General features: G+C 65.0%; 102 protein-coding genes (1 of these 102 running past the window's edge). 46 read left to right on the forward strand and 56 right to left on the reverse strand.

The features are described 5' to 3' along the window. Positions 1–376: 376 nt before the first annotated feature. On the reverse strand, positions 377–1,285 hold the full coding sequence (locus E8F06_RS28745; RefSeq protein WP_280372645.1) for a LysR family transcriptional regulator: 909 nt from the start codon (positions 1,283–1,285) through the stop codon (positions 377–379). Positions 1,286–1,381: 96 nt separating this feature from the next. On the opposite strand from E8F06_RS28745, the gene E8F06_RS28750 reads away from it, so the two are divergent. The 5 genes from E8F06_RS28750 (at position 1,382) to E8F06_RS28770 (ending at position 6,672) form a co-directional block, all read left to right on the forward strand. Next, positions 1,382–2,248, forward strand: a complete 867-nt coding sequence (locus E8F06_RS28750; RefSeq protein WP_280372545.1) for a pirin family protein — start codon at positions 1,382–1,384, stop codon at positions 2,246–2,248. A gap of 120 nt (positions 2,249–2,368) precedes the next feature. Continuing rightward, positions 2,369–3,055, forward strand: coding sequence for a hydrolase (locus E8F06_RS28755; protein ID WP_280372546.1), 687 nt, complete (start codon positions 2,369–2,371; stop codon positions 3,053–3,055). A 55-nt stretch (positions 3,056–3,110) separates the two neighbouring features. Further along, positions 3,111–3,731 (forward strand): isochorismate family cysteine hydrolase YcaC, encoded by a 621-nt coding sequence (ycaC, locus tag E8F06_RS28760; protein ID WP_280372547.1) that lies wholly within the window; start codon positions 3,111–3,113, stop codon positions 3,729–3,731. Positions 3,732–3,831: 100 nt separating this feature from the next. Beyond that, positions 3,832–5,637 carry a monovalent cation:proton antiporter-2 (CPA2) family protein gene (locus E8F06_RS28765; RefSeq protein WP_280372548.1) on the forward strand — a complete coding sequence of 602 codons (1,806 nt, stop codon included), beginning with the start codon at positions 3,832–3,834 and terminating at the stop codon, positions 5,635–5,637. A gap of 105 nt (positions 5,638–5,742) precedes the next feature. After that, positions 5,743–6,672 (forward strand): LysR family transcriptional regulator, encoded by a 930-nt coding sequence (locus E8F06_RS28770; RefSeq protein ID WP_280372549.1) that lies wholly within the window; start codon positions 5,743–5,745, stop codon positions 6,670–6,672. On the opposite strand, the gene E8F06_RS28775 is transcribed toward E8F06_RS28770, so the two are convergent. Together E8F06_RS28775 and E8F06_RS28780 are read right to left on the reverse strand one after the other, a co-directional pair. Then, a complete protein-coding gene (locus E8F06_RS28775; RefSeq protein WP_280372550.1) occupies positions 6,657–7,175 on the reverse strand; it encodes a DinB family protein in 519 nt (172 codons plus the stop codon). The genes E8F06_RS28770 and E8F06_RS28775 overlap by 16 nt on opposite strands. 90 nt (positions 7,176–7,265) lie before the next feature. After that, a complete protein-coding gene (locus E8F06_RS28780) occupies positions 7,266–8,660 on the reverse strand; it encodes an EAL domain-containing protein (protein WP_280372551.1) in 1,395 nt (464 codons plus the stop codon). A 235-nt stretch (positions 8,661–8,895) separates the two neighbouring features. Between E8F06_RS28780 and E8F06_RS28785 the strand changes: the two genes are divergently transcribed. Then, positions 8,896–9,360 carry a MarR family transcriptional regulator gene (locus E8F06_RS28785; protein WP_280372552.1) on the forward strand — a complete coding sequence of 155 codons (465 nt, stop codon included), beginning with the start codon at positions 8,896–8,898 and terminating at the stop codon, positions 9,358–9,360. Positions 9,361–9,380: 20 nt separating this feature from the next. Here the strand turns inward: E8F06_RS28785 and E8F06_RS28790 are convergent, their stop codons facing one another. Continuing rightward, entirely contained in the window at positions 9,381–10,241 is an 861-nt protein-coding gene (locus tag E8F06_RS28790) for a CAP domain-containing protein (protein ID WP_280372553.1), read from the reverse strand. Positions 10,242–10,567: 326 nt separating this feature from the next. Between E8F06_RS28790 and E8F06_RS28795 the strand changes: the two genes are divergently transcribed. The 9 genes from E8F06_RS28795 to E8F06_RS28835 all read left to right on the forward strand — a co-directional run bounded on the left by E8F06_RS28795 (position 10,568) and on the right by E8F06_RS28835 (position 19,481). Then, the gene (locus E8F06_RS28795) at positions 10,568–10,720 is read left to right on the forward strand and encodes a PSPA7_2676 family Cys-rich small protein (RefSeq protein WP_280372554.1); all 153 of its coding nucleotides are present in this window, start codon (positions 10,568–10,570) and stop codon (positions 10,718–10,720) included. A 164-nt stretch (positions 10,721–10,884) separates the two neighbouring features. Continuing rightward, a complete protein-coding gene (locus E8F06_RS28800; RefSeq protein WP_280372555.1) occupies positions 10,885–12,039 on the forward strand; it encodes a methyl-accepting chemotaxis protein in 1,155 nt (384 codons plus the stop codon). A gap of 178 nt (positions 12,040–12,217) precedes the next feature. Continuing rightward, entirely contained in the window at positions 12,218–12,583 is a 366-nt protein-coding gene (locus tag E8F06_RS28805; RefSeq protein ID WP_280372556.1) for a response regulator, read from the forward strand. Positions 12,584–12,604: 21 nt separating this feature from the next. Next, positions 12,605–14,431, forward strand: a complete 1,827-nt coding sequence (locus tag E8F06_RS28810; RefSeq protein ID WP_280372557.1) for a chemotaxis protein CheW — start codon at positions 12,605–12,607, stop codon at positions 14,429–14,431. Further along, the gene (locus tag E8F06_RS28815) at positions 14,418–14,903 is read left to right on the forward strand and encodes a chemotaxis protein CheW (protein WP_190827640.1); all 486 of its coding nucleotides are present in this window, start codon (positions 14,418–14,420) and stop codon (positions 14,901–14,903) included. Before E8F06_RS28810 ends, E8F06_RS28815 begins: the two co-directional genes overlap by 14 nt. Before the next feature lie 18 nt (positions 14,904–14,921). Continuing rightward, on the forward strand, positions 14,922–16,928 hold the full coding sequence (locus E8F06_RS28820; protein WP_280372558.1) for a methyl-accepting chemotaxis protein: 2,007 nt from the start codon (positions 14,922–14,924) through the stop codon (positions 16,926–16,928). Positions 16,929–16,976: 48 nt separating this feature from the next. Beyond that, on the forward strand, positions 16,977–17,822 hold the full coding sequence (locus E8F06_RS28825; RefSeq protein WP_280372559.1) for a CheR family methyltransferase: 846 nt from the start codon (positions 16,977–16,979) through the stop codon (positions 17,820–17,822). Beyond that, on the forward strand, positions 17,819–18,430 hold the full coding sequence (locus E8F06_RS28830; protein ID WP_190827635.1) for a chemotaxis protein CheD: 612 nt from the start codon (positions 17,819–17,821) through the stop codon (positions 18,428–18,430). The genes E8F06_RS28825 and E8F06_RS28830 overlap by 4 nt, the downstream gene beginning before the upstream one ends. Positions 18,431–18,434: 4 nt before the next feature. After that, entirely contained in the window at positions 18,435–19,481 is a 1,047-nt protein-coding gene (locus tag E8F06_RS28835; RefSeq protein ID WP_280372560.1) for a chemotaxis response regulator protein-glutamate methylesterase, read from the forward strand. Positions 19,482–19,740: 259 nt separating this feature from the next. Here the strand turns inward: E8F06_RS28835 and dmpG are convergent, their stop codons facing one another. The 4 genes from dmpG to E8F06_RS28855 are packed head-to-tail and all read right to left on the reverse strand — an operon-like array spanning position 19,741 to position 23,328. Next, positions 19,741–20,775: a 4-hydroxy-2-oxovalerate aldolase gene (dmpG, locus tag E8F06_RS28840; protein WP_280372561.1), complete on the reverse strand. Its 1,035-nt coding sequence runs from the start codon at positions 20,773–20,775 to the stop codon at positions 19,741–19,743. Between the two features lie 13 nt (positions 20,776–20,788). Then, on the reverse strand, positions 20,789–21,697 hold the full coding sequence (locus E8F06_RS28845; protein WP_190827629.1) for an acetaldehyde dehydrogenase (acetylating): 909 nt from the start codon (positions 21,695–21,697) through the stop codon (positions 20,789–20,791). Between the two features lie 15 nt (positions 21,698–21,712). Further along, the gene (locus E8F06_RS28850; RefSeq protein WP_280372562.1) at positions 21,713–22,504 is read right to left on the reverse strand and encodes a fumarylacetoacetate hydrolase family protein; all 792 of its coding nucleotides are present in this window, start codon (positions 22,502–22,504) and stop codon (positions 21,713–21,715) included. Next, entirely contained in the window at positions 22,501–23,328 is an 828-nt protein-coding gene (locus E8F06_RS28855) for an alpha/beta fold hydrolase (protein WP_280372563.1), read from the reverse strand. Before E8F06_RS28855 ends, E8F06_RS28850 begins: the two co-directional genes overlap by 4 nt. A 312-nt stretch (positions 23,329–23,640) precedes the next feature. Between E8F06_RS28855 and E8F06_RS28860 the strand changes: the two genes are divergently transcribed. Beyond that, positions 23,641–24,414 carry an SDR family oxidoreductase gene (locus E8F06_RS28860; RefSeq protein ID WP_280372564.1) on the forward strand — a complete coding sequence of 258 codons (774 nt, stop codon included), beginning with the start codon at positions 23,641–23,643 and terminating at the stop codon, positions 24,412–24,414. An 88-nt stretch (positions 24,415–24,502) separates the two neighbouring features. Here E8F06_RS28860 and E8F06_RS28865 read toward each other — a convergent pair whose 3' ends face one another. The 7 genes from E8F06_RS28865 to E8F06_RS28895 form a co-directional block, all read right to left on the reverse strand. Continuing rightward, on the reverse strand, positions 24,503–24,946 hold the full coding sequence (locus tag E8F06_RS28865; RefSeq protein WP_280372565.1) for a nuclear transport factor 2 family protein: 444 nt from the start codon (positions 24,944–24,946) through the stop codon (positions 24,503–24,505). After that, complete coding sequence (locus tag E8F06_RS28870; RefSeq protein ID WP_190827623.1) at positions 24,943–25,329, reverse strand: nuclear transport factor 2 family protein; 387 nt, start codon at positions 25,327–25,329, stop codon at positions 24,943–24,945. Before E8F06_RS28870 ends, E8F06_RS28865 begins: the two co-directional genes overlap by 4 nt. Positions 25,330–25,340: 11 nt before the next feature. After that, on the reverse strand, positions 25,341–26,543 hold the full coding sequence (locus E8F06_RS28875; protein WP_280372566.1) for an acetyl-CoA C-acyltransferase: 1,203 nt from the start codon (positions 26,541–26,543) through the stop codon (positions 25,341–25,343). Between the two features lie 153 nt (positions 26,544–26,696). Further along, on the reverse strand, positions 26,697–27,155 hold the full coding sequence (locus E8F06_RS28880) for a MaoC family dehydratase (RefSeq protein ID WP_280372567.1): 459 nt from the start codon (positions 27,153–27,155) through the stop codon (positions 26,697–26,699). 2 nt (positions 27,156–27,157) lie between these two features. Further along, complete coding sequence (locus E8F06_RS28885) at positions 27,158–27,940, reverse strand: SDR family oxidoreductase (protein WP_280372568.1); 783 nt, start codon at positions 27,938–27,940, stop codon at positions 27,158–27,160. Positions 27,941–27,954: 14 nt separating this feature from the next. Next, a complete protein-coding gene (locus E8F06_RS28890) occupies positions 27,955–29,142 on the reverse strand; it encodes an acyl-CoA dehydrogenase family protein (RefSeq protein WP_280372569.1) in 1,188 nt (395 codons plus the stop codon). Next, positions 29,139–30,296 carry an acyl-CoA dehydrogenase family protein gene (locus E8F06_RS28895; protein WP_280372570.1) on the reverse strand — a complete coding sequence of 386 codons (1,158 nt, stop codon included), beginning with the start codon at positions 30,294–30,296 and terminating at the stop codon, positions 29,139–29,141. Before E8F06_RS28895 ends, E8F06_RS28890 begins: the two co-directional genes overlap by 4 nt. A gap of 748 nt (positions 30,297–31,044) precedes the next feature. Here E8F06_RS28895 and E8F06_RS28900 point away from each other — a divergent pair. Together E8F06_RS28900 and E8F06_RS28905 are read left to right on the forward strand one after the other, a co-directional pair. Next, complete coding sequence (locus E8F06_RS28900) at positions 31,045–32,229, forward strand: serine hydrolase domain-containing protein (RefSeq protein ID WP_280372571.1); 1,185 nt, start codon at positions 31,045–31,047, stop codon at positions 32,227–32,229. A gap of 107 nt (positions 32,230–32,336) precedes the next feature. Continuing rightward, on the forward strand, positions 32,337–33,260 hold the full coding sequence (locus E8F06_RS28905) for a transporter (RefSeq protein WP_280372572.1): 924 nt from the start codon (positions 32,337–32,339) through the stop codon (positions 33,258–33,260). 80 nt (positions 33,261–33,340) lie between these two features. On the opposite strand, the gene E8F06_RS28910 is transcribed toward E8F06_RS28905, so the two are convergent. Continuing rightward, on the reverse strand, positions 33,341–34,369 hold the full coding sequence (locus E8F06_RS28910; RefSeq protein WP_348532275.1) for an AraC family transcriptional regulator: 1,029 nt from the start codon (positions 34,367–34,369) through the stop codon (positions 33,341–33,343). Positions 34,370–34,980: 611 nt separating this feature from the next. Here E8F06_RS28910 and E8F06_RS28915 point away from each other — a divergent pair. The 4 genes from E8F06_RS28915 (at position 34,981) to E8F06_RS28930 (ending at position 37,606) form a co-directional block, all read left to right on the forward strand. Continuing rightward, the gene (locus tag E8F06_RS28915) at positions 34,981–35,448 is read left to right on the forward strand and encodes a phage antirepressor (RefSeq protein WP_280372573.1); all 468 of its coding nucleotides are present in this window, start codon (positions 34,981–34,983) and stop codon (positions 35,446–35,448) included. Then, positions 35,445–35,696: a hypothetical protein gene (locus tag E8F06_RS28920; protein WP_280372574.1), complete on the forward strand. Its 252-nt coding sequence runs from the start codon at positions 35,445–35,447 to the stop codon at positions 35,694–35,696. Before E8F06_RS28915 ends, E8F06_RS28920 begins: the two co-directional genes overlap by 4 nt. A 415-nt stretch (positions 35,697–36,111) precedes the next feature. Continuing rightward, entirely contained in the window at positions 36,112–37,176 is a 1,065-nt protein-coding gene (locus E8F06_RS28925; RefSeq protein WP_280372575.1) for an alpha/beta hydrolase, read from the forward strand. Positions 37,177–37,375: 199 nt separating this feature from the next. Continuing rightward, complete coding sequence (locus tag E8F06_RS28930) at positions 37,376–37,606, forward strand: hypothetical protein (RefSeq protein WP_280372576.1); 231 nt, start codon at positions 37,376–37,378, stop codon at positions 37,604–37,606. Positions 37,607–37,938: 332 nt separating this feature from the next. Here the strand turns inward: E8F06_RS28930 and E8F06_RS28935 are convergent, their stop codons facing one another. From E8F06_RS28935 to E8F06_RS28965, 7 genes are all read right to left on the reverse strand, one after another. Continuing rightward, positions 37,939–39,411 (reverse strand): FAD-dependent oxidoreductase, encoded by a 1,473-nt coding sequence (locus tag E8F06_RS28935; protein WP_280372577.1) that lies wholly within the window; start codon positions 39,409–39,411, stop codon positions 37,939–37,941. 302 nt (positions 39,412–39,713) lie between these two features. Next, positions 39,714–42,083, reverse strand: a complete 2,370-nt coding sequence (locus E8F06_RS28940) for an MMPL family transporter (RefSeq protein ID WP_280372578.1) — start codon at positions 42,081–42,083, stop codon at positions 39,714–39,716. After that, positions 42,083–43,099 carry a YCF48-related protein gene (locus E8F06_RS28945; RefSeq protein ID WP_280372579.1) on the reverse strand — a complete coding sequence of 339 codons (1,017 nt, stop codon included), beginning with the start codon at positions 43,097–43,099 and terminating at the stop codon, positions 42,083–42,085. The genes E8F06_RS28940 and E8F06_RS28945 overlap by 1 nt, the downstream gene beginning before the upstream one ends. 58 nt (positions 43,100–43,157) lie before the next feature. After that, on the reverse strand, positions 43,158–44,780 hold the full coding sequence (locus tag E8F06_RS28950) for a DUF1302 domain-containing protein (protein ID WP_077523874.1): 1,623 nt from the start codon (positions 44,778–44,780) through the stop codon (positions 43,158–43,160). Positions 44,781–44,934: 154 nt separating this feature from the next. Next, positions 44,935–46,305, reverse strand: coding sequence for a DUF1329 domain-containing protein (locus E8F06_RS28955; RefSeq protein WP_280372580.1), 1,371 nt, complete (start codon positions 46,303–46,305; stop codon positions 44,935–44,937). A gap of 104 nt (positions 46,306–46,409) precedes the next feature. Continuing rightward, a complete protein-coding gene (locus tag E8F06_RS28960; RefSeq protein WP_280372581.1) occupies positions 46,410–47,600 on the reverse strand; it encodes a saccharopine dehydrogenase NADP-binding domain-containing protein in 1,191 nt (396 codons plus the stop codon). 128 nt (positions 47,601–47,728) lie between these two features. Then, positions 47,729–49,096, reverse strand: a complete 1,368-nt coding sequence (locus tag E8F06_RS28965; protein WP_280372582.1) for an FAD-dependent oxidoreductase — start codon at positions 49,094–49,096, stop codon at positions 47,729–47,731. Between the two features lie 198 nt (positions 49,097–49,294). Here E8F06_RS28965 and E8F06_RS28970 point away from each other — a divergent pair, with 198 nt between their 5' ends. Continuing rightward, a complete protein-coding gene (locus E8F06_RS28970) occupies positions 49,295–50,572 on the forward strand; it encodes an MFS transporter (RefSeq protein WP_280372583.1) in 1,278 nt (425 codons plus the stop codon). Between the two features lie 32 nt (positions 50,573–50,604). Here E8F06_RS28970 and E8F06_RS28975 read toward each other — a convergent pair whose 3' ends face one another. The 11 genes from E8F06_RS28975 to E8F06_RS29025 all read right to left on the reverse strand — a co-directional run bounded on the left by E8F06_RS28975 (position 50,605) and on the right by E8F06_RS29025 (position 61,618). After that, positions 50,605–51,738, reverse strand: a complete 1,134-nt coding sequence (locus E8F06_RS28975) for a helix-turn-helix transcriptional regulator (RefSeq protein WP_280372584.1) — start codon at positions 51,736–51,738, stop codon at positions 50,605–50,607. Between the two features lie 58 nt (positions 51,739–51,796). Continuing rightward, positions 51,797–52,672, reverse strand: a complete 876-nt coding sequence (locus tag E8F06_RS28980; RefSeq protein WP_280372585.1) for an SDR family oxidoreductase — start codon at positions 52,670–52,672, stop codon at positions 51,797–51,799. Between the two features lie 89 nt (positions 52,673–52,761). Next, a complete protein-coding gene (locus E8F06_RS28985) occupies positions 52,762–53,910 on the reverse strand; it encodes an acetyl-CoA C-acetyltransferase (RefSeq protein ID WP_280372586.1) in 1,149 nt (382 codons plus the stop codon). Positions 53,911–54,051: 141 nt separating this feature from the next. Continuing rightward, positions 54,052–55,104 (reverse strand): acyl-CoA dehydrogenase family protein, encoded by a 1,053-nt coding sequence (locus E8F06_RS28990; protein WP_280372587.1) that lies wholly within the window; start codon positions 55,102–55,104, stop codon positions 54,052–54,054. Positions 55,105–55,114: 10 nt separating this feature from the next. Continuing rightward, positions 55,115–56,281 (reverse strand): acyl-CoA dehydrogenase family protein, encoded by a 1,167-nt coding sequence (locus E8F06_RS28995; protein WP_280372588.1) that lies wholly within the window; start codon positions 56,279–56,281, stop codon positions 55,115–55,117. Positions 56,282–56,285: 4 nt separating this feature from the next. Next, complete coding sequence (locus tag E8F06_RS29000; protein ID WP_280372589.1) at positions 56,286–57,044, reverse strand: enoyl-CoA hydratase family protein; 759 nt, start codon at positions 57,042–57,044, stop codon at positions 56,286–56,288. A gap of 13 nt (positions 57,045–57,057) precedes the next feature. Continuing rightward, entirely contained in the window at positions 57,058–58,125 is a 1,068-nt protein-coding gene (locus E8F06_RS29005; RefSeq protein ID WP_280372590.1) for a nitronate monooxygenase, read from the reverse strand. Continuing rightward, positions 58,125–58,994, reverse strand: coding sequence for an enoyl-CoA hydratase (locus E8F06_RS29010; RefSeq protein WP_280372591.1), 870 nt, complete (start codon positions 58,992–58,994; stop codon positions 58,125–58,127). The genes E8F06_RS29005 and E8F06_RS29010 overlap by 1 nt, the downstream gene beginning before the upstream one ends. A gap of 15 nt (positions 58,995–59,009) precedes the next feature. Then, complete coding sequence (locus E8F06_RS29015; RefSeq protein ID WP_280372592.1) at positions 59,010–59,822, reverse strand: ketoacid CoA transferase; 813 nt, start codon at positions 59,820–59,822, stop codon at positions 59,010–59,012. Between the two features lie 10 nt (positions 59,823–59,832). Then, on the reverse strand, positions 59,833–60,714 hold the full coding sequence (locus E8F06_RS29020; RefSeq protein ID WP_280372593.1) for a CoA-transferase: 882 nt from the start codon (positions 60,712–60,714) through the stop codon (positions 59,833–59,835). 10 nt (positions 60,715–60,724) lie between these two features. Beyond that, entirely contained in the window at positions 60,725–61,618 is an 894-nt protein-coding gene (locus tag E8F06_RS29025; protein WP_280372594.1) for a VOC family protein, read from the reverse strand. A gap of 401 nt (positions 61,619–62,019) precedes the next feature. On the opposite strand from E8F06_RS29025, the gene E8F06_RS29030 reads away from it, so the two are divergent. Both E8F06_RS29030 and E8F06_RS29035 read left to right on the forward strand, forming a co-directional pair. Then, complete coding sequence (locus E8F06_RS29030) at positions 62,020–63,057, forward strand: metal-dependent hydrolase (RefSeq protein ID WP_280372595.1); 1,038 nt, start codon at positions 62,020–62,022, stop codon at positions 63,055–63,057. A gap of 118 nt (positions 63,058–63,175) precedes the next feature. Further along, positions 63,176–64,783: a methyl-accepting chemotaxis protein gene (locus tag E8F06_RS29035; RefSeq protein WP_280372596.1), complete on the forward strand. Its 1,608-nt coding sequence runs from the start codon at positions 63,176–63,178 to the stop codon at positions 64,781–64,783. A gap of 174 nt (positions 64,784–64,957) precedes the next feature. Here E8F06_RS29035 and E8F06_RS29040 read toward each other — a convergent pair whose 3' ends face one another. Both E8F06_RS29040 and maiA read right to left on the reverse strand, forming a co-directional pair. Further along, the gene (locus E8F06_RS29040) at positions 64,958–66,373 is read right to left on the reverse strand and encodes an amino acid permease (protein ID WP_280372597.1); all 1,416 of its coding nucleotides are present in this window, start codon (positions 66,371–66,373) and stop codon (positions 64,958–64,960) included. 96 nt (positions 66,374–66,469) lie between these two features. After that, positions 66,470–67,135: a maleylacetoacetate isomerase gene (maiA, locus tag E8F06_RS29045; protein WP_280372598.1), complete on the reverse strand. Its 666-nt coding sequence runs from the start codon at positions 67,133–67,135 to the stop codon at positions 66,470–66,472. A 296-nt stretch (positions 67,136–67,431) separates the two neighbouring features. Between maiA and E8F06_RS29050 the strand changes: the two genes are divergently transcribed. Beyond that, positions 67,432–68,529 carry a helix-turn-helix transcriptional regulator gene (locus E8F06_RS29050; protein ID WP_280372599.1) on the forward strand — a complete coding sequence of 366 codons (1,098 nt, stop codon included), beginning with the start codon at positions 67,432–67,434 and terminating at the stop codon, positions 68,527–68,529. A 153-nt stretch (positions 68,530–68,682) separates the two neighbouring features. After that, entirely contained in the window at positions 68,683–69,579 is an 897-nt protein-coding gene (locus tag E8F06_RS29055) for a class I SAM-dependent methyltransferase (protein WP_280372600.1), read from the forward strand. Between the two features lie 454 nt (positions 69,580–70,033). Here E8F06_RS29055 and E8F06_RS29060 read toward each other — a convergent pair whose 3' ends face one another. The 5 genes from E8F06_RS29060 to E8F06_RS29080 all read right to left on the reverse strand — a co-directional run bounded on the left by E8F06_RS29060 (position 70,034) and on the right by E8F06_RS29080 (position 74,349). Beyond that, positions 70,034–71,815 carry an ABC transporter ATP-binding protein gene (locus E8F06_RS29060; RefSeq protein ID WP_280372601.1) on the reverse strand — a complete coding sequence of 594 codons (1,782 nt, stop codon included), beginning with the start codon at positions 71,813–71,815 and terminating at the stop codon, positions 70,034–70,036. Next, positions 71,808–72,410, reverse strand: coding sequence for a DsbA family protein (locus E8F06_RS29065; RefSeq protein WP_280372647.1), 603 nt, complete (start codon positions 72,408–72,410; stop codon positions 71,808–71,810). The genes E8F06_RS29060 and E8F06_RS29065 overlap by 8 nt, the downstream gene beginning before the upstream one ends. A 38-nt stretch (positions 72,411–72,448) precedes the next feature. Continuing rightward, on the reverse strand, positions 72,449–73,384 hold the full coding sequence (locus tag E8F06_RS29070) for a rhodanese-related sulfurtransferase (protein WP_280372602.1): 936 nt from the start codon (positions 73,382–73,384) through the stop codon (positions 72,449–72,451). 136 nt (positions 73,385–73,520) lie between these two features. Beyond that, entirely contained in the window at positions 73,521–73,826 is a 306-nt protein-coding gene (locus tag E8F06_RS29075; RefSeq protein ID WP_280372603.1) for a BolA family protein, read from the reverse strand. Between the two features lie 13 nt (positions 73,827–73,839). After that, positions 73,840–74,349, reverse strand: a complete 510-nt coding sequence (locus E8F06_RS29080) for a DUF2059 domain-containing protein (protein WP_280372604.1) — start codon at positions 74,347–74,349, stop codon at positions 73,840–73,842. Positions 74,350–74,688: 339 nt separating this feature from the next. On the opposite strand from E8F06_RS29080, the gene E8F06_RS29085 reads away from it, so the two are divergent. From E8F06_RS29085 to E8F06_RS29095, 3 genes are all read left to right on the forward strand, one after another. Next, entirely contained in the window at positions 74,689–75,699 is a 1,011-nt protein-coding gene (locus E8F06_RS29085) for a DUF2804 domain-containing protein (protein WP_280372605.1), read from the forward strand. Positions 75,700–75,771: 72 nt separating this feature from the next. Further along, entirely contained in the window at positions 75,772–77,166 is a 1,395-nt protein-coding gene (locus E8F06_RS29090) for a class II fumarate hydratase (protein WP_280372606.1), read from the forward strand. Then, on the forward strand, positions 77,159–77,782 hold the full coding sequence (locus E8F06_RS29095) for an NAD(P)H-dependent oxidoreductase (RefSeq protein WP_280372607.1): 624 nt from the start codon (positions 77,159–77,161) through the stop codon (positions 77,780–77,782). The genes E8F06_RS29090 and E8F06_RS29095 overlap by 8 nt, the downstream gene beginning before the upstream one ends. Before the next feature lie 410 nt (positions 77,783–78,192). Here E8F06_RS29095 and E8F06_RS29100 read toward each other — a convergent pair whose 3' ends face one another. After that, a complete protein-coding gene (locus E8F06_RS29100) occupies positions 78,193–79,158 on the reverse strand; it encodes a DMT family transporter (RefSeq protein ID WP_280372608.1) in 966 nt (321 codons plus the stop codon). Positions 79,159–79,371: 213 nt separating this feature from the next. On the opposite strand from E8F06_RS29100, the gene E8F06_RS29105 reads away from it, so the two are divergent. Then, entirely contained in the window at positions 79,372–79,581 is a 210-nt protein-coding gene (locus E8F06_RS29105) for a DUF6316 family protein (protein ID WP_190827568.1), read from the forward strand. A gap of 194 nt (positions 79,582–79,775) precedes the next feature. On the opposite strand, the gene E8F06_RS29110 is transcribed toward E8F06_RS29105, so the two are convergent. Then, positions 79,776–80,960, reverse strand: coding sequence for a thiolase family protein (locus tag E8F06_RS29110; RefSeq protein ID WP_280372609.1), 1,185 nt, complete (start codon positions 80,958–80,960; stop codon positions 79,776–79,778). 104 nt (positions 80,961–81,064) lie between these two features. Beyond that, positions 81,065–82,552 carry a polyphosphate:AMP phosphotransferase gene (gene pap / locus E8F06_RS29115; RefSeq protein ID WP_280372610.1) on the reverse strand — a complete coding sequence of 496 codons (1,488 nt, stop codon included), beginning with the start codon at positions 82,550–82,552 and terminating at the stop codon, positions 81,065–81,067. 127 nt (positions 82,553–82,679) lie between these two features. On the opposite strand from pap, the gene mnmC reads away from it, so the two are divergent. From mnmC to E8F06_RS29150, 7 genes are all read left to right on the forward strand, one after another. After that, positions 82,680–84,647 carry a bifunctional tRNA (5-methylaminomethyl-2-thiouridine)(34)-methyltransferase MnmD/FAD-dependent 5-carboxymethylaminomethyl-2-thiouridine(34) oxidoreductase MnmC gene (gene mnmC, locus E8F06_RS29120; RefSeq protein ID WP_280372611.1) on the forward strand — a complete coding sequence of 656 codons (1,968 nt, stop codon included), beginning with the start codon at positions 82,680–82,682 and terminating at the stop codon, positions 84,645–84,647. 2 nt (positions 84,648–84,649) lie between these two features. Further along, positions 84,650–85,399 (forward strand): sulfite exporter TauE/SafE family protein, encoded by a 750-nt coding sequence (locus E8F06_RS29125; RefSeq protein ID WP_280372612.1) that lies wholly within the window; start codon positions 84,650–84,652, stop codon positions 85,397–85,399. A 255-nt stretch (positions 85,400–85,654) separates the two neighbouring features. Beyond that, a complete protein-coding gene (locus E8F06_RS29130; protein ID WP_280372613.1) occupies positions 85,655–87,424 on the forward strand; it encodes an N-acetylglutaminylglutamine amidotransferase in 1,770 nt (589 codons plus the stop codon). A gap of 4 nt (positions 87,425–87,428) precedes the next feature. Next, on the forward strand, positions 87,429–89,168 hold the full coding sequence (gene ngg / locus E8F06_RS29135; protein ID WP_280372614.1) for an N-acetylglutaminylglutamine synthetase: 1,740 nt from the start codon (positions 87,429–87,431) through the stop codon (positions 89,166–89,168). Between the two features lie 95 nt (positions 89,169–89,263). Then, a complete protein-coding gene (locus E8F06_RS29140) occupies positions 89,264–90,457 on the forward strand; it encodes an osmoprotectant NAGGN system M42 family peptidase (protein WP_280372615.1) in 1,194 nt (397 codons plus the stop codon). 63 nt (positions 90,458–90,520) lie between these two features. Next, positions 90,521–93,298, forward strand: coding sequence for a hybrid sensor histidine kinase/response regulator (locus E8F06_RS29145; RefSeq protein WP_280372616.1), 2,778 nt, complete (start codon positions 90,521–90,523; stop codon positions 93,296–93,298). Between the two features lie 48 nt (positions 93,299–93,346). After that, on the forward strand, positions 93,347–93,577 hold the full coding sequence (locus E8F06_RS29150) for a YheU family protein (protein WP_151132205.1): 231 nt from the start codon (positions 93,347–93,349) through the stop codon (positions 93,575–93,577). A 197-nt stretch (positions 93,578–93,774) separates the two neighbouring features. Here the strand turns inward: E8F06_RS29150 and E8F06_RS29155 are convergent, their stop codons facing one another. Beyond that, on the reverse strand, positions 93,775–95,244 hold the full coding sequence (locus tag E8F06_RS29155) for a multiheme c-type cytochrome (protein ID WP_280372617.1): 1,470 nt from the start codon (positions 95,242–95,244) through the stop codon (positions 93,775–93,777). An 831-nt stretch (positions 95,245–96,075) separates the two neighbouring features. Here E8F06_RS29155 and E8F06_RS29160 point away from each other — a divergent pair. Then, positions 96,076–96,468: a hypothetical protein gene (locus E8F06_RS29160; RefSeq protein WP_280372618.1), complete on the forward strand. Its 393-nt coding sequence runs from the start codon at positions 96,076–96,078 to the stop codon at positions 96,466–96,468. Here E8F06_RS29160 and cls read toward each other — a convergent pair. From cls to E8F06_RS29190, 6 genes are all read right to left on the reverse strand, one after another. Next, complete coding sequence (gene cls, locus E8F06_RS29165; protein WP_280372619.1) at positions 96,465–97,859, reverse strand: cardiolipin synthase; 1,395 nt, start codon at positions 97,857–97,859, stop codon at positions 96,465–96,467. The two genes, E8F06_RS29160 and cls, sit on opposite strands and share 4 nt — an antisense overlap. Before the next feature lie 138 nt (positions 97,860–97,997). Further along, positions 97,998–98,330, reverse strand: a complete 333-nt coding sequence (locus tag E8F06_RS29170; protein ID WP_280372620.1) for a YnfA family protein — start codon at positions 98,328–98,330, stop codon at positions 97,998–98,000. 41 nt (positions 98,331–98,371) lie between these two features. Next, positions 98,372–98,800 carry a hypothetical protein gene (locus tag E8F06_RS29175; RefSeq protein WP_190827545.1) on the reverse strand — a complete coding sequence of 143 codons (429 nt, stop codon included), beginning with the start codon at positions 98,798–98,800 and terminating at the stop codon, positions 98,372–98,374. Positions 98,801–98,875: 75 nt separating this feature from the next. Further along, on the reverse strand, positions 98,876–100,030 hold the full coding sequence (locus tag E8F06_RS29180; RefSeq protein ID WP_280372621.1) for an MFS transporter: 1,155 nt from the start codon (positions 100,028–100,030) through the stop codon (positions 98,876–98,878). 112 nt (positions 100,031–100,142) lie between these two features. After that, on the reverse strand, positions 100,143–100,949 hold the full coding sequence (locus tag E8F06_RS29185) for an SDR family oxidoreductase (RefSeq protein WP_280372622.1): 807 nt from the start codon (positions 100,947–100,949) through the stop codon (positions 100,143–100,145). Positions 100,950–101,053: 104 nt separating this feature from the next. Then, positions 101,054–101,422 carry a DUF2784 domain-containing protein gene (locus tag E8F06_RS29190; RefSeq protein ID WP_280372623.1) on the reverse strand — a complete coding sequence of 123 codons (369 nt, stop codon included), beginning with the start codon at positions 101,420–101,422 and terminating at the stop codon, positions 101,054–101,056. Positions 101,423–101,560: 138 nt separating this feature from the next. Here E8F06_RS29190 and E8F06_RS29195 point away from each other — a divergent pair, with 138 nt between their 5' ends. Beyond that, positions 101,561–101,713: a DUF3309 family protein gene (locus E8F06_RS29195; RefSeq protein ID WP_280372648.1), complete on the forward strand. Its 153-nt coding sequence runs from the start codon at positions 101,561–101,563 to the stop codon at positions 101,711–101,713. 567 nt (positions 101,714–102,280) lie between these two features. Here E8F06_RS29195 and E8F06_RS29200 read toward each other — a convergent pair. Together E8F06_RS29200 and E8F06_RS29205 are read right to left on the reverse strand one after the other, a co-directional pair. Then, complete coding sequence (locus E8F06_RS29200; RefSeq protein ID WP_280372624.1) at positions 102,281–103,939, reverse strand: cation acetate symporter; 1,659 nt, start codon at positions 103,937–103,939, stop codon at positions 102,281–102,283. Beyond that, positions 103,939–104,247 carry a DUF485 domain-containing protein gene (locus E8F06_RS29205; protein ID WP_190827537.1) on the reverse strand — a complete coding sequence of 103 codons (309 nt, stop codon included), beginning with the start codon at positions 104,245–104,247 and terminating at the stop codon, positions 103,939–103,941. The genes E8F06_RS29200 and E8F06_RS29205 overlap by 1 nt, the downstream gene beginning before the upstream one ends. A gap of 224 nt (positions 104,248–104,471) precedes the next feature. Here E8F06_RS29205 and E8F06_RS29210 point away from each other — a divergent pair, with 224 nt between their 5' ends. After that, entirely contained in the window at positions 104,472–104,696 is a 225-nt protein-coding gene (locus E8F06_RS29210) for a DUF2061 domain-containing protein (RefSeq protein WP_190827536.1), read from the forward strand. Between the two features lie 297 nt (positions 104,697–104,993). Then, positions 104,994–106,544: a glycosyl hydrolase family 17 protein gene (locus tag E8F06_RS29215; RefSeq protein ID WP_280372625.1), complete on the forward strand. Its 1,551-nt coding sequence runs from the start codon at positions 104,994–104,996 to the stop codon at positions 106,542–106,544. Positions 106,545–106,678: 134 nt separating this feature from the next. Here E8F06_RS29215 and E8F06_RS29220 read toward each other — a convergent pair whose 3' ends face one another. Then, entirely contained in the window at positions 106,679–107,062 is a 384-nt protein-coding gene (locus E8F06_RS29220) for a hypothetical protein (RefSeq protein ID WP_280372626.1), read from the reverse strand. A 266-nt stretch (positions 107,063–107,328) separates the two neighbouring features. Between E8F06_RS29220 and E8F06_RS29225 the strand changes: the two genes are divergently transcribed. The 3 genes from E8F06_RS29225 (at position 107,329) to E8F06_RS29235 (ending at position 110,452) form a co-directional block, all read left to right on the forward strand. Next, a complete protein-coding gene (locus E8F06_RS29225; protein WP_280372627.1) occupies positions 107,329–108,624 on the forward strand; it encodes an alpha/beta fold hydrolase in 1,296 nt (431 codons plus the stop codon). Further along, a complete protein-coding gene (locus tag E8F06_RS29230; protein ID WP_280372628.1) occupies positions 108,617–109,381 on the forward strand; it encodes a VacJ family lipoprotein in 765 nt (254 codons plus the stop codon). Before E8F06_RS29225 ends, E8F06_RS29230 begins: the two co-directional genes overlap by 8 nt. A gap of 225 nt (positions 109,382–109,606) precedes the next feature. Beyond that, positions 109,607–110,452 carry a pirin family protein gene (locus E8F06_RS29235; RefSeq protein WP_280372629.1) on the forward strand — a complete coding sequence of 282 codons (846 nt, stop codon included), beginning with the start codon at positions 109,607–109,609 and terminating at the stop codon, positions 110,450–110,452. A gap of 111 nt (positions 110,453–110,563) precedes the next feature. Here E8F06_RS29235 and E8F06_RS29240 read toward each other — a convergent pair whose 3' ends face one another. Together E8F06_RS29240 and E8F06_RS29245 are read right to left on the reverse strand one after the other, a co-directional pair. Continuing rightward, positions 110,564–111,772 (reverse strand): patatin-like phospholipase family protein, encoded by a 1,209-nt coding sequence (locus E8F06_RS29240; RefSeq protein ID WP_190827529.1) that lies wholly within the window; start codon positions 111,770–111,772, stop codon positions 110,564–110,566. Between the two features lie 37 nt (positions 111,773–111,809). Further along, a complete protein-coding gene (locus E8F06_RS29245; RefSeq protein WP_280372630.1) occupies positions 111,810–112,730 on the reverse strand; it encodes a lipid A biosynthesis lauroyl acyltransferase in 921 nt (306 codons plus the stop codon). A gap of 121 nt (positions 112,731–112,851) precedes the next feature. On the opposite strand from E8F06_RS29245, the gene minC reads away from it, so the two are divergent. Next, positions 112,852–113,111 carry the beginning of a septum site-determining protein MinC gene (minC, locus tag E8F06_RS29250; protein WP_280372631.1) on the forward strand. Its footprint extends 487 nt past the window's final position, so 260 of the gene's 747 nt are visible here — the first part of the coding sequence; it begins with the start codon at positions 112,852–112,854; its stop codon lies off the right edge, out of view.

Here is a 113,111-nt window from a genome sequence, read left to right on the forward strand (position 1 = left end):
GCGAATTCATTCGCTAAAGGGCAACACCGTTGCCCCCTGCAATCCCATTGGGCAGCCCTTCGGCCTGCTTAGCGATTGAAATCGCCCCCACAGGAAGAGCGCACCGCACCCCACACATATTCCACGGCGGGCACCCATACCTTGTAGGGGCGAATTCATTCGCTAAAGGGCAACACCGTTGCCCCGTGCAATCCCATTGGGCAGCCCTTCGGGCTGCTTGGCGATTGAAATCGCCCCCACAGGAAAAGCGAACCGCACCCCACACATATCCCGCAGCGGGCACCCATACCTTGTAGGGGCGAATTCATTCGCCAAGGGCAACGCAGTTGCCCCGGCCATTCAGCAGGGCAGACCTCGGTCTGTAGCTGGAGGCAGCTCACATCATCCCGCTTTCCTTGAACTCCTCCGCCAGGAAGTCGATCAGGGTCCGTACCGAGGGCAGCAGCCCTCGCCGGGAGGGAAAAACGGCATGCACGATGCCGGTTCTCGGCGCCCAGTCGGGCGTTACCTGTACCAATCGGCCGCTGGCCAGTTCTTCCCGTGCCACCACCCACGGAAGGTGCACCACCCCTACCCCCGCTTCGGCTGCCTGGCGCAGCACCAGCAAATCGTCGGTGACCAGTCGGGGATGATGGCGCACGGCAGCGCTGGCGCCGTCAGGGCCATCCAGTTGCCAGATGTATTCGCGTAACGGCGCACCCCAGTGCAGGCTTGGCAGGCTCGCCAGGTCCGCGGGCACCAGGGGATGCGGAATGGTCTCCAGCAGTCTCGGGCTGGCCACCAGGCACTGGGTGCTGTTGGCCAGCACCTTCATCACCAGATCGGTGCTTTCCAGCGGCGGAAAGCGCACCCGCAGGGCGATGTCGATGCCTTCCTGGATGAGGTCCACCTGGCGGTTGGTGCTGTCGATGTGCAGCTGCACCAACGGGAACTTCACCATGAACCGGCTCAGTATCGGCCCCACCCAGAAGTCCAGCAGCGCCGTCGGGCAACTGATGCGCACCACACCCTGTGGCTCCGAGCGGTTGCGCTCGATCACCTCGGCGGCGCCCTCGGCCTCCACCATCATCGCCACGCATTGGCGGTAGTACTCCTGGCCGATCTCGGTGACCGAGAAGTGCCGCGTCGAACGCTGGATCAGGCGCACGCCGAGGCGTTCTTCCAGGTTGGCAATGCGCCGGCTCAGCTTGGACTTGGGCATGTCCAGCGCCCGGCCGGCCGGGGCGAAGCCGCCGTGCTCCACCACCTGGGCGAAGTAGTAGAGGTCGTTGAGGTCTTCCACCAGCGTTCTCCAAATAGGACTCTGAGGTCAATTTAGCCCGTCTACCGGAGCCAGTGTTGCAGTTTCAAGATGTGCCCCATGCACTACAGGAGGCACACCATGAAAAAGATCCGTGGCATCTACACCAGCCCCAGGCCCCATTGGGTGGGCGACGGCTTCCCGGTTCGCACGCTGTTTTCCTACGACAGCCTGGGCAAGCACATCAGCCCCTTCCTGCTGCTGGATTACGCCGGCCCCGCCGAGTTCGCCCCGGCCGAGCGCCCGCGTGGCGTTGGCCAGCACCCGCACCGGGGATTCGAGACGGTGACCATCGTCTACCAGGGCGAACTGGAACACCGGGACTCCACCGGCGCCGGTGGCCTGATCGGTCCGGGTGACGTGCAATGGATGACCGCGGCCTCGGGCATCCTCCACGAGGAGTTCCACTCCCCGGCCTTCACCCGTAGCGGCGGCACCCTGGAGATGGTCCAGCTCTGGGTCAACCTGCCATCCCGCGACAAGCTGGCCGCGCCGGGATACCAGACCATCCTGGATGCCGACATCCCCAACCTGCCCCTGCCTGAGCAGGCCGGCAGCCTGCGCCTGATCGCCGGCGAGTTCGACGGCCAGCGCGGCCCAGCACGCACCTTCACCGGCATGGACGTGTGGGATATCCGCCTGAACCCCGGCAAGCCGGTGACCCTGGACCTGCGCCCCGGCCGCAACACCGCGTTGGTGGTACTGCGCGGCACCCTGCTGGTGAACGGTGAGGAACTGGTGCGCGAAGGCCAACTGGCGCTGTTCGAACAAGCAGGCGATGAGCTGTTGCTGGAGGCCAATGGCCAAGCCCTGGTGCTGCTGCTTTCCGGCGAGCCCATCGAGGAACCGATCGTCGGCTACGGCCCCTTCGTGATGAACAGCGAAACCGAGATACGCCAGGCGATCCAGGACTTCCAGGCCGGACGCTTCGGCCAGATGAACGACTGACGGTCACATGCCAGGCCGGGTCCATGCCTGGTCTGGTCAATCCCCCACGACGGATAGGTGGGCCGGCGGGAAACCGCAGAGGCCAGGACGGCCTTCACCCCGAGAAAAGAGGTATACGCCATGAGCAACTTCGCCCAAGTCGCCAACTTCAACGGCCAGATTCCGCGAATCGATCCGGATGACGCCGCGATGCTGCTGATCGATCACCAGAGCGGGCTGTTCCAGACGGTCAAGGACATGCCCATGACCGAGCTGCGCTCCAACGCCATCACCCTGGCCAAGGTCGCCGCCCTCGCGAAGATGCCGGTGATCACCACGGCCTCCGTGCCCCAGGGGCCCAACGGACCGCTGATTCCGGAAATCCACGAAGCCGCGCCCCACGCCCGATACGTGGCACGCAAGGGCGAGATCAACGCCTGGGACAACCCCGAGTTCGTGGCGGCGGTGGAAGCCACTGGCCGCAAGACCCTGATCATCGCCGGCACCATCACCAGCGTGTGCATGGCCTTCCCCAGCATCAGCGCGGTCAATGCCGGCTATCGGGTATTCGCTGTCATCGACGCGTCAGGCACCTACTCCAAGATGGCCCAGGAAATCACCCTGGCGCGCGTCGTCCAGGCCGGTGTGGTGCCCATGGATACCGCCGCCGTCTGCTCCGAGGTGCAGCGCACCTGGAACCGTCCCGACGCCGCCGAGTGGGCCGCCGCCTATAGTCATGTATTCCCGCACTACCAACTGCTGATCGAGAGCTACGGAAAAGCCCAGCAGGTGGTCAGGGACAACGAAGTGCTGGATTCGCAACGCTGAGAAATTCCTGCGCCTGCCCACAAGGGCGGACGCTCAACCAAGCGAGGAAAATGCCATGTCTTTCCAATACAAGCGTCTGGACAAGAACAACGCCGCCGTCCTGCTGGTCGACCACCAGTCCGGCCTGCTCTCCCTGGTGCGGGACATCGACCCGGACAAGTTCAAGAACAACGTGCTGGCCCTGGGTGACCTGGCCAAGTACTTCAAGCTGCCGACCATCCTCACCACCAGCTTCGAGACTGGCCCCAACGGCCCGCTGGTGCCCGAGCTGAAGGAGCAGTTCCCCGACGCCCCGTACATCGCCCGCCCCGGCAACATCAATGCCTGGGACAACGAAGACTTCGTCAAGGCGGTGAAGGCCACCGGCAAGAAGCAGCTGATCATCGCCGGCGTGGTGACCGAGGTCTGCGTGGCCTTCCCGGCACTGTCGGCAATCGAAGAAGGCTTTGAAGTATTCGTGGTCGCCGACGCCTCGGGCACCTTCAATGAAGTGACCCGCGACGCAGCCTGGCGCCGCATGGAAGCCGCCGGCGCCCAGCTGATGACCTGGTTCGGCGTGGCGTGCGAACTGCACCGCGACTGGCGCAACGACATCGAAGGCCTGGCCGCACTGTTCTCCAACCACATCCCCGACTACCGCAACCTGATCACCGCCTACAACACCCTCACCAAGTAAGCCATCCAGGGGCCGCGTCGAAATCGCGCGGCCCCTGCGTCGGTGCCCCGCTCTGCTCTAGAATGCCGCCCCTTCAAGACGTCAGACCAAGGAGAGATGCATGCACCACGAAGGCAGCCTGCTGCAGGCAGCAGTGGTATTCCTGTTTGCAGCCGTATTCACCGTTCCCCTGGCCAAGCGCCTGCAACTGGGAGCGGTGCTGGGCTACCTGCTGGCCGGGGTGCTGATCGGACCGTCAGTGCTGGGGCTGGTCACCGACCCGGAAAGCGTCGCGCGCGTTTCCGAACTGGGTGTGGTGCTGCTGCTCTTCATCATCGGCCTGGAACTCTCGCCGCGCCGCCTCTGGGTGATGCGCCGCTCGGTGTTCGGCGTGGGCCTGGCCCAGGTGCTGCTCACCGCCCTGGCCATCGGCCTGGTGGCCTGGCTGGTCTTTGCCAAGTCCCTGAACACCGCTGCCGTGCTGGGCTTCGGCCTGGCCCTGTCCTCCACCGCCTTCGGCCTGCAGATACTCGCCGAACGCAAGGAACTCACCAGCCCCCACGGCCGCCTGGCCTTCGCCATCCTGCTGTTCCAGGACATCGCCGCCATCCCGCTGATCGCCCTGCTGCCCTTGCTCAGTGGCGCCGGCCACCTGGACGCGGACGAGGTCGACCCGCAGGCCATCCTCCTGGCAGTGGGTAGCATCGGCGCCGTGATCATCGGCGGCCGCTACCTGCTGCGCCCGGTGTTCCGCGTCGTCGCCAGGACCAAGCTGCTGGAAGTCTCCACCGCCACCGCCCTGCTGGTGGTCATGGGCACTGCCTGGCTGATGGAGCTGGCGGGTGTATCCATGGCCCTGGGTGCCTTCATCGCCGGCCTGCTGCTCGCCGACTCGGAATACCGCCACGAGCTGGAAGCCCAGATCGAGCCGTTCAAGGGCCTGCTGCTGGGCATGTTCTTCATGAGCGTGGGCATGAGCGCCGACCTCAGCCTGCTACTGCACGAGCCCTTCGCCGTGCTGGTGCTGACCGTGCTGCTGCTGATGTTCAAGCTGCCCCTGCTTTACGTGGCGGGCCGCTACGCCGGCGGGCTGGACCGTGCCCATGCGCTGCGTCTGGGGATCATCCTGGCCGCGGGCGGCGAGTTCGCCTTCGTGGTGTTCAAGGTGGCCCACGAGCAGGGCATGCTCGACGCCCGCCTGCACAGCCTGCTGGTGCTCAGCATCACCCTGTCCATGGCGGTCACGCCGCTGCTGGTGTTGGCCCTGTTCCGCCGCCTTGTGTCCGCGCCGGCGCCGGTGGAGGTGCCGGCGGAGTACCAGCGCATCGACAGCGACGAACCCCGCGTGGTGGTCGCCGGCATGGGACGCATGGGCCAGATCATCGCGCGGCTACTGCGCGCCCAGCAGGTACCCTTCGTTGCCCTGGACACTGCAGTAGACATGGTCGAGTACGGTCGCAGCCTGGGCCGCATGCCCATCTATTACGGCGACCCGCTGCGCCCGGAAATCCTCCGCGCGGCCAAGGTGGACAAGGCCGAGTACCTCATCATCGCCACCGACGACCCGGACACCAACCTCAAGCTCACCGAGCTGGTAAAGCGCCTTTACCCGAACCTCAAGGTCATCGCCCGCGCGCGTAACCGCCAGCACGTCCACCGCCTGCTGGACATGGGCGCCGTGCCGGTGCGTGAAACCTTCCACTCCGCCCTGGAAATGAGCCGCCAGGCATTGCTCGGCCTGGGGCTGGACGAAGACCAGGCCAATGCCCGCATTCGCCGCTTCCAGCGCCATGACGAGGAAGTCCTGGCTGCCCAGCACAAGGTCTATGACGACGATGCCGCGGTGACCCAGACCGCCCGCGAGGCCCGTGCGGAACTGGAGCACCTGTTCGACGCCGACCTGATCGAGGACAAGGCGGTCAAGTAACCAGCAGCGACCAGCGGGGCCGAGTCGACCGCGCCTGGCATTGCAATTGCCAGGCGCAAACAAGGAGCTTCAATCAATTCAGCCAAAGCCTGTGGGAGGCGCCGGATGAACCGGAACGATCTGCGACGTGTAGACCTGAACCTGCTGGTGGTTTTCGAAACCCTGATGTACGAGAAGAACCTCACCCGGGCATCGGAAAAGCTCTTCCTCGGCCAACCCGCCGTCAGCGCCGCCCTGGCGCGCCTGCGTGACCTGTTCGACGACCCGCTGCTGGTGCGCAATGGCCGCGTCTTCGAACCCACCAAGCGCGCGCTGGAAATCCTCGAAGAGCTGCAACCGGCGCTGGACGCCATCTCCGGTGCCGTCAGCCGGGCGAAGGACTTCACCCCCGCGACCTACCGCAACACCTTCCGCATCGGTCTCTCGGACGACGTCGAGTTCGGCCTGTTTCCGCCGTTGCTCGCCCAGCTCCGCGAGGAAGCCCCCGAGGCCATAGTCGTGGTTCGCCGGGTCAACTTCCTGCTCATGTCGGCAATGCTCGCCTCCGGGGAGATATCGGTCGGCGTCAGCTTCACCACGGAACTGCCGGCCAACGCCAAGCGCAAGCGGCTGCGCAACCTGCGCTGCAAGATCCTGCGCGGCGACGACCGCCCCGGCGCACTGACACTGGACGATTACTGCTCGCGTCCCCATGCGCTGATTTCGTTCTCCGGCGACCTGAGCGGCAACATCGACAACGACCTCGCGCGGGTTGGACGGAGCCGCCGCGTGGTGCTGGCGGTGCCGCAGTTCGGCAGCCTGCGCTCGATCCTGGCAGGGACCGAACTGCTCGCCACCGTCCCGGACTACGCGGCTGACGCGCTGATCGACGGTAGCGGCCTGCGCGCCGACGACCCACCCTTCCCCATCTACACCTCGGAGCTGTCCATGGTGTGGAGCAGCGGCACCGACAACGATCCTGCCGAACGCTGGCTGCGTGACCTGATCATGCAGCACATGTCCGCGCCGCCGATGCCCAATCAGCCCGCCGCGTAGAGGGGATGGGTCTCGCGCAGGAACACGGGGAGGTCGGTGATGGGCGGCTTCGCCGGAATGTCGGCGTACATCTGGATCACGCTGCCCCGGTGATAGGACGCGTGGTTGACCACGTGCATCAGCATGGCGCCGGCCATCATCACGCCGGGGTCGCCGGAACAGAAGACGAACTCCACCGGCTCGGCCAGCGAGGCGTCCGTCTGCCCGGCACTCCATGAAATGAACCAGTCGTCCATGGACGACTGGGCCTCCCGGAGTTCGGTCAACTCAGGGTGCGGCACTTCCAGCCGCGTCTTGTAAGGGTGCGACTTGCCCTCCAGGTGGGCACGCCAGATGCAATCGATCACATAGATGTGATTGAGCGTGCCGATGATGCTCTTGCACAGGGAGACACGCTCCTTGCCGACTTCGCCCGGCGGCAACCCCGCCAGGTCATCGAAGAGCCGTTCATCGACCCATTGTTTGTAGTGGGCAAGCATCCTGGCCGTGTAAGCGTTGATCATCAGGGGCCCTCCTTCGGAAAGTCGGATCCGGTGCGCAGGGTGGGAGAGGTGAGAGCAAAACGGCCCGACAAGTGTAGGCGCGGCCTGGCGCTATGGAGTCCCGACCGTCACCTCCTCCGCACGGGGCAGGTTGCAGCGCCAAACGAACTCGACGAACTCCGCCAGCGGCAAGGGCCGACTAAACAGATAGCCCTGGAATTGCCCGCAGCCATTGCTGGCCAGGAAACGCTGCTGGGCCTCGTTCTCGACCCCTTCGGCGATCACGGTCATGCCCATGCTCTGCCCCAGGGCGATGACCGTCCGCACGATGGTTTCGCTGCTGGCATCGGTCAGCACGTCGCAGATGAAGGAGCGGTCGATCTTCAGCGTGTTCAAGGGCAGCCGCTTGAGGTGGCTGAGCGAGGAAAACCCGGTGCCGAAATCATCCAGGGAGAAACGCACGCCCTGCTCCACCAGCGCCGCCATCTTCCGCGTCAGGTCCTCGATGTCCTGCACGATCAGGGTTTCGGTCAACTCCAGTTCGAGTCGGTGCGCTGCGATGCCATGGCCCTCGATCATGGCCAGAACGTCAGTCACGAAGGTGGCCTGGCGGAACTGGTTCTGGCTGATGTTTACCGCCAGGCCAATCTCCGCCAGCGCCGGCACGGCCTTCCACTGCCGCAACTGGGCACAGGTCTGCTGCAACACCCACTGGCCGATGGGAATGATCATTCCGGTCTTCTCGGCGTGGTCGATGAACTCGGTGGGGGGCAACAGCCCGCGCTGTGGATGCTGCCAGCGGATCAGCACCTCCGCGCCCACCACCCGCCGGGCGCGGTCCAGTTGCGGCTGGAAATGGAGGACGAACTGTTCGTCGCGCTGAGCCGTGCGCAAATCGCGGTCCAGCTCCGAGCGCTCGGCGGCGTCGGTCTGCAGGATGTGCAGCAACATGAAGAACATCGACACCGAGGCTATGCCCTGTACCCAGGAGCCGATCACCCGCACCTCATCCGGCAGGCTGTAACCCGTGATGGGGCTCCAGCTCGTCGCAGACAGGCCGGTGAACAACGCCAGGCAGAGCAAGGTGACGCCGTAGCGCAGCCATCTGTGATCGTCGCGAAAGGCCATCAACGCGGCCACGGCGAGTGGCAGGAGGTACAGGTGCGTCGCGCGCGGCGCCGCTGGCGTGGGCACGTCCAGTACCAGGGTCGAGACGAGGATGACCACCATCAGCAGGCCAAACAGCAACAGATTGGCGCTACGCGCCTGATTGCGCAGGGTCAGGACGAACACGCCGAGCCCGCAGAGGATCAGCGCCAGGTCCATCAGCACGATGCCCCAGGCCCCCCGCTGAACGAAGTAAGCGCCCCAGAACAGCCCCATGAACACCATGAGCCCACTGGCCAGCAGCCGCATGCGTCGCTCGCGACGCTGGCCGATCAGAGCCAGGTCATGGGACTGCCAGAGCTGCTGGACTCGCCTGAGGAATGCAGAAATGGGGGTCATGGAAAATCCCTTTGCCGACCCTATTCATTCTTGAGGGTGATCGCGTGATTGCAAATTGGCATTGGATTGAAGGACGACGCGCAGGGGCCAGCGGTCAAGTCCAGGGAGCACCGGTCGGGGATTTCCATGGTGACTGTTTACAGTGCGAGTTGAAATCCGGCCCTTCCGACTAACTCGCATGCGATCTATAGTCGTTCCTTTCGGGACATGAGCCCAATGGCCAACGAGGAAGCAAATGAAGCCCGTCGGAAAAAAACCCAGTAGCAAACCGGCACCGCTCTCGGATTTCCTGTGTTTTGCGGTGTATTCAGCGAACCTCGCCTTCGGCAGGGTCTACAAGCCGGTCCTCGAACAGCTCGGGCTGACCTACACGCAGTTCATCGCCATCGTGGCGCTGTGGGATGAGGACAATCAGACCGTTGGCAGCCTGGGCGAAAAGCTGTTCCTGGAATCGAACACCCTCACGCCGATGCTGAAGAAGCTGGAAGCGCTGGGCCTCCTCCAGCGCCAGCGCGACCCCGAAGACGAACGCCAGGTGCGGGTCAGCCTGACCCCGGCAGGCCGGAGCCTGCGGGAGCAGAGCCTGGAAGCCAGCCTCAACGACTCGACCGGTCTCTCGCCGGATGAGTTCGTGCAGATGCAGAAGGCCGTCGCCAGGCTGCGCGACAACCTCCTGAAGTCACCGAAGCGCGGGGAATGAGCCCCTTTCGGCGCCCCGGATCACGGCGCGCCGAACGTCATGGTCCAGTAGATGCCGTTTTCGCTGCGCACCTGTGAGGCGTAGGCGGCGCCGACCTGGGTGAACTTCGGGTTCATCAGGTTGGCGCAATGGCCGGGGCTGGCCAGCCAGCTGTCCATGGCCGCGCGGGGCGAACCCTGGCCGGCGGCGATGTTTTCACCCACCTGCCGTCCTCGAAAGCCCGCATCGCGCGCCCGGTCGAAGGGCGAGTCGCCGTCCGGGCCCTGGTGGGAGAAGTAGTCACGGTTGGCCATGGAGCGGCTGTGCTGCTGGGCGGCATTGGCCAGTGCCGAACTCCAGCTCAGCGGCCGGGCAGCGGCAAAGCGTTTACTGCCACACATGCGCGGCTTGGCCCGCGCGGCGTTGACCTGGGCCAGCAAGGCCTGCCCCGCCGAGCGGGAATCACCCAGCTGTGCACTGGCCATGGGTCGGGCCAGCACCAGGCGCCACTGGTTGCCGCTGCGGCTGATGCCGACATCGGAAACCTGGCTGTCGAGCAAGTCCTCGCAGTAGTCGTCGCGCAGCATGGCGAAGGCCGACCTGGCATCCCGCGCTCCGGCCAGACGGATGGTGCGCACCTCCGCCGCCTGGTAGCCGGCATCGCGCAAGCCTCGACGCAATTCTCCCGAGTACCCCACCGGCAGTGCCAGGTTCGATTTCAGCACCAGCGGCGGAGCGCCCCGCATCGTGCTCCATTCGCAGCGCTGGCTGTGGGTTCGATAGTCATTGATGGCGGCCAGCAGCTGTCGCTCATCGCCAGCATGGGCGGGGACGGCGAACAGCGATGTCAGGGCGACGGGTAGTAAAGGAAGCAGGTGAAGGGATCGACGGATCGGGTGCATGAATGGCTTGTGGATAAGTGTGAGGGAAAGGGCCGGGGTAAGACTGCGGCGCTGGTATCAAGGTTCAGGAGGCTCGGTGAATTCTCCTTGCTAAGAGTCTGGTGGCGGCACCGCGCGACGCTCGATCGCCGGTGCGCACGGCGCACCCTACCTGCAGGCTCCCCTGCCCCGACCAACGGTCACCCCGTTCGCCGCATTAGGTTGCCGGTTCTAGAGCGGTCGAACGATCCTCGCGGCGACCCATGCCTCCAACAAGAACAAGGCGAGTGCTGTTCCAACCACTACTGCCGGATCGAACCGAGGGGGTACGCCCCCGGGGAGGAGCCATGCGTATTCGTTGTTTCCTGCTCGGTTGCCAATGGACCGAGGGTTTTCGCACCGACGTGGGTGCCGTACCGATGATCTGCCAGCGCTGCTTGCGCTGCGGCGCCCATCGCTATCTCAGCCCTCCGGAAGAGGCGGCGGAAACAGCGGGATGATTGGTGTCGCAAGTCGACAGATAGCGATTTGACACCAGACGAGCGGCCTCTAGCTTTAAGCAGCGTTGCCGATGGCCTTTTACAGGCTGAGTGAAAACGTCACAGCGTCGTTTTCACCCCGCCTGGGGCCGCCGTCCGGTCATTAATCCTGCTGGGAGTGCTCCATGCCGCATCCGTCGCCTGCCAACCCAATCAAGGGCCTGGCCCTGCATTCCCTGACCTGGCTGGCGTGCGCCGGCATGGTCGCCGTCGGCCTGCCGGTGTGGCTGGTCCTCGGCGGAGGCTGGCTGGCCAGCCTGTTGCTGGTCTGGCTGCAGCTCGATGCGCGCCCCCGTGGGACGCTGGCCGATGCACAGCCCACGGTGGAGGCTCCCGACTGGCAGCGGGCGCAGCATGCGGTGGATGAACACCTCGGCACCCTGCAGGCCCATGCCGGGCAGGTGGACGGTTTGCTGCAGGACGCCATCGGTCGCCTCAGCGACAGCTTCCAGGGCCTTGCAGCGCGCATCGACCAGCAGCGCGCCCATTCCCATTCCCTGATCGAGCGCTACGGCAACCAGGGCGGCGATGACGAAGGGATGAACTTCCAGGAATTCATCGCCACCACCCGCAACACCCTGGGCCTGTTCGTCGAGGCCACGCTGGAAACCAGCCAGACCTCACAGGACCTGGTGAAGCGCATGGACCGCGTGACGCAGAAGATCGCCGATATCCTGAAATCCACCCACGATATGGACGCCATCGCCAAGCAGACCAACCTGCTGGCGCTGAATGCCGCCATCGAGGCGGCGCGCGCCGGGGAAAGCGGTCGTGGCTTTGCCGTGGTGGCCGATGAAGTGCGCGCCCTGTCCACCCGCTCCACCGGTTTCTCCGAGCAGATCCGCGAGCACGTGGACGTGGTCTACCGGGAAATCCGGGACGCCGAGTCGGCCATTTCCCAACTGGCGGACAAGGACATGGGCTTCGCCCTGGATTCCAAGCAGCAGCTGCACCACATGCTGGAAGACCTGGAAGGCATGAACCGCCACACGCTGAAGGTGATCCAGGAACTGGATCGGATTTCGCTGGAGGTGGGCTCGGGTGTCGACCGGGCCATCACCGCCCTGCAATTCCAGGACATGAGCAGCCAGTTGATCGGGCAGATGCGCAAGCACTTCGCCAAGCTCGGTGGATTCGCCGCCGGCCTTGGCGCCCTGCGCACCGTGGCGCCGGAGCACTGGGCGCAACAGGTGGACCAGGAAACCGCCGAGCTGCGCAAACCCATCTCCAACCCGGTCAGCCAGAGCAGCGTGAGCGCGGGTGAGATAGAGCTGTTCTGAACGATTGATGACAACCGTCGGCCACTCATCAAAGCGACGAATGGCTGACGCCAGTAGCTGGACGCTCCCCCGGCGCCCATCTACACCTAACCATGGCCACTGGCCAGCCGCTTAATGAGGAAGTGTGTTGCAAGAAGCGTCCAACTAGAAAAAAGAACGGCAAGGGAGAGCGGCACTGATGAGCAAGCAGATCCTGATAGTCGACGATTCGGCATCTATCCGACAGATGCTGAGCTTTACCCTCAAGGCCGCCGGCTACGTCGTGGACGAGGCCGTCGATGGCAAGGACGGCCTCGGCAAGGCACAGAGCAAGACATACAACCTGGTGTTCACCGACCAGAACATGCCCAACATGGACGGCCTCAGCCTGATCCGCAGCCTGCGCGGCCTGCCCGGCTATCGCGCCACCCCCATCCTCATGCTGACCACCGAGTCCAGCGACGCCATGAAACAGCAGGGCAAGTCGGCCGGCGCCACCGGCTGGCTGGTCAAGCCCTTCGATCCGCCAAATCTGCTGGAAGTCACCCGCAAGGTCCTCCCCTGACTCCAGCACAAGGCGTTTCCCATGAGCGACGGGATGAATCAGTTCCTCCAGGTGTTCTTCGAGGAAACCGAGGAACACCTGGCCAACCTCGAACTGCTGCTGCTCGGTCTCGACCTGCAACAGCCTGACGCGGAAGAACTCAACGGCATCTTCCGCGCCGCCCACTCCATCAAGGGCTCGGCCGGCATGTTCGGCTTCGATGACCTGACCGCCGTGACCCACGAACTGGAAACCCTGCTCGACCGCATCCGCAGCGGCCAGATGGCCCTGCGCGCGGAAATGGTCGACCTCTTCCTGCAAGCCCGTGACGTGCTGATGCGACTGCTGGACGCCCACCGCCGGCAGGCGCCAGACCCGAGCGTGCCGGTGGAAGCGACCGTGGCCCGCCTGCGCGAGTTGCTGGGCTCCACGCCAGCAGCGGAGGCAGATGCGGGCTTCGGTTTCTTCGATGAAGCGCCGGGCTCACCGGAAGCGGCCGCCGAGGAAGACTTCGGCTTCTTCGACGATGCGCCCGGCATGCCCGCCCAATCCGACTCAGCCGCCTTCGGCTTCTTCGATGAAGCCCCCGGCGCACCCGCCCCAGTGGCTGCCGAGCCGCCCAAACCGGTGCCCGCACCAGCACCGGTCGCCAGCAAGCCGGCCAGCGCCGAAGCGGAATCCAGCTCCATCCGCGTCAGCGTCGAGAAGATCGACAGCCTGATCAACCTGGTGGGCGAGCTGGTCATCACCCAGGCCATGCTCGGCCAGCTCGGCAACGCGCTGGACCCGAGCGTCCACGAGCGTATTCACCAGGCCCTGGCGCAGCTGGAACACAACACCCGCGACCTGCAGGAATCGGTGATGTCGATCCGCATGTTGCCCATCAGCTTCATCTTCAGCCGCTTCCCGCGCCTGGTGCGCGACACCTCGGCGCGCCTCGGCAAGCAGGTGGAACTGGTGCTGCAAGGCGAGCAGACCGAGCTGGACAAGGGCGTGATCGAACGCCTCAGCGACCCGCTCACCCACATCGTGCGCAACAGCATCGACCACGGCATCGAGCAGCCCGACGTGCGCCTGGCCGCCGGCAAACCGGCCAGCGGCACCGTACGCCTGGGCGCCTTCCACCAGGGCGGCAGCATAGTCGTGGAAATCAGTGACGACGGCCGTGGCCTGAATCGCGAGCGAATCCTGGCCAAGGCCCGCGAGAAGAACCTCGCCGTGCACGACGGCATGAGCGATGCCGAAGTCTGGCAACTGATCTTCATGCCCGGCTTCTCCACCGCCGAAGTGGTCACCGACCTCTCCGGACGCGGCGTCGGCATGGACGTGGTCAAGCGCAACATCCAGGCCATGGGCGGTCGCATCGACATCGACTCGGCCGCTGGCCTGGGCACCCGCATCAGCATCCGCCTGCCACTGACCCTGGCCATCCTCGATGGCCTGATCGTCGCCGTGGCGCGCACCCACTACGTGATCCCGCTTACCTACATCGTCGAATCGCTGCAGCCCAAGGCCGCCGACATCCGTGGCCTGGGCGGCGAGGAAGGCGCGGTGATCCGGGTACGCGGCGAGTACCTGCCGCTGCTCTCGCTGCACGACCTGCTGGGGGAAATCGCCCCGCCGCTGCCGGCCGAGCAGTCCATCGTGGTCATCCTCGAAACCGACGGGCGCCACTTCGCCCTGCTGGTGGACGACCTGGTCGGGCAACAGCAAGTGGTGATCAAGAGCCTGGAACAGAACTTCCGCCGGGTCGATGGCATCGCAGGCGCCACCATCATGGGCGACGGCAGCGTCGCCCTGATCCTCGATGTCGACGCCCTGCCGGCCCTGGCACAACAACAAGGAGCAGCCCTGCATGAACTCCCTTAGTGCGGAACAGGCCGGGCAACCGGCCCAGGAGTACCTGACCTTCACCCTCGGTCGCGAGGAGTACGCCATCGACATACTCCGGGTGCAGGAAATTCGCGGCTATGACCAGGTGACCACCATCGCCAACAGCCCGGCCTTCATCAAAGGCGTGATCAACCTGCGCGGCGCGATCGTTCCCATCGTCGACCTGCGCATCAAATTCAACCTCGCCGACGTCACCTACGACCCCTTCACCGTGGTGATCATCCTCAACATCGGCCGGCGCATCGTCGGCGTGGTGGTGGATTCGGTGTCCGACGTGATCGCCCTGTCGGGCGAAGAGATCAAGCCGCCGCCGGAATTCGGCGCCAGCTTCGATACCGAGTACCTGCTGGGCCTTGCCACCGTGGCCGAGCGGATGTTGATCCTGGTGGATATCGAGAAGCTGATGACCAGCCGCGAAATGGCCCTGGTCGAAGCAGCCGCAGCCTGACACGCAAGGGGACAATCCATGGGTCTGTTCAACGGAAAAGCACAAGCTCAGCTTCGCGCGCAACACCTGGCCAGCCTGATCCAGGGCCTGACCGAGGGCAATCTCGACCAATCCATCGGCGCCGGCGACGACCCGATCTGGACGCCGGTCTACGACAGTCTCGCCCGCTTGCAGAAGAGTCTGCGCCAGCAGCAGGCGGAGAGCGCCAGCACCGAGGTGCTGGACAAGGCACTGGTGGAAATGACCCGCCAGCACACTGAAGGCTGGATCGACCAGGTCATCCCGGAGGACCGCTTCAGCGGCACCCACGCGCGCCTGGCGAAAGGCATCAACGAACTGGTGGCCGCCCATATCGCGGTGAAGATGCAGGTCGTGGGCGTGGTCACCGCCTATGGTCGCGGCGACTTCAGCAAGGACATGGAACGCCTGCCGGGCAAGAAAGCGCAGATCACCGAAGCCATCGACGGCGTGCGCGACCGCCTCAAGGCCGCAGCCCAGGCCGCGTCGGAGAACACCCGGATCAAAAGCGCGCTGGACAACTGCAGCACCAACGTGATGATCGCCGACGGCGACCGCACCATCATCTACATGAATAAGACTGTCACCAGCATGCTGCAGAACGCCGAGGCCGACCTGCGCAAGGCGCTGCCGTCGTTCTCCGTGAGCAAGCTGCTGGGCGGCTCGATCGACCAGTTCCACAAGAACCCCGAGCACCAGAAGCGCCTGCTCGCCACCTTCACCAGCACCTTCCGCACCCAGATCGACGTGGGCGGACGCACCTTCGGCCTGGTGGCCAACCCGGTCATCAGCGATGCCGGCGAGCGCCTCGGCTCGGTGGTGGAATGGGCCGACCGGACGCTGGAGGTGCAGGTCGAGCGTGAAGTCGCCGCGCTGGTCGGCGCAGCCGCTGCCGGTGACTTCTCCAAGCGCATCGACGAAACGGGCAAGACCGGCTTCATCCTCAACCTGGCCACCGGCCTGAACAGCCTGGTGGACACCGCCGACAAAGGCCTCAAGGACGTTTCGCGGATGCTCGGCGCACTCGCCCAGGGCGACCTCTCGCAAAGCATCAGCGCCGACTACCAGGGCACCTTCGGCGAACTCAAGGACTACTCCAACGAAACCGCGCAGAGCCTGTCGCGCATGCTCGGGCAGATCCGCGAGTCCGCCGACACCATCAACACCGCCGCCAGCGAAATCGCCAGCGGCAACGCCGAGCTGTCCACCCGCACCGAGCAGCAGGCCTCCAGCCTGGAAGAAACCGCCTCCAGCATGGAAGAGCTGACCAGCACGGTGAAGCTCAACGCCGAGAACGCGCGCCAGGCCAACTCCCTGGCGGTGAACGCCTCGGAAGTGGCCACCGAAGGCGGCAACGTGGTGCAGAAGGTGGTCAGCACCATGACCGCCATCAACGACTCCGCGCGGAAGATCTCCGACATCATCGGCGTCATCGACGGCATCGCCTTCCAGACCAACATCCTCGCCCTCAACGCCGCAGTGGAAGCGGCGCGGGCCGGTGAACAGGGCCGTGGTTTCGCCGTGGTGGCCGCCGAAGTACGCACCCTGGCGCAGCGTTCGGCAGCAGCGGCCAAGGAGATCAAGACGCTGATCTCCGACTCGGTGAGCAAGGTCGAGAACGGCAACACCCTGGTGGCCCAGGCCGGCCAGACCATGAGCGACATCGTGATCGCCATCAAGCGGGTCACCGACATCATGGCCGAGATCGCCGCCGCCTCCACCGAACAGAGCCGTGGCATCGAGGAGGTCAACGGCGCGGTCAGCCAGATGGACGAGATGACCCAGCAGAACGCCGCCCTGGTGGAAGAAGCCGCCGCAGCCGCCGAAGCCTTGCAGGAACAGGCCGGGTTGATGGCCCAGTCGGTGGCCGTGTTCAAGCTGGACCCGGCCCACGCCGGCCAACCCGGTACCCCGCGCAATGCCTCGCGCAAGACACCGTCGGCGAAGTCGCCCCGCGGTGCCGGCCGCGCGGCGCGGAGCAAGGAAGAGGAATGGGAAGAGTTCTAGTCCCAACCCACCCCGGCGCCCTGCGCCGGGGTTTCTTGAGGTAATGCAATGAATGCGCAGGTGCTGGGCGAACACGAATTCGGCTACAACGACCACGACTTCGAGCAGGTACGTGAGCGGCTGTATCGCCGTGCCGGCATCAGCCTCGCCACCAGCAAGCAGCAGATGGTCTACAGCCGCCTGGCGCGCCGTCTACGCCAGCTGGAACTGCGCACCTTTTCCGCCTACCTGGCCTACCTCGACCAGCATTCCGAGGAATGGCAACCCTTCATCAATGCGCTGACCACCAACATCACCGCCTTCTTCCGCGAGCGGCACCACTTCGACCAGCTCGTTGCGCTGGCCAGGGAGCCCCAGCGCCGGGGCCGGCCACTGCGCTTCTGGTCGGCCGCGTCCAGCACCGGGGAAGAGCCCTACTCCATGGCCATCGCCCTGCACCAGGCGTTGGGTGAGCGGGCCCAGGGAATACAGATCATCGCCTCCGACATCGACACCGGCGTGCTGGAAACCGCGCGCCGGGGTGTGTACTCGCTGGAGCGTCTTGCCCAGTTGGACCCGGCCCTGAGGAAGCGCTACTTCCAGCGCGGCACCGGCAGCAATGCCGGGCTGGCGCGGGTGGTGCCGGAATTGCAACAGATGGTGGAGTTCCGCCGCATCAACCTGCTGGACAAGGACTGGCGGCTCAGCGGCGGGCTGGACGCGATCTTCTGTCGCAACGTGATGATCTACTTCGACAAGCCCACCCAGGTGCGCCTGCTGGAGCGCATGGTGCGCCTGCTGCGGCCGGATGGCCTGTTCTTCGCCGGCCACTCGGAAAGCTTCGTGCAGGCCAACCACGTGGTGAAACTGGTGAGCCGCACCGTCTACCAGCCTGTGCCGGGAGCCTCGACATGAAAGGAGAAACCGCAGGCGCCATCGCCGCCACCCGCTACTTCGACCCGGACATCCAGTTGCCGGCGGTGAAGGTGTTGCCCGGCGAGTTCTACGCCACCACCGAGGACCAGGTGCTGGTGTCGGTACTGGGCAGTTGCGTGGCGGTCTGCCTGTTCGACCTGCAGCGCGGCATCGGCGGCATGAACCAGTTCCTCCTGCCCGAACCCGGCCCCGGCAGCGGCCTGGCCAGCGCCGCCACCCACCACGGCGTGCGCATGATGGAACAGCTCAGTGAAGAGATGCTGCGCCAGGGCGCACGCCGCCACCAGTTGCAGGCCAAGGTGTTCGGCGCCGGCAACCTGCCCAACGACCTGCTGCGCTTCGACACCACCCTGCGCACCGTGGAGTTCGTCCACAGCTACCTGGATACCGAAGGCATTCCCCTGCTGGCCGAAGACGTGATGGGCGCCGAAGCGCGCAAGGTCTACATCTTCCCCACCAGCGGCACGGTCCGGGTGAAGAAACTGAAGAACCTGCACAACGACACCATCCTGCAGCGCGAGCTGGAATACATCCTCTACCTCAAGCGCGGGGAAGCGCTGGGGCCCTACGACCTGTTCAAGGAGTGAGCCCGTGCCGATCAAGGTTCTGGTGGTGGATGATTCGGCGCTCATCCGCAGCCTGCTCAGCGAAATCGTCCGCGCCGACAACGAATTGCACCTCGTGGGCGTGGCGCCCGACGCCTATGTCGCCCGCGACCTGATCAAACAGCACTCGCCCGACGTCATCACCCTGGACGTGGAAATGCCGCGCATGGACGGCCTGACCTTCCTCGACAAACTGATGAAGGGCCGCCCCACGCCGGTGGTGATGATTTCCTCCCTCACCGAACGCGGTTCCGAGGCGACCTTGCGTGCACTGGAGCTGGGCGCCATCGACTTCGTCGCCAAGCCCAAGCTGGGCATTGCCGAGGGCATGCAGGCCTACGCCGAGGAAATCCGCGCCAAGCTCAAGGTGGCGGCACGCGCGCGGATGATCCGTCGCACAGCTGTCGAACGCCCGGTCGAACGCGGCCTGCCCATCGTCGGTACCGAGAAACTGATCACCATCGGCGCCTCCACCGGCGGCACCGAGGCCATCAAGGAAGTGTTGTTAGGCCTGCCGGCGGACAGCCCCGGCGTGGTCATCACCCAGCACATGCCGGCCGGTTTTACCCGCTCCTTCGCCGCCCGCCTGGACAAGCTCTGCCGCATCAGCGTCAGCGAAGCCCGCGACGGCGACCGCATCCTCCCCGGCACCGCCCTCCTCGCCCCCGGCGGCCTGCACATGGAAGTAGCACGCTCCGGCGCCAACTACGTCGCGCGCCTGTCCGAGGCTCCTCCGGTGAACGGTCATCGCCCGGCGGTGGACGTGATGTTCAACAGCGCTGCCCGCTGCGCCGGCCGCAACCTCATCGCCGCCCTGCTCACCGGCATGGGCAAGGACGGCGCGCGCGGCCTGTTGGAAATCCGCGAAGCCGGCGGCTACACCGTCGCCCAGGACGAAGCCAGTTGCGTGGTCTACGGAATGCCTCGGGAAGCGGCGGAGATTGGCGCGGCGGAAGAGGTGTTGCCGCTGGAAGAGATCGGCCCCGCGCTGCTGGCGCAGGCGCGGAGACGGGGGAGTGGGAATAGGGTGTGAGGGGTCAACTTCCCTCACCCCAGCCCTCTCCCAGAGGGAGAGGGAGCTAGTCGGTGCATCCGGTTGGTTTCGATCTAGCCGGCGTGAGTCACCCCTCTCCCTTCGGGAGAGGGGCCGGGGGTGAGGGAAGCCTTAGACCGCTCGGAGCCTCCCTCCTGCCTTCTGCTACTCCGGTGGGCTGAAGCCCACCCTACAGCTCGGACGACCCCGTAGGTTGGTCCGAGCTACGCGAGGCCCAACGAGCGGCGTCGAACCCAACCTACGTCGGCATCACCCCACGCTGCCGCGACATCGTCAGCGCCAGGTCTTCGATCATGTCTTCCTGGCCGCCCACGGTGCCACGACGTCCCAGTTCCACCAGCAGCTCGCGGGCCTGGATGCCGTACTTCTTCTCGGCACGCTTGGCGAACAGCAGGAAGGAGCTGTACACCCCGGCGTAGCCCAGGGTCAGGGCGTCGCGGTCGACGCGGATCGGCTGGTCCATCATCGGCACCACCAGGTCCTCGGCCACGTCCATGATCTTGTACAGGTCGATGCCGGTCTCCACGCCCATGCGCGCCAGTACGGCGACGAACACTTCCAGCGGCGTGTTGCCGGCGCCGGCGCCCAGGCCCGCTACCGAGCCGTCGATACGCGCCGCACCTGCCTCGATGGCGGCCAGGGAGTTGGCGATGGCCATGCCCATGTTGTGGTGGCCGTGGAAGCCGATCTCGGTGTTCGCGTTCAGGCCATTGCGCAGCACGCTGATCTTCTCAGTCACCTCATCCGGCAGCATGTAGCCGGCCGAGTCGGTGCAGTAGATGCAGTTGGCGCCGTAGCTTTCCATCAGCTTCGCCTGCTCCAGCAGTTTTTCCGCGCTGACCATGTGCGCCATCATCAGGAAGCCGACGGTATCCAGCCCCATCTTCGCGGCCATGCCGATGTGCTGGCCGGAGACGTCCGCCTCTGTGCAGTGGGTGGCGACGCGGATGGTGGAAACGCCCAGGTCGTGGGCCATCTTCAGGTGGTCGACGGTGCCGATACCCGGCAGCAGCAGGGCCGAGACCTTGGCCTGCTTGAGCTTGGGGATCACCGCATCGAAATACTCTTCGTCCGAGTGGGCCGGGAAGCCATAGTTCAGCGAGGAACCGCCCAGGCCATCGCCGTGGGTGATCTCGATCAGCGGCACGCCGGCGGCGTCGAGGCCAGTGGCCACGGCCACCATCTCGTCCAGGCTGATCTGGTGGCGCTTGGCGTGCATGCCGTCGCGCAGGCTCATGTCGTGCAGGCGCACGCGCTTACCTTGCAGGTTCATGTTGTTTCTCCACTCAACGGGCAGGCAGTTGCAGGGCGCCCTTATGGGCCTCTTCGGCGAACATTTCCGCGGTGCGCAGGCCGGCAGCGGTCATGATGTCCAGGTTGCCGGCGGACTTGGGCAGGAAGTCTCCCAGCCCTTCCACTTCGATGAAGATCGACACCTTGCGACCATCGAACACCGGGCCGTTGATCAGTTTGTAGCCCGGCACATAGCGCTGCACTTCCTTGACCATGTGCAGCACCGAAGCGCGGATTTCCGCCTGGTCGGGCTCACCTTCGGTGAGGCAATGGATGGTGTCACGCATCATCAGCGGCGGCTCGGCCGGGTTGATGACGATGATGGCCTTGCCGCGCTTGGCGCCGCCGATCTTCTCCACGGCGCCAGCGGTGGTGCGGGTGAACTCGTCGATGTTCTGCCGGGTGCCCGGCCCCACGGAACGGGAGGACACGGTGGCGACGATCTCGCCGTACTCCACCGGCTGCACGCGGGACACCGCCGCCACCATGGGAATGGTGGCCTGGCCGCCGCAGGTGACCATGTTGACGTTCAGCGCCAGCTTCTCGGCGTGCTCCTTGAGGTTCACCGGCGGTACGCAGTACGGGCCGATGGCCGCCGGGGTGAGGTCGATCATGATCACGCCCAGCTCATTGAGCTTGCGGCTGTTCTCGGCATGGACGTAGGCCGAGGTGGCATCGAAGGCGATGCGGATATCGTCGTCCAGCACGTGGGGCAGCAGGCCGTCGACGCCTTCTGCGGTGGTCTTCAGGCCGAATTCGGCGGCGCGTTTCAGGCCCTCGGAAGTCGGGTCGACGCCCACCATCCACACCGGTTCGATCCATTCGGAACGGCGCATCTTGATCAACAGGTCGGTGCCGATATTGCCCGGCCCGATGATGGCCGCCTTGAGTTTCTTGCTCATGCTCTTTCCCCGGAGTCAGTCGCGGAAGGACACCCGGGCGCTGCCCAGGCCGTCGATGGTCAGTTCGAAGAGGTCGCCGGCACGCGCCGGCTCCAGCGGTACCAGTGAGCCGGAGAGGATGATTTCCCCAGCCTTGAACGGGATGCCGAAGGCTCCCAGGGTGTTGGCCAGCCAGGCCACGGCGGTGAGCGGGTTGCCCTGCACCGCCGAGCCGAGGCCCTCGCTGATCTGCGTGCCGTTCTTGAACACGGTCATGCGCAGGTTGGGCAGGTCCAGCTCGCGTGGGTCCACCTGCTCGCGGCCGAGTACGAAGACACCGCAGGAGGCGTTGTCGGCGACGGTGTCCTGGATGCGGATCTTCCAGTCGTGAATACGCGAATCGACGATCTCGAAGCAGGGAATCACGCATTCGGTGGCGTCGAGCACGTCCTGCTCGGTAACGCCGGGCCCCACTAGGTCATGCTTGAGCTTGAAGGCGATCTCGCCCTCGGCGCGCGGCTGGATCAGGCGGTTGCCGGACAGGGAAATGCTGTCACCGTCGTCGAACCACATGTCTCGGGTAATGAAACCGAAGTCCGGCTGGTGCACGTTGAGCATGCGTTGCACGGCTTCCGAGGTGACGCCGATCTTCTTGCCGACAATGGCATCGCCTGCCGCCACGCGACGCTCGATGCTGTAGAGGGAGATGCGGTAGGCGTCTTCGATCGTGATCTCTGGCCAGCGCTCGGTCAGCGGCGCCAGGGTGCGACCGGCGAGCAGGGCCTGATAGAGCTCCTCGCCGTATGCGCGCTGCAGGATTTCACTCATGACCGGCCCTCCGCGAGGAAGTCCAGGCAGGTGCGGTTGAACAACTCGCGGTGTTCCACCATCACCCAGTGACCGCACTCGCTGAGCATCACGAAACGGATATTGCGACAGGCTTCCAGCATGGTCTGGGCACCGGAAGACGGGCAGAACTTGTCGTTCATGCCCCAGAAACCGAGGATCGGGCAGGACAGCTCGGACAGGCGCGCCGCCATGTTGGGCACCTGCATGGTGCTCAGCACGCAACGCGGTTGCTGCTGCACCACAGCGACCCGCTCGTTGACGGTCTCGTCGCTGATCAGCGAGGCGTCGTAGAGCTGCAGGGACAACAGCCGGCGCATGCCGTCGGCGTCATTCAGCTCGCCATTGGCAAAGGCGGCGCCCATCTTCTGGATGCCTTCCATCTGCAGGTAGTACTGTTCCTTCTCCATCAGGCCACCCGGCGCCATCAGCACCAGTCGGCTGACGCGGCTCGGCGCATCCAGCGCCAGCTTGATGGCGATGGCGCCGCCCAGGGAGTTGCCCACCAGTACGCAGCGCTCGATATCCAGGGAATCCAGCAGACCGGTCAGGGCGGAGACGAAGAAGTCCAGGCTGTAAGTGGTTTCCGGCTTGTCGGAAAGGCCGTAGCCCGGCAGGTCGGGGACTATCACCCGATAGCCGAATTTCTCGAACACCGGGTAGTTCTGCTTGAAGTTGCTGTGGCCGCTGGCGCCAGGGCCGCTGCCGTGAATGAACACCACCGGCTCGCCTTCGCCAGCATCCAGGTAGTGCAGTCGCAGACCATCGGGCAGCGTGACGAAACGCCCTTGCGGTAGCGCGCCCATGGGACTCTCCTCGGCTTGTTGTTTGGCCGGATTATTCGGCGCGCCCCGGTGGGCAACATCGTCCGAGAGGACTAGCAGCCCATACGGCGAGCCAGCTTTTCTGTGGGGGCGAATTCATTCGCTATGCAGGCCGCAGGTCTGCCCGGCAAGGCCCTGGGGGGCAGCTGCGCTGCCCTTAGCGAATGAATTCGCCCCCACAAGGCGTGCCCCCACAGATGTTTTCCCCGTACCGGCCCTAGTCCTCCCGGACGTAGGCACCCCGCCCTGCTCACCCTAGCCTCTGCCCATCGACAACCGACAGACGAGGCAGCCATGGGCGATGCATTGGATTTCAGCGGCAAGGTGGTACTGGTGACCGGAGGCGGCAAGGGCGTGGGCCGGGGCATCAGCCAGCGCTTCCTCTCCTGCGGCGCCGAGGTGGTGATCTGTGGCCGCAATGCCCCCGACCAATTGCCTGTCCATGCTGGCCGCGAGGCGCACTTCCTGCCTTGCGACGTGCGTGACATCGAGCAGATCCAGCAGTTGGTGAATGCCGTCGTCGACCGTTTCGGCCGTCTCGACGTGCTGGTGAACAACGCCGGCGGTGCGCCCCATGCTGACGCGGCCACGGCCTCGCCGCGCTTCTCCGAATCCATCATCCGCCTCAACCTGCTGGCGCCTCTCAATCTCTGCCAACTGGCCAATCGGGTGATGCAGGAGCAGCCGGGCGGAGGCGCCATCGTCAACATCTGCAGCGTCAGCGCCACCCGCCCCTCTCCCGGCACCGCCGCGTACGGCGCAGCCAAGGCTGGCTTGCTCAACCTGACCCGCTCCCTCGCAGTGGAATGGGCGCCGAAGGTACGGGTGAATGCGGTAACGGCGGGGCTGATCCTCACCGAGCAGGCGGAGCTGCACTACGGCGATGCCGAGGGCGTGGCGCGGGTGGCGGCGGGGATTCCCCTGCAGCGCATGGCCAGCCCGGAGGACATCGGCGATGCGTGCCTGTACCTGGCATCACCGCTGGCAAGCTATGTGAGCGGCGCGGATATCTGCGTGCATGGTGGTGGGGAGAAGCCGGTGTTTCTGGATGCGGCGGGGGTGAACTGAAAAGCTGATGGGTATCGCTCCGCTCCACCCATCCTACAAAGCTGCGCGGAGCCCAGTAGGTAGGATGGGTGGAGCTTGGCGATACCCATCAAATCGCAGCAGCGGACTCCACCATCGAATGCGCCCTGAACACCGTCTCGACGATCTTCCAGCGCCCGTCGATGCGGCGATAACGATCCTGGTAAATCCCTCCCAGTTGCCGCGTGGCCCCAGTCTCGGCGTCGAGGTTGAAGTAGTAGAGCGCCCAGCGCCCCACCGCTTCGTCATCGCCGGCGAGCTCGATCTCCGGATTGGCGCCGTGGTGCAGGTCGATCACCCGCTCGTTGCAGGCCAGGGACTGGTACAGCGCGACGAAGCTGTCGCGATCCTGGAAGCAGCCGACGGGACCGTAGTCGATAGCGATTTCACCCTCGGCGAAGCAATCGCGGATCACCTCGATCTCCTTCAGGTCGCAGGCGTTGAAATAGCGGTGCTTGAGCTCGCGGATGACCTCAACGGCTTCAAGGCGGGCAATGCGCTGTTCCAGGGTCATGGCTGTTCCCTCGCGATCATGTTGGCGTCGCCCCAAAAGGCTTTCATCGAACGGATGCGACCTTCGGCATCGAACTCCATCACGTCGATAACTTCGATGGAGCGGGCCTGGCCGCCCCAGTCCAGGTCAACGCAGAAGGGCACGGCGCCACAGCCACGGGTGGCGCGGATGGAGCCGTCCAGCCGCGCGCTGGCGTTCAGGCGCCCCAGGCCTTCGCGGTAAAAGCGCGAGATGGCCTCGATGCCCACGTAGGGCGGCTTGCCCACCGGGTCCTCGACGACCGCATCTTCGGCATAAAGCGCGAGGATGCCGTCGATATCCACGGCGTCCACCAGTTCGACATAACGGGCGAGCTTCGCCCGTACCTGCTGCTCATCAATCATGGAGTCGTCCCTCATGCCACTTCGAACAGAGCGGCGGCACCCATGCCACCACCGATACACATGCTCACCACGACGTAGCGCAGTCCTCGGCGTTTGCCCTCGATCAGCGCATGGCCAACCATCCGCGCGCCGGACATGCCGAAGGGATGACCGATGGAAATGGCACCGCCGTTGACGTTCAGGCGCTCGTCGGGAATCCCCAGGGTGTCGCGGCAGTGGATGACCTGGCAGGCGAACGCTTCGTTCAGCTCCCACAGGCCGATGTGATCCATGGAAAGACCGTGGCGCTTGAGCAGCTTGGGAATGGCGAAGACCGGGCCGATGCCCATCTCATCGGAATCGCAGCCGGCCACCGCCAGGCCGCGGTAGATGCCCAGGGGCTCCAGGCCCCGGCGGGCGGCCTCTTGCGCGCTCATCAGCACCGAAGCGCTGGCGCCGTCGGAAAGCTGCGAGGCGTTGCCGGCCGTGATGAAGCGACCGGCACCGCTCCACTGTCCGCCCTGCCACACGGGCTCCAGGGCGCGCAGGCTTTCGCGGGTGGTGTCTGCGCGATTGCATTCGTCGCGGGTCAGGGTCACGGATTCGTGGCGGCTTTCGCCGGTGGCCTTGTCCGTCACCAGCTTGCGTGCGGTCAGCGGCGCCAGTTCGGTATCGAAGAGTCCGGCGCTTTGCGCCAGGGCGGTGCGCATCTGACTCTGGTAGCTGTATTCGTCCTGGGCCTCGCGGGAGATGCCGTAGCGCTCGGCGACGATTTCCGCCGTCTCGATCATCGGAATGTAGGCGCGCGGGTCCTGCGCCAGTACGGCTTCGGACTGGTTGCGGTAGCTGTTCTTGTGCTTGTTCTGCACCAGGGAGATGGACTCCAGGCCACCGGCGACGGCGATGTCGATCTCGTTGCACATGATGCTCTTGGCGGCCAGGGCGATGCTCATCAGACCCGAGGAGCACTGACGCTCCACCGCCATGCCGGCCACGCTGGACGGCAGCCCGGCGGCCACCGCGCAGAGTCGGCCGAGGTTATAGGCCTGGGTCCCCTGCTGGGCAGCGGCGCCCATGATCACGTCGTCCACCTCGCCCCCTTCGACACCGGCACGACGCAGTGCTTCGCGCACCACATGGCCGCCCATCAGTGGGGCTTCGGTGTCGTTGAAGGCACCCCGGAAGGCCTTGCCGATGGGGGTGCGGGCGGTGGATACGATTACGGCTTCTTTCATTGGGTTGTCCTCGAAATTCGTTGGCCGGCTATGGCTTTGTTGTGGGGGCGAATTCATTCGCTATGCAGACCGCAGGTCTGCCCTGCAAGGCCTGAAGGGGGCAGCTGCGCTGCCCTTTAGCGAATGAATTCGCCCCCACAGGGAAAAGCGCTATCAGGCCGGGTAGTACCGACTGATGGTGTCCACCACGCAGCCCGGCCGCTCTTCGCCCTCGATCTCCACGCTGACGCGGATGGTGGCCTGGATGCCGCCCTTCACTTCTTCGGCGGCGACCAGTTGGGCGCTGCCGCGCACGCGGCTGCCGGCGCGGACGACGTTGGGGAAGCGCACCTTCTCGCAGCCGTAGTTCACCCCCATGGAGATGCCGCGCACCTCGACAATCTGCGGCAGGAAGAGGTTGACCAGGGCCAGGGTCAGGTACCCGTGGGCGATGCAGGCGCCGAAGGGGCCGGTAGCGGCGCGGACAGGGTCCACATGAATCCACTGGTGGTCGCCGGTGGCTTCGGCGAACTGGTCGATGCGCGATTGCTCGACGCTGATCCAGTCACTCACGCCCAGCTGTTCACCAACGTGCTCCAGCAAGGCGGCCGGTGTTGCGAAGATGGTCGCCATGCTCAGGCCCTCTGGCTGGAGACCGACAACACTTCGCCGGTCATGTAGGAGCTGTAGTCGCTGGCCAGGAACATCATCACGTTGGCCACCTCCCAGACTTCCGCAGCACGGCCGAAGGCCTCGCGGGAGGCGAGCTGGTCCAGCAGTTCCTTGGGTGCGGATTTCTTCAGGAAATCGTGCAGGGCGATGCTCGGGCTCACCGCGTTGATGCGGATGCCATGCTCGGCCGCTTCCACCGCTGCGCAGCGGGTCAAGGCCATGACACCAGCCTTGGCTGCGGCGTAGTGGCTCTGTTCCTTCTGCGCGCGCCAGCCCAGCACCGATGCGTTGTTGACGATCACACCGCGACCGCGATCCATCATCTTCGGCAGCATGGCACGGGTCATGCGCATGGTGCCGGTGAGGGTCACGTCGAGGACGCGATTCCACTCCTCATCGCCCATTTCCACCAGCAGGCGCGAGCCGCCGAGGCCGGCGTTGTTGATCAGCACATCGACGCCGCCCAGTTCGCGCTCGGCGGCGGCCACCAGGGCCTGCACCTGCTCCTCGTTGGTGACGTTGCACACGCAGGTATGGACGTGCTCAAGCCCAGTGGCTTCGCGGATCTTTGCTGCCGCTTCCTGCAGACGTCCTTCATGAATGTCGCTGATCATCAGCGCGCGGCAGCCTTCCTCGGCGGCACGCAGGGCGGCGGAGAAACCGATACCGGCACCAGCGGCGGCGGTGATCAGCACCGACTTGCCGCGCAGCAGGCCGTGGCCGGGAACATAGGTGGGAGTGCTCATGCAAGGTCCTCGGGTCAGGCGCGCACGCGCGGCTCGCGGGGCATGCCCAGCGCGCGTTCGGCGATGATGTTGCGTTGGATTTCGTTGGTGCCGCCGTAGATGGTGTCGGAGCGGCTGAAGAGGAACATCGACTGCAGTCGGCCGAGTTGGTACGGCCCGTCTTCCAGCAGTTCGGCGTCGGGGCCGAGCACGTCCATGGCCAGCTTGCCCAGCTCGACGTGCCAGTTGGCCCAGCACAGCTTGTAGATCATCGCCTCGCGGCGCAGCGAGCCGTCCTGCGCGCCGGAAAGCATGCGCAGGGAGTTGTAGCGCAGGATGCGCAGCCCGCCCCAGGCTTCGGCGATGCGCTGGCGCAGCAGCGGGTCGCGAGCGGCGCCGTTCTCCCGTGCGATGCGGATGATCTCTTCCAGCTCGTTCTGGAACTGCATCTGCTGGCCGAGGGTGGACACGCCGCGCTCGAAGCCCAGCAAGGCCATGGCGATCTTCCAGCCATCCCCCGGCGCGCCGAGAAGGTTGGCCTCGTCGGTCACGGCTTCGTCGAAGAACACTTCGTTGAACTCCGAGGTGCCGGTGAGCTGCTCGATGGGCCGCACAGTGATGCCCGGCTGGTCCATGGGCACCAACAGGAAGGACAGGCCCTTGTGACCTACGCTGCCCGGCTCGGTACGGGCGATGACGAAGCACCATTCGGACTCGTGGGCGAGCGAGGTCCAGACCTTCTGTCCACTGATGCGCCATTGCCCGTTCTCCAGCACGGCGCGGGTTTTCACATTGGCCAGATCAGAACCGGCACCCGGCTCGGAGTAACCCTGGCACCAGAATTCGGTGCCGGCGACGATGCCCGGCAGCAGGCGGCGCTTCTGCTCTTCAGTGCCGAAGGCGGCGATGGTCGGGCCAGCCAGGCCTTCACCGATATGCCCCATGCGACCGGGGCCACCGGCGCGGGCGTACTCTTCGTGGAAGATCACCTGCTGGCTGATGGACAGGCCACGGCCGCCGTGTTCGGGCGCCCAGCCCACGCAGGTCCAGCCGCCCTCGGCCAGCTTGCGCTCCCAGGCTTTGCGCTCCTCGGGGAAGCTGTGTTCGTCCCCCGGCCCGCCACGGAATCGCAGCTGCTCGAACTCGCCACCCAGGTTGTCGGCCAGCCAGCCGGCCACATCGCGGCGGAAGGCTTCGTCCGCCTCACTGAAACTGATCTTCATGCGTATTCCCCCAGGAGGGCGGTGGCGATGCGCTCGCGGTGCCAGGACGGCGCGCCGAACAGGGCCTCACTGGCCCGGGCGCGCTTGAAGTAGAGGTGCGGGTCGTACTCCCAGGTGAAGCCGACACCGCCGTGCAACTGGATGGATTCCGCGGCGCAGTGGAAGAAGGCTTCCGAGCAGCGCGACTTGGCCAGGGCGGCGGCCAGCGGCAGCTCAGCGGCGACGCCCTTGTCGCCATTGGCTGCCAGGACTTCTTCGGCCACACAGGCGGCATACCAGGCCGCCGAACGCGCGCACTCCACCTCCAGCATCATGTCGGCGGCGCGATGCTTGATGGCCTGGAAGCTGGCGATGGCGCGGCCGAACTGTTGGCGCTCGGCGGTGTAGGCCAGGGTCAGGTCCAGGGACTGCTGGGCGCCGCCGGTCTGCTCGGCAGCCAGGGCGATGCAGGCCAGTTGCAGCACTTTCTCCAGCAACTCACCACCCTGCCCCGGCGTGCCCAGGCGGGCATCGGCCGTGACGAACACCTTGTCGAACTTCACCTCGGCGAACTTGCGCGTCTGGTCCATCGTCGGAACCAGGCGACGGCTGATACCGGGGGTGTCGGCGGAAACCGCGAACAGGCCAACACCCTCGCACCCGCGACCGGCGACGATCAGCAGGCCGGCGCTGTGGCCGTCCACCACCTGGCGCAGGACGCCGTCGATGACGAAGCCTTCACCTTCTTCGCGAACACTGGCCTGAACGGCGTCGAGGCCATTGCGGTTGTTGCTGGCGTAGGCGAGGGTCGCGGTCAGGCTGCCCTCGGCCAGTTGCGGCAGCCAACGGGCCTTCTGTTCCTCACTGCCACCCAGCAGCAACGCCGGGGTGGCCAGGCAGGCGCTGGCGAAGAACGGCGAGCAGAACAGGCGACGGCCCATCTGCTCCAGCAGGATCGCCAGCTCGACGAAGCCCAGGCCCAGGCCGCCATATTGTTCGGGGATGTGAATGGCCGGCCAGACCATCTCGCTGCATACGCGCTGCCAGAGCTCGGGGTCATGGCCCAGTTCGGAGACCATGGCCGCCCGCACGGCGGCGGAATCGGAAACATCCGCGAGAAAGCTCTCGGCGGACTCGCGGATCATCTCCTGCTCATCGCTGAACGCGAATTCCATAAGGCTGCCTTCTTGTGATTCTCGGGGCGAACGCCCCTGGTGCGAAGGAGTCTGGCGAGTTGCGCTGGAGGAGGAATCGTCCGGATGGACGACGAGGGGAATGGCCGTTGTGGCGGGATAAATGTGTAGGTGTGTTCGCTCAAAGCTGCTTGGCGGCCGTAGGTTGGGTAGAGCGCAGCGAAACCCAACGCGGGGCCAGCAAGTAATGACGACTTGCTGGCTGCATGGTGAGTATGCCCCTGAGTGGGGCATTTATTGACGTGCGAAGAGACGGGTTGACCCGATCGGGTGGCGTGGTCTGGGGGCGTCTTGGAAGGCGGCTATCGGCTGCGGCCATTTAGAGTAGAGAAAATAGATCCTTCCCCCTTTTCCGTCCCTTTTCCTGGTCCCCTTTTCCCCGAGCAGCCCGTTATGCGAGTCGGCTCGCGCTCATGTTCTAGCTTCCTCAGTGCCAACGGCCTGTCGCCATCTGAGGAATCGTGATCGGGCGAGGGTGTTTCTGTAGAAAGCTGCTCCACTCGCAATGTGCCCAGCCGATCACACATCGCCCGCCGCTGCGGTACTTAAATAACTGCCTGATTCCGACACCCTCTGCCGGCAGCCGACAGAAGCTCCGACTCGATTTTCTTACTCTCCGCTGGCCCCGACGCTCATCGCTTTACGTCGGGCCAAGTCAGTCCTGCCACTGCACACCGCGCCATGAGCTCTAGCCGAGCTGACTATGGGCGGATGTAAGGAGAATAAGAAAATGAGCCCAGATTTCACATCATCACTCAATCACTTGCTCGATGCCGCCACGGCTGGTCAACAGCGCGTCCCAGGTGTAGTCGCAGCAGTAGTCGGGCGCGACGGCCTGGTCTATGAGGGCGCTTCAGGCCAACGAACGCTCGGTCAAGCTGGAGCAATGACGACCGACAGTGTTTTCGCCATGTTTTCCACGACCAAAGCGATAACCGCCACGGCGGTGCTTCAGTTGGTCGAGGAAGGGCTTCTGGATCTCGATGCGCCTGCCAGGGACTATGTGCCGATCATCGACGAACTGAAGGTACTCGAGGGATTCGATAGCGACAGCACCCCCCGGCTTCGCCCCCCCAGAAAACAAATTACTACCCGAATGCTTCTGCTTCATACAGCAGGCCTGGGTTATGAGTTCTTCAACGAAAACTACAAGAGGCTATCCCAGGAACAAGGGCAACCCAGCATCATCAGCGGGTCGTTGGCTGCGCTCAAAACACCCTTGCTGTTTGAGCCAGGTGAGCAGTGGGAGTACGGCTCCAACATAGATTGGGCTGGCCTGGTGGTAGAAGCCATCACCGGCAAACGTCTGGGCGAAGTCATGCAGCAGCGCATCTTCGAGCCACTGGGCATGACCGATACCGCCTTTACCATGACCCCGTCGATGCTCCAGCGGCGGGCTGGCATGCACCAGCGTGAAGAGGATGGATCGCTGACCGTACTCGAGGATCTAATCCTTCCACAGGACCCCGAGGTACACATGGGAGGCCATGGCCTGTATTCGACGGTGAAGGATTATTGCCAGTTTATCCGCGCCTGGCTAAACGATGGGCAGGGTGATCACGGACGGATTCTCAAGCCAGAAACGATTCGTTTCGCTGAAATGAACGGTCTCGAAAGTCTGAAAATCAAAGCCCTTCCCGGCGTCATCCCCAACATTTCCAAAACCGCGGAGTTCTTCCCGGGCATGCCTAAGTCGTGGGCGTTGAGTTTCATGGTCAATGAAAAAGACGCACCTACCGGTCGCCCTGCGGGCTCTTTGGCGTGGGCCGGATTAGCCAATCTCTTCTATTGGATCGACCGCAAAAACGGTATCGGTGGTTTTTGGGCCACCCAGATATTGCCGTTCGTAGACCCCGTTTCGACCAACTCTTATCTGGAGTTCGAAACGACGGCCTACCGCTATCTGACCAGATAAGCCAGTAACTGATTCGATTCAGGTCTGAGCCCCGCCAGGGGTTTCAGGCAATGGCGTAAGAAAACTGCCCCCTCTCTGAAAACCAACAAAAACAAAATAGGTGACTCATGGAGATCTCCATATGCCCTCCTGTGCGCGTTCGTCCCATAGTTTGCGCACTTGGCACTTCAAAGATCGGTACCGGTCTTGTACTGGCCACTCTGGCGGGTAACGCCCAGGCTATCGATGTGGACGCCGGTGAATACACGGCTGCGCTTCCAGCCGGCAGCAGTATCGGTTTGCTTTACCTCCAGCATGCACAGAGGAGGTCGCTTTACAGTGATGGTCACAAGATCGGGATAAAGGCGGGGCTCGACTCGGATATCGGCATACTGCGCGCCGCGCATTACCAGCAATTGGGTGACTACACGATCAATACGCAGTTCCTGCTGCCCTTCGGTCGTCTGGAAGGAACACGCGATAACGACTCGCTGGGACAAACCAGTGGCGTGGGTGATTTGATTCTGGCGTCCACCCTGTGGCTCGAGAATGATCCGGCGAAGAGACGTTACTGGGGCATTGCGCCCTACCTCTTCGTGCCGACCGGCAACTATGACCGAAACGATGTACTCAACCTGGGTGAAAACCGTTGGAAGTTAACGTTGCAGACCGGCTATGCGACAGGTCTCACCGAAAAACTGTCCCTGGACCTCACCGCGGATGTGACCCTGTTTCGCAAAAATGACGACTTCACGAGTCAAGGCCTGACATTGCGCCAAAAGCCACTGTGGCAAGCCCAGACTTACCTGAGATACGCCGTGACCCCAAAGCTGTCGGTGCATGTCGGTGCATCTCAACTCTGGGGCGGTGAGACGCGCATTGATGGTCAGGATCAGAACGATGAACCCAACACCAGTAAGTACCGTGTTGGGGCCTCATACTGGATGACCCCAACTTTCCAGACCCTGCTCAATTACGGTCAGGACGTATCGGTCGACAACGGCTTCAAGGAAAAGCAGCGGGTTAACCTACGGCTGCTGTGGGTGTTCTGACCCGCAGCGAATGACTGGGTCCCTGGGCACCGGGAGTGGGTTTGACGCCACTCTCGGTGCCTTTTTCCTGCGTCAGGATGCTAGCGCAATCGCCTCTGCAAGGTTTGGGAAGGTAACTCACTGAAACGCTTGCGATAGACGCCCGCAAATTCACCCAGGTTCAAATATCCCCACCGAAAGGCGATGGCCGAAACTGTCGCTCCCGACTCCGGATCTGTCGCCAATAAATCGCGGCGCACTCCCTGCAACCGCTGCTCGCGCATGAATGCGCCGGGCGTCATACCGCGAAAACGCGTGAAGGCGCCACTCAATGCCCGCACACTGGTCCCAACCGCACTGGCAACTTCTCCGAGCGTCGGGAGGCTCGCGGCATTGGCTCTCATGAACTCTTCGGCCGCCCTGACATAACGGGGTGCAATCCGGTTCATTGGGTTATTCACATCAAGCCCAGCTTGCGCGGCGCGGCCAGTCCACTCATGCAGCAAATGAAAGCAAAGACTTTGCTCCAAGTGGGCGCCAATGCGTCCTTCAGCCATGTGCTCGGGATTCTCGGCAACACAACGAACCGCGTACTTCAGCAGACTTAGCCAGCTCGAACCCACTCCGCCGATGGTGCACTTGTATCTCCAGAACTGATCATCGGGCACGAACCCAAGCCACTGCTGCGCCAGGCGCTCCAAAACCACATGAGGAATGGTCAGATTCAGTTGCAGGTGATCCGGATCGAGGTCGACCCGGTAATCGACACGACTGCAATCGGCAATGAAGGATTCACCTATTGCCGTATCTTGAGTGACGGAACGCTGCGTCCAGTGCCGTGCATTGCCGCGAATGGTCGTGAGCAGCAGCGCGTTCCCCGCTTCGGGTGAGAAGTCATCGACGTTCACCGCGACTCCATAGCCGAAACGAGTCAACGTCAATTCGCCAATCCTGGACGAATGCATACTTGCCTGCGGCTTGATGGCATGCCCGACTGGAAGCGCACGATAGGGCATGTAAACGCGATCCGACCAATCGCTAATTTCATCCCAATCGGTTGAATGAATCTTGTGATGCTGGCGTATCGGCTTGCCGCTGACATCGGCTAACAACGCATGCTCGAGTAGCATAGAGACACCTGTTTTTGTTTTTTTAGGTGAGGTTGATGCGCTCGCTGACTTGAGATAATCCGGTGTCTGCGCTCCTTCGTAAAGTTTTTTAAAGGCGCGACGTACCATTTTCGGCAAGCTACGAATTCAGGTTCTGTGGCGAGCCAAACCGAACCCGAAAAAGGAGACAAGTTTATTTTTTGCACTCCTAATGTCTGCGGCCGATTGCTGCCCCCATAGACACCCCGCATAGGCCCTTGCACGGCTTCTTCCTACAGATACTTCCGACTCTCTTTCCCCCTCCTTACAGAGAACTTTCCTACAGCCCGTTAGCCTTGAGACCCTACGCGCGCCATAGCTAGTGTCCCCGCCGTCACGGTCAATCCCGTGGCTGGGTTTGGCGACCCGACATTAGCAGGCGCGATAGCGCCAGCAAGGTGCTTGCGAGAACGGCGGAAGTTCTTGCAGGTCCCCGCACGAATGCAGAAAGACTGCATTGCTTTATGGCAGATCGCGCGGGGAGACCTTCGGGTCTGCCGGGTTCCTGCTAACCGGTTCGCCAACCCCGCGCGATTTGCCACCCACGTTTGGCGACGCAGGTGGCAACTCTTTCACTTAGCAGGAGTACCACCATGCACGACGCATACACCCCCATCGTTTTCTACCGCCACTCCCAGCGCCTACGCGCCCTGATGGTCGACAACCAGCCCTGGTTCGTTGCCCATGACTTCGCCCGGCTGATCGGCCACCCCGATGCCCTTCCCTTGCTCCAGGCCCTGGAGCCTCACGAGCGACAAACTCTCCGCCTTGGCTACACCCATGACTTCCATGAAGAGGTCACCGCCATCAGCGATATCGGTGCCTACAAGGTGCTGTTCCAGTTCGGCCAGTCAGAGCACGGCGAGGTTGGCCGTTGGCTGAGCGAGGTGCTGGTGCCGACGCTGCATGACTATCACCGCGTGCCGGATGCGGCGCCGTGCCGTGACGTTCTGAGCTATGAGGGCAGGCGCATTGGTGTGGTGAGGTGGCAGGGCGAGGTGTGGGTGGCCTGGCGGGATTTGCCGGCGTTCATGGCCTCGGGCAAGGAGGTGTCGGCATGAGCATTGACCTTGAGGAACGTCGGCTGCGGGAGCTGCTGGACCGGCTGGATTCGCGGCTGCACACGGTGCAGATGATTGCCGAGGTCGTTCTGGACAATGCGGCGCTACGGGAGGGGATTCCCGGGCCCTATCTGGACAACATCAAGGAAAGCGCACTGGTGGATGCGTTGATTCATTTGTCTCGCAGCAACCTGGAGGATTTCTGGCAGTTGGTGAAGATGGAGGAGTTGCCGTTGGGGGTAAGGTGAGTTGAGGTGTAGTTGGGCCCCTCTTCCGATGTGGAGAGGGGCCTTTGTTTGTTGGGGCAACGGGGTTGCCCTTGGCGAATGAATTCGCCCCTACAGCGGTGAATTTGGGTGGGGTTGTTCGCGAGCAGAGCTCGCTCCTACGGCGGTAATCGTGCGTTGCCCTTAGCGAATGAATTCGCCCCCACAGGGGGGAGTTTTCCCGGATTTCATTCGAGCTGCCAACGCCGTATGGCCCGCCCCCGCGAAGGACAGGATCGCTATGCATCACAGTGTGTCTGAAATGCATTGAGATACATGGGTACGAGTTTGACCAGGGAGCTGACACAGGCCAGATACCTCGGGGTGTTCAACTGCATGCGTCACTTGAATGGGGTCGACCGGCCCCCAGCCAAACGCTTGCAACGGAGACATCCTCATGAAGATGGCAATGCAGAACAAGGCAACCGGCAATAAACGCCGCCGCTGGGTCGGCTCGTCGATCCTCGCCCTGACCCTGATGCAGCTCGGCTTGGCTCACGCCCAAGCCTCCACGAGCGCGGCGCATGCCGCGACCAGTGCCAGCAGCCAGAGCGTGCAGGCCTCCCCGTTCAGCCAGCTGAAGCATGTAAAGGCCGGGCTGCTGGACGTGGCGTATGCCGAGGTCGGCCCCGCCGATGGGCCTGTGGTCATCCTCCTGCACGGCTGGCCTTACGATATCCACAGCTATGAGAAGGTCGCGCCTCTGCTGGCGAACAAGGGCTATCGGGTGCTGATGCCCTATGCACGGGGCTATGGCGATACGCACTTCCTCTCCGAGCGGTCCGTTCGCAATGGTCAGCCGGCCGCTCTGGCCAGTGACGTCATCGACTTCATGGATGCGCTCAAGATCAAACAGGCTGTGCTCGGCGGCTACGACTGGGGCGCGCGCTCGGCCGACATCGTCTCCGCACTCTGGCCGGAACGGGTCAAGGCGCTCGTGTCGGTCAGCGGCTATCTGATCGGCAACCAGGCCGCGGGCCAGAAGCCGCTGCCGCCCAAGGCCGAACTGCAGTGGTGGTACCAGTTCTACTTCGCCACCGAGCGCGGGCGCACCGGCTACGAACAGAACACCCACGACTTCGCCAAGCTGATCTGGCAGTTGGCCTCGCCGAAATGGGCGTTCGACGACGCCACTTTCGATCGCAGCGCCGCTGCCCTGGACAACCCCGACCACGTCGCCATCACCGTCTACAACTACCGCTGGCGCCTGGGCCTGGAGAAGGGGGAAAGCCGCTATGAGGCCCTGGAGCAGAAGCTGGCCACCTCACCCTCCATCCGCGTGCCGACCATCACCCTGGAAGGTGACGCCAACGGTGCGCCGCACCCGAAGGCCGAGGACTATGCCAAGCGCTTCACCGGCAAGTATGAGTACCGACTGATCCCCGGCGGCATCGGCCACAACCTGCCCCAGGAAGATCCGCAGGCCTTCACCAAGGCCATCATCGACGCCGACAACCTCTGAAGCCCAGACAGGGCAAGCTCGTTGCCACCAGCGCGCCGGGTGGCAGCGAGGTCCTCGATTCACCGTTATTAGCTGCACTGAATCAACCATCAACTGCATCGATGGCAACCATTACGCAGCATCACTTCTTCAGCGCAATCCCATCAGTAACATGGGCCCCATAGACGAATTCCACCCCTCTCGAACCAAGGTGACCAAAATGAAAAAGCAAATCTTCGCCAGCCTGTTCATCGCCAGCCTGTCCGCCTCCGCTTTCGCACTGTCGGTTGCCGAGGGTGGTGCCGAGCGCACTTCCATCCACCGCGTCGCCGAAGGTGGCGCTGAGCGCACCAGCATCCACCGCGTTGCGGAGAACGGCTCCGAGCGCTCCCAGTCCCTGCGTGTGGCTGAAGGTGGTGCCGACCGCACTGGGGCCAACCGCATCAGCTAATTCCCGGAGCAGTTCAGAGGCGGGCAACTCATGATGTATGCACGTCGAAAGGCAGAAGGCGCCACCTGTGGCGCCTTCTTTCTTTTTGGGGAATACGAAATCTATGGGAGCGGATTTGGATGGGGTTGTTCGCGAGCAGAGCTCGCTCCTACGGCGGTGATTGCGTGCCGGCCATTTGGGACAGCTGCGCTGTCCTTGGCGAATGAATTCGCCCCTACAGGGATTGGGTGCCGTAGACCTTCCGGGCCCAGACGAGGGCCATAACTGCCGTGTAGTGCTTCCCATCATCAGAGGACGCCCTGGAAACAATCTCCGGGGCGTCTTGCGTTGGATCAGCCCTGCGTCGCCGCGTGGCGACCGGCCTGACGGCCGAAGAACGTAGCGTCCGCCAGCGACATGCCCGAGCTGTAGCCACCGCCCCAGCGTGGCAGGCCGCAACTGGTGCGCCCTGCTGCATAGAGGCCGGCGACAAGCTCACGCTGCGCGGTCAACACCTGGCCGGTAGGCAGCGTGTCGAGGCCACCGAAGGTGAAGTGCGGGAAGAAGGCGTAATCGAAGCGGCAGTCCAGGGCGACGAAGGGCGGCTCGTTCAGCGGTTTGAGCCACTTTGCCGCCTTATGGAAGAGCGGGTCGCGGCCCTCGGCGGCATGACGGTTGAAGAAGGCCACGCTCGCTGCCAGGGTCCCCTCCGGCATCCCCAACTCCTGCTCCACCTCGTCCCAGGTCTCGCCGACGGCGGCGATATCGATACGGGTGAACTCGGCGGGACGCTCGAATGTGGCGTTGTCCGCCAACAGGAACACCCGGTTCCCGCCTTGGCGGAGGATGTGGTAGCCGATGCGGCCGTGGTAGCTGTCCTCGTTGATGAAGCGTTGTCCGCGCTCATTGACGAAGATGCCCTTGACCAAGGATTCCGGCGCATAGAACGGCAAGCTGACGAAGGCCTCGTCCATGTGGATAGCCGCGCCGCCGACGCTAATGCCCAACTGAATGCCGCTGCCGTCGTCCCCCGGCGTACCGATCGGATTTTCGTTATGCATCAACTGCGGGGCATGGCTACGTACCATCTCGCGATTCATGACGAAGCCGCCAGCGCACAGGATCACGCCCTTGCGCGCACGGACGAAACGCAGGCGGCCGTCGCTTCGCACCACCACACCGTGGACCTTGCCATCGTCATCGGCCACCAGTGCCATCACGCGGCTGTCATAGTGCACTTCGACGCCCAGTTCGCTGACGCGGGCCGCAAGGACGTCCATCAGCAGGCGGCCACCGCCCCAGCCCTGGTACTGCGGCGCGTGGCCGCGCGGACACGGCGTGGCCTCTTCGACGAACGGCCAGGCCTCCTCGCTGCCGGACCAGATCAGGCAATCGTCGGTCACGGGTTCAAGCATCTTCTCCGGCAGGAAGGTGTTCTTGTAGGGGACGCCCTGGGCCACCAGCCAGTGGTAATGGTCCAGGCTGTTCTCTGCGTAGAGGCGCACCTTGGCCTCATCGGCATCCGGGCCGCCGGCCATCATCAGGTATCGATACAGGTCTTCGGTGTCGTCGTCGAAGCCAGCCTGCCGCTGGGCCGGGGTGCCACCACTGCCGCCCAGGTAGATCTCGCCTCCCGAAAGCGCGCTGGTACCGCCGTTGCCGGAGGTGGCCTCCAGCAGCACGACCTGGGCTCCCGCGCTGGCGGCCTCGATGGCGGCAGAGGCGCCCGCGGCCCCAAAGCCGACGACAATCACATCGGCTTCCTGGTCCCAGGCGGAGACTTCATTCAGACGGCAAGGCCGGTTTACGGAGAAAGGTACTGACATGCAGGCGATCCTTATTGTTGTTCTGGCGAGTAGACCTGTGGGGTCCGGGGAACGCTGGCGATCGGTCGCGAAGTCGGCGCCGTTCGGGCAGGCAGGTGAGTGCCCACCTTAACCGCGAAGGGCATGACGGCCCTCGTCCAACTGAACTACCAGGCCACTTCCAACGCCAGGAGTGGGTGAATTGAGTGAGTGACCCTGCTTCCGGACTCGGGGAGGGGCCGTTTGGGGCAATGGGGTTGGGGCGTAACCCTGGATCGTTGGGTTTCGCTTCGCTCTACCCAACCTACGGAAGCCGATGGGACTCACGCCGAGGCCAGCGCCGTGACGCGGCAGCGCTGCCCTACCCCGAGCCATACCGCCAGGGCGGGTAGCAGGAAGATCGCGCCCAGCACATTGACCAGGAACATGAACGCCAGCAGCACGCCCATGTCGGCCTGGAACTTGAGCGCCGAGAAGGCCCAGGTACCCACGCCGATGGACATGGTCAGCGCGGTGAACACGGCCGCCGTGCCGCGCTGGCACATGGCCTGGTAGAAGGCTTCGCGCAGGTCCAGGCCGTTCGCCATTTCGTGTTGCATGCGCTCGTAGAGGTAGACGCCGTAATCCACGCCCACCCCCACGCCGAGTGCGATCACCGGCAGGGTCGCCACTTTAAGGCCGATGCCGAGCAGGGCCATGAGGGCGTTGCAGAGGATGGTCACCAGCATCAGCGGCACGATCACACAGAGCACCCCGCGCCAGGCCCGGAAGGTCAGCCAGCACAGCAGGGATATCGCCGCGAAGATCGAGGCGAGCATCTGCACCTCGGCCTGCTCGACCGCCTCATTGGTGGCGGCCGCCACGCCGGCATTGCCGCCACCCAGGCGGAAATGCACATTCGGCATGTGCTCACTGGCGATGAATTTCTCGACCTCAGCCGTCACGTGTTTCAGGGTCGAGCCCTGGTGGTCATCGAGGTAGACCAGCAGGTTGAGCACCCGACAGCCCTCGGTGTTCAGGCCCAGCTCCGGATTCGAGGCGCCGCCGCCCGTGCGCAGAGCCGCAGCGTCGCGCTGCAGGGCCGCCCAGCGCGGATTGGCCTCGTTGTTGGCCGCGATGTACAGCTTCACGCCGCCGGCCACCGTGCTCACCGACTGCACGCCGGCAACCCCGCGCATGTACAGGTCGAAGCGTTCGACGGCGTTCATCACCGACCAGTCGAGGCAGGCCTCTTCCAGCCCGGTGGCTTCCACGAACACCGAGAGCACATCCATGCTGATGGCATAGCTGCCGATAATCGCCGCATTGTCCCGGTTGTAGCGCGAATCGCCGTGCAGCTCCGGCGCGCCGGCCCCCACGTCGCCAGTCAGGAGGAACCGCGCCTGGTAGGTGCCGGCCGCCAGCAGCAGGCACATGACGGCCAGACAGGCCAGCGCCGGGCCGGGCTCGGCGAGGCGCGACAGCTGCCACCAGAGCCGATGACGGGCACCCGCCCCGACAGCCGCGTCGCGACTGCCCGGTTCGAGTTGCAGGCGGGAGAGGATGATCGGCAGGAACATCTTGTTGGTGACGATCATCAGGGCCACGCCCAGGCAAGCGGTCAGGCCCAGCTCACGGACGATGGGAATGTCGATCACCATAATGACCATGAAGCCCAGGGCGTTGGCCAGCAAGGCAACGGTGCCCGGCACGGCGAGCTTGCGGAAGGCACCCTCGGCGGCTTCCCGCGCGCCGGCGCCGGCCAGTACGTCCTGCTTCCAGGCGTTGGTCATCTGCACCGCGTGGGATACGCCGATGGAGAAAATCAGGAAGGGCACCAGCACCGACATCGGGTCGATGCCGTAACCCAGCAGCGGCAGCAGCCCGAGCAGCCAGACCACTGGCAGCAGCGCGACGCCGACCGCCAGCAGCGTGAGTTTCAGTGAGCGGCAATACAGCCACAGCATGGCCGTGGTGATCGCGAAGGCGATGGCGAAGAACAGCACCACCCCCAGCAGGCCGTCCATCACCTCGCCCATGACCTTGGCGAAGCCGACGATCTGGATATCGATCTCGTCGCTGCCGTAGGTGGCGCGAATCGATTCCAGGCGCTTCGCCACTGCCGCATAGTCGAGCTTCCTGCCGGTCTGCGGATCAGTCTCCAGCAGGTCCGCCTGGACCATGGCCGAGCGCAGGTCGTTGGCCACCAACTGGCCGATCTCCCCGGACTTGGCCACATTGGAGCGGATCTGCGCCAGCCCGGCGCCATTGGCCTCGAAGCGCGACGGCACGACCACGTCGCCGGTGAAGCCGGACTCGGTCACCTCGATGTAGCGCACATTGGGGGTGAACAGGGAGCGCACGCGACTGCGGTTCACTCCGGGGGTGAAGAACACCTCGTCCGTGACCTTGCGCAGCACATCGAGGAAGTGGGCGTTGTAGAGATCGCCCGGCCCCTTCCAGTGCACGCTGACCATGACGCGGTTGGCGCCGGAGAAGGTGGTGCCGTAGTCCTTGAAGGCCTCCATGTAGGGGTGTGAAAGTGGGATCAGCTTGTTGAAACCGGGGTCGAGCCGGGTATCCAGGGCGGAAAAACCGAGACCTGCGGTCAACAGCAGGAACAGGATGCCCAGGGGCAGGCGCCGCGCGATCAGGCCGCGGGCGAGGACGGCGACCAGGCGTTCGGTGCGAGTCGAAGGTGGCGAGTGGGTCATCACGGGGTTCCCTGATGCGATGAGGTGATCGGCATGGTGGTAGGGGCATGGGGCTCTGCGCCGGGCCGTTCGAGCCTGCGTAGGCCGGCGTCGCTGACCAGCAGCCAGGGGCCCGAAGACGGAACCAGGATGTCCGTCAGGTTCTCCTGCCCGGTTTCCCGCAGGACCTGGAAGGACAGGCCCCGGTCATCGCTGGCCAGGACCACACCGCCCTGCCCCGCGAGCAGCAGCCTGCCGTCCGGCAACAGGGTGCCGGCATAGAGAGATGCCGTGCTGGGCAGGGCGACGGCGGACCAGCTGCGCCCGTCGTCGCCGCTGCGGAACAGGTGCCCGCGCATGCCGTAGGCGATCCAGGTGGCTCCGCCGAGGCTGACGGCGCCATACAGCGAGCCACTGTAGAACGGCTCCACCGGCTGCCAGCTCTGCCCGCCATCCTGAGAGCGCAGCAGCGTCCCCGCCTCGCCCAGGATCAGCCAGCGCTGGCGATCCTTCGATGCGGCGATGCCGTTCAGGTGCCAGTCCGCCAGTCCCGGAATCGCCTCGTTCTGCCAGCTCCGGCCGCCATCGCGCGAGCGCAGCACGCGGCCGAAGGCGCCCACGGCCAGCCAGTCGCCCGACGGCAGGCGCGCCGCATCCAGCAGCGGTTCGCCGCCTTCGGCCCGGAAAGCCGACTCCTTCCAGCTGCGCCCGCCATCGGTGGTACGCAGGATCCAGCCCTCGTGGCCCAGGGCGAGGCCATTGGTGTCGTCGGCGAACACCAGGCGATTGATCAGCGCCTGGCGCGACGACGGCACGTCCGCGGCGGTCCAGGACCGCCCCTGGTCGCGGGAGATCAGGATATGGCCCAGTTCCCCTGCCATGACCCAGCCCATGCGGGTTACCTCTATCCCGTTGATCTGCATGCGCTCGGCGGGAATCTGCGTCGGCTGCAGCGCCGGCATCGATCTCGGGGCGAAGGCCAGCACACCGGCCAGCCCCACCAGGGCCGAAATCGCGAGCCCTACAAACACTTTCATGGTGCACTCCTTCATGGGCGATGGGCATCCGGTACCCGGATGCCCATCGCCGAAGCGGTCAGAAGCTGTACTTGGCGCTGATCGCCAGGTAATCGCGGTCGGCCAGGGGTCGTTTTTCCAGGTCCGCCTCGCCGAGGAAGGCGTTGTAGGCCATGCCCAGCTCCAGGTTGTTGAGGTACTTGGCGTTGACCCCGACGCTTGCCCGTTTGTCCCCTTCGCCGACCAGGCTGCCGAAGGCACCGGCCACAGCCGGCGCCCCGCGGACCTGATGGGCGAAGGAAACCGGCATCGTCAGATCCCAGCCATCGACCACGTTGTTCCAGGAGGGCGTCATCAGCAGCTGGTATGCCCAGGAGTTGCGGTCCAGGGTGAGCTGGTCGGATTGCTCGCCGGCGAACTCGAACGGATCAACATCGTTCACGTGCAGGTAGCTGGCTTCGGCAATGAAGGTGGTCTGGTCCGAGAGCACCATCGGCCCGAGGAGGTAGATGGCGGACAGGTTCGCCTGAGTGGCATCGGCACGCGTTGCCGAGGGGCCGATCAGCGAATCGACCAGGACCGGCACGCCATCCTTGTAGCTGACCTCGCCGGCCACGTTGAAATCGCCCAGGCGCGTCGAGAAGCTCGCCCCGGTCAACGCGATATCGTCGAAATACACCACGTTGTAGTCGGTCGGGAATGCGCCATCGAAGTTCGTCACCACGTTGGGGTTCTTGTCGTGGTAGCGCAGGTAGAAGAGGCTCAACTCACTCTCGCTACCCAGCGAGAAACGGGTGCTCACCCCCCACTGGCCGCTGTCGCTGGGCTGGTCGTCCGGGGACCGGGGAATGTTGAAACCGGGAGCTGCACGGATGAACTCCGCACCCGGCCCGACCACGTCCGTGTAGGAGAAGTAGGTGCCCACCGGATCCAGTTCGGTGCGCTTGTACTCGTACTGGTAGTACGCGGCCACGCCGAAATCCGGAGTCAGCTGCCACTGGCCCGAGAACTGGCCGACCGGCAGCAGGATGTCCTTCACCTCGGTGCCCGGCACGTTGGCCTTGGTGGCATCGGCAGGCGACTGGGCACCGGCGATGTTGGGGAAGAACAGGCTTTCCCCCCACTGCACCACCTGGCGTCCGAGACGCACGTTGAGCATGGACTGCTCGGCCGTCTGGAAACTGCCGTAGACGTAGGCATCCAGGAAGCGGCTGCGGCTGCCCGCCAGGTTCTGCGCATGGCTGGTGAAATGGTCGTGGGCGCCGGCCTTGTTCACCGTGTCCGGCGAGTCGTTGTCGTTTTCGTGCTGGTAGACATCGTCGTAGAAACTGCTGGCCCGCACGAAGGCGCCATAGTTCCGGTACTTGATGTCCATCTCGCCTAGCAGGGACACACGATTGTTGATCAGGGCGCCCTGCTTGAAGTTTCGGTCACCATCATCGGCGTTGACCGTGGTGGGCAGCCCCGTGGCCGGATCGACCGGCCCGTCCACCAGGGCCCGCGAGGGATCGTTCAGCCGGTACGCGGCGCCATAAGTCATGTTGACCAGGTAATCGACGCCGATCTCTTCGCCGACGCTGAACTGGCCGGCGGACACGGGCGCGCCGAATGGCACCATCGACAACCCGAGCATCAACTGGCGCAAGCGCCCGCCCCGAACCGCCCTGCTTTCCCGTACCAGATTGCCTGCGAAATGCTTCATCTACAGTCTCCTGTTCTGCGTGCCGGCCTCGCCAAGTCAGCGGGCACGGGCGCGCAGCCGCACGCCCTGGCGGCGGTCGTGCCGTCGCCAGGGCTGTCGTCATATGAAAGGTTTGGTGAATAAATTCCGTGTCCGGGCGCCGCGCCCGGCACGCTTACTTACCCGACTGGCGCAACAGGTCGGTGGTGAACATAAACGGCTTCAGCCGGTCACCATTGACCCTCGGTGCAAGGAGTTCACTGGTCAGGCGGTCGGCCAGGTAGGCCCCGGACACCAGGTCGTGATAGACGGTGACGCCCGCGTGGAACAGCTTCGCGCCATAGGCGTAATAGGTGTTCATGAAGTTGGTGCGCCACAACTCGCCATGGGCGTCGTAGTTGTCGGCCATCACGGCATTCCAGGTGTCTTCGTCCACATACAGGACGCGCTTGGCGTACTGATGGCGGTAGCCTTCCTTCAGGGTCGCCTCCAGCACCCAGACTCGGTGCAGTTCGTAGCGCATGAACTGCGAATCGATGCTGCCGGTCTTGAGGAGGGCGTCGTACTTGATCCCTGCAGCCTCCAGGCGATAACCGTTGTACGGGATGAACATCTCGCGCTTGCCCACGAGCTTCCAGTCGTAGCGTTCCGGCGAGCCGTTGAAGAGACGGTCGTCGTCGATGGTACGGAATCCGCCCACCCCCAACGGCATGTCGAAGCCGAATCCGGGAGACTGGCGGACCCTTCGCGTGCCCGGGTTGTAGGTCCAGCTGGTCTGCGGATTCTTCGCCTCGTTGAAGTAGGTGTAGGTCAGCATCACCTCGCCCTTCTGCCGTTCGGGCTTGAGGATGGTCACCCGCGAGTAGGCGAAGATGCCCTCGGTCGGCTTGCCGACATTTTCCGCGTCGCTGGTCTGGTCGAGGATTTCGTAACGCATGCGCCCCCAGGCCACATTGCCGTCCGGGTAGACCACGGCCTGGTCGTACACCGCATCTTCCTGGTTGGCATAGGCCGGCAGCAGGATGTTGCGCAGCAACTGGTCACCGCTCTTCGGGATGGGGAACGGTGTCCCGCCTTTCAGTGCACGCACCCCCATGTTGCCGTCTTCCAGCTCCGCGCTGACCGCATTCTTGCGGGTGAGGTCGCACCGGAAGTCCTCGTAGCGGAAATCGCGATGGCTCGGGTAAACAGGGATAGACACGCTGTCGGGATACTTTTTCAGCAGCGCCTTCTGCCCATCGGAAAGCTTGTCCGCATACTGCGCCATGTTCTTCGCGGTGACGACGAACAGCGGCTTTTCCGAGGCATAGGGATCAGGGTGGCGCTTGCCCAGGCCGCCGAACGCGACGCCCGGCGGGGCGCCGAGCCACTGCCCGCTGAACGCGGGAATGGAGCCGTCGGCATTACCCGCCTTTTCCGCGCCGATACAGGTGAGGTCTCCACCCAGCTTCGCGGCCTCGCTCTCGCTGACCACGGCCCAGGCCCCCTGGGTGAACAGCACGGCCGCCAGCAGCGGCCAGGTCCTGCGAATACACATGTTCATCATGCTTCTTGTTGTCCTGTTGGGGGCCAGCCCTCCAGCGGAGGGCGACCCCGGATTGGTCGACAGGTCGTTGCGGCGCCATCGTTGCCCGGCGGCGCCGACGATCTTCAGGCATAGCAATCGCGCTTGAGCACCGTTTCGGTTTCGATCAGGCGGCCGCCGGTCTCCTTCGCGAAGGCACGAACGTAAGCCTCTGCGTCAAGGCAGACCTCAGGCGCCAGCAGGCCCTCGCCGGTGACGCAACCAGCCAGCCAGGCCTCGATGACCAGACGGGCGCAGGTCGGGGTGGGGTCGGGGGTGCTGTCCTCGACCTGCTCGGTGGGCAGGTCCAGGTGGTGCTCCAGCACGCAGCGCACTTCGTTGCCGTTGCGCTCGCCCACCACTTCCACGCGGGAAGCGACGGCCCAGGGCTCGTCCGAGAGGTCGACGGTGACGCTCGCGCGGCCGACCTCGCTGGCCAGGTGGTGGGTGAGGAACTTGAGCGGCGAAATGCCCAGGCCTTCGATCACCTCGGAACTGCCAAGCCCCAGGTCGATCAGCGAACGCCAGACTTCGGCGCCGGCCTCGGGGAAGAAGGCGATGCGGTTGGTCACCTGGTCCAGCCCCTTGATGAAGTGCGGCAGGGTGACGGTTTCGCCATGGCCGATGAAGAACGACGGGTAGGCCTTGAACGGCGCCGCATAGGGCACCTCCAGCCGGCCGCCCCAGCCCGGCATCTTGCGATACTCGCCGTCGACGAACTGCACCACGTCGTCGGCGGTGATGTGCATCATGTGGTCGATCACAGAGGGCGACAGCAGGTCCGGCACGAAGGGCACCGCAGTGGCCAGGTGAATTTCGCGCACCTTGTCGAGACGGTCGGCGAGCATCCTGGCCATCACGTTGGTCAGGCCCGGCGTCGAGCCGCAACCGATGACCAGCTTGACCCCCGCGTCCAGCGCGCGCTGGTTCCAGGACGGATCGAGGAACAGGGTCTCGGCAACATCGTGGTCGTCGTTGATGTCGATGTAGTCGACCCGTGCCCGCAACGCCGCCTCGATGACCGGAACGGCGCTGCGATAGAACGGCCCCACGGCGTTGAAGACCAGGTCCACACCGTCGAGCAACGCGTCCAGCCTGGCCGGATCACGAATGTCGGCTCTGACGGCACTGGCCCTCGGGCCGAGCGAGGCGGCCAGTTTCTCCGCGGCTTCGAGGTTCAGGTCGCCGATGATGCATTCGACTTCGGGGTTACGGGGCAGCAACTGGCGCGCGACATTCGCGCCGACGTTTCCGCAGCCCAACAGCAAGACTCTCATTCTTAAATCTCCACCTTTTGTTTTTGTCTTATGGCGATTCATGACCGCCGGATCACGCCTTCCCGGGCGGGACATCCATGCCCGATAGTCCTCGCCGGTTTTTCTGGCGTTACCAGCCAACGCGTTCCTCAGACGAGGTTGAACCTGTCGGCCCAGCGGGCCGCGGGAATCAGTACGCGTCGGATCTTGGTTTCGAACAGGCCGGGGCACTGCACGGCCTTGGGGGTTTCCAGTGGGAGCAGGCAGTCCTGCAGGCGGTCGCTGGCCAGCGCGTCAGCCAGGTTGACGCCCAGCATCGGCCCCATGACGTTGCCCCAGGAGCCGAAATTCATCAGGGCCAGCACGCCCTCGGCGGCCCGGTACAACTTCGGGTAGGACGCGTCGTAGACCGAGGACGAATTGGCGGTCATGCCGGTCCAGTACGACTCCATCTCGATGGGGGTATCGCGGAGCTGCGGGTAGGTGCGCCGCAGGTAGCGCAGGAAGTAGGCGAAATGATCCGCCGCCCGCTGCGCGCGGCCAGCGCCCGGAATGGTCGCGGTGATGAGCCGGTTGCGACCGTCGATGATCAGCGGATACAGGCCCGCCGGGTACTGCATGAGGGTGACCCGGGCCGGATTGACGATCTCCAGCACCTCCTGCGGCAAGGGTCGCGTCGCCATGCCGCAGGCCACCAGCGGGAACTGGGTGCGGGTCAGCTCCGGGAAGAACGGGTTGCCGGCATGACCGTTGGTGCAGAGCACCACCTGTTGGGCGTGCACGCTGCCGGTGGCGGTGCGCACGCGCCAGTATGCCGCGCGCCGCTCACAGGACAGCACGGCGGAATTGCCGTACACCCTGGCGCCCAGGCGGACGGCGGCAGCAATCATGCCGTTGGTGAACAGATAGGGATTGACCCGGCCGCCTTCGCGCCAGTGGACGCCGTGGCTGTAGGCACTGGTGCCCAGCAGTTCCTTCAGGCGTTCCGCGCCGACCAGGTCGACGTCGTAGCCGAAGGCCTTCCACTGCTTAACCTTATTCTCAAGCGCGACATGCCGGCGGCAGGCCGCATCGACCATGCCGGACTTCACCGCGTCAGCCTCCAGGCCATGCTTGCGGCACAGGTCGAAGACCACGTCGCGGTGCTCGATGAAGTATTCGGTGAAGCGCCGCCCCTGGTCAGCATGGGCCTGCAGGGGGGCGAACGACGCGAGATACGGCTGCACATGCCCGGCGTTGCGGCCGGAGGCGCCACTGCCCGGCTGGTCGGCTTCCAGCACCACGACACGCACGCCGTTCTCGGCCAGGCGCAGGGCCAGGGAAGAACCGACCAGCCCGGCGCCGACCACGACGATATCTGCCTCTATGTCGTGGTCCAGCGCCGGGTAGGCCGGGATTTGCCGTGGCAGCGGCCAGCCACTGAAGCGAATGGGCACCACACCCGACTCATACGCGTCCGAGACCGGAAAGACCGGAACCTGTCCTTCCACCGCACGCCGATATTTACTCCAGCTCACTGCCGTCTCCTCGAATGCAATTCAGAACCCCTGCCTGGGACTGATCGAGGCTGAACGGGATCTGACCGCCACTGCCTGCCACAGCGGTTTCGATCCTATTGAGGAGGCCAATCGACGCTCCAGTACCAACTGGTACTGCTGAGGGAGGCAAGCCGCTGGTTAGACTCCGACGGCCCTTCACCTTCAGAGAGCATCGGCATGGCGCGTTGGCAACAGACGGCAGCGGCACTGGACAATGCGGCGGCAGCGCAGGACTTCACCATTCCTCCGGCGAAGGTTTTGGTGCTGCCGGACCAGCGCCAGGGGTGGAGCCTGGTCCTCGGCCTGGCGCTGGTGCTGTGCGTGATCTTCGGCACGACCCTCAACGCCCTCGGCCTCTATACCCTGCCGATCAGCACAGCCCTGCACAGCACCAGTGAACAGGCCGCGCGCATGGCTACCGCCTTCATGGTCAGCATGACCCTGGCCATGCCCCTGGCCGGCTGGCTGCTCGACCGCACCGCGCCGCGCCTGGTGATGACCGCCGGCGCCACGCTGGCGGCGCTGGGCTACCTGCTCGCCGCCCGCAGCCCCGACATCGACCGGCTGACCCTGGCCCTGGCGCTGGGCGGCCTGGGCGTCGGCGCCTCAACCTACGTCCCGGCCATTACCCTGGCCACGCGCTGGATCGCGCCCGAACGGCAGGGCCTGGCCTTCGGCGTCCTGCTCGGCGGCGCTGCCATGGGGGCCGTCGTCTTTCCCATCGGGCTGACCCACCTCATCAGCACGCTCGGCTGGCGCCATACCATGCAAGCCAGCGCCGCTCTGATCCTGCTCGTCTGCGTGCCCTTGCTGCTGTGGCTGGCGCGCTTGCCCGACGCCAGCATGACGGCCAGCCGGAGCGCGACAGAGGAGGTCCCTGGCCACGATATCGGCCAGGTCCTGCGCATGCCCCGCTACTGGCTATGGATCGCCATGCAATTGCTCCTGACCCTGAGCAGCCTGGGCATCTACATCGCCCTCGTGCCCTATCTGGTAACGGCCGGCTATTCAACGCAGACCGCCGCGGTTTTCTATGCCGGAATCGGCGCCGCGGCGCTGGCGGGCAACTTCCTCTTCGGGGCCGTGAGCCATCGCTGGGAAGCCAGGAACATCCTCCTGCTCGGAAACGCCCTTGGCACTGCCGGCATCCTCTGCCTGCTGGCGGCGCCCAACCCGGCGCTCGGCCTACTGGCGGTCGTGGCGTTTTCCCTGAGCTGGGGCACCACCTTCAACCTGGTCAACCAGCTCTCGCCGCTGCTCCTGGTGCAAGCCATGGGACAACGCAACTTCGGCAGCCTGCTGGGCATTGGCAACCTGGTCGCCGGACTCGGCTCGGCGTTCGGCCCGGAGGCGGTCGGCTATCTGGTCGACACCACCCACACCTACACGCCCGCCCTGCTGTTGTGCGCGGTACTAGCGGGGGCGGCAACGCTGCCGATCGCCTTGCAGCGGTAGCCACACGCAGGCCAGGAGCTGGGGTTCGAGGGTCAGCGCAGGAGGGCGAAGCTCTTGCTGAGGATGCGCACCAGGTCGGTCTGCCCCTTGATGCCGAGTTTCGCGTAGATGTTCTTCGAGTAATTGCGCGCGGCGGTCACCGCGATGCCCATCTCACCGGCGGCTTCGCTGATGGTCTGGCCGCAGGCCAGCAACGCGGCCAACCTGGCTTCCTGGCGGGTCAGGTCCAGCAGCTGGGCAATCAGCTCCGCCGGGAATCCGCGCGGCACCTGCTGCATGGCCTGGTTCTCGGTCAGCTCCGAGAGGTAGATGATCACGCTCGGCACATGTCGGCCCTGGTAGTAATCAAGCAAGGGGGCCGGCGCGGCCAGCATGCCCAGCAACACGCCATCCTGGGCTTGCAGGCGCACCAGTTCGCCACGGTAGTGCGCGCCTTCCCAGGCTCTGGCCGCGATGGCATTGGCGATCGCCGCGTCCAGCGCGCGCTGGGTCCTGCGGTCCTGCAGCTGCACTCGCCCATGGTTGAGCTCGATGCCTGGATGCTTGCCGATGATGGCCCTGGCCGCACGGTTGACGCACAGCAGCTGCCCATCGCCATCCAGCAGCAGGCAGCCCAGCACCAGGTGATCCAGACACCCCTCGTAGATCGAGCGTTCCGCCTCCTGGCGCTGCAGCCGTGCGTATAGCCCGAGGGCGCGGAAAAGGTGCGGCAGCAGGTTCCTGATCAGCTCCACGTCGCTGGACGAGAAGCCCTGCTCCGGCGCTTTGTGCCCACGCACCACGTCGACCCAACAGCGCATGCCGCCGGGCTCGGCGAAGCAGGTTCGAAGGCAGCTGGAAACATCAAGGGAACGCATGAACTCGGCGCAATCGGGTTCCACATCACGCGGACCGAAAACGAGGATATCGCCCGGCAGCACCGACTCGGGGTCCAACAGCTCGATATGGGTGAAGCGCTCGCGGTGGACCTGTTCGGCCAGCAGCCAGTCCGTTTCGTCATGCGGTTCGACGGACATCACCTGGAGATCGGAGGGGCGGTCATCGGAATGATGCAGAGTGACCGTGACGTTGCGCGCGACCAGCACATGGCGCAGACGCTCAGCCAGCCCGAACCAGGGGGTGGTTTCGTTCAGGCCTTCGTAGACCAGCCCGATCAGTTCAGGCAATAGGGCGACACTGGCGCCCGGAACCTGGGTTACCGGGCGCCTCAGTAAGACGACAGGCTCAGCTGCCATAGACCTTTTGCGCCGGCACGGCCTCGGCCAGCAGCTGCTGCACTACCCCGCCCAACTCCGCCGGCGCAAAGCGTGCGCCCTTGTCGAACTCGGGGCCACGACGCCAGCCGTCGGCGATGGAGAGCTTGCCGCCTTCCACTTCGAACATGCGGCCGGTGACCTGCTGGGATTCTTCCGAGCCCAGCCAGACGACCAGGGGGGCGACGTTCTCCGGGGCGAAGTAGTCGAAGCCGTCTTCGGGCTTCTTCATCACGTCGGCGAACACGTCTTCGGTCATGCCGGTGCGGGCGGCCGGGGCCAGGGCGTTGGCGGTGATGCCGTAGCGCGCGAGTTCGGCGGCCTGCACCAGGGTCAGGGAGGCGATGCCACCCTTGGCTGCGGCGTAGTTGGACTGGCCGATGGAGCCCTGCAGGCCGGCGCCGGAGCTGGTGTTGATGATCCGCGCCTTGACCTGCGCGCCGCCCTTGGACTGCTCGCGCCAATGTTTCACGGCATGGCTGGCGAGGCAGAAGTGGCCCTTCAGGTGCACCGCCATCACGGCGTCCCAGTCGGATTCGGTGAGGCTGGCGAACATGCGATCGCGGCAGATGCCAGCGTTGTTCACCAGCACGTGCAGGTCACCGAAGGCTTCGATGGCCTGGCGCACGATTTCACCGGCGGCGGCGTAGTGGGTGATGTCGCCGTTGTTGGCGATGGCCTGTCCGCCAGCGGCACGGATTTCTGCGACCACGGCTTCGGCAGCCGGCAGGTTGATGTCGTTGACCAGCACCTTGGCGCCTTCAGCGGCGAAGGCCAGGGCATAGGCCCGACCCAGCCCGCCGCCGGCGCCGGTGATGATGACGGAGCGGTTTTGGCAAATTGGCATGGGGAGTTCTCCGATGAATTCGTGCGGGGGTTGGTTGCCCTCACCCCAGCCCTCTCCCAGCGGGAGAGGGGGTTTTGTCCGTGCGGGGGTTAAAGCCGCTCGATGATGGTCACGTTCGCCTGGCCGCCGCCTTCGCACATGGTCTGCAGGCCATAGCGGCCGCCGCTGCGTTCCAGTTCGTGCAGCAGGGTGCACATCAGGCGGGTGCCGGTGGCGCCCAGGGGGTGGCCGAGGGCGATGGCGCCGCCGTTGACGTTGGTGCGCTCATGGGGGTAGCCGGTTTCCTTCAGCCAGGCCAGGGCGACCGAGGCGAAGGCTTCGTTGATTTCCACCCGGTCGATGTCTTCCAGCTTCATGCCGGCGCGCTTCAGGGCGTACTCGGTGGCGGGAATCGGTGCGGTGAGCATCCATACCGGGTCGTCGGCGCGCACGCTCATGTGGTGGATGCGGGCGCGAGGCGTCAGGTTGTAGCGCTTGAGCGCTGCCTCGGAGACCACCAGCAATGCGCTGGCGCCGTCGCAGGTCTGGCTGGATACGCCGGCGGTGACGCGGTCGCAACCGAACAGGGCCTCCAGCTCAGCCATTTTGTCGAGGCTGGTCTGGCGCGGGGTTTCGTCGTGCTCGACGCCGGCCAGCGGGACGATCTCGCGGGCGAAGCGGCCTTCAGCGATGGCGTGCAGGGCGCGGCGATGGGACTCCAGGGAGTAAGCCTCCAACGCCTCGCGCGACAGGCCCCAGCGCTCGGCGATCATCTGCGCCGAGCGGAACTGGGTCGGCGGCACCTTGCCGTAGCGCTTCACCCAGCCTTCGGAGCCGGTGAAGGGATCGGTGAAGCCCAGGGGTTCGGCGGCGGTCATGGCCGAGGAAATCGGGATCTGGGTCATGGTCTGCACGCCACCGGCGATCACCACGTCCTGTGTGCCGCTCATCACGGCCTGGGCGGCGAAGTGCACCGCCTGCTGGGACGAGCCGCACTGGCGGTCGATGGTAGTGCCGGGCACGGCCTGGTCGAGGCCGGCGGCCAGCCAGCAGGTGCGGGCGATGTCACCGGCCAGCGGACCGATGGTGTCGACGCAGCCGAAGATCACGTCGTCGTAGTCGGCATCGGGGATGGAGTTGCGCGCGACCAGTTCGCGCAGCACATGGGCGCCGAGGTCGGCGGCGTGGATCTGGCTCAGGCCGCCCTTGCGCCGGCCGGTGGGGGTGCGCAGGGCGTCGACTATGTAGGCTTCGGGCATGGGGAAATCTCTGTGAAGTCGAAGTGGATTTGCCCTCACCCCCGGCCCCTCTCCCGGAGGGAGAGGGGAGACAAGCGGCCCGCTGCACGGACAGCCCCCTCTCCCGCTTGCGGGAGAGGGTTGGGGTGAGGGCAGGAAGGGTCAGAAGGTATTGCCCGCCCCCGGCTGGATGGCACCCGCGAACAACGCCTCACGTACCCGCGCCTTGTGCCAGCCGCGGTCGCCCCAGACCTTGTCCAGGGCCCAGGCGCGTTTCATGAAGAGTTGCAGGTCCACTTCCCAGGTGTATCCCATGGCGCCGTGGGTCTGGATGGCGTTTTTCGCCGCCAGCATCGCCGCTTCGGCGCAGGCGATGCGGGCGTGGGAAACCTGGATGTCCTGCTCCGGCAGGCCGTTGGCGACGGCATGGGCGGCGCGGTAGAGGGGGCCCTTGGCGAACTCGATCAGGACCGCGACGTTGGCCATCAGGTGCTTCACGGCCTGGAAGGAACCCACCGGTTTGCCGAACTGCTTGCGCTCGAAGCTGTAGTCCACCGCCAGGTCGACCATGCGCTTGGCCAGGCCCAGCAGCTGGGCGGCGGTGCCCAGCGCGCCACGGTTCTTCGCCGCGACCCACAGAGCCCTACCCTGTTCGCCTTCTGCCACGCGGGTTTCCGCGCTTGGCGTCCATTCGACACGGTAGAGCTGGCGGCTCGGGTCCACCGATTCATTGCGGGTGAGCTGCACCTGTGCCGGCAGCACAGCGTGCACTTCGTCGCCATGGGGCAGCAGCAGCAGGTCGGCCACATGGGCGTCGGCCACCAGCGGATTACCCGGTTCGCCCACGGCGAGGCGCGCCTTGCCTTCGGCGATGCGGGTCAGCCATTCGCCTTGCAGGTCGAGCTGGTTCGGCAGGGCGGCAAGCAGCGGCACGCCGATGAGCATGGTGTCCACCAGGGGCTCGGGCAGGCCGGAATAGCCGCACTCCTGGGCCAGCAGGACGAAGTCCAGTTCGTTCATGTCCAGCCCACCGAAGCCGTCCGGCACGGTGATGGCGGTGAGGCCCAGTTCGGTGAGCTGGGTCCAGAGTTCGTCGCTGCGGCCGCTCTCGCTCTGCCACAGCTCGCGGATGCGCTCCGGGATCACTTCATTGGTGAGGAAGGCGCGCACGTTGTCCTGGAACAGCAGTTGGTCGTCGCTGAAGGTGAAGTCCATGGCGCGCTCCTCAGGCTCGCGGCATACCGAGCATGCGCTCGGCGATGATGTTGCGTTGGATCTCGTTGGTGCCGGCGTAGATCGGGCCGGCCTGGGCGAACAGGAAGCCGTCCAGCCAGTGGCCGACGTCGCCGGCATCCGGCGCGTGGGGCAGCAGTTCGCCGCGCAGGCCGAGGATCGACAGCGCCGTCTCGTGCATGCGCTGGTCCAGCTCGGACCAGAAGATCTTGTTGGTGGAGGATTCCGGGCCGATCTTGCCGCCCTTCCCCAGCCTTGACGCGGTCATGTAGGTGTTCAGGGTGTAGGCCTCGGCGTCCATCCAGGCGCGCATTACCGCTTCGCCGATGGCCGGGTCGAGGTCGGCCTGCTCACGGTTGGCCAGGTAGAGCTGCACCAGGCGTCGTGCGGTTTCCTGGAAGCGGGCCGGCGAGCGCAGCATCAGGCCGCGCTCGAAGCCGGCGGTGGACATCGCCACGTGCCAGCCCATGCCCTCTCCGCCCAGCACGTTATCCACAGGCACTTCCACGTCGTCGAAGAAGATTTCGGCGAAGCCCGGCAGGCCGTTGAGCTGCGGGATCGGGCGCACGGTGATGCCGGGGGTGTTCAGCGGCAGGAGGATGAAGGTCAGGCCGTGGTGACGGCTGGATTGCGGGTCGCTGCGGAACAGGCCGAACAGCCAGTCGGCCCAGACGGCGCGGGTGGACCAGGTCTTCTGGCCGTTGAGCACATAGACGTCGCCCTTGCGCTCGGCGCGGCAGCGGATGGCCGCCATGTCGGAACCGGCATTCGGCTCGGACCAGCCCTGGGCCCAGATTTCCTCACCGGTGGCCATCTTCGGCAGGAAGCGTTCCTGCTGCACGGCGGTGCCGAACTCCATCAGGGTCGGGCCGAGCAGGAAGATGCCGTTCTGGTTGACCCGTGCCGGGGCGCCTGCGCGGTAGTACTCCTCTTCGAAGATCAGCCACTGGATCAGGTCGCAGCCGCGTCCGCCGAGCTCCTTGGGCCAGGTCACCATGCCCCAGCGGCCCTCGTTGAGCTTCGCTTCCCAGGCGCGGTGCTGGCGGAAGCCTTCTTCGCAGTCGAAGGATTGCAGCGGCTGGGCCGGCACGTTGGCCGCCAGCCAGGCGCGGACCTCCTCACGGAAGGCCCGCTGTTCAGCTGTGTAGGTCAGTTCCATGGCTTTAGCCCTTGAAGGTGGCAGTGCGCTTGTCGACGAAGGCATCGCGGGCTTCCTGGGAATCCAGCGAGCGATAGGCCTGCAGGGTGAAGCCCTGCTCCCAGCGGTATTTGTCTTCGAGGTTGCCGTCCTCGATGCCGGTCAGCGCCTCTTTCGCCAGGGCGATCATGGCCGGGCTCTTGGCGGCGATCTTGCGAGCGATATCCAGGGCCGCCTCGCGCAGTTCGCCGCGGGGCACCACGCGCTCCACGGCGCCCAGGCGGTAGGCCTCGGCGGCGTCGATCATCTCGCCGGTGAAATACATGTGGCGCACCTTCTGCACCGGGAACAGGCGCTGCAGGTGAGCGCCGCCGCCCATGGCGCCACGGTCCACTTCAGGCACGCCGAAACGCGCGCAGTCGGAGGCGACCAGGATGTCCGCCGCGCCGCAGAGGCCAATGCCGCCGCCGAGGACGAAGCCGTGCACGGCGATGATTACCGGCTTGGGATTGCGGTGGACGGCCTTGAAGCTGTCGTAGTTGCCCTTGTTGACGGCGACGATCAGGTTGCCGTCGGCGGCCAGTTCCTTGATGTCCACACCGGCGCAGAAACCCCGCCCCTCGGCGCGGATGACGATGACGCGGACCTCGGGCGATTCGCCCAGGCGTTCCAGCTCGGCGGCGATGGCTGCCCAGCCCTTGCTGTCGAAGGCGTTCACCGGCGGATGGTCGAAGACCATTTCGGCGATGCCGTTATCGAGACTGACGTTGAATGGTGTGGCCATGACCTTCTCCCCCTCAGGACGCACGGCGGCACAGCTCGGCGAGTCGCTGCTCGGCCTGCTGCACGATGGATTCGATGAGTTCGGCGCAGCCCGGCAGGCTGTCGATGGCGGCGGCGACCTGTCCGGCGGGCAGCACGCCCTCGGCCGGAAGGCCGTCGACCATAGCCTTCTGGATCACCATGGGCGCGTTGGCGGCCATCAGTGTCTGGGCAGCGGTCAGGCCATCTGCGCCGCCAAGTTTCAGGGCGCTGCCGAGCAACTGGCCGATGCTGGCGCCACTGTGGCGGCGGTAGGCCAGGGCACTGCGCAGGGCCAGCAAGAGGCGCTTGAGGCCGCCGGAGCGCTCCAGGCTGTCGAGCAATTCGTTGCGGATCATCCGCTGGGGCATGCCGTCGATGGCGCGGCTGACGATGATGGCGGCCGGATCGCGGACCTTCAGGTAGCGCTCCAGGGTGGCCGGCGGCACCGGGCTGTCGGCGCTCATCAAGAAGCGCGTGCCCATGGCGATGCCGTCGGCGCCGAGGGCCAGGGCGGACACCAGGCCGCGTCCGTCCTTGAAGCCGCCAGCGGCGACCACCGGAACATCGACGGCATCCACAACCTGGCCGAGCAGGATCGAGGTGGGCACCGAGCCGGTGTGGCCACCGCCCTCCCCGCCCTGCACGGTCACGGCGTCAGCGCCCATCTCCACGGCTTTCACCGCGTGCTTGAGTGCGCCCACGGTGGGTATGCAGACCACGCCGGCATCCTTCAGCCGGGTGATCATCGCCTTGCCCGGCGAGCGGCTGTAGCTCACCGCACGCACGCCGTGCTTGAGCACCAGCTCGACGATCTCGCCGGCGTTGGCCTGGTACATGTGGAAGTTGACGCCGAAGGGCTGGTCGGTCAGCCGCTTGGTCTCGAGGATGGCGGCTTCCATGTGTTGCGGTTCGATGGTGGCCCCGGCGAGGAAGCCGAAGCCACCGGCATTGCCGGTGGCCGCCACCAGTCTCGGGTCGGCCACCCAGCCCATGGCGGTCTGGATGATCGGGTAGCGGCAGCCCAGCAGGCGGGTCAGGCGGGTGTCGAGGGAGATCGCCATCACGCCTCCGACGGGTTGCGCTGGGACTGAGCCATGGCGCGGGCGTCGTAGCCACCCAGCTTGTCGCCACTGATCAGTTCGTTGTGCACGTGGGCGAAGTGGTGCAGGCCGAACACCATGTCCATGGTGGCGCGCTTGCCCATCAGGTCTTCTGCGTTGTTCACCGCCTGCTTGGTGAGCTGCAGGCCCATGCGCGGCATCTGCGCGATGCGCCGCGCCACGTCCAGGGTCACGTCTTCCAGCACGTCGCGGGGCACCACCTTGTTGACCATGCCCATCTGATAGGCACGCTCGGCGCCCATGCGCTCGCCGAGGAAGAGGAATTCCTTGGCGATGCGCGGATTCAGTTCGTGCACATGGGCGAAGTACTCGACACCAGGAATGCCCATGCGCACCACCGGATCGGAGAAGTAGGCGTCTTCCGAGGCGATGATCAGGTCGCAGACCCAGGCCAGCATCAGCCCGCCGGCGATGCAGGCGCCCTGCACCATGGCGATGGTCGGCTTGGGCATGTCACGCCAGCGCCGGCACATGCCGAGGTAGACCTCCTGTTCGCGGGCGTAGAGGAACTCGCCGCCCGGCTTGTTCACGTGGTCGTACCAGAGGCTGGTGCGCTCGAAGCTCTGATTGACATCGCGACCCGGCGTACCGATGTCGTGGCCGGCGGAGAAGTGCTTGCCGGCGCCACGCAGGACGATGACCTTGACGTTGTCGTCGTCGCAGGCGCGCTTGAAGGCGGCGTCCAGGGCGTAGGTCATGCGCGAGTTCTGCGCGTTGTGGTACTCGGGGCGGTACATGGTGACCAGGGCCAGCGGGCCCTGCACCTCGTACTGCACCACCTCTGCTTCTGCGGCCTGTTCGTGGCTCATGTGTGCGGCTCCGCCTTAGTGGGTCATGGCCTGGGCGCGCACGCCCGGCGGATTGTCCTTGAGCTGGCTGGCGCGCAGGTTGTGCGGGTCCAGTTGCTGGATGAGGATCAATTGTTCGAGGGTCGGCGCGGCGGTGGTCGGGATCTCGTCCGGCACACACAGCGGGAAGCCGGTGGCGGCCTGCACTTCGTCCACCGTGACGCCCGGGTGCAGCGAGCGGATGCGCATCTGCCGGTCGGGGCCCTGGAAGTCGAGCACGCAGAGATCGGTGACGATCAGGCGCAGGTCGATTTCGTCGAGCGACCAGCCACGGGCGAGGCGCTCGGGGTTGTAGCCAACCGAGGCCACCACATCCACTTCACCGTCCACGAACACCCGCTTGTTGTGGCCGGGCACCATGAAGGAGTTGGCGTGGCTGATGGAGTTGCCGGGGAAGCCGCGCACCCCGAGCATCTGCGACTTGGGTTTGGCGTGGTCGCCGATGCAGGAAATGTTGGCCTGGCCGAAGCGGTCGATCTGCACCGGGCCCACCAGGGCGTGGCGCTTGCCGCTCCAGACGTTGTCGAAGATGCGCGAGAAACCCATCCAGCTGTCGAACTTGGGCTGGTAGCCGCCGCGCGGGCCGATCGGCACCGGCTCGGCGACCATGAAGGCTTCGGAGTCAGTCATCATCAGTTTGGCGTTGCTGTTGAGCATCGCCAGCGACGCGGCCAGGCGCTGCAACACGCCGATGCCGGTGGCGAGCACCTCACCGTCGTCCGCGAACGCTTCGGAAGCGGCGCAGATCATCAGTTCGGCGAGGCTGTAGGGTTGATTGGTGGCAGTCATCTCAGCGTCCTCAGAAAACCGGGAGCGGCAGTTGGCGAATCGCGTCCAGGCCGCCTACACGGGCCAGGTATTCCGCTTCCCCGCAGTTGACGTAGCGTTCCATGTAGGCCTGCCAGCCATCCGGCTCGGCGGCCGATGCGTTGTAGGCCTTGAAGTGGGCGGTATCGAAGCCGTAGAGCGGCGCGCAGGACGACGGATGGGCGCCGCCTGCCAGGTGCACCACGGCACTGGTGCAGTTGCGCTCCCAGAACACCTGACGGGCGCGGGACGGGTCCTCGTGGAACCAGGCGCTGTCCACCAGTTCGTCGCAACTCACGTAGGCCTTCTCGGCGGCACGCACGAAGAGGTCGTCCATGTAGTGATCCGGGCCGGCGATCTGGCAGACGCCACGGGCATCGGCGCGGTCGACGTGGATCAGCGCGGCATCCAGCTTCAGCGCCGGCATGGCGACCCAGTCGCGGCTGTCGTCGTAGGGCGAGCTGACCAGCTTCAGTTCCGGGTTGATGCGCAGTACATCGGTACCCAGACCCACGGCGGTGGGAATGAAGGGCACGCCCATGGCGGCGGCCTTGAGACCAAGCAGCAGCATGCCTTCGTCGATTTCCATCACGTCCACCGCGCCTTCCTGGCGGGCTTTGCGGAAGTAGGGTTCCAGCGGAATGAAGTCCAGCGAGACGAAGGCGTAGATCAGCTTCTTCACCTTGCCGGCGGCACAGAGCATGCCGATGTCGGCGCCGCCGTAAGCGACCACGGTGAGGTCCTTGAGGTCGGAGCGGAGGATCTCGCGAACGAGAGCCATGGGCTTACGCCGCGGGCCCCATCCACCAATGCCGATAGTCATGCCGTCGCGTAGCTGGCCGACCACGTCGGCGGCGGTCATGCGTTTGTCCATGGGCGGCTCCTTATTGACGGCCGACGCTGAAGTCGTGGCCCCAGTGGCTGACCACGGTGCTCTCGAAGGGTGTGTGGCGCTCCCAGTCCATGACCTTGCCGCCGCAGCCGTACTCCAGGTCGAAGCCGCCCGGGGTCTGCATGTAGAAGCTGGTCATGTCGTCGTTGGTGTGGCGACCGAGGGTGGCGGACAGCTTCACGCCGCTGGCGTGCATGCGGTCCAGGGCGCGACCCACGTCGTCCAACTCGCCTACTTCCACCATGAGGTGCACGCAGCCCGAAGGGATCGGGCACTCGAACAGCGCCAGGGAGTGATGGCGGCCGTTGTTGCAGTGGAGGAAGTGGATGCGTTTTTCCGGTTCGGCCGGATCAGGGGTGAAGCGCACTTTCATCAGGTCGGAGAGACCGAAGCCCATGACGCGCTCGTAGAAGTCCAGGCAGCGGTCGAAAGAGGGTGCCGGCAGCACCGCGTGGCCCATGCCCAGGTCGCTGGTGACGAAGCCGCTAACGCCAGCCGGGGAAACGAAGGGTGCGAAGTTCTGCTGCGGTCCCCAGAAGAGTTCGTGGCGGTTGCCATCCGGGTCGGCGAAGCGCGCCAGCTCCTGCACCTTGCGGCCGGACGCGTCGGCTGCGCTGGCGCGCTGGACCTCGACGTCGGCCTGCTGCAGTTCGGCGATGGCCTGTTCGAAGGCGGCCTTGCCGGCGACTTCCCAGCCACAGGCGCCGTAGCCGTCACGGTCGGCACGCTCCACCAGGATGCGGTAGGGGCGCTCGTCCATCTTCAGGTAGAGCCGCTCGTCCGCAACGGCATCCACCATCATGCCAAGTACCCCGGCGGCGTACTCGCGCCAGCGGTTCAGGTCTGTCGAGGCTACGGTGACGTACCCCAGGCCACGGATATCCATGCGGTTCTCCTCATTGTCGTTATCGCCGCGCACGCCAAGCGCGGGGCTCTATGGGGAGGGATTAAATCGGTGGCCCGGGGAGCGGGCATCGTCCGTTGGGACTAGCGCGAAAGGCGCGTGGGACGGGGCTTCGGCTATGTCTGCGTTAGCTGTTGCCACAGATCGGCCATCGGTCCAGGGGCCTTGTAGGAGCTAGCTTGCTAGCGAAACGGCGCCATTCGCTGGCAAGCCAGCTCCTACGTGCAATCCAGCCCCTTGCAACACTTAATGCGGACACAGCAAATGAATTCGCGAAGCAGACAGCCGTGGAATCCAGCGGAAAAATCTGGTGGAAATTTCCCACTGCAGAATGAGCCACCGGCGCAGTAACTTAGCCGACGGATCACTCTCGAGGGACGGCGATGGACTCACTCACCCAGGCAGTGCTCGGCGCCACCATCCAGGGCGCGCTGCTCGGACGCTGGCAAGGGCGCAAGGCGCTGCTCTACGGCGCAGTGCTCGGCACGCTCCCCGACCTGGACGTGGTGATCCGCTACACCGATGCCGTGGCGGCGATGACCTACCACCGGGGCTTCAGCCATTCGATCTTCGTGCTCAGCGCCCTGGCGGCGTTGCTCACCATGCTGGTGCGACGATGGCGGCCAAATCCCGGCTATTCCACGCAGCGGCTGTTCCTCACCCTCTGGCTGGTGCTGGTGACCCACCCGCTGCTGGATTGCTTCACCAGCTATGGCACCCAGTTGTTCTGGCCACTGATGACGCCTCCCATCGCCTGGTCAAGCATCTTCATTATCGACCCGCTCTACACCCTGCCCCTGCTGGCGGCGGTGATTGGCGGCGTGCTGTTCGGCCTGCGTGACCGCACGCCGCGCTTGCCGGTTGCGGCACTGGCGCTGTCCAGCCTCTATCTGCTCTCGACCCTCGGCGGCAAGTTCATGGCCGAGCAGCGTGTGCATGAGGTGCTGGAACGGGAAAGCATTCGCCCGCAGGCGATGTTCAGTACACCGACACCGTTCAACACCCTGCTCTGGCGGGTGATCGTGCTCGACGGCGAGGACTACCACGAAGCCCTGGTGAGCTGGTTCGACCACGAACCGCCACGGCTGGAACGCATCCCTCGGGGCACCGAACTGGCGCGGCGCCTGCGGGATTCGCCGCAACACCTGCGGCTGGCCTGGTTCACCCACGGCATCCTGCGCTACGACCAGATCGACCAGGTGTTGGTGGTCACCGACCTGCGCCTGGGCATGACCGGTTTCCATCCCTTCCGTTTCATCCTCGCAGAACGCCGGGACGGCCGCTGGCAGCCGGTGACGGAAGCTCGCCGCTGGCATACCGACCGAGGGGATCTGGAGCGGCTCAAGGTGCTCTGGCAACGGATCTGGCATGAGGATCAGGCGGTTCCGCTTTCCACCTGGGCGGGGCTGCTGCAGCGCTAGAAAACTGGCGGATCCGCCCTGCCCTCATGACGCCAAACCTGCGGCCGATAAAGTCTCTAGCGGCACTTGCGGCTGGACTACCCTTGCCAGCATCGGACTTCACCAGCGGGGACGGGACATGAAAATAAGACAGAAAATGGTCGCCTCCGGAGCGATCAGCGTGCTGGCCGCAGCCCTGCTGGGTGGCATCGGATACTGGGGACAGACCGAACTGGCCGGGGCGCTGGCGGAGAACCAGCTGAGTGTCAGCGCCCTGCGCAATCACCTGGAGGGCGACATGATGCACGACGCCCTGCGCGCCGACGTGCTGGCGGCGCTGGTGGTGCAGCCGGGCGACCAGGCTGGGGCCGACCAGGTACGCAGTGATCTGCGCGACCACAGCGAATGGTTCCGCCGCACCCTGGGCGAGAACGCCAAGCTGCCGCTGACGGCGGATATCCACAGCGCCATCGCCGAGTCCCAGCCAGCCCTGGAGGCTTACATCGGCGATGCCGAACGCATCGTCAATCTCGCCTTACGCGATCCGCAGGCGGCGCGTGGCGAGCTGTCGGCCTTCGAGCGCAGCTTCGGCGAGCTGGAAGAGAAGAACGAGGCGCTGAGCGGCAATATCGAAGCCCACGCGGCGAAGACCCGTAGCGATGGCGAGGCCGCCGTGAGCAGCGCCGCCGCCTGGCTGGTGGGCGGCATCCTGCTGGTGATCGGCCTGCTCTGCCTGGTGACCAGCCAGCTGATGCGCGCGGTCCTGCGCCCGCTGGAGAAAACCGTCGGCGTGGCCCGCGCCATCGCCCAGGGCAACCTGCTCACCCAGGTCAGCATCGACAGCGACGACGAAGCCGGCCAGTTGCAGCGGGCCCTGGCCGACATGCAGGGCAACCTGCGGCAGATGATTGCCACCATCCGCAGTGAGAGCGAGGAACTGCGCGGCACTGCCCATCGCCTCAGCGAAACCTCGCAGAGCATCGTCGACGGCGCCAGCGAGCAATCCGACAGCGCCACCAGCATGGCCGCGGCCATGGAGCAGATGATCGCCAACATCGGCCAGATTGCCGAACATGCGCGCAATGCGCAGAGCATTTCCGCCCAGTCCGAGGACCTGGCCGGCAGCGGCGGCACGGTGATACTCGGCGTGGTGGACGGCATGAACCGCATCGCCGACGCGGTGAACCAGTCGTCCAGCACCATCACGGCGCTGGGCCAATCGTCGGAGGAAATCCACTCCATCATCCAGGTGATCAAAGGCATCGCCGAACAGACCAACCTGCTGGCGCTGAACGCCGCCATCGAGGCCGCCCGCGCCGGGGAAGCCGGGCGCGGCTTTGCGGTGGTGGCGGACGAAGTACGCAACCTGGCGGCGCGCACTGCGCAGTCGACCCAGGAGATCACCGGGATGATCCAGCGCATCCGCGAGTCCACCCAGCAAGCGGTGGACAGCATGCAGACGGGCGTGGAGCGGGTGCAGGACGGCGTTGGCCTGGCACGGCAGGCGGGCGAGTCGATCAGCGAGATCCGCAGCGGCGCCCACCGTGCGGCGGAAGTGGTGGAGGAGATTTCCCACACCATTGGCGAGCAGTCCAGGGCCAGTAGCGAAGTGGCCCAGCGGGTGGAGCTGATCGCCCAGATGTCGCGGAGCAACAGCCAGGCCATGCGCGACCTCGCCAACGCCGCCGAAAGCCTGGACGCCGTGGCCAGTGCGATGCAGTCGTCGGTGGCGCGGTTTCAGATTTGATTGACGCAAAACCCGTAGGTTGCGGCTGAGCGAAGCGAAGCCCAACGATTAGCGGTACGACAGGCTAAGCAAGGGCCTGAAACCCAGCCTGTTGGGTTTCGTTCCTCTACCCAACCTACAAAGCAGAACCCCGGCACCTGGCCGGGGTTCTTTTCTTGTTCGTACAGCTGAGTATCAACCCGCTTCGTAACCTGCGACCTTGCTGGCCTGGGCCTTGCTGCCGAGCTTCAGGCGGTAGCAACCCCACATCACCAGCAGCCATACCGGGATGGCGTACACCGATACCTGGATGCCCGGGATCATCAGCATGATGCCGAGGATGAACAGTACGAAGGCCAGGCACAGGTAGTTGCTCATCGGGTACCAGAGGGAGCGGAAGCCGGTGCGAACACCGTCCTTGTCCATCTGCTGGCGGAACTTCAGGTGGGAGTAACTGATCATCGCCCAGTTGATCACCAGAGCAGCTACCACCAGGGACATCAGCAGTTCCAGCGCGTTCTGCGGGACCACGTAGTTGATCACCACGGCGAGGAAGGTCACGGCCGCCGACACCAGCAGCGAACGTACCGGTACGCCGCGCTTGTCCACCTTGGCCAGGACGCGCGGGGCATCACCCTGCTCGGCCAGGCCCAGCAGCATGCGGCCGTTGCAGTAGGTACCGCTGTTGTAGACCGACACCGCAGCAGTCAGCACCACGAAGTTCAGCAGGTGGGCGGCGGTGTCGCTGCCGATCAGCGCGAAGATCTTCACGAAGGGGCTGCCGCTGTAGGCATCGCCCGCGCCGTTGATGGAAGCCAGCAGCGCGTCCCAGGGGCTCAGGGAGAGCAGCACGACCAGGGCGCCGACATAGAAGATCAGGATGCGGTAGATGACCTGGTTGATGGCCTTCGGGATCACCTGCTTCGGCTTGTCGGCCTCGGCAGCGGTGAAGCCGAGCATTTCCAGGCCGCCGAAGGAGAACATGATGAAGGCCATGGCCATCACCAGCCCGCTGACGCCGTTGGGGAAGAAGCCGCCATGGGCCCAGAGGTTGGCGACCGTTGCCTGCTCGCCGCCGCTACCGCTGAACAGCATCCAGCAGCCGAGGACGATCATGCCGACGATGGCGACCACCTTGATCATGGCGAACCAGAACTCGGCCTCGCCGAAGAGTTTCACGTTGGCCAGGTTGATGGCGTTGACCACCAGGAAGAAGACGGCGGCAGTGGCCCAGGTGGGGACGTCCGGCCACCAGTAGTGGATGTACTTGCCCACGGCGGTGAGTTCGGACATGCCGACCAGGATATAGAGCACCCAGCAGTTCCAGCCCGAGAGGAAGCCGGCGAAACCGCCCCAGTATTTGTGTGCGAAGTGGCTGAAGGAGCCGGCGACCGGCTCTTCGACGATCATTTCGCCCAGCTGGCGCATGATCAGGAAGGCGATGAAGCCGCAGATGGCGTAGCCGAGAATCATCGAAGGACCGGCGGACTTGAGCACGCCGGCGGAACCGAGGAAGAGACCGGTGCCGATGGCGCCGCCGAGGGCGATCAGCTGGATGTGGCGATTCTTCAGGCCGCGTTTCAGCTCGCCCGAGTGTTGCATCTCACTCATTGCGTCACCTTTTGTTGTTGTCGTGACGGGATTTCACCCGCCGGGCTTGTGGTCCGGCGGCACGTTGCAAGGCAGGTGGGTAGACCAGACCCCGGATTACTGTGCGTCTGGCTGTACCTCCGGAGCAGCATTCCTGAATGCTTCGAGGGCTTCGCAGCGCGCAGCGATATCGAGGATGCGCGGATAGGCCGACAGGTCACAGTCGAAGCGTCGTGCGTTGTAGATCTGGGGAACCAGACAGGCTTCCAGGTAGCCGGGGCGGCTGCCCAGGGAGAGCTTGCCGCCGAAGGATTCCAGGCCCTTTTCCACAGCGGCGAGACCTACGTCCACCCAGTGGCGGTACCAGGCATCCTTGGCCTCGTCGGCGACGCCCAGTTCAGCCTTGAGGTACTGCAGCACCCGCAGGTTGTTCAGCGGATGTACATCGCAGACGATGTGCATGGCCAGCGAGCGCACCAGGGCGCGCTGGGCGGGGTCGGCCGGCAGCAGGGCCGGTACGGGGAAGACTTCGTCGAGGTATTCGAGGATGGCCAGGGACTGGGCGATGCGGATTTCGCCACCGGCATTGCCGGCATCCACCAGCAGCGGCACCAGGCCCTGGGGGTTGAGCTCGCGATAGGCGTCCTGATGCTGCTGGCCGCCATCCTTGACCAGGTGCACCGGCTCCTGACGATAGGCCAGGCCCTTGAGGTTGAGGGCGATACGCACGCGGTAGGCAGCGCTGGAGCGCCAGTACCCGTAGAGGGTGAGTTCTGTATTCATGGCGTCGGGCCGAATTTTTGTTTGCGCCATCTCACTCTGGCAGGGCCTGGCGAACAAGGCGCGGAATCTCCCGCAGCGACGTGCTGGGCGGCCTATCCGGAAAGTTTTCCTTACAGCCCTGAAAAAGCGTCGATACCGCCTGCCAGACGCTCTGCCTGCGTAAGGATTTCTTGACAGCGTGTTCAGCCAGGCTTCCAGGCGGGAGTGCAGTTGGCCGACCAGCGGCGGTTTGCACGGGGTCCTGGCCTGTGCCATATGAAAGCAAAGCGCCACCAACCGCCGGGGAATGCCACGCAATGCCGCACATGGACGAGCTCTACGACAGCCTGGTCAACCTCTGCTACGAATGCGTGCTGGATGGCGGCGCCTGGCGGCCAATGCTGGAACTTCTGACGGCGGCCACCGGCCACCAGTTGGGCGCCCTGCTCTTCCTCGACCAGCACGAGAAACGGCCGCAGGTCACCTCCATCAACCTCTGCGACCCGGCCTGCGTGGAGGTCTACAACGCCTACTACCACCAGCTCGATCCGGCCAAGGACGTGCTGGTCCCGCGGCCGGTGGGCAGCTGGTATCACGACCTGGAGGACCTGGGCCCGCAACGCATCCGCCGCGACCCGTACTACCAGGAATTCCACCTCCCCTTCGGCATGAGCAACATCTCCTGCATCAAGCTGCACGAGCAGGCCGAATCGGGCGTCTACCTGTCGCTGCTGACCGCTGTGGGCGCGGCCTTGCCGGAGATGCGGCAGCGCGACCTGCTGATGCGCCTGAGCCCTCACCTGGTGCGCGCCGCGAAGATGTCCAACCACCTGCAGAACCTGGAACTGGAGGTGGCCCACCGCGACCTGCTGCTGGAACGCCACCCCGCGCCGCTCTGGCTGCTGGATGCCGAAGGCCGGGTGCGCTACTGCAACCGCCAGGCCGAGCAACGCCTGAGCCACCCGGCGTTCGCCCTGAAGGGCCTTCAGGGACGGCTGCATGGCAAGACGCTGGATGGCCGCCTGCAGGCGCTGATCCGCCAGGCTGCCGGCCAGGATGGCAAGCGCCGCGCCGGTTGGCTGCCTCTGCCGGGTGAAGCGCAAGGGCGCCTGCTGGTAACGCCGGTGCCCGAGTCTTCGCCGCTGTCGGCCCGGCACACTGGCCCGCTGGTGCTGCTGACACTGCTGGAAGGCCAGGCCGGGAGCCAATGGCTGGCTGACCTGTTCCAGTTCAGTCCGGCGGAGCAACGCCTGGCCAACCTGCTCGTCCAGGGCTTGGCACCGGAGGCCTGTGCCGAGCGCCTGAATGTTTCGATCAACACCATCCGTACCCAGTTGCGCGCGCTGTTCCGCAAGACCGAAACGGAACGTCAGGCGGAGCTGGTCACCCTCCTCGCTCGCCTGCAGGGCCTGTGATTCGCAGCAATCCGCCCATTTGAAAGCGCGATTTCATCTATCTGAATGATTGCGGGCAGATCGCCATCAACTAAGGTTCTACACGGAGATAGCACCTGCCTTTATCCCGCGTGCCGGGTCAAGGAATCCACGTTTGGCCAGAGGAGGTGGCGTGTGGAAGAGTCCAGTGATCCGGAAGAACTGAGCAGAGGCATCCAGCAACAACAACAGGTCAAGCAGGAACTGGCGGCAATCAAGGCCGAACGCGAGCGGCTGCGATTCGATACACCTGCACCGCCCCGGGAAGAGGCGCCGCCGCCGAGCAACATCCTTCCCTTTCCCAGCCGAACACTGCCAAGCCCCGGCCTGCGCTGCGGCAACGCGCTGCTGCTGGACTATCTCTATGGCGTCGAATCGGACGCCCTGCGCAGCCTGCCCGAGGAGCGCACCCGCCAGCTGTTCGATTTCGCCACCAGCGCGCAAGCGGCCCGCGCCCTGCGCTGCCGCCGCCGCATGCTTGCCCGCGCCCTGGACGAAACCTGCCTGGACGCCGGCAAGGGCGCGCGCATGCTGTGTGTCGCCGGTGGCCACTTCCGCGAGGCGGAGCTGGCCCGCGAACTGCGCCACGGGCACTTCGGCGAGATGCTGGTGTTCGATGACGACGCGGCGCGACTGGACACGGTGCGCAAGAGCTATGGTCCCTTGGGTGTGCGCACCCGCCTGGGCAACCTGAACCAACTGCTGAACGGTGAGTGCGAGTTCGAGGGCTACGACCTGGTGTATTCCTCTGGAATCACTGAGCTGCTGGATGACCGTCGCTGCGAACGCCTGGTCCACCGCCTGTTCCAGGCCCTGCGGCCGGGCGGTCGTCTGTTGCTGGCGAACTTCCGGCCGGGCGTCAATGCGATCGCCTTTCTCGAAGGGCTGCTGGACTGGCACCCGCATTATCGCCACGACGTGCAGATGCTCAGCCTGCTGGATGGGGTCGATTACAACCAGATCGCCTCGGCGCGGGTATTCCACGACATCGGCCAGCGCATCGTCTTCCTGGAGGCGGTGAGGTACGGCTGAGCTGCCCTGGCCCTTGAATGGGGGAGAGTCCCGTAGGTTGGTCCGAGCCTGCGAGGCCCAACGTGGCCAGTCACAGGCGCCGCAGCGTTGGGCTTCGCTTCGCTCTGACCAACCTACAAAAGCCCTCACATTCGCCAAGGGCCGCGCAGCGGCCCCGTAGGTTGGTCCGAGCCCGCGAGGCCCAACGCGGCCAGTCACGGGCGCCGCAGCGTTGGGCTTCGCTTCGCTCTGACCAACCTACAAAAGCCCTCACATTCGCCAAGGGCCGCGCAGCGGCCCCGTAGGTTGGTCCGAGCCTGCGAGGCCCAACGCGGCCAGTCGCAGGCGCCGCAGCGTTGGGTTTCGCTTCGCTCTAGCGGAACGCCGCCCGCACCAACCTACATAAGCCTCTTTGCTCTTGTGGGGGCGAATTCATTCGCGATTGAAATCGCCCCCAACAAAATCGGGGCAACCGTCAGCCCTGTTGCAGGTGCCCGTAGAGCTTGGCGTAGAGCCCGCCTTCGGCGATGAGCTGCTGGTGGTCACCGTCTTCGGCGATGTGGCCGCCGTCGAATACCAGCACCCGGTCCGCCTGCTTAACCGCTGACAGGCGGTGGGCGATGATCAGGGTGGTACGGCCGTTGAGGAAGGTGCCAAGGGCCTGGTGCAGGGCGTACTCGGTGGCCGCATCGAGCGCCGAGGTGGCCTCGTCGAGGATCACCACCTTGGGTTCAGCCAGCACCATGCGGGCGATGGCCAGGCGCTGCCGCTGGCCGCCGGACAGGCGCACGCCGGAGCGACCCACCACGCTGTCCAGCCTCTGGGGCAGGTTGCGGATGGTCTCGGCCAGCTGGGCGATTTCCAGGGCACGCCAGCAGGCGTCGTCGCTGCGCTCGCGGCCCATGGTCAGGTTGGCGCGCACGCTGTCGTTGAACAGCGCCGGGTGCTGCAGGACCACCGCGACGTTGTCGCGCACCTCGGCCAGGCCGATCTCTTCCAGCCGGCAACCGCCGTAGCGGATCTGCCCGGCCTGCGGCTGGTAGAGCCCCAGCAGCAGTTGCACCAGGGTGCTTTTGCCACCGCCGCTGGCACCGACGATGGCGACCTTCTCGCCGGGGGCGATGGAGAGGTTGAGGCCATCGAGCACCGGTTCGTCGGAATAGGCGAAGCGCAGGCCCTTCACTTCGATGCCCACGGTTTCGCGGCCACGGAACGGATCGACGCTCGGGCTGTACTGGGGCTCGTCGGCACGGGCCAGCAGTTCGTTGATGCGGCCCAGCGCAGCGCCAGCGGAATAGTAGGAATACTGCAGGCCCAGCAACTGCTCCACCGGGCCGATCATGAACCAGAGGTAGCTGAACACCGCCAGCATCTGGCCGATGGACAGGTCGGAGAACAGCACCGTGAGCATGGCCGCGGCGCGGAAGAAGTCGATGCCGAACTGGAACAGCAACCCGCTGGTGCGCCCCGCCGCGTCGCTCTTCCACTGGGAAGCGACGGCATAGTCGCGGACTTCCTGGGCGCGCTGGCCGAGACGGCCGAAGAAGAAGCCCTGGCGGTTGCTGGTACGCACTTCCTGGATGGCTTCCAGGGTTTCCGTCAGCGCCTGGGTGAAGCGCGCGGTGCTGTCGTTCTCCAGCTTCTTCAGGTGCTTGACGCGCTTGCCCAGCTGCACGGTGGCGTAGATCACCAGCGGGTTGAACAGCAGGATCAGCAGCGCCAGTTTCCAGTGCATCCAGACCAGGATGGCCGCCGTGCCGGTAAGGGTCAGCACGGCCACCAGGAAGCGGCTGAGGGTTTCGCCGACGAACTTATCCAGGGTGTCCAGGTCGGTCACCAGGTGGGCGGTGACGGTGCCGCCGCCGAGGCTTTCGTATTCGCCGAGGGAAATACGCTTCAGGCGTTCGATCAGGCGGGTACGGATGCGGTAGACGATGTCCTTGGCGAGCCGCGCGAACAGCCGCGCCTGCAGCACGTTGAACACCAGGGCCATGCCGCGCAGGACCAGGGTCACCACCAGCATCAGGCCGATGTAGCCGACGGCGTTTTCCCAGGGCGCGGGCAGGAAGTGGTCCATGAAGCGCAGTGCGGCATTGCCGCGCTGCAACAGCACCTCATCCACCAGCAATGGCAGCAACAGCGGAATGGGCACGCTGCAGAGGGTGGCCAGTACCGCGACAAGGTTGGCCAGCCAGAGGGCTTTCTTGTGGCGCAGGGCCAGACGGCGGATCTCCGCCCAGCTCAAGCGATCAGGCATGGTTGCCCCGTTCCAGCCAGCGACCCAGCAGCCGTGCCAGTTCGTCGAGCGGCTGGTAGCCGTTGGTCAGCAGCGCCAATTGACCATCTCGCTCGGCCAGCAGGGTGGGGAAACCGGCGATGCCGAGGTCCTGTACCCAGGTGAAATCGGCAACGGTCGCCTCATGGCTGGAGGCGGCGTCGAAGGCTTCGGCGAACTCGATGCGCGGAATCCCGGCCTGTTCGGCCAGTTCCACCAGGACAGAGGCCTGGGTCACGTTGCGGCCTTCGGCGTAAAAGGCGTGCTGGATCAGCCGAACCAGCGGCCAGGCCAGTTCCGGCGCAAGGGAACGGGCGACCACCATGGCGCGGCAGGCCGGCTCGGTGTCGTAGATGAAGTCGTCGGGCAGGGCTCCGTCGAAACGGAACGGCTGCCCGGTGGCCCGATGGACCGCCTGCCAGTGTTCGAGGATATAGCGCCGGGTGTTGGCATCCAGTGCGGCGCCCTGGCCAGTGCGCAGGCCGCCGGCCACCAGGTGCAGCGGAACGCCGGCCGCCGCGGCCTGTTCGGCGAGTGCCGACGCCACCGGGGCGAAGCCCCAGCACCAGGAGCACATGGGGTCCATCACATAGAGCAGGCGGGCGTTGGACAAACTCAATCCTCCAGGGCTTGGCGCGGGTCGCGGCCAATCGGGTGCGGCAGGTTGCGGGCCTTGGCCAGCTCGATTTGCTTCTGCCGCTCGATGGCGCTGGCGCGGGTCTTCTCGCTCAGGCTATCCCAGCAGTGCGGGCAGCTGATGCCGGGCGCGTAGTGCTCGGACTGGCGATCTTCCACGGAGATCGGGTTACGGCAGGCGTGGCACTGATCGAACTCGCCCTCGGTTAGATCGTGGCGCACGGTGACGCGGTTGTCGAAGACGAAGCAGTCGCCGCGCCAGAGGGTTTCGTCCTGGGGCACTTCTTCCAGGTACTTGAGGATGCCGCCCTTGAGGTGGAACACCTCTTCGTAGCCCTGGCCGAGCATGTAGCTGGAGGCCTTCTCGCAGCGGATACCGCCGGTGCAGAACATCGCCACCTTCTTGTGGCGCGAGGGGTCGAAGTTGGCCTTGATGTAGTCGGGGAATTCGCGGAACGACTTGGTCTGCGGGTCGATCGCGCCCTCGAAGGTGCCGATGGCCACTTCGTAGTCGTTGCGGGTATCGATCAGCAGCACTTCGGGGTCGCTGATCAGGGCGTTCCAGTCCTTGGGTTCGACGTAGGTGCCGACCTGCTGGTTGGGGTCCACGTTCGGCACGCCGAGGGTGACGATTTCCTTCTTCAGCTTGACCTTGGTGCGGTAGAAGGGTTGCTCCTCGCAGTAGGACTCCTTGTGGTCCAGATCCACCAGACGCGGATCGACCTTGAGCCAGGCGAGCAGCGCGTCGATGGCTTCGCGAGTGCCGGAAACGGTGCCGTTGATGCCTTCTTCGGCGAGCAGCAGGGTGCCCTTGACGCCGTTGTCCAGCATGGTCTTGAGCAGGGGTTCACGCAGCGCAACGTAGTCCTTCAGGGTGACGAACTTGTACAGCGCCGCAACAACGATCTGGGTCATGCGGTGACTTCCTCCAGTGGTCGCCCGCGTAAAGGGCGGACCGGGTGACAGAAACGACTGCGCCGGCGTGGGCCGGCGCGGGGCGAAGTCTATCAAAAAGCGGCTGGGATCAAGCTGCGATAAATGGCCCCAGGGATCAGTGGTCGTGCTTGCTGCCGCCAGCACAGGTGGGCGAATCCGGCGCTGCGCCCTGCTCCGCCCATTCCTCGGGGGTGTAGGTGTGCAGGGCCAGGGCATGGAACTGCCCCATGAGCTCGCCCAGGCTGCCATAGACCTTCTGGTGGCGCTTGACGGCATTGAGCCCGGCGAACGCCGGGCTGACGATCACCGCCTTGTAGTGGGTTTCCAGGCCGCGGCTGTGCATGTGGCTCTCGTCCAGTACGTCGAGGTGCTGGGGGTCGAGGGCCTGCAGGGCGGTCAGGATGCGGTCACGCATGGACATCGGTGGACTCCGCTTACTGCTTCTTCTTGTCCTGGGGCGCCAGTTCGCTGGTCATCTCGCTAAGCAGCTTGTTGACCTCGGGCACGGCGGATTCCAGGCGGGTCTGGGTGAGCTGGGCGGACTGCTGGGTCAGCGCAGGCATCTTTTCCAGCACTTTCTTGCCCAGGGGGGATTCGTAGAAGGCGATCAGGTCCTTCAGTTCACTCTCGGAGAAGTTGCTGGTGTAGATCTTCACCAGCTCCGGCTTCAGCTTGTCCCAGCCGACAGCCTTGTCCAAGGCAGCGTTGGCCTTGGCCTGGTAGCTCTCCAGGGTGGCCTTCTTGCTGGCAGGCGCCTGGGACTGCTGGAAACGCTGCTCGAACATCTGCTGCACCTGGGCGTAGACCGGAACGGTCAGCTTGTCGGCACGAGCGAGCTTGAGGAAGCGCTCGGCATCGGCGGCATGGCTGGCGGCATCGGCCAGGACCTGGCCGCTGGCGCAGGCCAGCAGTACGGCGGTGCAGAGAATGCGAAGCTTGGTCATTGAGTATCCTTGTCTGGGCACGGATGACGGGGACTGCCCCGGGGCTGGTCATTCTGCGCTCAAGCCGATATCGGGCTCAAGCGGCGGTTTTTTCGACAAGTACATGACGAAAATGTGCGATGCCGCACTCCACGAACATGTTGTCAAAACGCCATCACTTGCTCATGCTTTCGCCCGCTGGGCATGCTTTGCCGGCCAGGAACCTTGTCGCGCCCATCGACGGATTTTCCGATGAGCTGCAGCCGGCTTCCCTCGGCTCCGTACGAAAAATCCCCCAAAAGGACTGATGTCGTACAGAACCTGAAGTGCCCAGGCTTTGCACACACATGGACGTGCTCGATGAATAGCCATATCTCCACCCTGGAGCCGGGACTTCCCGCGCTCTGCGATGCCCGCGGCAAGCTCGCGCCCGCCGCTGTCGGCTGGTCAAGCCGGCCACGCCTGAACTGCGCGATCCCCGGTCACATGGGCCGGCGCAAGCGCTGGAACCACTGGTGCATCACCACCCCGCGCTGGATGCTCTCGCTGACCGTCGCGGACCTCGATTACCTGGGCTACGGCGCCGCTTACTTCCTCGATCTCGACAGCGGCCAGGCCGTCGCCCATACCCAACTGCGCCCCTTCGCCCTCGGCTGCCGGCTGCCGGACACGCCGCTGGAAAGCCACAGCTTCCACCACTCACGCCTGCAGATCCGCGTCGATGAGCACCCCGGCCGCCTGAGCTTGCGGGTGGAGGCGCCGGATATCGGCGGGCAGCCACTGCAAGCTGCCCTGGAAGTGCTGCGCCCCGCACACCTGGACTCAGTGAACCTGGTTGCTCCCCTCCCCGGCCACTGCTTCCACGCCAGCAGCCGCCAGCTCGGCCTGCCCGCCAGCGGTAGCGTGCAACTGGGCGGACGCCCGTACCAATGCACCCCCGGCCAGAGCTTTGCTGCCCTGGATTTCGGTCGCGGCGTCTGGCCCGTCCACAGCCACTGGACCCGCGCCGCCTTTGCCGCCCCCGGTGGCATCGCCGGCAATTTCGGCGCGGGCTGGACCGACTCCAGCGGCCTGACCGAGAACGCCCTGTGGTTCGGCGGCCGCCTGGCCAAGCTCGACCGCCCGGTGCAGATCGAGCAAACACCGAACAATCCCCTGGCCCCCTGGCTGCTTTCCACCGCCTGCCGACGGGTCGAACTCACCTTCACACCACGCCAGTTGCACCAGGCCTGCCCGCGCCTGGGCCTGTTCTACGCCGATACGCGCCAGTGGTTCGGTCGCTTCGACGGCGTATTGCGCAGCCCGGATGGCGAATGCGTGCCGGTGACCAATGCCCTTGGCTGGCTGGGTTCCACCCGCGCACGCTGGTAATTGCCCGAACGGTTGAACCGAGTGCCGGAGAGAGAGCCTAAACTGCGGAATCAATAGCCGGAGCCAACCCACATGAGCCGCACAGAAACCGACAGCCTGGGGCCAGTCGACGTCGCCGACGACGCCTACTGGGGTGCCCAGACCCAGCGCTCGCTGGAAAACTTCGCCATCGGAGGCGAGCGCATGCCGCTGGCGGTGGTGCACGCCCTGGCCCTGATCAAGAAGGCCGCCGCACGGGTCAATGGCCGCGACGGCGACCTGCCGCCGGATGTCGCCCGCCTGATCGAACAGGCCGCCGACGAAGTGCTGACCGGCAAACATGACGACCAGTTTCCCCTGGTGGTCTGGCAGACCGGTAGCGGCACCCAGAGCAACATGAACGTCAACGAGGTGATCGCTGGCCGCGCCAACGAACTGGCCACCGGACAACGCGGCGGCAAGAGCCCGGTGCACCCGAACGATCATGTGAACTTCGCCCAGAGCTCGAACGACTGTTTCCCCACGGCGATGCACATCGCCATCGCCAAGGCGGTGCAGCACGAGCTGCTGCCGGCCATCGCTGAACTCGCCGACGGCCTGGCCGAGCAATCCGCGCGGCACGCCCATCTGGTGAAGACCGGCCGCACCCACATGATGGATGCCACGCCCATCACCTTCGGCCAGGAGCTCTCTGCCTTCGTCGCCCAGCTCGACTATGCCGACAAGGCGATCCGCGCGGCGTTGCCGGCGGTCCTGCAACTGGCCCAGGGCGGCACCGCCGTGGGCACCGGCCTGAACGCGCCCCACGGTTTTGCCGACGCCATGGCCGCCGAACTGGCCGCGCTGTCCGGGCTGCATTTCGTCTCGGCACCGAACAAGTTCGCCGCCCTCGCCGGCCATGAGCCGCTGGTGAACCTCGGTGGCGCCCTCAAGACCCTCGCCGTGGCGCTGATGAAGATCGCCAATGACCTGCGCCTGCTGGGCTCCGGCCCGCGCGGTGGCCTGGCCGAGGTGCGGCTGCCGGCCAACGAACCGGGCAGTTCGATCATGCCCGGCAAGGTCAACCCGACCCAGTGCGAGGCGCTGTCGATGCTGGCCTGCCAGGTCATGGGCAACGACGCCACCATCGGTTTCGCCGCCAGCCAGGGGCACCTGCAGCTGAACGTGTTCAAGCCGGTGATCGTGCACAACCTGCTGCAATCGATCCGCCTGCTCGGCGACGGTTGCCGCAACTTCCAGAAGCACTGCGTGGCCGGCATGGAGCCGGACGCCGCGCGCATGGCCGAGCACCTGGAACGCGGCCTGATGCTGGTGACCGCGCTCAACCCGCACATCGGCTATGACAAGGCCGCGCAGATCGCCAAGAAGGCCTACACGGAAGGCACCACCTTGCGCGCCGCGGCCCTGGCGCTGGGTTACCTGACCGACGAAGAGTTCGATGCCTGGGTCCGCCCGGAAAGCATGCTGGAGGCCGGTCAACATGGCTGAAGCGGTCAAGCATGGAGCAACGCCACTGGAAGGTGACGGCAAGCGCATCCTGATGATTCTCGGCACCCCGAAAGGGGGAAGCTTGTGCCATGCCCTGAGCGATGCCTTCGCCCAGGGCGCCCGCAGCGAAGGCCACGTGGTGCGCCTGCTGAAGCTGGGGGAGATGCAATTCGACCCGGTGCTGCGCCAGGGCTATGACCAGAGCCAGAACCTGGAGCCCGACCTGCTCGAAGCGCAGCGGCAGATCCACTGGGCCGAGCACCTGGTGTTCGTCTATCCGGTCTGGTGGGGCGGCCTGCCGGCGCTGCTCAAGGGCTTCTTCGACCGCGTCTTCCTGCCCGGCTTCGCCTTCCGCTATCGCGGCCAGCAGTCAAAGGCCTGGGACAAACTGCTGACCGGGCGCACCGCTGACCTGCTGGTGACCCTGGACACGCCGCCCTGGTACTTCCGCTGGATCTACGGTGCCCCGGCGCACCGGCAGATGGTGCGCACCATCCTCGGCTTCTGCGGTATCAAGACCCGCCGCCTGACCGAGTTCTCCCCGGTGCGCCCCTCCTCCGAGGAACAACGCCAGACCTGGCTGCGCAAGGCGGAAATGCTCGGCACCCGTTGCTAGGTTTAGACGTCGGATGGGAAGAGCGGAGCGATACCCATGCGGACACGGTCGATGGGTATCGCAAGCTCCACCCATCCTACGAACTAGCCCCGTAGGTTGGTCAGAGCGCAGCGAAGCCCAACAACGGAGCCCGGACAGGCGTTGGGCTTCGCGTAGCTCAGCCGCAACCTACAGGGAGCGGAAACGCTCGGGACCCGCTGCTAGACCAAGTCGTAGGTTGGTCAGAGCGCAGCGAAGCCCAACAAGGGAGCCCGGACAGGCGTTGGGCTTCGCGTAGCTCAGCCGCAACCTACAGGGAGCCGAAACGCTCGGGACCCGCTGCTGGGCCGAGTCGTAGGTTGGTCAGAGCGCAGCGAAGCCCAACAAGGGAGCCCGGAAAGGCGTTGGGCTTCGCGTAGCTCAGCCGCAACCTACAGGGAGCTGGTTGCCGCCGCCTCACGCCGCGCCCGCCAGCTGCGCACCAGCGATGGCGCCAGGGCGGTGAGGGCCGAACCCAGCACGACGAACAGCGCGCCGGCGTAGGCGATCCAGTTGATTTCTTCCGGCTGCACATGGTCCGGCCAGAGAGCCGCGCAGGCGGCGACGCTGGCGAAGGTCACCAACGGGGTGATGGCCAGGGTGGCGCTGACCCGCGACGCCTCCCAGTGGGCCAGGGCTTCGGCAAAGGCGCCGTAGGCCACGAGGGTGTTCAGGCAGCAGGCCAGCAGCAGCCAGCCCTGCAGCGGGCTCAGGTTGAGCGCTTCCAGCGGATGCACCCAGGGCGTCAGCAAGGCGGCGCAGCCGAGGTAGATCACCATCATCACCTGCGCCGAACTCCAGTGGGTCAGCAGTTGCTTCTGCGCCAGCCCGTAGAAGGTCCACACGGCCGACGCCAGAAGGATCACCAGCACGCCCAGGGTGTACTGGCCCATGGACGTGAGCAGTTCCTCCAGGCGCTGATTGAAGAACAGCCCGAAGCCCAGCACCGTCACCACCAGGCCGAAGGCCTGCCCCAGGCTGAAGCTCTCCTTGAAGATGAACAGGCTGCTCAGCAGGAAGAGGATGGGCGCCACCTGGATCACCAACTGCGTGGTGCCGGGGCTGAGCATCTTCAGGCCGATGAGATAGAACACGTAGTTGCCGGTCAGGCCGCCCACTGCCAACACCACCAGCCAGCGGCCACGGGCGCCCAGCGGGCGGAATTCGGGCAGGCGACGATTGGCGCCCAGGTAAACGAACAGCAGCAAGCCGGCGACGATCAGGCGGTACCAGGTGACAGTCACCGGTTCCATGGTCTGCAGGACTTCCTTCAGCCAGATGGGCAGGACACCCCAGAGCACGGCCGTAACCAGGGCAAGGAACAGGCCGTAGACCCAACGGCCAGAGGAGATGTGCATGGGAACCTCAACGGGAAAGCCCGGCCTTCTGATGGCGGGCAGGACAAGAGACGCCATTCTAGGAGCGCCGGTTCCCAGGGCACAGGAACAGTTCCCGCACTGTCGAGGACAGAACTGTACCTGTCGTGATCCGCAGCCGCCCGTCGAGCCCCGGAGCAAGGCTGGCGACGCTGGTTAGACTCAACATGCCAATGCAGAAAAGGAGGTGGTCCGATGTTCGGCCGACGCGCGTCCGACAAGGCACCTGGCACCCACTACAGAAGCGAGCGTGTCAGTGCCGTGAACGGGCAGTACTTCTTCTCCACCCGAGAGGGAACCCTGGAAGGGCCCTTCTTCACCCGTGTGGATACGGAACGGGAGGTCGCGCTGTACATTCGCCGCGTACAGCTATCCAACGCGATACTTGTTCGACGGGCGCCATGAGCGCCTCACAATGAAAGAACCCGCGCCAGGCGCGGGTTTTTCTTTTGCGGAAATCGAATGGGCGTCAGGCACCGTCGCTGTGGGGGCGAATTCATTCGCTATGGGCAGCGCAGCCGCCCCACGACACGGCAGGGCGAACCTGCGGTCCGCATAGCGATTGAAATCGCCCCCACAAAATGCAGGCAACACAGCCCTCAGCGATACGCCTCGAACAGCCCGGTGGCGCCCATGCCGCCGCCGACGCACATGGTGACGATGCCGTAGCGCTTGCCCTGGCGCTGCAGTTCGCGCACCAGGTGGCCGACCTGGCGCGAACCGGTCATGCCGAAGGGGTGGCCGATGGAGATGGAGCCGCCGTTGACGTTGTACTTCTCGTTGTCTATGCCCAGGCGGTCGCGGGCATAGAGGCACTGGGAGGCGAAGGCTTCGTTGAGCTCCCAGAGGTCGATGTCGTCGACGGAGAGGCCCTTGGCCTTCAGCAGCTTCGGCACCGAGAACACCGGACCGATGCCCATCTCGTCCGGCTCGCAACCGGCGACGGTGAAGCCACGGAAGAACGCCTTGGGTTTCAGGCCCAGCTCCAGCGCCTTGTCCAGGCTCATCAGCAGGGTCATGGAGGCGCCGTCGGAAAGCTGCGAGGAATTGCCGGCGGTCACCGAGCCGTCCTCAGAGAACACTGGCTTCAGGGAAGACAGGCCTTCCAACGTGGTGTCGGCGCGGTTGCAGTCGTCGCGGTCCACCACGCCTTCGATGATGCTCTTCTCGCCGGTGGCCTTGTCTTCGACGAAGTACTTCACGCTCATCGGCACGATTTCGTCGTTGAACAGACCTGCGGCCTGGGCGCGGGCGGTGCGCTGCTGGCTCTGCAGGGCGTAGAGATCCTGCGCTTCGCGGCTGACGTTGTAGCAGCGGGCGACGATCTCGGCAGTCTGGCCCATGGGGTAGTAGATGCCGGGGTGTTCGAGCTTCAGACGCGGGTTGACGAAGTTGTCCTGGTTGATGCTCTTCAGGGTCAGGGTGATGGACTCGACACCGCCGGCCACCATCACGTCGCTGCAGCCCGAGGCGATCTGGTTGGCGGCGATGGCAATCGCCTGCAGGCCCGAGGAGCAGTAGCGGTTGAGGGTCATGCCGGCAACGCCGACGCCCAGGCCCGACAGCACCGCCACGTTGCGGCCGATGTTGTGGCCCTGGGCGCCTTCGTTGGAGCCGGCGCCCACCACGCAGTCGTCCACCAGCGCCGGGTCGAGATCATTGCGTGCCAGCAGGGCATTCACGCAGTGGGCGGCCATGTCGTCCGGCCGGGTCATGTTGAACTTGCCGCGGAAGGACTTGGCCAGGCCAGTCCGCACGCTGTCGACGATCACCACTTCACGCATGACGCACCTCGTTATTGTTGGGATGGAAAGTGGGGTGAGCATAGTTCCGGTCCATGTTTCCTCACCACGATCATTCATCCTGCGTATGCGCGGCCATCCCGTGCTCAGTCTTTCTTGAAGGCAGCCTCCAGCGCTTCGTTGATGGTGCGCAGTACCTTCACCCGGGCGTAACGCTTGTCGTTGGCCTCCACCAGGGTCCAGGGAGCGATCTCGGTACTGGTGCGATCGACCATGTCGTCCACCGCGTTGACGTAGAGGTCCCACTTGTCGCGGTTGCGCCAGTCTTCCTCGGTGATCTTGTAGCGCTTGAAGGCAACTTCCTCACGCTCCTTGAAGCGTTCCATCTGGGTGTTCTTGTCGATGGACAGCCAGAACTTCACCAGCACGATGCCGTAGTTGTGCAACTGCTCCTCGAAGTCGTTGATCTCGCCGTAGGCGCGCAGCCAGTCGGCCTCGGAGCAGAAGCCCTCGACACGCTCCACCAGCACGCGGCCGTACCAGGAACGGTCGAAGATGGTGAACTGCCCGCGCCCCGGCACATGACGCCAGAAGCGCCAGAGATAGGGCTGTGCCCGCTCTTCCTCGGTGGGCGCGGCGATTGGCACGGTGCGGTACTGCCGTGGGTCCAGCGCACCGGTGACGCGGCGGATCGCCCCGCCCTTGCCAGCCGCGTCGTTGCCCTCGAACACCGCCATCAGGGCATGGCCACGCATGCGCTTGTCGCGCATCAACCCGCTGAGCCGCGCCTGTTCGGTGGCGAGCTGTTCCTTGTAGTCGTCCTTGTCCAGCTTGCGGCTGAGGTCGAGGCTGTCCAGCAGGCTCAGCTTGTCGAGACTGGACATCAGCGGCGCCGCATGGGGCTGCGGCTTGGGCCTGCCCTTCTGCTTGAGGGCCGCCTGCAGCCCTTCGAGGATGATGCGGCCGACACTGAGGCTGCGGTAATACTCGTCGGCACCCTCGATCACGTACCAGGGCGCGTAGTCGCGGCTGGTGCGACGCAGTACCCGTTCACCGAAGCGCACGAAGCGGTCGTAGACCTCGCTCTGCTTCCAGTCCAGCGGATTGAGCTGCCAGCTGCGCTGGGGATCCTTCTCCAGGGCCTTGAGGCGCTCCTTGAGCTGCTTCTTGGACAGGTGGAACCAGAACTTGAAGATCAGCGCCCCTTCGTCGCAGAGCATGCGCTCGAAGCCTTCGGCATCGTTGATGGCCTGGTCCAGGCGGGCGTCCTTGATGTCGCCCTCGACCCGCGCGTGGAGCATCTGGCTGTACCAGTTGCCGAAGAAGATGCCGATCCGCCCCTTGCCCGGCAGCTTGCGCCAGAAGCGCCACTGCGGCGGCCGCGAGAGTTCTTCGTCGGTGGGACGCAGGAAGCTCTCGACGTTGATCAGGCGCGGGTCCATCCATTCGTTGAGCAGCTTGACCGTCTCGCCCTTGCCGGCACCTTCGATACCGTTGATCAGAATGAGCACCGGGAAGCGCGCCTGCTGCTTCAGCTCGAACTGGGCTTCCAGCAGGGCTTCGCGCAGTTCCAGCACGGCCTTCTCATAGGTTTCCTTGTCGATTGAGTGGCCGATTTCGGCGGATTCGAACATGCAGACCTCCTTGGCTTGATGGAGAAAAGGTAGCGGACATCGACGCGCTCCGTCTCCGTTGTTTCGGATCAAACCGACGCGGCCTTCCGATCGGCTACTATTCGCGCTTCGCAGTCAGGAATACCCCATGTCCGATTTCCACCACGCCCAACTCGACTGGGACGAACAGGGCCGACCGCTGTCGCGGGAATTCGACGACGTCTACTTCTCTCCGACCTCGGGTTTCGACGAAACCCATCATGTGTTCATCAATGGCAACGACCTGACCCGGCGTTTCACCGAACTGCCGGCCGGCGGGCGTTTTTGCATTGGCGAAACCGGTTTCGGTACCGGGCTGAATTTCCTCTGTGCCTGGCAATTGTTCGAACAGTGCGCGCCGGCCGGTGCCCGATTGCACTTCGTCAGCGTGGAGAAGTTCCCCCTCACCCGCGACGACCTCCAGCGCGCCCTGGCCCTGTGGCCGCAACTGGCGCCCCAGGCTGCCCAATTGCTGGACCAGTACGTGGCGATCCACCCCGGTTTCCAGCGTTTCAACCTGGCCGCGGGCCGCGTGGTGCTCACCCTGCTGGTGGGCGATGCCCTGGACTGCCTGCCCGAGCTGGACGCGCGCATCGACGCCTGGTTCCTCGACGGTTTCGCCCCGGCGAAGAACCCCGAAATGTGGAGCCCCACCCTGTTCACCCAGCTGGCGCGACTGTCCCACCCGGGAACCACCCTCGCCTCCTTCACCTCCGCCGGCTTCGTGCGCCGTGCGCTGAAGGAAGCCGGCTTTGCCATCAAGCGCCTGCCCGGCTTCGGCAAGAAATGGGAGATGAGCCGGGGCCTGTTCACCGGTGAGCGGCAAGACGATGCCAAGCCCTGGTTCGCTCGCCCGCGCTTCGTCCCCCAGCGACACGAGGCCCTGGTGATAGGCGCGGGACTGGCCGGCTGCGCCACGGCCGCCAGCCTCGCCGCGCGCGGCTGGCAAGTGACCCTGCTGGAGCGCCACGGCGAGCCGGCACAGGAAGCCTCCGGCAACCCTCAGGGCGTGCTCTACCTCAAGCTCTCCGCCCATGGAACGCCGCTGTCGCGGTTGATCCTCAGCGGATTCGGCCATACCCGCCGACTGCTGCAACGCCTGGAACAGGGCCACGACTGGCAGGCCTGCGGCGTGCTGCAACTGGCCTTCGATGACAAGGAAGCGCAGCGCCAGGCGAAACTGGCCGAGGCCTTCCCCGCCGACCTGCTGCATCGCCTGAACAAGGCTGAAGCGGAAGCCCTGGCCGGCGTAACCTTGCCTGCCGGCGGCCTGTTCTATCCCGAGGCGGGTTGGGTCCATCCGCCGGCCCTGTGCCGCCTGCTGGCGAGCCATCCGAACATCCGCCTGGTCACCCACGGCGAAGCCCTGGAGCTGCAGCGCGAGGACGATCTCTGGCACGCCCGGGATACCGAGCGCACCCTGGCCACCGCCCCGGTGGTGGTGCTGGCGGGGGCCGCCGATGTGCTGCGTTTCCCCCAGGCCACCGGACTCCAGCTCAAGCGCATTCGCGGGCAGATCAGCCGCCTGCCGGCCACTGCCGAAAGCGCGACGCTCGGCACCGTACTCTGCGCCGAAGGCTACGTGGCGCCTCCGCGCGACGGCGAACACACCCTGGGCGCCAGCTTCGACTTCCACAGCACCGACCTCACCCCCACCGCCGCCGAGCACGCGGGCAACCTCGAACTGCTGGAGGAAATCTCCCCGGACCTCGGCCGCCGCCTGCACGTCGCCGAACTGGAACCGGAGCGCCTGGAAGGCCGCGCCGCCTTCCGCTGCACCACCCCGGACTACCTGCCGATCGTCGGCCCGCTGGCGGATGCTGACGCCTTCGCCCAGGCCTATGCCGTGCTGGCCAGGGACGCGCGCCAGGCGCCACAAGTGCCGGCTCCCTGGTTCGACGGCCTCTATGTGAACAGCGCCCACGGCTCGCGCGGCCTGATCACCGCGCCGCTGTCCGGCGAGTTGCTGGCCGCCTGGCTCGACGACGAACCGCTGCCGGTACCCCGCGCCGTGGCCGAGGCCTGCCACCCCAACCGCTTTGCCTTGCGCCGCCTGATTCGCGGCCAGAGCGCCTGATCATGGAGCTATTGCTACTCGAAGCCCTGGTCATCGGTGCCGTGCTCGGCTTGCTGCTGGGCCTGACCGGCGCCGGCGGTTCGCTGGTCGCCCTGCCCCTGCTGCTCAGCCTGCACCTGCCATTGCGCGATGCCATCGGCGTGAGCCTCGGCGCCGTCGCCCTGTCCGCGGCCATCGGCGCCATTCCCCGCGCCAGCCAGGGGCTGGTGGCCTGGCGCCCGGTGCTGTTGTTGGCCATCTGCGGCCTGCCCGGCAATGCCGTCGGCCAATGGCTGGGGCGCTTCATTCCCGAGTTCGCGCTGATACTCGGTTTCTGCCTGCTGGTGCTCTGGTCCGCATGGCGCATGTGGCGTGGCGCGGCGTTGCCCAAAAGCCACTCCGGCCCGCTGCGCAGTACGCCACTGATGGCCATCGGCGCTGGTGTGGGGCTGCTGTCGGGGGTGATGGGCGTGGGCGGCGGCTTCCTCGTGGTGCCGGCGCTGCTCTGGTACACGCCGTTGTCGATGCTGGCCGCCACCGCCACCTCGATGGCGGTGATCGCGCTGGTTTCCGGCGGTGGCTTCCTGCTCTATCTCACCGGCGCCCAGCCGCCCATGGCCCTGCTCGGTGGCCTGGCAGCCGGCGGCGCGGTCGGCGTGCTCTGCGGCAATCGACTGGCCACTCGTCTGCGCGGCGCCACTCTGCAACGTCTGTTCGCGCTGATGCTGGTAGCAGTAAGTCTGTCGCTTGCCGCACAAAAACTTCTGAACTGAGAACCTCTCCACGACCTGCTGCGCGTCGGAATAGCTGCGTTGAGAGTGGCTTCGAAATGCTCATTTACAGCTCGTAGACTCCGCTTTCTCAGCCACGCTCGCCTTGCTCTTCTCTAGCTCGCGAGGCCGTGAAAAGGTTCTGCGTTTTCTCTTAGAAACAATCGATATAAAACTCACAGAAGTGCACAAGGGTCGGACCCTAGAGTGCCCCTTTCCGGGGCACCCACTCCCCAACGGCAACACCGGTAAGGAACTATGTGCGGCATTTCTGGAGAACTTCGCTTCGACAAACGCCCGGCCGACCTGGCCGCCCTCGATAGAATCACCCACCATCTAGCGCCCCGTGGTCCAGACGCCTGGGGCCTGCACAGCCAGGGACCGATCGCCCTGGGCCATCGACGGCTGAAGATCATGGACCTGGCAGACGCCTCCGGTCAGCCCATGCTGGACCCCGAACTGGGGCTGGCCATGGTGTTCAACGGCGCCATCTACAACTACCCCGAACTGCGCAAGGAACTGCTCGCCCTCGGTTATCGCTTCCATTCCGACGGCGACACCGAGGTGCTGCTCAAGGCCTGGCATGCCTGGGGCAAGGACATGCTGCCGCGGCTCAATGGCATGTTCGCCCTGGCCATCTGGGAACGTGACAACCAGCGCCTGTTCCTCGCCCGCGACCGCCTCGGCATCAAACCGCTCTACCTGTCACGCAACGAGCAGCGCCTGCGCTTCGCCTCCAGCCTGCCGGCTCTGCTCCAGGGCGGCGACCTGGACACAACGCTGGACCCGCAGGCGCTGAACTTCTACCTCAACTTCCATTCCGTGGTGCCCGCGCCACGGACCCTGGTCAAGGGTGTGGAAAAGCTGCCACCGGCGAGCTGGATGCTGATCGATGCCGACGGCAACTGCAGCCAGGGCATCTGGTGGGAACTGGAGTACGGCCCGCGCGAGGATGAACAGAGCCTCAGCTTCGACGACTGGCGCGACCGCCTGCTGACCGGGCTGCGGGACGCCGTGTCGATCCGCCAGCGCGCCGCCCGCGAGGTGGGCGTCCTGCTGTCCGGCGGGGTGGATTCCAGCCTGTTGGTGGGCCTGTTGGCGGAGTCCGGTATCGAACAGTTGGCGACCTTCTCCATCGGTTTCGAGGATGCCGGCGGCGAACGCGGCGACGAGTTCGAGTTCTCCGACCTGATCGCCAATCACTACGGCACCCGCCACCAGCAGTTGCGCATCGATGAGCACGAAGTGCTGGAGCAGTTGCCTGCCGCCTTCGCCGCCATGAGCGAGCCCATGGTCAGCCACGACTGCATTGCCTTCTATCTGCTGTCCCGCGAGGTATCCCGGCACTGCAAGGTTGTGCAGAGCGGCCAGGGTGCCGACGAACTCTTCGGCGGCTATCACTGGTACCCGCCGCTGGCCGACACCCGCGACCCGTTCAACAGCTACCGCGCGGCCTTCTTCGACCGCGCCCACCCCGAATACGAGGCCACAGTGCAGCCGGACTGGGTCACCGAGGACCTTGCCGGCGATTTCGTGCGCCAGCACTTCGAGCACCCCGGCGCCCTCGACTCGGTGGACAAGGCGCTGCGCCTGGACAGCACGGTGATGCTGGTGGACGACCCGGTGAAGCGGGTGGACAACATGACCATGGCCTGGGGTCTGGAAGCGCGGGTGCCGTTCCTCGACTACCGGGTGGCCGAGTTGTCGGCGCGGATTCCCTCGCGTTTCAAGCTCGGCGACGGCGGCAAGGCGGTGCTCAAGGCCGCCGCGCGCCAGGTCATTCCCCACGAGGTGATCGACCGGCCCAAGGGTTACTTCCCGGTGCCCGGTCTCAAGCACCTGGAAGGCCGGACCCGCGACTGGGTACGCGAACTCCTGCTGGACCCGAGCCAGGATCGCGGCCTGTTCCGGCCGGCCATGCTGGAACGCCTGCTGGCCAGTCCCCCGGAAGACATCACCCCGCTCCGGGGTTCGAAGCTCTGGCAGATGGCGGCGCTCAACCTCTGGCTCAATCAACAGGGACTCTGAACCGATGAAAGCCCATACCCAGCACAGCCAGCGCCTGTTGCGCGGCCAGATTCCGTCCTATCAGCGCCTGCAGGCTCGACTGGCCGAGGGGCACCTGGAACCCCATGAAGCACCGCAGATCCTCCACTGCGGCTGGGGCCGCCTGCTACTCGGCCACACCTTCCCCGACCCCGTGAGCCTCGCCCGGGAGCTGCTGGATGAACAGCCCGGCGAACGCGATATCGCCCTCTACGTCGCCGCGCCCCAGCAGGTGCTGGCCCAGGCGCCGCAGCAACTCTTTCTCGACCCATCCGACACCCTGCGCCTCTGGTTCCCCGACTACCGCCCCGCGCGCCGGGCCTTTCGCGGCTTCCGCATCCGCCGCGCCCTGAGCGATACCGACTGGCAGGCGGTCAATCAGCTCTACCGCTGCCGCGGCATGCTGCCGGTCGACCACGATGCCATCACCCCACGCCACCAGGGCGGGCCGGTGTACTGGCTGGCCGAGGACGAGCGCGACAACCAGGTGATAGGCGCCGTCATGGGCCTCAACCACCAGAAGGCCTTCGACGATCCGGATGGCGGTTCCAGCCTCTGGTGCCTGGCGGTGGACCCGCAATGCAGCCGCCCTGGCGTGGGCGAAGTCCTGGTGCGGCACCTGATCGAGCACTTCATGAGCCGTGGGCTCAACTACCTCGACCTCTCGGTGCTGCACGACAACCGCCAGGCCAAGGCACTCTATTCCAAGCTGGGTTTCCGCGACCTGGCCACCTTCACGGTCAAGCGCAAGAACAGCATCAACCAGACCCTGTTCCTCGGTCCCGGCCCGGAAGCGGGGCTCAACCCCTACGCCCGCATCATCGTCGACGAAGCCCTGCGACGCGGTATAGAAGTGCAGGTGGACGACGTCGAAGGCGGGCTGTTCTGTCTCAGCCAGGGCGGTCGGCGCATCCGCTGCCGGGAGTCGCTGTCCGACCTCACTAGCGCGGTGAGCATGACCCTCTGCCAGGACAAGCAGCTGACCCATCGCGCCCTCGCTCGCGTCGGCATCTTCCAGCCGGAGCAGCGCCTGGCAGGCAAGGACGAGGAGAATGCGGCCTTCCTTGCCGAACACGGCAGCCTGGTGGTCAAGCCGGTGAATGGCGAACAGGGCCGGGGTGTGGCAGTGGACTTGCGCAATCTCGATGAGCTGAAGACCGCCATCGCCAACGCCGAGCACTTCGACAGCCGTGTGATCCTGGAAAGCTGTCACCAGGGCTTCGACCTGCGGGTGGTGGTGATCAATTACGAAGTGGTGGCGGCAGCCATTCGCCGCCCCGCCGAAGTCCTGGGCGACGGCCTGCGCACGCTGAAGCAGCTGATCGAACGCCAGAGCCGCCGACGCCAGGCCGTGACCCAGGGGGAAAGCCGCATTCCGCTGGATGGCGAGACCGAGCGCACCCTGCAAGCCGCCGGCTTTGCCTATGAAGACGTCCTGCCGGCCGGAACCCGGCTGGCGGTACGGCGTACCGCCAACCTGCACACGGGCGGCACCCTGGAGGACGTCACCGCGATCCTGCATCCGGCCCTGGCCGAGGCCTCCATCCTCGCCGCGCGGACCCTGGAAATACCGGTGGTGGGCCTGGACCTGCTGGTCCCCGCCGCCGACCAGCCGGACTACGTGATGATCGAAGCCAACGAACGGGTCGGCCTGGCCAATCACCAGCCGCAACCCACGGCGGAGCGCTTCATCGATTTGCTGTTCCCGCTCACGCGAGCGCCCTGACCGTTCCAGCTGGTGGGCTGACGCCCACCCTACTGTGTGCCATGTAGGGTGGGCTTCAGCCCACCAAGTCCCAAGGTCCACGCCAAGGAGATGCCATGAGCCAGAGACTTCCCGAGCCCGATCTCACCTACCTGCAAAGGGTGCTGCTGGAAATGCTCGCCATTCCCAGCCCCACCGGTTTCACCGACACCATCGTGCGCTACGTCGCCGAGCGGCTGGACGAGATCGGCATCCCCTATGAACTGACCCGGCGCGGCACCATCCGCGCCACGGTCAAGGGCACGCAAAGCAGCCCGGACCGCGCGATGTCGGCGCACCTGGACACCATTGGCGCCATCGTCCGCGAGATCAAGGACAACGGCCGCCTGGGCCTGGCGCCGGTGGGCTGCTGGTCCAGCCGCTTCGCTGAAGGCAGCCGCGTCAGCCTGTTCGGGGACAACCGGGTACTGCGCGGCAGCGTGCTGCCCCTGCTGGCGTCGGGGCACGCCTTCAACACCCAGGTGGACAACCTGCCCATCAGCTGGGACCACGTGGAACTTCGCCTGGACGCCTACAGCACCACCCGCGCCGACTGCGAGACCCTGGGGGTTTCAGTGGGAGACTTCGTCGCCTTCGACCCGTTGCCGGAATTCACCGAGAGCGGCCACATCAGTGCCCGCCATCTGGACGACAAGGCTGGCGTCGCCGCCCTGCTCACCGCCCTCAAGGGCATTGCCGATGCGCGCCTGGTGCCGCCCATCGACTGTCATCCGTTGTTCACCATCACCGAGGAGATCGGTTCCGGCTCGGCCGCCGCGCTGCCCTGGGACGTCAGCGAGTTCGTCGGCATCGACATCGCCCCGGTCGCCCCCGGCCAGCTCTCCAGCGAGCACGCCGTGACCGTGGCCATGCAGGACTCCGGCGGCCCCTACGACTTCCACCTGTCGCGGCACCTGCTGCGCCTGGCCGAAGCCAACGCCATCCCGCTGCGCCGCGACCTGTTCCGCTACTACCACAGCGATGCCCAGTCGGCGGTCACCGCCGGCCACGACATCCGCACCGCCCTGCTGGCCTTCGGCTGCGACGCCACCCACGGCTACGAACGCACCCATATCGACAGCCTGGAAGCCCTGACCCGCCTGATCGGCGCCTACCTGATGAGCCCGCCGGTGTTCGCCTCCGACGCGGTCACCAGCCAGCAGTCCCTGGAACCGTTCAGCCATCAGCTGGAGCATGACGCGCAGATGGAGAGCGAGACGCGCGTCCCGACCGTGGAAAGTCTTGTGGGAAAGGGTGAAGGCAGCCCTTGAAGGTCGAACCCGCTAGGAGCAAAGTGCCATCCAGGGATGCAATAACAACACGGGTGGTCACCCATGCTTCACCTTTCAGGCTGTGTGAAAACTGTCGCACTCGGTCTGGTCCTTCTCATGTTCTGGCTGTGCCGGCCCGCCTTCGCCCAGGAGGCGGCGCCGCTCGACCAGGACCAGTTGCGCCTTGCGCTTGGCCACTGGGTCAGTTACCTCGAAGACCCCAAGGGCGAACTCAGCCTGGAGCAGGTGCGCAAACTCCCCGATCCCGCTTTCCAGAAGGTCAGGGGCGAACAGCCCAACATGGGCAAGAACAGATCGGTCTGGTGGTTCAAGGTACGCCTGGACAATAGCCGTCCCCGGGCACTGGATGGTTACCTGGAAGCCAACTACCCGCTGCTGGACAACATCCGCCTCTACTACCTCACCCCTGACGGCCGGGTGCAGGCACAGGAAACCGGCGATCACTTCGCCTTCTCGCAGCGCCCGGTACAGGTGCGCAACTTCTGGTTCCCCCTGCGCGTGGAGCCGGGACAGAGCACGCTGATCCTGCGGGTGGAGAGCACCAGCACCCTCTTCGTGCCGCTGGTATTCAGCACCTTTGACGCCAGCGCCGCCGCCCAGGAGAACCTCATGGGGTTCAACGGGGCCTTCTATGGCGTGCTCTTCGCCATGTTCTTCTACAACCTGTTCCTCTACCTGTCGCTGCGCGAGCGGGCCTACCTCTGGTACCTGGCCTACAACCTCAACGTCGGCCTGCTCGCCGCCTGCTTCGACGGCATGCTGTTCAAGTTGCTGCCCGACCATGTGGGGCTGCAGTCGGTAGCGATCTACATCTTCATGTACCTGCACTGCCTTACGGCCCTGCAGTTCAGCCGCCACTTCCTCCACACCGGCCTGCACTTCCCACGACTGGACCGCGTGCTGCGCGGCCTGATGCTGGCGACCCTGGTGGCGCTGCTCTGCGCTCCGGTGATCGGCCTGCAGAACTGGAACATCCTCGCCAGCCTGACGGTGTCGGGCATTTCCGCCTTCCTCCTGCTCACCGGGCTCTATGTCTGGCGCAAGGGGCTGCGTTACGGCTCCTACTACACCCTGGCCTGGGGCGTGTTGCTGTTCGCCTTCATCCAGACCACCACTGGCTCCCTGGGCATTGAAGTGCTGGGCCTGTACGGCGCCACGGTGGTGAAGATCGGCGTCACCATCGAGCTGATCACCCTGTCCATTGGACTGGCCGACCGCATCAACACCCTCAAGGAAGAAGGCTTCCGCTCACGCCAGGCCGCCGAGCAGGCGCACTTCGAGAACCAGGCAAAGAGCCGCTTCCTGGCCACGATGAGCCACGAGATCCGCACGCCGCTGAACGGTGTGCTGGGCATGCTGCAATTGCTCAAGGAAACATCGCTGGATCGCAGCCAGCGCTTCTACGTGGACACCATCTCCAGCTCGGGCACCGCGCTGATGGCGGTGATCAACGACATCCTCGACTTCGCCCGCATCGAGTCCGGCAAGCTGGAGCTGGAACACATCGAGTTCGACCTGGAAGACCTGGTGTCGGAAACCCTCGGCCTGTTCACCGCCCAGGCCATCGGAAAGCGCCTGGGCCTGCACCTGAGCCTGGATGCCGGGGTGCCACGGCGCGTCCAGGGCGACCCGACACGGCTCAAGCAAGTGCTGATGAACCTGCTGGGCAATGCCCTCAAGTTCACCGCCGAAGGCCACGTGACCCTCAACCTCGCCCTGCGTCGCAATTCCGAGGGCAAGCCCCACCTGGTGTTCAGCGTCATCGATAGCGGCATCGGCATCCGTCCCGAGGCCCTGGCCCAGCTGTTCGACTCCTTCGCCCAGGGCGACTCCAGCACCACCCGCCGCTATGGTGGCAGCGGCCTGGGCCTGGCCATCAGCAAGGAGCTGGTGGAAATGATGGGCGGACGCATCGAGGTGCAGAGCACGCTCAACCAGGGAACCCGCTTCAGCTTCGACATTCCGCTGCAACCGGGCGAATTCCAGACCGACGACCTGAGCCAGTTGCTGGGGGGCCGCACCGCCCTGCTCGCCTGCCAGGACACGCTCGGCCTGGATGCCCTTGGCCGCCTGCTCGGCCGCTGGGGCATGCGCTGCGAACGCTGCCAGGATCCGGAAAGGCTGATCGACCAACTGGAAGACTTCGCCGTGCCACCCCTGCTGGTGATCCAGGCGCCCTGGCCGGGCGACCCGGAGCGCTGGGTGGACAAGCTGCGGCCACACCTGGAACACGGCCAGCGGGTGATGCTGATCTGCCCGCCGGAGTCCTGCCTGAACCTGCCAGCCGGCGCTGGCCTGCGCCTGCGCGCCACCGCCCAGCCGCTGACCCTGGCGCTGTTGCGCGACACGCTGCAGGAGCTGTATCGCGAACGCCGCCTGGAGGAACGTACCCAGCAACAGGAAGAGCGGCGCCGGGTGAGCGCCACGCCCTGCATCCTGGTGGCGGAAGACAACCCGGTGAACCAGATGGTGGTCCAGGGCTTCCTCAAGAAGCGCGGTTACCTGGTGCGCACCGTGGCCAACGGCCTGGCGGCGGTGGACGAATACCAGCGCGACCCGGAGGGCATCCAGTTGATCCTGATGGACTGCGAGATGCCGGAAATGGACGGCTTCGAAGCGACCCGGCAGATCCGTCGGCTGGAGCGCAATCGCAACTGGCCGCCGGTGCCCATCGTCGCGCTGACCGCGCATATCCTCGAAGAACATCGCCAGGCCGGAGCTGCCGCCGGCATGGACGACTTCCTCGGCAAACCCCTGGACAGTGCCCTGCTGTTCAGCACCCTGGAACGCTTCATCCAACGCCAGAGCGTGGACGGATGACGACGCGGGCCGGCGGAGTTAGCATGCCGCCCCCGCTGGAGACCCCCGATGCTCATCCCCTTTGACTTGCTCGAAGCTGAAACCCTGACCCGCTTGATCGAAGACTTCGTCACCCGCGAAGGCACCGACAATGGCGACGACACCCCGCTGGAAACCCGCGTCGAACGGGTACGCCGTGCCCTGCAGAAAGGCGAGGCGGTCATCGTCTACGACCCTGATAGCCAGCTGTGCCAGCTGATGCGCAAGATGGACGTGCCCAAGGAGTGGCTGGAGGAGTAGCGCTGTAGGGGCGGATTCATTGGCTGTGCCTGCATCAAATGTTGCAAGTAGCCGCATTGCCCGTAGGAGCTGGCTTGCCAACGAATGGCCCCTTTTCGCTAGCAAGCTAGCTCCTACAAGGCTCCTGGACCGATTGGTGATTTCCGCAGACACAGCGAATTCATTCGCCAAGGGCCGCGCAGCTGCCCTCTGAGAACTCACAACTTCGCCGCCTGCACGGCTGCACCCAACGGCAGGCTGCGTTCCACCTGCCCCATCCGCGTCACTTCCACCTTCAGCTTGCCCGTGCCCAGCAGGTAATCCACCAGCCGCTGCGGGAAGGGCCAGTAATTCAGTTCCGCCGTCAGAGTGATGGGGCCTACGGCATCCTTCGGTACCTCGAAGGTGAATTCGCGAACGTCATAACCCTTGGGCAGAAGGCGGTTGTCCGAAAGGATCTGGGTGGCATTCCAGACCTCGATGTCCAGTTCCTTGCCGTCCTTGTCCCCCAGATGGACCTTGAAGTTGCGGGTATCAGGTTCGGTGGCGCCATCCTTGATCGCACCCAGCCGGTAGATCTCGTGTCCGGCCCCGTCCACCACACGGAAATCGATCCACACCTCGCGTCCCTCGGGGAATCCGGTGGGCAACTTGTGCCCGGCACCGACGTTGGCGACCTTCACCCGCACCGATACCTCCTGGCCCGGCACCAGGTGATCCGGCATCGATTCGAAGCTGATCTCGGCGGCCCTGGCCAACTGGTCCCGTGCGCGCTGCGCCGCCTCTTCCTGCCCCAGGTACGACAGCACCGCCGCGTTGGCCCCGGTGAACCAGTGAGAGGCCACATCGGCACGGTCCGGCCCCATCACTGCCGCCTTGCCGGCGAATCCCGGCATGTGGCAGCTCTGGCAGGTCTGGCCGTTGAAGCCGTAGGGACTCTCGAGCCATTCGTCGTAGGTACGTTCGACCGCCACGGTGCTGAACGGGTGGGTCACGTTGTGGCAGGTGGCGCAGAAATCCGAGCGGGTATGCAGGCCCGAGTAGACCGTATCGTGGTAGGGGGACACCGCATCGCTGCGAGGGCCGAACTTGGTCGGCCGGCCGTTGGCGCGCGGACTGAGCACATAGGCGCCATTGTCCAGTCCGGTACGCGCGTTGATGTTGTGGCAGGTCTCGCAGTCCACCCCCGGCATCGGGTTGTGCACGGCGGTGAACTCCACCGGGGCGCGATTGATCGTCGAATTGATCTGGCCGGTGGTCAGGCCGATGGGGGTATGGCAGCCGGTGCAGAAATTATCCACCCGCCCCTCGGTGGCCTCGCTGGCATGCCTGAGCAGGGCCCGGTAGATCGGTTCCTCCCAGGATTGGGACATCATCGAGGTCCGCCACTGTCGATAGATCTCGGTGTGGCAGGCGCCGCAGACCTGGGCGTCATCGAAGTCCGCGACATTCAGCAGGGTGTTGTTCGGTGTGTTCGCCCGGTGAGGAAAGAACGGCAGGCCTTGCTTGTTCTCCAGCAGCCTGGAACGCGCCGGCTCCAGCCACTTGTCGTTCGACGGGGGCGTCTCGGCGACGGCGGCGAGGCTCGCCAGCCAGGACAGAAGCAGGCACGTGAGCAGCCAGGAAAGCAGGCGTCCGGACGGGACAGGAAGACGTGAAGTCGAGAACTTCTTTGCCGTATTGCCCATTTCGCCACCCACCTTCATCGAAGCCGATGAGAAGGCGCACGAACTCTGCAGAATAACGGCAACAACCGTCTCTTTCAGCGCCTTTTTGCCGAATTTCACCCAGCTCCCCCGCTCTTGGGGGAAGTAAGTCAGTAGTAGATGGAGGTCAGTGCAGCGTCAAAGGCATGACTTCGGCAGAGAACGACCAAACGGACCCCTTATCCGGATGATTTGTATGGATTTAGTTGGAACGAGGGACGACGCGGCAGGCGATGAAGCGGCGATTCTTCCGTACCAGCGACAGGGTGGCAGGCCAAGATCGACAGGCACAAAAAAGGCCGCCACGGGGCGACCTAAACAAAGCACAGAGCACCAATAGACTCTGGAGTCAGAGTGTAGTTGCTCCGCTACAAAATGATGACAGCGCATCGAAAAACAACAGGCATTTCGTCGGCAAATGCGTCGAACTAACGCGCAACCGCTCTATCTCGCGGTTTCTTCTTGCGTCGCAAACCGAGATTCGTCGACAAGGTGTCATCAGGCACGTGCCGAGATCCCATTTCCAGCCGGAAGTAAGAAATTTCGTACGGTTCTTCGACCTTGAGCGCCTACAAAAGCCCTCGCTAGAGTCCACGACCGTCGCGGTAGGAACCGCGACCGGGAGTCGCAACCCGAACAACGCAAGGCGCGTCCAACCTGGATTGCAATCGCAATATGGTGGGCCGTGCAGGGAAGGCTTAGGCCTTGCCGGGTTTTCCTCGCGTAACCGGTTTGCGACCCCTGCACGGCCCGCCGCCCTTCCATGTCGTGACGGCAAGGTGCGGCTCCTCTAGAACGCGAGGACGCAAGGATATGCACTGCCCACACTCCATACAGACATCCATTGGCACCCTCGGCCTTCTTCCCCTGCGAAGAAGCCCGAACACCGACTTCACCCCGCTCCCGCCTTCGTCCCAGCCGTACGGGGACGTCCTTTTCATCAACGTTCGCGCCCCCTCGGCCCACCTGTTCGAAGCCGCCAACCAGCGCGTTGCCGCCCTGGCTGACCTGCTGCGAATCCTGGAGTCCGGCAGCGACAACGCGATGGCTCAGGAAACAGCCCGGCTCGCCTCGGCCCTCGGCATGCTGCTGGCCGATGCCCAGGCATTGCACGAAGCGGCCTACCAGCGCTCGCGTGAGGAAGAACACGCAGCCGGCAATCATTGCGCAACCGAAGCCAACTCCCCTTCCGAATCCCCTGCCTAGAGCCAGTATTCCCAGGCGCGCCCGATCCGTTCACTGACGCGGGCGCGCGCGGGGCGGCGCTGCCACTTCTCCAGGGTGAGTTCATCGGATCCATCCACATCTTCCAGGAACGCCTCGCGCATCCGCCCGCCGAATTCCGCCCCCAGCACCACCACATTGACCTCCTGGTTATGCAGGAAGCTGCGCCAATCGAGATTGGTTGAACCCACGGTGGACCACACGCCATCGATCACCCCGGCCTTCACGTGGAGCAACGCGTCACGGCGTTCATAAACCCGTACCCCGGCCTCCAGCAATTCGCGGTAGTAGGCCCGCCCGGCATGGAACACCAGCCAGGAATCGGTACTGCTGGGCACCACCAGGCGCACGTCCACGCCACGCTTCACGGCGGCCTTGAGTGCATCGAGCAGTTGCGGATCGGGCACGAAATAGGCACTGGTCAGCCAGATTTCACTCTGCGCGCTGTGCAGGGCGGAGATGAGCGTGGCGTAGATCTGGCTGTAGGGCTCGTCCGGCGAGCTGCCGATGGCCCGGACCACATCATTGCCCTTGCGCTCCAGGGGCGGGAAGTAATGACGGGCCACCAGTCCACCGCCTTTCTGCCGGCTCCAGGTCGTGATGAAGAGCTTCTGCAGATCGGCCACCACCGGCCCTTCGATGCGCAGGTCGGTATCGCGCCAGGGCAGTTCACGGCGCGGCCGCCCCTGGCGGCTCGAACCGAAGGAGCCGCTGGAATAAACCCCGCTGATGTTCACTCCACCGAGAATGGCGATACGCCCGTCGACAATCAGCAGCTTGCGATGGTCGCGCTGGTTCAACTGCCAGCCCGACCTGGCGGTCAAGGGATTGACCGGATTGAACTCCACCAGCCGGATACCCGATTCACGCAACCTGGTGAAGAAGGCAGGCGACGTGCCGAGAGTACCGACACTGTCGTAGATCAGGTTGACCTGCACGCCGCTACGCTGCTTGGCGATCAGGGCGTTGGCGAAGCGCTCCCCCACCTCGTCCCCTTCGAGGATGTAGGTTTCCATGTTGATGTGGTCACGCGCGCTTTCGATGGCCGCGAACATCGCCGCGTAGGTCTCGGGGCCGTCCTGCAGCAGATCGACCTTGTTGCCTGCGGTGAGCGGGCTGCCCACCAGGGACTCTTCGACCGCCAGGTGCAGGTCGAAGATATTGGTCTGCATGCCGGAGGCCTTGAGCCGGTCCAGGATCGCCTGGCTGTGCGACTCGGAAAGCGGGCCATGGGCGCCATCCAGCTGCACCGGGGCGGCCGGAGAATGGAGCATGTCGGGATTGATGCGGGGCAGCGAGCTGCAGGCCAGGAGGAGCGTCGAATAGAGCGCCACCAGGACACGCGCCACGGTCCCTGATGACGGCAGGTTCATCCAGCATCCTCCTGCACGGGGGAGGTTCGATGCCCAAAAAGGCGTATCAGCCGCTTCTACGTCTGCCTTCCGGGCTGCCTTGTCGATTTCGACAGCGGGCCATCTGGAAAGGTTGAGGGAAAATTCACCGGCCGGCCGTCAGCTTGGAGAGAAGCGCGGCCCCAGCAGGATCACGGTGGCACCCAGGACGCACAGGGCCGCGCCCAGCCAGTCACTGGCCAGCGGCCGGGCGCGCTCGACGACGCCCAGCCAGAACAGCGAGGCGACAATGTAGATGCCGCCATAGGCCGCATAGGCGCGTCCCGCATAGGCCGCTTCCACGCGGGTCAGCAACAGGGCGAAGAGGGTCAGGCTGAGCAGGCCGGGGACGATCCACCAGGCACTCTTGCCCATCCGCAGCCAGAGCCAGAAGGCGTAGCAGCCGCCGATTTCAAAGAGCGCGGCGAGGAAGAACCAGAGGTAATTGAGCATCGATGTTTCCCTTCAGGGTGGAGCGGCCGGTGACTCTGGTGTCAGCCGTGCACGCCGCCTTCGCGTTCCCAGGCGCAGCGCACCCGCAGATTATCTTCCTGGGGGCTGTGGAAGCCCTGCTCGCTTTCCCAGCGGAAGGTGTGGATGCCGTTGAGCTCGGTTTCCAGGTGAACCACCGCGCTGCTCCAGTAGAGCTGCCTCAGCAGGGCTTCGAATGCCTTCACCCAGAGGCTCCATTCGTACTCCACCGCCGGATAGCTCGCGCCGAAGTGAATCACCTGGGTACGGAAGACGCCCTCGCCCGGTTGCTCGCAGCAGGAGAACATCTCACGGCCGAGAAAGGGCCAGGCCTCGCCGCTGGGCAGGCTGTCCAGCACACGGCGATTGGTTTCGCGGCGCAGCCGGTGCTCCTGATCGTCGAGCGACGGCCAGTCGCGGATGCAGCCATAGACGATGGATTCGGACTCCACGCGGGCACTCCAGTAAAACAGTGGCAGCCTTCTAACACAGGACTGCCACGGGAGAAAGGAAATGCGTCGAAGTCCTCAACGGCGCTTGAGCCCGAGCACCCAGGCCAGCACGCACATGACCAGCGCAAGGCCCGTGATGACCATGAAAGGCGCCTGGTAGCTGCCCGCCAGGTCGCGGCCTAAACCGGCCAGGATCGGGGCGAAACTGGCCATGCCGTATCCGGCGAACAGCATCATCGCGGTCCAGCGGCTCACTGCCAGCGGCGTGTGCGCCTCATAGAGCGGCAGCACCAGGGACAGGGCGAAGGAGCCACTGAGTCCAAGCCCCAGCAGCGATGCCCAGACTTCCGGCAGCAAGGTCGGCTGGAAGCAGATCATCCCCAGGCAGACGCTGCTGATCAGACCGCACACCAGCAGTAACTGGTAGCGGTTGTCGAAACGCTGGGCCAGCCAGGGCAGCACGAAGGCGCTGGGCAGGCCCACCAGCATGAAGAGGCTGAACAGGCTGTTGCTGTGCAACAGGCTGAGACCGGCTTCGTGGTAGCGGGCCACCAGCCAGGTGGTCAGCGCATAGAACAGGCCAGCCTGGAGGGCGAAGAACGCGGTGATCAGCCAGGCTCGCGACTCCCCCCAGGGCAGGCCGCCCTGCCCGGCTTCGCTGGCGGATTCGGCGCGATTGGGCATGCGCAGCCAGAGCAGCAATGCGAGAAACGCCGGCACGGACCAGAAGGCCAGGCCGAGGTGCCATTGGTCCCCGAGCAGTTGGGTCACCGGAGGCGTCAGCACCGCGCCGGCGGCACCGCCTATGGTCATGCTCAGGGAGTACCAGGCGACCACTCGCCCGACCTGGTCGTGGAAGTGGCGCTTGATGAAACCGGACAGCAGCGGCCCGGCAACCGCGATGCCCGCGCCCATGGCCACGGCGCTGCCGATCAGCACAGTGCTGGCGTGACTGCCCAGGCGGGCCAGCAGGGCGACACCGATCAGGCCCAGGCAGAAGGTGATCACCCGCTCCAGGCCGAAGCGCACGGCCAGACGCGGCGCCAGGGGCGCCAGCAACCCCATGCAGAGCACGGGCAAGGCCGTGGTCAGGCTGATCAGACTGCGGCTCAGCGCCAGCTCGTGGGCGATGCGTTCGATCAGGGGAGCGAGAGAGGTGATGCCGGGCCGCAGGTTGATCGCGGCGAGCACCAGCGCCAGCATCAGCAGCGCGCGGGACAGGGGTTTCACGGTGGGTCCATCCGGATAGGCAGTCAGGCCGGGGGAGCAACCCTACTCCCCCGGTCCGCGGCCGGGCAACCCCGGACGGCGCCGAACCTGACCGATCGGACAGCCAGTTTTCTCAAGCGCGGTTCTTGGCCCTCATCTTCGCCGCCATGCTGGCCATCTCGTCGTAGAGCGCCTGCGGGTTCTTCTGCTTCACGGCCCAGGCCATGCGGCCCTGCTCGTGGGGCAGGATCATGAAGGTGCCGGCGGCCACTTCCTGGAAGATGTAGTCGGCGATATCGGACGCGGTGATCGGCGAGCTCTCCAGCAGCTTGCCCACCTGCTGCTTCATGGCCGGGGTCGGCCCACGGAAGGAGTCCAGCAGGTTGGTCTGGAAGAAGGACGGGCAAACCACGTGCACACCCACACCCTCCTCCTTGAGCTCGATCAGCAGGCTTTCGGACAGGGCGACCACGCCCGCCTTGGCGACGTTGTAGTTGCTCATCGCCGGGCCCTGCATCAGCGCAGCCATGGAGGCGACGTTGATGATCCGTCCCTTGCTCTTCTGCAGCAGCGGCAGGAAGGCCTTGCAGCCCTTGACCACGCCCATCAGGTTGATCGCGATCTGCCAGTCCCAGTCCTCCAGGGACAGCTCTTCGAAGAAGCCGCCCGAGGCGACGCCGGCGTTATTGACGATGATGTCGATGCCGCCGAGCTTCTCTTCGCAGGCCTGGGCAAAAGCGGTGAGCTGGCTGTAGTCACGGACGTCGCAGCGCTGGGTGAAACCATCGCCACCGGCCTCGCGGACCAGCTTGAGGGTTTCCGCCAGGCCGGCTTCGCTGACGTCGGACAGGGCCAGCTTCCAGCCCTCGCGTGCCCAGCGCAGGGCGATTTCGCGACCGAGCCCGGAACCAGCGCCGGTGATCATGATGCGGTTTTGCATGGTGAGGTGCCTTTCTGCTTGTGCGGTAGATGAGCCGCAGTGTAGCCAAGGCCATAGTCCCGCCACCCGTGAATCACGGCGCTGAATGATGGGGGCAAACGCCGCTAGCGGCGCTGCATCAGCCGCCTCGCCAACAGTCCGTACGGCACCAGGTTGATCAGCAGCACGAAGGCTCCGAGCCAGAGCTGGATACCCGGCGTCAGCCCCGCCGGGTAGATCAGCGGCACCAGGTAATGCTCGATGAAGCCGCCGCTGTAGCCCTCCTCCCCCGCCACCCGGCGCAGGTGGTTCTCCAGGGGCGTGAGGGGGCAGATCAGGTGGAGCAGCTCCACCGTCGCGCCCCAGGCCACCGCCGGCAGGTGCAGCAGGGCCAGGCGCGGCCACTTCAACACCAGCAGCCCGCCCAGTACTACAAAGAGAATGAAGGCCAGGTGCAGCAGCAGTACGGCATCGGCGGCGATCCGGTAGGTCATGAGCGGGTGTCCATGGGGTCGTTTTCCTTGAACCATCGCGGAAGAGGGTCAGTCGGTAACTACAGGCATGGTCAATGCGCCATCAAGCCTATCGACCGTGCCGGGGCCTTCACCAGCCACCGAGGAATCGCGCCCATGATCACCATTCTGCTGCTCGTCATTCTGATCCTGCTGCTGATTGGCGGCCTGCCGGTCTTCCCTCACTCCCGCCACTGGGGTTATGGACCGTCGAGCACGGTTGGGCTGCTGTTGGTCATTGTGGTGGTTCTGATAGCGGTGGGGAGGATTTGAAGGCGACGGGAAGCTGAAATCAGGTGCGGGCTGGGAGATTGATCGCCCAGCTCATTATCGAGTGGGCTGCGGTTTTCTGTTTCGCCTCCCGGCGAGTCTCTTTTGGCGGTCGTCGGAATGCCGCACCACCCAAAAGAAACCAAAAGGGCTTGCCCCTGCATCCGGCCCCGGCTGCGCCGGGGTTCCCTCCCTCCATCGTCGTTCCGGGGGCACGGCGAGAGGGGCCATCCATGGCCCCACACGCCTCTCGCGGCATCCATGCCGCTCGTCCCCCTCCACAACGATTCCGCTCGGCCTCCTGACGGGGCGGTGCCGCTGCCCCACCTCTTCTGTGCGGTTCAGGCCCCGTGTGGGCTTCAGGATTGATTTGGCCTCGTCGGCGCGAGTCACCCCTCTCCCTTTTAGGGAGAGGGGCCGGGGGTGAGGGGTGGGGCAGCCGGCACGGAGTTCGACGAGTGCCATCACACGAGTTTGCCAATCCGATCTGCGCCCCCAGTAATGCTGGGCCAGCCAAACAAAAAGGGCGGCCCGAAGGCCGCCCAATAGTTACAGGGGAAGGAGTGTGGATCAGTGGGCTACCGCACCGCTGGCACCCAGACCAGTCTGGGAGCGCACGAACTGCGGGTAGAAACGTGCACGCTCTTCGTCCGCGGCAGTCGACTTGTCGGTGATCGAGAAGAACCAGATACCAACGAAGGCAACGATGATGGAGAACAGCGCCGGGTACTCGTAGGGGTAGACCGGAGTGGCATGGCCGAGGATCTGCACCCAGATGGTCGGGCCGAGGATCATCAGACCCACTGCGGTGACCAGGCCCAGCCAGCCGCCGATCATGGCGCCACGGGTGGTCAGCTTCTTCCAGTACATGGAGAGGATCAGTACCGGGAAGTTGCAGCTGGCCGCGATGGAGAATGCCAGGCCCACCATGAAGGCGATGTTCTGCTTCTCGAACAGGATGCCGAGGCCGATGGCCACAAAGCCCAGGCACACGGTGGTGATCTTCGATACGCGCAGCTCGTCCTTCTCGCTCGCCTTGCCCTTCTTGACCACGGAAGCGTAGAGGTCGTGGGACACAGCCGAGGCACCAGCCAGGGTCAGGCCGGCGACCACCGCCAGGATGGTGGCGAAGGCCACGGCGGAGATGAAGCCCAGGAACAGGCTGCCGCCCACGGCGTTGGCCAGGTGTACGGCGGCCATGTTGTTGCCACCCAGCAGGGCGCCGGTGGCGTCCTTGAAGGCCGGGTTGGTGCTGACCAGCAGGATTGCGCCGAAGCCGATGATGAAGGTCAGGATGTAGAAGTAGCCGATGAAACCAGTGGCGTAGAACACCGACTTGCGGGCTTCCTTGGCGTCACTCACGGTGAAGAAGCGCATCAGGATGTGCGGCAGGCCAGCGGTACCGAACATCAGGGCCAGGCCGAGGGAGATGGCGGAGATCGGGTCTTTCACCAGGCCGCCGGGGCTCATGATGGCCTCGCCTTTCGGGTGAACCTTGATGGCTTCGCTGAACAGGGTGCTGATGTCGAAGTTGACGTGCTTGAGCACCATGATCGCCATGAAGGAAGCGCCGGAGAGCAGCAGCACGGCCTTGATGATCTGTACCCAGGTGGTGGCCAGCATGCCGCCGAACAGCACGTAGAGCACCATCAGGATGCCGACCAGGACCACGGCCACGTGGTAGTTCAGGCCGAACAGCAGCTCGATCAGCTTGCCGGCACCGACCATCTGGGCGATCAGGTAGAAAGCCACCACCACCAGCGAGCCGCTGGCAGACAGGGTGCGGATTTCCTTCTGCTTCAGGCGATAGGACGCCACGTCGGCGAAGGTGTACTTGCCGAGGTTGCGCAGGCGTTCAGCGATCAGGAACAGGATCACCGGCCAGCCCACGAGGAAGCCGATGGAGTAGATCAGGCCGTCGTAGCCGGAAGTGAATACCAGGGCGGAAATACCCAGGAAGGACGCGGCGGACATGTAGTCGCCGGCAATCGCCAGGCCGTTCTGGAAGCCGGTGATGCTGCCGCCAGCGGTGTAGAAGTCGGCAGCCGACTTGCTGCGCTTGGAGGCCCAGTAGGTGATGTAAAGGGTGGCGCCGACGAAGGCGATGAACATGACGATGGCCGAGGCGTTCAGCGGCTGGCGCTGGACATCACCCTCGATGGCACCGGCGGCCCAGAGTGCGGGCGCCACGACCATCAGGCCGAGCACGGCAAGGATGCGCGCGATCATTACTGGACCTCCTTGAGGATTTCCTGATTCAGACGGTCGAACTCGCCGTTGGCGCGGCGGACGTAGACGCCGGTCAGCACGAAGGCCGACAGGATCAGACCGACACCGATCGGGATACCCCAGGTGACGGGAGAGTCAGGGTTGATGCGGGTGCCGAGCAGTTGCGGCTCGAAGGCGATCAGGAGAATGAAGGCCAGATAGAGGCCGAGCATGATGGCAGAAAGTATCCAGGCGAAGCGCTCTCGCTTGGAAACCAGTTCCTGGAAGCGCGGATTCTCCTGAATCCGCTTGTAAGTGCTGTCGTTCATTGTTTTTGTCCTCCACAGCGCGGGTTGCGGGTGAAGTCAACAATAGAACGGCCGTGCAAGCGCAACAGACGACCTTAGTCGTACTTCTGGGCGTTCTCGACCAAGGTCGCAGGACATTCATAAAGCCAAACTATCAGACCTATCGCAGCTGAACATTTCCCTGTATCGAGCGGCGGGCCTAACCTCTGCACATCGAATAATCATTCTCATTAACGAGGTGCGCCATGCTCAAGACCGTGACCTTCACCCTCATGCACTTCTGCATTGCCTTCAGCGTGGCCTACGCCCTGACTGGCAGCATCACGGTCGGCGGCTTGGTGGCGGCGGTGGAACCGCTGTGCAACTCGGTGGGTTTCTACTTCCACGAGAAGATCTGGAAGCGCTTCGAGAAGGCGGACAAGCCAGCGCAAGAGATTCCGAAACATGCCTGGCTGCACCACCACGCCTGAGACGACGATCTGCTGCGCGTCGGAATAACTGCGTTGAAAAAGGCTTCGGAAAGCCGCTTGCGGCTAACGTGCTTCAGCACGGCCCGGAGGGCGAGCGAAGTGAGTACTGCTCATTTACAGTCGTAAACTCCGCGTCCTCAGCCTTTTTCGCCTTGTTCTTCTCTAGCTCGCGAGATCGTGAAGAACTTCTAATCAACGTGAAATCCCCCGTACGGATTTTCCGCTGCGGGCCGTAGGAGCGATGAGGGCTAATCCGCTAAGATGCGCGGCTTTGCCCTCACGCAAGCACGCCCGAACATGAGTCAGAACGCCCGTTTCCCTGCACTCCCCTATCTGCTGTCCTTCCTGGTCGCAGTGGTCGCCCTCGCCGGCCTCTGGTACGGCCTCGGCAAGCCGGTGATCCTGCCGGATGCCGCAACCCCCACCCACAAGCTGCAGTGCGCGTCCTACAGCCCCTTCGACAAGGACCAGTCGCCGTTCGACCAGCCCTTCGTGCTGCGCCCTGAACGCATGGACGCCGACCTTGCCCTGCTGGCGACCCGCTTCCACTGCGTGCGCACCTACTCCATGACCGGCCTGGAAGCCATTCCGGAGCTGGCCCGCAAGCACGGCCTGAAGCTGATGCTGGGTGCCTGGGTGAACGGCAATCCGGTGGATACCCAGAAGGAGATCGACGCCCTGATCAAGGCCGCCAACGCCAACCCGGACGTAGTGCAGTCGGTGATCGTGGGTAACGAGACCCTGCTGCGCAAGGAAGTCACTGGCGCGCAACTGGCCAGCCTGATCGGGCAGGTCAAGGCGCAAGTGAAGCAGCCGGTCACCTACGCGGACGTCTGGGAGTTCTGGCTGCGCCATCCGGAAGTGGCACCGGCCGTGGACTTCCTCACCATCCACCTGCTGCCCTACTGGGAGGACGACCCTGCCGGTATCGACCAGGCCCTGCGCCATGTCGGCGAGATCCGCCAGGTGTTTGGCAACAAGTTCGCGCCCAAGGACATTTTCATCGGCGAAACCGGTTGGCCCAGCGAAGGCCGCCAGCGTGAAACCGCCGTACCGAGCCGGGTCAACGAGGCGAAGTTCATCCGTGGCTTCGTCGCCATGGCCGAGGAGAACGGCTGGGGCTACAACCTGATCGAAGCCTTCGACCAGCCCTGGAAGCGCGCCAGCGAAGGCGCGGTGGGCGGCTACTGGGGCCTGTTCGATGCCGATCGCCAGGAGAAAGGCGTGCTGGCCGGTCCGGTCACCAACCTGCCCTACTGGCCCCTGTGGCTGGGCGTTTCCGGCCTGATCTTCCTGGCCACCCTGGTGCTCGCCGGCCGCCCTGCCTCGACTCGCGCCGCCCTGGTGCTGCCGCTGCTGGCCGCCGTTGGCGCTGGCTGCATCGGCCTCTGGGGCGAGTTGGCGCGGGTCACCAGCCGCTTCGTCGGCGAGTGGGCCTGGGCCGCCTTCCTGGTCGGTCTCAACCTGATCGTCCTGGCCCACGGTGCCCTGGCGCTGTCCGCCCGTGGCGGCGTGCGCAGCCGCCTGTACGACTGGCTGGAAACCCGTGGCGGCTGGTGGCTGTGCGCCTCCGGCTTCGCCGGTGCGGTGCTGATGCTGGCCCTGGTGTTCGACGCCCGCTACCGCAGCTTCCCCAGCGCCGCCCTGCTGCTGCCGGCACTGGTCTACCTGTTCCGCCCGGTCGCCGCGCCGCGCCGCGAAATCGCCCTGATGGCGGTGCTGATCGGCGCCGGCATCGTGCCGCAGCTGTACGAGGAAACCCTCGGCAACGTCCAGGCCATCGGCTGGGCTGCCGTGAGCACCCTGCTCCTGGCCGCCCTGTGGCGTAGCCTGCGGGTTCGCGCGTAAAGGCGTAGGCCTCGCCCTGCGCACCGGAAACTCCGCGCAGGGTTCCCGGTGCGCGCAGCGCACCCTACAAAGCAGATTCGCCAGACACAAAAAAGGACGCTCCAAGCGTCCTTTTTTGTTGCCTGCTACCTGGATCAGGCGCTGATCGGTACCGGCTCCGGCTGGCGGCGCACCAGGCGCAAGCCGGCGATGACGCAGGCGAACACGGCGAGGCTGGCGGTGTAGAGCACCAGGGCCGGCAGGGCGAACAACAGAGCCAACAGAGCCAGGCTCCAGCCGGCGCGACCGGGAATGACGAAGGCCGCCACGGAGGCAACCAGGCCGACCCAGGCAATGACGCGGAAGTGGATCAGCAGGCCCAGGCCGGCACGAACCTGGCATTCCCAGCGTTGCGCTTCGTCGACGCACAGGCCGACCCACTGGCCGTCCTCCATCAGGGCGAAGCGGACCCCGTAGCTGGCAGCCAGCCAGAGCGGCAGCAGGATCAGCAGCAGGATGAGGGACGAACGGCTGGACATGGTTCTCTCCGAATGGGTAAGCGGCGCCAAGGATACCCCCCCGTCCGAGCGATGCAAGAACCTTACAACGATCCGCAACAACCTGGCCTGACGTACGGACCGCACTTGCAATACTTGCAGTTGTCATAGCCTCGGTATTCACTCATGACGTTCTCTTATAAGGAACGCGGCCCGGCCGCCCTGATGGGCAGGACCGGTGGAGTGGCTGGAGCCCGCCCATGACTTCGGGCGAAGGCCTCCGCAGAAACTGAACAGGGACCCCTCCTATGCTCCGTCTAAGCCTCGCCGCCCTACTGGGCAGCCTGACCTTCTGTGCCCACGTGTTGGCCGCAGACCTGGATGCCGCCAGCTACGGTTTTCCGATCACCAACCCCTTTGAGGCGACCATCGCCACCACGCCGCCGGACCTGCGCAGCGCGGTGCCGGCGGACGACGACATCGACCAGGCCGACTACGACCTGAAACTGCGCCCGGAACGTGAAAGCGCCCTGCCCGACAACTTCTGGTCGGTGAAGAAGCTGCGCTACCGCCTCGCGCAGCAGAAAGGCCCGGCGCCACTGGTGTTCGTCATTGCCGGCACCGGCGGCCACTACGCCAGTACCCACGCGGAGAATCTCAAGAAGCTGTTCTACGGCGCCGGCTACCACGTGGTGCAGCTCTCCTCGCCCACCAGCTACGACTTCATGGCCAGTGCCTCCCGCCATGCAACGCCCGGACTCACGGCCGAGGATGCCGATGATCTCTACCGCGTGATGCAGGCCGTGCGCGCCCAGCATCCGGGCCTGGAGGTCACCGACTTCTACCTCACCGGATACAGCCTGGGCGCCCTGGAAGCCGCCTTCGTCAGTCATCTGGACGAAACCCGCCGCAGCTTCAACTTCAAGCGCGTGCTGCTGCTCAATCCGCCGGTGAACCTCTACACCTCGGTCACCAACCTCGACCGCCTGGTGCAGACCCGCGTGAAGGGCGTCGACGACACCACCACCTTCTACCAGGTGGTGCTCGGCAAATTGACCCGTTACTTCCAGCAGAAGGGCTACATCGACCTCAACGACGCCCTGCTCTTCGACTTCCAGGAGTCCAAACAGCGGCTCTCCAATGAACAGATGGCGATGCTGATCGGCACGTCCTTCCGCTTCTCTTCCTCGGACATCGCCTTCACCTCGGACCTGATCAACCATCGCGGCCTGATCACTCCGGTGAAGTACCCCATCAACGAAGGCACCAGCCTGACGCCCTTCTACAAGCGCGCCCTGCAGTGCGACTTCGATTGCTACATCACCGAGCAGCTGATCCCCTACTGGCGCGCCCGCTTCGACGGCGGCAGCCTGACCCAGCTGATCAACCAGGTCAGCCTCTATGCCCTGGAGGACTACCTCAAGGACAGCAGCAAGATCGCGGTGATGCACAACGCCGACGATCTCATCCTCGGCCCCGGTGACCTCGGTTTCCTGCGCCGCGCCATGGGCGACCGCCTGACCGTGTACCCGCACGGCGGGCACTGCGGCAACCTCAACTACCGCGTCAACGGCGACGCCATGCTGGAGTTCTTCCGTGGCTAAGAAAGCACTCTTCATCGCCCTGCTGCTGACCAGTGGCCTGGCTGTGGCCCAGGAGCCCGACCAGGACGGTTTCACCCAACCGCTGAAGGACCTGAAATTCAACCCCGGCCTGGACCAGCGCGAGTTCGAGCGCTCCACCCTGGACGCGCTGAGCGTGTACGACCCCTACGAGTCCTGGAACCGTCGGGTCTACCACTTCAACTACCGTTTCGACGAATGGGTGTTCCTGCCTGTGGTGCGTGGCTACCGCTATGTCACGCCGGGCTTCTTACGCAGCGGCGTGAGCAATTTCTTCAGCAACCTGGGCGATGTCCCCAACCTGCTGAACAGCGCGCTGCAGCTCAAGGGCCAGCGCTCCATGGAAATCACCGGCCGCCTGCTGCTGAACACCACCATCGGCGTCGTCGGCCTCTGGGACCCGGCCACGCGCATGGGGCTCCCCAAGCAGACCGAGGACTTCGGCCAGACCCTCGGCTACTACGGCGTCACCGATGGCCCCTACCTGATGCTGCCGATCCTCGGCCCATCCAACCTGCGGGATACCGGCGGACTGGTGGTGGACTACGTCGCCGACTACCAGATCAACTTCCTGAACGTGCCGGAAGTCGCCAGCAACCACCCGGAAATCACCGCGCTACGCATGGTGGACAAGCGCTACACCACCAATTTCCGCTACGGCCAGCTCAACACCCCGTTCGAGTACGAGAAGCTGCGCTACGTCTATACCCAGTCGCGCAGGTTGCAGATTGCCGAGTAAGGCCACCGGCCTCGGCATTTGTAGGGGCGAATTCATTCGCCAAGGGCGGCGAAGCTGCCCCTTCGCCACGTCACGCCGAACCTCCGGTCCGGTTTGGCGAATGAATTCGCCCCTACAGAGAAGCCAATAGATCGATAAACAAGATAGAAAACAAGAAAAAACACGCACCATTCATTCAATTCATAGGCGTAGCATCCCGCTCATTCCAACCTTGAGGAGGTTCAGATGAGCTACCGCCAGATTCTCGAACAACGCCCCGGCCAGCCCGCGTCCGACGGTGCCGGCGTCAACCTGACCCGCGTCTTCGCTGAGCAGGGCGTACCGCGCTTCGACCCCTTCCTGATGCTCGACGAGTTCGGCTCGGCCAACCCCGACGACTACGTCGCCGGCTTTCCGCCGCACCCGCATCGCGGCTTCGAAACCATCACCTACATGATCGAAGGGCGCATGCGCCACGAGGACCACCTGGGCAACAGCGGCCTGCTGCAGAACGGCGGCGTGCAATGGATGACCGCCGCACGCGGGATCATCCACAGCGAAATGCCGGAGCAGGAAGAAGGTGTGATGCGTGGCTTCCAGATCTGGCTGAACCTGCCGGGCAAGGACAAGATGGGCGACCCCGGCTACCGCGACTTCGACCCGGCGGAAATTCCGCGGGTCCGCACGGCCGAAGGCGTCGAGGCACTGGTGATCGCCGGCCGCTTCGACGATGGCCAGGTCACCCGCGATGGCGCCGTGCAGCGCCCGCACAGCGAGCCGCACATCTTCGACCTCGACCTGCCCGCTGGCAGCCGGGTATCGCCGCAACTGGCCGACGGCCTGCGGGTGATGCTCTATGTCTACGAAGGCAACGTGCACCTGAACGGCCACGCCATCGGCAAGGGACGGCTGGTGCGCCTCTCCGAACAGGGTGCCCTGGAGCTGGCCAGCGATGACGGTGCCAAGGTCCTGCTGCTGGCGGGTCGCCCGTTGGGTGAACCCATCGTCCAGTACGGCCCCTTCGTGATGAATACCCGCGAGGAGATCGAGCAGGCGCTGAGGGACTACCGGGATGGCCGTTTCGGCGTATGACACCTTGGCCGGGCTGAACGTTGGTCGTTACGCAGGGTGGGTCACGCTTCACCGACCCACCATCTGCGTCACGCCGGGCTCCGCTGGTGGACGTAGCGAGCGACGTCCACCCTACGGCTGGAGAGCCGGAACGATGTGGGGATAGACCGGGGCCATCTCCAGGCCGAGGAAGCGCTGCAACTCGGCGCGCTTGGCCATGGCGTCCTGGTAACCCAGCTCGATCAGTTCGTTGCAGTATCCAGGCTCGAACAGCAGATAACTGAGTACCCCCGCCCCACTCGCCCGGGTCGCCCCCGGACCGCGCAGGAAGGTGCGGATGGCGCGGGGCATCTCGCGGCGGTGGCGAGCGGCGATTTCATCCAGTGGCCGGCTCGGCGAGATCACCAGCACCTCCACCTGCTCCGAACTCAGATGGCGTGGCCGCAATTCGGGCGGGATGGCCCGGCTCATCCGATTGATCCGCTCCAGCAGTTCGATGTCGCTTTCCAGGTTGTCGATGAAGGTGCTGTTCAGCAGATGCCCGCTGATCTGCGCCAGGGTCGGCGGACGGCCGCCCTGGGGTTGCGCCATTTCCTGGCTGGGGTTCATGCCCAGCGGGTTGCCGCTCACACCCACCACCAGTACCCGATTGGCGCCCAGGTGCAATGCCGGACTGATGGGCGCCGTCTGGCGTACCGCACCGTCGCCGAAATATTCGCGCCCCATGCGTACTGCGGGGAACAGCAGGGGAATCGCCGCGCTGGCCATCAGGTGCTCGACACTCAGACGGGTCGGCACACCGACACGGCGGTGGCGATACCAGGGATCGATGGTGGCGCGGCCCTGGTAGAAGGTCACCGCCTGGCCGGTCTCGTACCCGAAGGCGGTCACGGCCACGGCACGCAGTTGGCGGGTGCGGACGGCGGCGGAGATGCCGGTGAAGTCCAGCTCGCGGGTCAGCAACTCTCGCAGGGGAGCGTTGTCCAGCAGCGCCACAGGGATATCACGGCCCAGTCCGAGCAGGCTGTGACCGAAGAATCGCGAACTCTGGCGGATCACGCCGGGCCAGTCGCTGCGGTAGACCTCTCCGCAATGAAAGCCTTGCCAGACGCTGTTGAGACGACGGACAGCCTGACTGAAGTGCAATGCACCGCAGGCCAGGCCAACGGCATTCACCGCACCGGCGGAGGTGCCGACGATGACCGGAAAAGGGTTGCAGGCGGCATCTGGCAGCAGGTCCGCAATGGCGCCCAGCACCCCGACCTGATAAGCCGCCCGCGAACCGCCACCGGAAAGGATCAGCCCGGTAACGGGCTTCTGGGTGGCGGTGCTGGCATCCATGGACTGCTCTCCGGGCGGGATTCCCCGATTATAGGTTTCAGTAAAGCTTCGGCGCGCCTTCGGGCCGGGTCTTGAAGCGACGGTGGGCCCAGAGGTACTGCTCGGGGCATTCACGCACCGCACCTTCCACCCACTGGTTGACGCGCAGGCAATCGGCTTCCTCGGTGTCGCCGGGGAAATCGGACAGCGGCGGATGAATCACCAGCCGGTAGCCGGAACCATCCTCCAGGCGACGCTGGGTGAAGGGCAGGACGATGGCACGGCCCAGACGGGCGAACTTGGTGGTGGCAGTGACGGTGGCAGCCTCGATGCCGAACAGCGGCACGAAGATGCTCTGCTTGCGGCCGTAGTCCTGGTCCGGCGCGTACCAGATGGCGCGACCGGCGCGCAGCACCTTGAGCATGGCGCGCACGTCCTCGCGTTCGATGGCGGTGGCATCCAGGTTGTGGCGCTCGCGGCCACGGCGCTGGATGAAATCGAACACGGCGTTCTTGTGCTCACGGTACATGCCGTCGATGGTGTGCACCTGCCCGAGCAGCGCGGCGCCGATCTCCAACGTGGTGAAATGCACGGCCATGAGGATCACCCCCTGGCCTTCGGCCTGGGCCTTCTGCAGGTGTTCCAGGCCTTCTATATGGGAAAGCTGTGCCAGACGCGCCTTGGGCCACCACCAGCTCATGGCCATCTCGAAGAAGGCGATACCGGTGGAGGCGAAGTTTTCCCTCAGCAGGCGCTCACGCTCGCGGCTGGAGAGCTCGGGAAAGCACAGCTCCAGATTGCGCCGGGCGATCTTGCGCCGCGAACCAGCCACCGTCAGCATCAGCGCCCCCAGTGCACGCCCCAGCCCCAGTTGCACCCGGTACGGCAGCAGGGTGATCAGCCAGAGCAGGCCCAGCCCCAGCCACAGCGCCCAAAAGCGCGGGTGAAGGAACTGTGGGCGAAATTGAGGTCTATCCATCTCTGAATCCGCTTGAGCGAGAAAACCGCGCATTCTACTCCAAATGCGCCTCCCCCTTCCGGCTTGCTAGCGCCGGACGATCTCGCTATAAGTCCTCGCCATTCACGACTGCAGGCAGACCATGAGCCAAGCCGACCTTCTCGACCAAGAACCCGTGTTCCAGCTCAAGGGCAGCATGCTCGCCATCACCGTGATGGAACTGGCCCACAACGACCTCGAACGCCTCGATCGGCAACTGGACGAGAAAGTCGCCCAGGCCCCCAACTTTTTCCAGAACACCCCACTGGTGATGGCGCTGGACAAGCTGCCTGAAGGCGAACCGCCGCTGGACCTCCCGGTGCTGCTGGAAATCTGCCGCCGCCACGGTCTACGCACCCTGGC

The sequence above is a fragment of the Pseudomonas sp. BN411 genome (genome assembly GCF_029871235.1).
GTDB lineage: Bacteria > Pseudomonadota > Gammaproteobacteria > Pseudomonadales > Pseudomonadaceae > Metapseudomonas.

What these genes read in the sequence shown, in the direction of transcription:
- E8F06_RS29015 (WP_280372592.1), bottom strand. Translation starts at nt 59,822, where the DNA reads ATGACTGCCACCAATCAACCCTACAGCCTCGCCGAACTGATGATCTGC.
- E8F06_RS29040 (WP_280372597.1), bottom strand. Translation starts at nt 66,373, where the DNA reads ATGAGTGAGATGCAACACTCGGGCGAGCTGAAACGCGGCCTGAAGAAT.
- E8F06_RS29155 (WP_280372617.1), bottom strand. Translation starts at nt 95,244, where the DNA reads ATGGGCAATACGGCAAAGAAGTTCTCGACTTCACGTCTTCCTGTCCCG.
- E8F06_RS28980 (WP_280372585.1), bottom strand. Translation starts at nt 52,672, where the DNA reads ATGCCAATTTGCCAAAACCGCTCCGTCATCATCACCGGCGCCGGCGGC.
- E8F06_RS29220 (WP_280372626.1), bottom strand. Translation starts at nt 107,062, where the DNA reads ATGTCCAGCCGTTCGTCCCTCATCCTGCTGCTGATCCTGCTGCCGCTC.
- E8F06_RS28955 (WP_280372580.1), bottom strand. Translation starts at nt 46,305, where the DNA reads ATGATGAACATGTGTATTCGCAGGACCTGGCCGCTGCTGGCGGCCGTG.
- E8F06_RS29000 (WP_280372589.1), bottom strand. Translation starts at nt 57,044, where the DNA reads ATGGCCACACCATTCAACGTCAGTCTCGATAACGGCATCGCCGAAATG.
- E8F06_RS29140 (WP_280372615.1), top strand. Translation starts at nt 89,264, where the DNA reads ATGAGCCAGAGACTTCCCGAGCCCGATCTCACCTACCTGCAAAGGGTG.
- E8F06_RS28895 (WP_280372570.1), bottom strand. Translation starts at nt 30,296, where the DNA reads ATGGAATTCGCGTTCAGCGATGAGCAGGAGATGATCCGCGAGTCCGCC.
- E8F06_RS29070 (WP_280372602.1), bottom strand. Translation starts at nt 73,384, where the DNA reads ATGACCCAGATCGTTGTTGCGGCGCTGTACAAGTTCGTCACCCTGAAG.
- E8F06_RS29090 (WP_280372606.1), top strand. Translation starts at nt 75,772, where the DNA reads ATGAGCCGCACAGAAACCGACAGCCTGGGGCCAGTCGACGTCGCCGAC.
- E8F06_RS28805 (WP_280372556.1), top strand. Translation starts at nt 12,218, where the DNA reads ATGAGCAAGCAGATCCTGATAGTCGACGATTCGGCATCTATCCGACAG.
- E8F06_RS28845 (WP_190827629.1), bottom strand. Translation starts at nt 21,697, where the DNA reads ATGAGCAAGAAACTCAAGGCGGCCATCATCGGGCCGGGCAATATCGGC.
- E8F06_RS28885 (WP_280372568.1), bottom strand. Translation starts at nt 27,940, where the DNA reads ATGAGCACTCCCACCTATGTTCCCGGCCACGGCCTGCTGCGCGGCAAG.
- E8F06_RS28905 (WP_280372572.1), top strand. Translation starts at nt 32,337, where the DNA reads ATGGAGATCTCCATATGCCCTCCTGTGCGCGTTCGTCCCATAGTTTGC.
- E8F06_RS28750 (WP_280372545.1), top strand. Translation starts at nt 1,382, where the DNA reads ATGAAAAAGATCCGTGGCATCTACACCAGCCCCAGGCCCCATTGGGTG.
- dmpG (WP_280372561.1), bottom strand. Translation starts at nt 20,775, where the DNA reads ATGAACCTGCAAGGTAAGCGCGTGCGCCTGCACGACATGAGCCTGCGC.
- E8F06_RS28785 (WP_280372552.1), top strand. Translation starts at nt 8,896, where the DNA reads ATGAAGCCCGTCGGAAAAAAACCCAGTAGCAAACCGGCACCGCTCTCG.
- E8F06_RS29020 (WP_280372593.1), bottom strand. Translation starts at nt 60,714, where the DNA reads ATGGACAAACGCATGACCGCCGCCGACGTGGTCGGCCAGCTACGCGAC.
- E8F06_RS28870 (WP_190827623.1), bottom strand. Translation starts at nt 25,329, where the DNA reads ATGATTGATGAGCAGCAGGTACGGGCGAAGCTCGCCCGTTATGTCGAA.
- E8F06_RS29200 (WP_280372624.1), bottom strand. Translation starts at nt 103,939, where the DNA reads ATGATCGCGCGCATCCTTGCCGTGCTCGGCCTGATGGTCGTGGCGCCC.
- E8F06_RS29080 (WP_280372604.1), bottom strand. Translation starts at nt 74,349, where the DNA reads ATGACCAAGCTTCGCATTCTCTGCACCGCCGTACTGCTGGCCTGCGCC.
- E8F06_RS29060 (WP_280372601.1), bottom strand. Translation starts at nt 71,815, where the DNA reads ATGCCTGATCGCTTGAGCTGGGCGGAGATCCGCCGTCTGGCCCTGCGC.
- E8F06_RS28780 (WP_280372551.1), bottom strand. Translation starts at nt 8,660, where the DNA reads ATGACCCCCATTTCTGCATTCCTCAGGCGAGTCCAGCAGCTCTGGCAG.
- E8F06_RS28930 (WP_280372576.1), top strand. Translation starts at nt 37,376, where the DNA reads ATGAAAAAGCAAATCTTCGCCAGCCTGTTCATCGCCAGCCTGTCCGCC.
- E8F06_RS29205 (WP_190827537.1), bottom strand. Translation starts at nt 104,247, where the DNA reads ATGAACGACAGCACTTACAAGCGGATTCAGGAGAATCCGCGCTTCCAG.
- E8F06_RS28830 (WP_190827635.1), top strand. Translation starts at nt 17,819, where the DNA reads ATGAAAGGAGAAACCGCAGGCGCCATCGCCGCCACCCGCTACTTCGAC.
- E8F06_RS29085 (WP_280372605.1), top strand. Translation starts at nt 74,689, where the DNA reads ATGAATAGCCATATCTCCACCCTGGAGCCGGGACTTCCCGCGCTCTGC.
- E8F06_RS28920 (WP_280372574.1), top strand. Translation starts at nt 35,445, where the DNA reads ATGAGCATTGACCTTGAGGAACGTCGGCTGCGGGAGCTGCTGGACCGG.
- E8F06_RS28770 (WP_280372549.1), top strand. Translation starts at nt 5,743, where the DNA reads ATGAACCGGAACGATCTGCGACGTGTAGACCTGAACCTGCTGGTGGTT.
- E8F06_RS28810 (WP_280372557.1), top strand. Translation starts at nt 12,605, where the DNA reads ATGAGCGACGGGATGAATCAGTTCCTCCAGGTGTTCTTCGAGGAAACC.
- E8F06_RS28855 (WP_280372563.1), bottom strand. Translation starts at nt 23,328, where the DNA reads ATGGGCGCGCTACCGCAAGGGCGTTTCGTCACGCTGCCCGATGGTCTG.
- E8F06_RS29030 (WP_280372595.1), top strand. Translation starts at nt 62,020, where the DNA reads ATGGACTCACTCACCCAGGCAGTGCTCGGCGCCACCATCCAGGGCGCG.
- E8F06_RS28850 (WP_280372562.1), bottom strand. Translation starts at nt 22,504, where the DNA reads ATGAGTGAAATCCTGCAGCGCGCATACGGCGAGGAGCTCTATCAGGCC.
- E8F06_RS28865 (WP_280372565.1), bottom strand. Translation starts at nt 24,946, where the DNA reads ATGACCCTGGAACAGCGCATTGCCCGCCTTGAAGCCGTTGAGGTCATC.
- E8F06_RS29210 (WP_190827536.1), top strand. Translation starts at nt 104,472, where the DNA reads ATGCTCAAGACCGTGACCTTCACCCTCATGCACTTCTGCATTGCCTTC.
- E8F06_RS29185 (WP_280372622.1), bottom strand. Translation starts at nt 100,949, where the DNA reads ATGCAAAACCGCATCATGATCACCGGCGCTGGTTCCGGGCTCGGTCGC.
- E8F06_RS29075 (WP_280372603.1), bottom strand. Translation starts at nt 73,826, where the DNA reads ATGTCCATGCGTGACCGCATCCTGACCGCCCTGCAGGCCCTCGACCCC.
- E8F06_RS28790 (WP_280372553.1), bottom strand. Translation starts at nt 10,241, where the DNA reads ATGCACCCGATCCGTCGATCCCTTCACCTGCTTCCTTTACTACCCGTC.
- E8F06_RS28755 (WP_280372546.1), top strand. Translation starts at nt 2,369, where the DNA reads ATGAGCAACTTCGCCCAAGTCGCCAACTTCAACGGCCAGATTCCGCGA.
- E8F06_RS28860 (WP_280372564.1), top strand. Translation starts at nt 23,641, where the DNA reads ATGGGCGATGCATTGGATTTCAGCGGCAAGGTGGTACTGGTGACCGGA.
- E8F06_RS29005 (WP_280372590.1), bottom strand. Translation starts at nt 58,125, where the DNA reads ATGGCGATCTCCCTCGACACCCGCCTGACCCGCCTGCTGGGCTGCCGC.
- E8F06_RS28775 (WP_280372550.1), bottom strand. Translation starts at nt 7,175, where the DNA reads ATGATCAACGCTTACACGGCCAGGATGCTTGCCCACTACAAACAATGG.
- E8F06_RS29105 (WP_190827568.1), top strand. Translation starts at nt 79,372, where the DNA reads ATGTTCGGCCGACGCGCGTCCGACAAGGCACCTGGCACCCACTACAGA.
- ngg (WP_280372614.1), top strand. Translation starts at nt 87,429, where the DNA reads ATGAAAGCCCATACCCAGCACAGCCAGCGCCTGTTGCGCGGCCAGATT.
- E8F06_RS28995 (WP_280372588.1), bottom strand. Translation starts at nt 56,281, where the DNA reads ATGGAACTGACCTACACAGCTGAACAGCGGGCCTTCCGTGAGGAGGTC.
- mnmC (WP_280372611.1), top strand. Translation starts at nt 82,680, where the DNA reads ATGTCCGATTTCCACCACGCCCAACTCGACTGGGACGAACAGGGCCGA.
- E8F06_RS29170 (WP_280372620.1), bottom strand. Translation starts at nt 98,330, where the DNA reads ATGCTCAATTACCTCTGGTTCTTCCTCGCCGCGCTCTTTGAAATCGGC.
- E8F06_RS29215 (WP_280372625.1), top strand. Translation starts at nt 104,994, where the DNA reads ATGAGTCAGAACGCCCGTTTCCCTGCACTCCCCTATCTGCTGTCCTTC.
- E8F06_RS28925 (WP_280372575.1), top strand. Translation starts at nt 36,112, where the DNA reads ATGAAGATGGCAATGCAGAACAAGGCAACCGGCAATAAACGCCGCCGC.
- E8F06_RS28900 (WP_280372571.1), top strand. Translation starts at nt 31,045, where the DNA reads ATGAGCCCAGATTTCACATCATCACTCAATCACTTGCTCGATGCCGCC.
- E8F06_RS28880 (WP_280372567.1), bottom strand. Translation starts at nt 27,155, where the DNA reads ATGGCGACCATCTTCGCAACACCGGCCGCCTTGCTGGAGCACGTTGGT.
- E8F06_RS29130 (WP_280372613.1), top strand. Translation starts at nt 85,655, where the DNA reads ATGTGCGGCATTTCTGGAGAACTTCGCTTCGACAAACGCCCGGCCGAC.
- E8F06_RS29145 (WP_280372616.1), top strand. Translation starts at nt 90,521, where the DNA reads ATGCTTCACCTTTCAGGCTGTGTGAAAACTGTCGCACTCGGTCTGGTC.
- E8F06_RS28985 (WP_280372586.1), bottom strand. Translation starts at nt 53,910, where the DNA reads ATGCCCGAAGCCTACATAGTCGACGCCCTGCGCACCCCCACCGGCCGG.
- E8F06_RS28940 (WP_280372578.1), bottom strand. Translation starts at nt 42,083, where the DNA reads ATGACCCACTCGCCACCTTCGACTCGCACCGAACGCCTGGTCGCCGTC.
- pap (WP_280372610.1), bottom strand. Translation starts at nt 82,552, where the DNA reads ATGTTCGAATCCGCCGAAATCGGCCACTCAATCGACAAGGAAACCTAT.
- E8F06_RS29035 (WP_280372596.1), top strand. Translation starts at nt 63,176, where the DNA reads ATGAAAATAAGACAGAAAATGGTCGCCTCCGGAGCGATCAGCGTGCTG.
- E8F06_RS29225 (WP_280372627.1), top strand. Translation starts at nt 107,329, where the DNA reads ATGCTCCGTCTAAGCCTCGCCGCCCTACTGGGCAGCCTGACCTTCTGT.
- E8F06_RS29065 (WP_280372647.1), bottom strand. Translation starts at nt 72,410, where the DNA reads ATGTGCTCCTGGTGCTGGGGCTTCGCCCCGGTGGCGTCGGCACTCGCC.
- ycaC (WP_280372547.1), top strand. Translation starts at nt 3,111, where the DNA reads ATGTCTTTCCAATACAAGCGTCTGGACAAGAACAACGCCGCCGTCCTG.
- E8F06_RS29095 (WP_280372607.1), top strand. Translation starts at nt 77,159, where the DNA reads ATGGCTGAAGCGGTCAAGCATGGAGCAACGCCACTGGAAGGTGACGGC.
- E8F06_RS28825 (WP_280372559.1), top strand. Translation starts at nt 16,977, where the DNA reads ATGAATGCGCAGGTGCTGGGCGAACACGAATTCGGCTACAACGACCAC.
- E8F06_RS28960 (WP_280372581.1), bottom strand. Translation starts at nt 47,600, where the DNA reads ATGAGAGTCTTGCTGTTGGGCTGCGGAAACGTCGGCGCGAATGTCGCG.
- E8F06_RS29235 (WP_280372629.1), top strand. Translation starts at nt 109,607, where the DNA reads ATGAGCTACCGCCAGATTCTCGAACAACGCCCCGGCCAGCCCGCGTCC.
- E8F06_RS29025 (WP_280372594.1), bottom strand. Translation starts at nt 61,618, where the DNA reads ATGGATATCCGTGGCCTGGGGTACGTCACCGTAGCCTCGACAGACCTG.
- E8F06_RS29110 (WP_280372609.1), bottom strand. Translation starts at nt 80,960, where the DNA reads ATGCGTGAAGTGGTGATCGTCGACAGCGTGCGGACTGGCCTGGCCAAG.
- E8F06_RS28890 (WP_280372569.1), bottom strand. Translation starts at nt 29,142, where the DNA reads ATGAAGATCAGTTTCAGTGAGGCGGACGAAGCCTTCCGCCGCGATGTG.
- E8F06_RS28990 (WP_280372587.1), bottom strand. Translation starts at nt 55,104, where the DNA reads ATGGACTTCACCTTCAGCGACGACCAACTGCTGTTCCAGGACAACGTG.
- E8F06_RS28815 (WP_190827640.1), top strand. Translation starts at nt 14,418, where the DNA reads ATGAACTCCCTTAGTGCGGAACAGGCCGGGCAACCGGCCCAGGAGTAC.
- E8F06_RS28820 (WP_280372558.1), top strand. Translation starts at nt 14,922, where the DNA reads ATGGGTCTGTTCAACGGAAAAGCACAAGCTCAGCTTCGCGCGCAACAC.
- E8F06_RS29100 (WP_280372608.1), bottom strand. Translation starts at nt 79,158, where the DNA reads ATGCACATCTCCTCTGGCCGTTGGGTCTACGGCCTGTTCCTTGCCCTG.
- E8F06_RS29125 (WP_280372612.1), top strand. Translation starts at nt 84,650, where the DNA reads ATGGAGCTATTGCTACTCGAAGCCCTGGTCATCGGTGCCGTGCTCGGC.
- cls (WP_280372619.1), bottom strand. Translation starts at nt 97,859, where the DNA reads ATGAACCTGCCGTCATCAGGGACCGTGGCGCGTGTCCTGGTGGCGCTC.
- E8F06_RS29245 (WP_280372630.1), bottom strand. Translation starts at nt 112,730, where the DNA reads ATGGATAGACCTCAATTTCGCCCACAGTTCCTTCACCCGCGCTTTTGG.
- E8F06_RS29190 (WP_280372623.1), bottom strand. Translation starts at nt 101,422, where the DNA reads ATGACCTACCGGATCGCCGCCGATGCCGTACTGCTGCTGCACCTGGCC.
- E8F06_RS29150 (WP_151132205.1), top strand. Translation starts at nt 93,347, where the DNA reads ATGCTCATCCCCTTTGACTTGCTCGAAGCTGAAACCCTGACCCGCTTG.
- E8F06_RS28795 (WP_280372554.1), top strand. Translation starts at nt 10,568, where the DNA reads ATGCGTATTCGTTGTTTCCTGCTCGGTTGCCAATGGACCGAGGGTTTT.
- E8F06_RS28915 (WP_280372573.1), top strand. Translation starts at nt 34,981, where the DNA reads ATGCACGACGCATACACCCCCATCGTTTTCTACCGCCACTCCCAGCGC.
- E8F06_RS28970 (WP_280372583.1), top strand. Translation starts at nt 49,295, where the DNA reads ATGGCGCGTTGGCAACAGACGGCAGCGGCACTGGACAATGCGGCGGCA.
- E8F06_RS28875 (WP_280372566.1), bottom strand. Translation starts at nt 26,543, where the DNA reads ATGAAAGAAGCCGTAATCGTATCCACCGCCCGCACCCCCATCGGCAAG.
- E8F06_RS29160 (WP_280372618.1), top strand. Translation starts at nt 96,076, where the DNA reads ATGCACTGCCCACACTCCATACAGACATCCATTGGCACCCTCGGCCTT.
- E8F06_RS28765 (WP_280372548.1), top strand. Translation starts at nt 3,832, where the DNA reads ATGCACCACGAAGGCAGCCTGCTGCAGGCAGCAGTGGTATTCCTGTTT.
- E8F06_RS29010 (WP_280372591.1), bottom strand. Translation starts at nt 58,994, where the DNA reads ATGAGCCACGAACAGGCCGCAGAAGCAGAGGTGGTGCAGTACGAGGTG.
- E8F06_RS28945 (WP_280372579.1), bottom strand. Translation starts at nt 43,099, where the DNA reads ATGAAAGTGTTTGTAGGGCTCGCGATTTCGGCCCTGGTGGGGCTGGCC.
- E8F06_RS28935 (WP_280372577.1), bottom strand. Translation starts at nt 39,411, where the DNA reads ATGTCAGTACCTTTCTCCGTAAACCGGCCTTGCCGTCTGAATGAAGTC.
- E8F06_RS28800 (WP_280372555.1), top strand. Translation starts at nt 10,885, where the DNA reads ATGCCGCATCCGTCGCCTGCCAACCCAATCAAGGGCCTGGCCCTGCAT.
- maiA (WP_280372598.1), bottom strand. Translation starts at nt 67,135, where the DNA reads ATGAATACAGAACTCACCCTCTACGGGTACTGGCGCTCCAGCGCTGCC.
- E8F06_RS28950 (WP_077523874.1), bottom strand. Translation starts at nt 44,780, where the DNA reads ATGAAGCATTTCGCAGGCAATCTGGTACGGGAAAGCAGGGCGGTTCGG.
- E8F06_RS29240 (WP_190827529.1), bottom strand. Translation starts at nt 111,772, where the DNA reads ATGGATGCCAGCACCGCCACCCAGAAGCCCGTTACCGGGCTGATCCTT.
- E8F06_RS28910 (WP_348532275.1), bottom strand. Translation starts at nt 34,369, where the DNA reads ATGCTACTCGAGCATGCGTTGTTAGCCGATGTCAGCGGCAAGCCGATA.
- E8F06_RS29050 (WP_280372599.1), top strand. Translation starts at nt 67,432, where the DNA reads ATGCCGCACATGGACGAGCTCTACGACAGCCTGGTCAACCTCTGCTAC.